Raw genomic sequence first — 115343 nt, 5'->3', positions numbered from 1 at the left:
TAGCGATTCACGTTGAGCCGGAAATTCTGATCGTAGATGAAGCCCTGTCGGTCGGCGACGAGGCCTTTCAGCGAAAATGCTTCAGTCGCATTGAGGAGATCAAGCGCGCAGGAGCGACGATCCTGTTCGTCTCCCATTCTGTCGCCAGTATTCTGCAGCTTTGCGATCGTGCGATGGTCTTGCACGAAGGAAGTCGCATCTACCTCGGAGATCCCAATTCTGCGGTCGCGATCTATCAGCGGATCCTCTACGCGCCCAAGGACAAAGTCGGAAGCATGCTGGAGCACGCTCGCGACATGGATGCGCGCGGAGTTGGCATGTCGACCCAGCCTGCGGAAGCCGCCGCGGCCTTGGAGGTCGAGGTCCCCGCCGATGAGTCCGAAGTGGTGGAGATCACGCTTGAGCGGTTCGACGAAGGGCTGGTTTCTAGGAGTCGCTTCGAATTCGAACAGAATGGCGCGAGGATCATCGACCCGCGTATCGTCGATGTCAGTGGGGAGCGCGTCAACGTCCTAGAACATGGGCGCGACTATCGATATGTGTTCGATGTCGAATTTTCCCTCGACGCCTTCTTCGTTCATTTCGGCATGCTGATCAAGAGTGTCAGCGGCGTAGAGATATCCGGAGCTTCTTCCCATTTCTTCGACGATGCGATGCAGGCTGTTCCCGCCGGCGCGCGTACCCAGGTTGTCTTTCATTGGGCCTGCGACCTACTGCCGGGCACCTATTTCCTCAATGCAGGATGCAATGGCGTCGTCGATCGCGATATCGGCGAAACTTTTCTGCACAGGATCGTCGATGCGTACGCTTTCCGCGTGGAGGTGCCCGGCAAGCCGCGCCGAACCGCAGGCTTCTTCAATGTCCTGGTCGCGCCCTTCGTCGAATTGAGTGTGGAGTAGCGCCATGCCGTTCCGCAATGCGATCCTGGTAGTCGGTCCGCCCCGAAGCGGCACCTCGGCCGTGTGCCATGTGCTCAACGAATGCGGAGTCGACTTTGGCGATCCCGCGGATTTCGTCGATCCGGCTGTTAACGCGCACAATCCGGTCTTTTTTGAACTGGTAGATCTGAATGATCTGAACGAGCGCATGATGACGCGGATGGGCTGGACTTACGGCGATTTCAATGCATTGCCGTTGCAGGACGATTTCAGCTCGTCACTTGCCGACGAGTTCGAGGCTGAGGTGACGCGCTTGATCGAAAGGTTCAGCGAAGCTCCGTCGTTCGGGCTGAAGGATCCGCGCTTCTGCTTTACGCTGCCGCTGTGGATCGCACTGCTGTCGCGGTTGGGTATCCGGCCGCGCGTACTGCGAACGCGCCGGAACGCTTCCGCTGTAGCTTTGTCCAATGCTCGACTCAGCCCGGAGCGTGGTATCGAGTATGGGCAGCGCATCGCGATGTTGTCCGATGCCGCCGCGAGCTACTTTCTGCGTGACATTGCACATGAAACGGTACAGTTTGAGGATCTGCGTGGAGGCGCCGCTGGTGCGATCAGTTCCTTGGCGGTCACCGCATCGGTAGGGTCCGAGGAAGTATCCGCAGCGTGCAGCCGGATCTTTCGTGACGAACTGGTTCACTGGCACGCGCATGTCAGTAGCGACGACGATGCACCGGTTTCTGCATCCGACTACGAGCAGCTGGGTCGACTCATGCGGACCTTCGGCCTTCGGCCGGGCGTGGGCGATACCCCGCCTCCGGATGAAAGTGAGGCATTGGCCCAGCTGGAATTGGTGGCCACCGAGCACATCCCGTTCGTTCAAGGGCCTGTGCAGGTCTACTACCGTCGGGAGCAGGAAGTTTTCGCGGAGGAGCGTTCGGTTGTTGTCCCATGGCCGAGCCGGGACTGGGAAGAGGCTGTGGTCATCGAGATTCCCGATCCTGGCGGAGAGTATTTCCGGGTTGACGTCAACATCTCGCCGGGCGCGTACATGATCGATGCGCTCTCGATCGACGGCGTTGCGGTTGCGCCATTGTCGGCGTTTCTCGGTGCGAACGGCGCGGCATACGAGTTGACGGATGGGGCGATCGGCCTGATTGCGAACCACGGCGATCCTTGGATCTATTTCCGTTCACCCAACGGTCCGGCATCGGTGTTGAGGGTGCGAATCTCGCGCATTACGCCGGAGGAGGTGGGACGGCGACTGTTCGACGACCGTCGGTTGGAGTTTGCAATCGGCGTTCTGCAGCGACGGATATCGCAATCCGATGATCGTACTGTCGAATGCGTAGCCAGCCTGCACGATGTGATCTTGCAGAATGGCGAGCGCGTGGGGGCACGTTTGACGGATCTCGAGACCGCAGGTCTGCAGCCGTTGCTCGGCCGCATCACAAGCCTGGGCCAGTCGCAGGAGAGCCTGATCGCCAGCTATGCGCGCGATGGCGACACCCTGCGAGTGCTCATCGAAGATGTGCGCGGCTTGAAGGAGGCTCAAGCCGAGTTCTCGCGGGAACGGGCGAGCGACAGCCTGCGTTTGGACGAGTCGCAGCATCTTCTGGTGGAGCGCATCGGTGAGATTGAACGCGGGCTTGTAGAACTGCATCAGGCGCAGCACATCATTGCCGAGCGGCAAGCGAAGGACGTGGCGCAGGTACAAGACAGTCTTGGTTCGCTGGCTGAATTGCGGCGAATCTCGCTAATGGGTTGGTGGGAAAAGAGAAAGTTCAAGAAAGGGACGCAGTAGTAGGTATGAAAGGATTGATTGATCGGGCAAGGGCTAGCCGATTCCGCGAGGCCGCCCGCAAGGCGTCGCTTACGAACTTTGCGGCGTATTTGCCGCGATTGCTGCAACGATGGTTCATCGCCAGAAGTTCGCTGGTGGATGAGCGTTGGCTGGCCGCAAACGGGGTAGAGGGCGGCAGATCGGAAGTCGTGCGCTTGTTAATGGCCGATACGCTCTCCGTGGCATCTCCGCTACTCGACCTGAACTGGTACCGGGCCAGATACGGTTTGCGCGCTACTGCGGCAGAGGCCCTGTTGCACTACCTTTGGATAGGAGACCGCCTAGGCCTGAAGCCCCATCCCTGGTTCGATGCAGGGGTAGCGAGGCAGTCCGCCATCCGATCCACTGGCCCGTTTCGGACGATCCTGGCTCGCTACCTGGCCGACTGGCGAGCGGTCGCGATGCCTCATCCCTTGTTCGATCAGGCCTACTATCTTCACGTGAATGAGGACGTCCATGCGGGTGGCTACAACCCACTGCTGCATTTCGTCCTATACGGGCAAGACGAGGGTCGAAAGCCGAATGCGTACTTCGATCCGCAGTGGTATCGACAGACTAATCCCGACGTGGCCAATGCGGGAATACCGCCAGCGTTGCACTTCGCCATGTACGGTGCGATCGAGGGACGCAATCCGGGCCCCGATTTCGATGCCCTGGGCTACCGTCTGCAGGTAGGCAAGGCAGCGCTCGGTTTCCTCGATCCACTTTCCCATTACCTTACAGTGGGACGGAATGCCGGTATCCATCCGGCGACGCGTGCGCTCAGAGCGACCCAGCTTACGACAACCGCGGAGCCGGCTACCGACGGCGAGACGCGTGTGGTCGATGTCATCGTCCCGGTGTATCGCGGCCTGGAGGAGACAAGGGCCTGCATCGAATCAGCGCTCGCTGTCGCGGAATTGAACAGGTATCGGCTGCATATCTACAACGACGAATCACCCGAACCGGCGATCACCGAGTACCTGCGCCGGGTTGCGGCCGCCGACCGCAAAGTCAGTCTTGTCGAGAACGAAACCAACCTGGGTTTCGTCGGGACGGTCAACCGCGCGATGCGTGCGGTGATGCAACGCGTCGACTTCGACAGTGTGATCCTGCTGAACAGCGACACCGAGGTCACTGGGGATTGGGCGCGTAGGCTAAATGCACACGCGCTGCGCGATGAAGCGGTCGCGAGCGTTACTGCCATGTCGAATAACGCCACGATCTGCAGCTATCCGCACTTTGGTGACAACCCATTGCCCGCGGACGAGACTCCCGCGGCCATCGATGCCTTGGCCGCGGTCGTGAATCGTGGACTCAGCGTGGAGCTTCCCACGGGCGTGGGCTTCTGCATGCTTATCACCCGCAGGGGGCTGGAGCTGATAGGACTGTTCGACGAGGAGGCCTTCGGCAAGGGGTATGGCGAGGAAGTGGATTTCTGCCAGCGGGCGATCCGCGCGGGTATGAAGAACCTGCTTGCCATGGATGTGTATGTCAAACATGCCGGTGAAGTGAGCTTCGCCAGCTCGAGCAAGCCCGGCAAGCTGATCGCTGAGAAGATCATCAAAACCCGTTACCCGGACTATGCGACCGACGTCGCGACTTTTGTCCGCAGTGATCCCGGTCTGTATGCGCGCCTCCGATTGACGTTCGCGCGCTGGCGCGACCATGGCCGGGATGTACGCGTACTGTTCACCCACGCCCTGGGGGGGGGGACCGAGCGTCGTGTTCAGGAGGCGGTGGCGGGGTTGCCTGCGACCGCGCGTGCCGTCGTGATCCGGCCTGCGAAGGCGAATTTGCAGCGCTTGGTGCTGGAGTGTCATGCAGAGGACGGCTTTCATTCCGAAGTGGAGGTCGCACATGCCGCGGATCTGGCTGCGTTGCTACTGGCCATGGGTACGCGCCACGTGGAGATTCACCACACTCTCGGTTTCAGCGACATTCTGCGCCAAGCGTTGGCACTCGCCGATCTGGCATTCGATTTCGTCGTTCACGACTACTACAGCGCGTGTCCGCAGGTGACATTGACTGATGCGAATGGTCAGTACTGCGGTGAACGCGGGTTGCGCCAGTGCGACCAGTGTATTGCTCTGCGACCGAGCCAGGGCGCGCGCGACATTCGCAACTGGCGGATCGCCAACGAATGGCTCGTCCTGGGTGCGCAGGAACTGACGGCGCCGAGCCTAGATTGCGCACAGCGCATCGGTCGTTACTTCGGACGCACGCCGGACGTGCGCTTGCATGAGGAAGTGCCGGTACTCTCGATGCCGTTGACTGTCTCCCAACGCAAGGGCAGAAAGCGGCGCGTACTGATCCTGGGCGCACTGGCGCCGCACAAGGGTAGGCTGCTTGTGCTTGCCGCCGCGGAAGAGGTCGTCAGACGATCATTGCCGTTGGAGTTCCATTTGATCGGGGACCCTCAGGGAGAAGTGCCCAAGCGATTGTCGACATCCTTCACCTGGACGGGGAGATACGAAGAGGCGCACCTGGAAGACAAGATCCGGAATGCCGACGGCGATATATTCCTGTTCGCTTCCCAAGCACCTGAGACCTATTCGTACACATTGAGCGCAGCCATCCGTTCGGGCCTGCCGATCGTCGCAACGCGGCTCGGTGCGTTCATCGAGCGGCTGGCCGACCTGCCCGACACCAAGTTGGTGGCGCCGGACATCGCGCCCGCTGAGCTGGCCGATGTGCTGTTGGCGATGCCGATGCGTGGTACAGGGGGTGTGGAATGAGCCTGCGGATCGCCATCGTGCCCGAGCGTCTGGGCTCGGTCCTTTCGCCGTGCGGCAGTATCCGGCTCGCCGCGTTCTTCGACGCAATGCGGAAGGAGGGCGCGGAAGACTGGGAGTTCCGTTATCTGATACCGGAAGAAGTGGCCGCGTTCCGGCCGGACGTTATCGTTTGGCAGCGCATCGCGATGGACGAGCGCCAGGTAACCGCCATCGCCGACTTGGCCAAGCGATCCGGAGCCCTCACGATCTACGATCTGGATGACAACCTGTTCGACCTGGACGACGCCGCAGAGCGGCTCGCCTATGCCGATAAGTTGAAGGCGGTCGAGAAGTCGTTGCAAGTAGCGGATCAAGCCTGGTGCTCGACGGTTGAGTTGGCAGATCGCGTGAGCGGCATCGCACGCCATAGGCCTCAGGTAATGGCCAACGCACTCGACCCGGGCTTGTGGGGGGAGGCGCCCGCGTCAGCGGAGCCGGATGCGGGGGTACATTGCCTCATGTACATGGGCACCCGCACGCATGCCGCCGATCTCGGGCTGTTGAGCCAGGCGATGGATTTGCTGGAAGACCGCCAGCCAGGCCGGTTCAAACTCGACATCGTTGGCGTCGCCAGCGAGTATCCGGAGCGGCCCTGGATGCGGGTGCTGCAGATTCCCGGCCACGTGGGCGCCTCCTATCCTGCATTCGTGCACTGGATACGCCAACAGGGAGCACGTCAGTTGGGCGTAGCGCCTCTGCTTGCGTCTTCGTTCAACGACTGCAAGAGCTGCATCAAGGTGATGGACTATGCCGCGCTGGGGATGCCCACCCTGGCATCGGATGTCGCAGCCTATCGGCCTATGCAGGCGGACGTGGAATGCTTCAAGGCGGACAACGATGCTGTCCAGTGGGCGACGGCAATCGAGCGAGCCTGTGGCGACGCGGCACTGGCGTCGAGGGTGCTGGCTGGAGCGGCCGCCCGGATCGGGGCCACCCCTTTCGTGGAGGCGGTGCGACTTCGCGCGGATGCTATTCTTTTAGGGCGAGCCCGCTGAGCGCAGTATCGCGATACGCATGCCGGCCGCGTCCTCCGGACCGGCCGCAGCGCCCGCGCTGCGAACGTCATGGCGTAGCGGAAGATTCAGGGCAGCGGATACCCGGTCGTCTCTGGTCGGGACTGGCCTTTCAAGGCGAGTTGCGCATCTGTTGCAGGTGAGTGCACGAAAGGCTTCATTCTTTAGTTTGAGTAGTATCGCGATCCAATTCATTAACCCGGTGAGACCATGAAGAAACTATTGGGAATGTTGTTGATTGGTATGTCCACGACCGTCGTGCTGACTGCCTGCGACTCTGGAAACAAACAAGCGGGCGGTGTCGATCCGGCGACCGACAGTGCCGCTGCAACGCCGCCGGCACCGGTGGCCACGGTACAGCCTGCTGCCCCGGAGGGTCTGGCGACTCCGTTCGCCGAGAGCGCGCTGTCGATGACGGTAGGTGGCAACTGCTCGCTTGATGCTGTGAACGGCAGTGCGGTTTTGGAAGGCAAGCTCCAGCTCAAGCGTGGCGAGCCGGTAGTGATCGGAGGGTGGGCGGCCGATCAGGCAGGCGTGGTGCCGGCGCAGCCGCAGCTCGTCATTCACAACGATGTCGCGGGCTACACCGCGCCGCTTGCCACCGGTATAGAGCGCGCCGACGTCGCCGCCGCGATGAAGAATCCTGCGCTCTCGAAGGCAGGTTTCGAGTCGCCGCTGTCGTTGCGGGATGTCCCCGCCGGCGTCTACGACTTGTCCGTGGTCGTGACCGGCGAGGCAGCGCGTCGTTGCCCGCTGAACGTATTGCTGACGGTTACGGACTGATCCAGCGCGAATCGTCTCTCAAGCCTGCAGCGTGCTGCAGGCTTTACTGAATACGGGTAGCAAGCCTGTGATGCCAAGATCGTTCAATTTTCGCCACGCAGCCTATGCGCTTGTCGCCATGTGCGTGGCAATCCTCTTCCTTGCCGGACAGCGCAACGAGAGTTCCGAACGATTCCTGCGCATCGGTCTGAGTTCGCCGGATTCTGGAAGTCTGCAGGCGTTCTTCGACACGGGTTCGGGCTTCAATGAGGCGGAGTCCAAACACGTCCACTTCAAGTCCGGCAGCTCCGAGTTGGCGGTGCCGTTGCCATCCGGCAAGGTCCAGGCACTGCGCTTGGACCCCGCTCCAGGCGTCAAGAGCGTTCTCGTACGGGAACTGGCGATCACAGTACCCCGCTCTGGCGGCTATGAGGCAATCAGTGCAGGTGCGCTGCAGCCGGTGAACGAAATCGCCGGATTGACGAGAACGGATGGAGGGATGCAGATCTCCATGGCTCCCGGCAGCACGGATGCGCAGCTGATGCTGGACGCCGACAGCATTTCCGAAGCTGGTACGGAAGCGCCTGTGCTGACGGTCTGGACCAAGTACGTGCTCGGAATCCTGATCTTTGCGCTAGCGGTGTTCCATCTGGCGCGACGTCCCTCCGGCATCCCGGTGACGGCTCTGCTATTGGCTGGTGTAGTGCTGGTCGCGGCACTCGCACTGGTCTCGACCACCGCGCGCTCGATCCATCCGGACGAGCACAACCATGTCGCGGCGGCGCACTATTACTTCAGTCACTGGAAGCCGCCGGCCGTCGACGACCCTGCTATCGTAGATACCTATACTATCTATGGCACCAGTTACCTCAACGAACTGGACATCGGTTATCTGATCGCCGCGAAGGTATCCAATCTCTGGTCGGGCTTCGGACTCGACGATACCGTTTCGCTGCGTTTGTTCAATGTGCTCCTGCTGGCCATTCTTCTTGTGGTCGCCTGGCGGGGCAGGGATACGTGGACGGGTGCTGCAGTGCTGCTGGTGACCTCGCAGCTTTGGTATCTGTTTTCCTATTTCAATGCGGATGCCCTCCCACTGTTCCTTTCTTTGATGCTGGCATTCCTTTACGGGCCGGCCTCATCAGCCGTTTCTGATTACGTGGAAGGCAAGGCAACCAGGTTCTTGCCGTTGCTGGCGTTCGTCCTCGTACTTGGCCTGCTGCTGATATCCAAACGGAATTATCTGCTGATCGTGATGTTCATGGGTCTGTTCCTGTGTGTTCGTCATCTGGCGTTACCTGCCTGGTGCGTGGGATTGGCGGCTTTCGGGGCTGGCCTGTTGAGCTTCAGTCTGATCGGTGGCGCGCAAATGCAGTACATGTTCCCATCCATCGGCGGGTCCTTCGTGCCGGTGGGAAGTGCGATGTTGTTGGCCGCCATGCTCGCGGGCACCTGGCGCGTCTTGGGGAGCAAAGAGTTACGTCCCAAGTTCTATCGGATGGTGGCCCTCTTCTCGCTTGCTGCGATGCTGGCTTTCCCGCGCGTAATGCTGGACCGCGACGTCAACGGCGGCTCCGCCGAGAAGACGGCGAAGGTGCTGGCCGCAGCCGAAAAGTACGGGGAGGTCAGGTTCAAACCGTCGACCCTTGCCAACAATCCTGCAGCCAGCTACCCGGGGCGTAACCTCGCTGCGAAAGGCGTGACGATCGGTCAACTGTTCGGCCATCCATATGACTGGCTCTACCAGAGCTGGCGCAGCTCGATGGGCGTGTACGGGTACATGAACGCGTTCGCTCCGGAATGGCTTTACTTGCTGGTCAGCATCGGCCTTCTGCTGTGCTTGGCAGGCGCGTTCAGGCATGGCATCCGGGACGGGACATTCCGCCGCGATACTTTCGTAGTGTGTTGTATCGCGGCTCTAGTGGTGCTCAGCTCGATCGTCCATAGCTGGGCCTACGACTTCCAGCCACAGGGGCGCTACCTGATGCCTATCGCGGCGTTGCTTGCTGTGCTGGCATTGGCGCACCCGATCCTGCTGCGCTCACGCTTGATGTCCGCCGGACTGGCGACCAGCTATCTGGCTTCGCTGTTCTCGTTCCTCTTCTTCGCAATCCCGATTCTGGCCAGTCGTTGACGGCCGGCTGGAGTTTGGTTGGTGGGCGGTGGCGAGCCCAGCCGGTCCCGCACGCCGCAAAGCTCAGGTCCGATTGAGTGCTGCGTCTGCGGCAGCCATCACCTGATCAAGATGGTCCTCGACACCGACCCAGAGCGGCATCCGCACCAAGCGATCGCTGATCGAATCGGTGACGCTCATATCCGACGCTGTTCGGCAGTGGGCGATGCCGGCGGGGGAAGAATGCAGCGGAATGTAATGGAACACGGTTTGCACGCCCTGCTCCTTCATCGCTTGGATGAAATGCGTCCTGTGCTCCAGAGAGGGCAGCAACAAGTAGTACATGTGCGCGTTGTGCGTACGGTCTGACGGGACAATAGGGCGACGCAGCCGCCCAGCGCCCTCATGTGCCGCGGCCCATGCGTGATAGCGGTCCCAAATGGCGAGTCGCCGTGACGTGATGCCGTCGGCGTCTTCGATCTGTGCTGTCAGGAACGCTGCGGTAATTTCTCCTGGGAGGAACGACGACCCGATGTCCACCCACGTGTACTTGTCCACCTGACCGCGGAAGAAACGGCTGCGGTTGGTGCCTTTCTCACGAATGATCTCGGCGCGCTCGCCGGCCTCACGGTCGCGGCACAACAATGCGCCGCCTTCACCGGAGATAATGTTCTTTGTCTCGTGGAAGCTGAGAGCGCCGTAGTCGCCGATGGTTCCAAGCGGCCGTCCCTTGTAGGTGGACATGATCGCCTGGGCAGCGTCCTCGACCACCTTCAGTCCGTAGCGATCTGCGATTTCCATGATCGCGTCCATCTCGCAGGCGACACCCGCGTAGTGGACAACGCAGATCGCCTTCGTGCGCGGGCCTATGGCCGCTTCGATCAGGCGTTCGTCGATGTTCAACGTATCCTCGCGGATATCGACGAAGACGGGTACTGCGCCGCGCAATGCAAACGCGCTTGCGGTGGACACGAAGGTATAGGAAGGAAGAATGACTTCATCACCGGGCTGCAGATCCAGCAGCAACGCCGCCATCTCAAGCGCTGCCGTACAACTGTGTGCAAGCAGCGCGCGGCCGGCCTGGGTTCGCTCCTCCAGCCATGCGTGACAGCGCTTGGTGAAGCTTCCGTCACCCGACAGATGCCCATTGGCGTGTGCTTGAGCAATATGCGCGAGCTCGCGGCCTGTCATGTAAGGCTTGTTGAAGGGAATCATTGCGTGGAACTCCTTGTAGAGGCTCTTCAGCCCGTGGATCGCGAGAGGACGACGACGCCGGCCACGATAATCAGCGTGCCGACAAGCTTGTAGGCATCCAGACGTTCCTGAAAAAGCCATGCCGCCAGAAGGACGACAATAACGAAGTTCATCGACATGAAGGGATAGGCGCGACTGAGTGGCAGCCGATTGATCGCCGCCATCCAGCAAATGGATGCACCGAATGCCGCTGCAAATCCGGAGATGACCCAAGGCTTCAGCAGTAGCGTTACAATGTTAGTGGCCGACAGTGGGCCATTGAGAAGATGCGAGTGCAGGCCAACCTGCCACTTGAGTATCAGCTGACCGTATACGGTCAGAAGGATGGTTAAGGTGATGAAGACATAAGCCATAGAGCCACTCGCTCAATAAGTCGGGCGCCCGCGGCGCGCGCAGTGTGTCAGGCGCCCGGCGCGAGCTTTTCCGGATCACGCCATCCCCAGATATAATGTGACGCGTCCGGGCCTGCGTTGAATATCAAGTCAAGGATACTCACCGCATGCTCGAATCCATCGGAAAGCTGCTTGTACTCCGGATATCCCGAATAGTCCTTGTATTCCAGCTGGATGCCGGCGTCCTCGAACCTTTGCGGGTCGATGTACGAACGGGCTGCCGGGCCGGACAGGTAATGGGTGGCTCCCGCCTTCACCAGCAAATCGATCAAACGATCCAGCTTGCTACCCGTGGCATCGAACTCCAGAGAGTCGCGGAACTCGGTCCGTATTCCCAATACTTCCTGTGCAATCCGCCGAGTGACGGCCTGATTCATCTCTGACAGGGAGTTCCACGCGGTGCCTGTATACAGCTCCTCGATGAGGGGTGAATACTCGCGGAAATGGCGGGCTTTGGTATAAGCATGACGGATCGTCGACCAGTGCTTCCGCTGCCAGCCGGCGTCGGGCAATTGCACTTCATTGATCAGGCGTTTGATGTTGCCACCTGTCGGTACTGTCAGCCAGACCGGCGTTCCATTCGCGATCACACGGTTGCGCGAACGCCAGTCCTGGTAGGTGAACTGGACGTCGTCGTAGAAAATGAAGGTATCGACGTCGTGAATGATGTCGAAATATCCCTTCCAAGGGATATAGCTGGATTGCAGTACGGCAACCCGCTTCTGGCTGCTCATGCGCTGAGGGCTCTGTTGTGGTGGCGGCTCCCAGCTTTGACGAATGACCTGGGAGGAAGCTTGGAGCCGTCAACGATGGTGCAGTTGGCGCCGATGAAGCTCAGTGCTCCAACGGATACGAAGCCGCAAAGTGTAGCAGCCGGGCTGATGAAAGTACCTTCTCCGATGGCGTTGTCGTGACTGATGGTGGCCTGCGGCCACAGTACGCAGAGGTCGCCGATGCCTGCAAAGGCATCCACGTCCACGTTGGCCATCACAAGACAGCCGGCGCCGAGTGAGGCGCGAGGGCTGACGCGTGCGCGGGGATGCACGATTGATGGAAACTCGAATCCCAGTGAAAGCAAGTGGCGAAACATCGTCATCCGGGCATCCATATGACGATATCCGATCGCCATGGCAAGATCGGCGTCCTCGGTCGATATGCGCGAGCCCAGGTCATCGGTTCGCCCCACGATGTCTTCCCCAATATTGGAATCATCGACGTGCCCCATCACCGTGCGGCCAGATTCTTCGGCGAGCACTCTGACCAGGCGACCGAAAGACGATGCTCCGATGATCACCAAAGGCTTCAATTGCCGACCTCCTCTTCGACCAGGAACAATGGCATGGACGCAGTTTTGAAATTGATGCGCGCCAGGTACTCGCCGAAGATACCGAGGATCAGCAATTGGAGGCCGCCCAGGAATGTCATGCCGGCCATGATCGACGCATAGCCGCTCACGCTTAGCGCCCCCGTCAGTTTTGCAATCAGGATGGAAACGCCCCATGCCGCTCCGCCGAGCGAAGCGCTGAGGCCTAGCCACGTCGCAATGCGCAGTGGAAGATCGGAGAACGTCACGAAGATGTTGATCATGTGAGCGACCAGCATCCTCACGCTGTAACTGCTTTTCCCGTGAAATCGAGCGTCGTGCGGTACGACTACCGTCGCATAGTTGTGCGTGATCCAGGAGATGTAGCCGTCGATGAAAGTGAACGGCGACTGGAATCGCTCAAGGCCGTTCGCCACGGTGCGATGAATGACGCGGAACGAAGTGTATTCCCGGTTCAAGCTGGGTATCGCGAACTTGAACAGGCTGCGGCCCACCTCCGAGGTGAGGTTTCGCCACCAGGCATGGCTGCGCGTTTCGTTCACGCCATACACCACCTGGTGCCCTTCCTCGGCCTTCTGCAGCAGCGCAGGAACCGACTCGGGTGGCTGTTCGAGATCTTCATCGATGGTGACGATCCACTCACCGCGCGCATGAGCGATGCCGCACAGGGTGGCGGCATGCTGTCCGAAGTTCCGACTCAGCCGGATGCCACGGACCTTCGATGGATTTTCGGCACACAGACGGTCTATGGCGGCCCAGTTTGCCGGGCTGCCACGGTCGTCGACAAAAATGATCTCGTAGGATTTGCCCAGCGGCTCCAGCGCCACAGAGAGGCGTCGACGCAGTTCGCCTATGGATTTCGAGCCCCTATAAACCGGTACCACCACGGAGTAATGGGGTGGAATTGAGGGGCCAGCGGGTATGGTCATGGTGTGGCGGAGTCGTTGTCGTCTAGGTCGGAAGCTAAATGGCGCGGTATGGGGTCACTGGGCGCTGCAAGAGTAGGTTTGCGACGGCTCAGGCCATCAGTTCAGCGCTGACTCAAGTTCCGGCAGCAGCGCAAACAAATCCCCCACCAACCCAATATCCGCAATCTCGAAGATCGGGGACTCCGGGTCCTTGTTGATCGCCACGATCGTACCTGCGTCCTTGATGCCGGTCAGGTGCTGGATGGCGCCGGAGATGCCGACGGCGACGTACAGCTCGGGGGCGATGATCTTGCCGGTCTGGCCGACCTGCAGTTCGTTCGGCACGTAGCCGGCGTCGACGGCGGCGCGCGACGCGCCGACGGCGGCGCCGAGCTTGTCGGCCAGCGCGTAAATGACCTTGAAGTTCTCGGCCGAACCGACGCCGCGGCCGCCGGAGACGACACGCTTGGCGCTCTGCAGGTCGGGGCGGTCGGACTTGCCGGCGGCCAGGCCGAGGTAGCGGGTATGCGTCGGCAAGGCGGCGTCCACGCTGACGGCCTCGATCGTCGCGCTGCCGCCCCTGCCGGCTTCCGGCCAGGAGGCGGTGCGCACGGTGGCGACCACGGTCTGGTCGGCCGGGGTTTCGACCGTGATGATCGCATTGCCGGCGTAGATCGGGCGCTTGAAGGTATGCGGGCCTTCCACAGTCATCAGGTCGGAGACCTGGTTGACGCCCAGCAGGGCGGCCACGCACGGCAGCAGGTCCTTGCCGAAGGTGGTGGATGGGGCGAACACGTGCGTATAGCCCGCCGCCAGCTGGGCGATCTGGGGCGCCAGCACCTGCGCGATGGGGTTCGCGTTGGCGGCGTTGGCGACGGTCAGTACCTTGGCGACGCCGGCGATCTGTGCGGCGTCGGCGGCGACAGCGGCCGGATCGGCGGCCAGCACGACCACGTCGATGGCGTCGGCGTTCACGGCAGCCGCCGCGCTGACGGTCTTGGCGGTGGAGGCGTTGAGCTTGCCGTCCAGGTGTTCGGCAATGACGAGAACCTTGGCCATTACAGCAACCCCTTCTGCTTGAGTGCGGCGACCAGTTCGGCCGCGTCCTTGACCATCACGCCCTTGCTGCGCTTGGCTGGCGGGGCGTAGTGGGTGGTCTTGTGCGTGTCGGCGGCGTCCACGCCGAGGTCGGCCAGCTGCAGGGTCTCCAGCGGCTTGCTCTTGGCCTTCATGATGTCCGGCAGCTTGATGAAGCGCGGCTCGTTGAGGCGCAGGTCGGTGGTGACCACGGCCGGCAGATCAACTTCCAGTGTTTCCAGGCCGGCGTCGACTTCGCGCACCACCGTAGCCTTGCCGTCGGCGATGTCGAGCTTGCCGGCGAAGGTGGCCTGCGGGCGGCCCCACAGCGTGGCCAGCATCTGGCCGGTCTGGTTGGCGTCGTCGTCGATGGCCTGCTTGCCGAGGATCACCAGGTCGGGCGCCTCCTTCTCGACCAGCTTCAGCAGGGTGCGGGCGGCGGTCAGCGGCTGGATGGCCTGGTCGGTGACCACGTGGATGGCGCGGTTGGCACCCATGGCCAGGCCGTTGCGCAGGTGGGCCTGGGCGTCGGCGGGGGCGATGGTGGCGACCACGACGTCGGTGGCGATGCCCTTGTCGCGCAGGCGCAGGGCTTCTTCCAGCGCGATCTCGTCGAAGGGGTTGGGGGACAGCTTGACGCCGTCGGTGACCACGCCGGAGCCGTCCGGCTTGACCTGGATGCGGACGTTGTAGTCCACCACGCGCTTGTAGGCGACGAGAATCTTCATCCTGCGGGAATTCCTGTATGCGACGGTGAGGCCCGGCCGCGGCGGCTGGCCGAGGGCAGACCCGGGATTTTAGCCGTCAGGCGGTGGCCATGCGAGCCCGTACGGTACCGTCCGCCAGCCGGGACGCCAGCACGGCCGCGAAACGAGCGGCGCTGCCGGGGGCCTGGGCGAAGAACAGCGAGGGCTCGGTCAGTTCCAGTTCGAGCAACTGCGGCAGGCCATCGGCGCCGGTCAGCAGATCGACGCGCGCGTAGGCGATGGGGTCTTCGAGCTGTCGCAGCCGCATGGCGGCGGTAAGGATCCGTTCGGCCAGCGCCTGTTCCGCGGGCGTGGCGGTCGTGGCGACGATATCGCCCAGAGCCATGGGCGCCTGCCGCGCGCCTTCGCCGGGCGGCAGTTGCGCACCCTTGCGGGCGGCGTGGCTGAACCGTCCGTTGAAATAGAGCAGCGCGGTTTCGCCGTGCCGGTCGACCGAGGCCACGTAAGGCTGCAGCATGACGCTGCGCTCCTGCTCCAGCAGGCGGCCGATGTGGTTGCCGGCCACGAACTGCTGGTCGCGGGCGTAGCGCTGGGTGTCGCGGGCGCCGGCGCTGACCGTGGGCTTGACGACGAACTCCCCGGCATCGAACTCATCCAGGAAGGCAGCCAATGCGTCCATCGGCTCGGCGTCGGGCTCGACGAACCGGGTGGGAACAACCGGAATGCCCACGGTCGCCAGATCGGCGAGATAGTGCTTGTCGGTGTTCCAGCGCACCACGTTCAGGGGATTCATCAGGTGTGTCACCCGGTCCGCGTGTTCGCACCAGGCCAGGAACTCGGGCAGCCGTTCCGTGTAGTCCCACGGCGAGCGCAGCAGCGCTGCATCGAAGCGGGACCAGCTCACCGTCGGGTCGTCCCAGGCCACTGCCCGGGCGTGCAGGCCGGCGTCCGCGCAGGCATCCAGCAGGGGCGCGAGGTCGTCGTCGTGACCGGAGGCGGCCACGGCGGTAACGAGGGCGAGGGTCTTCATACGTCGGCAAGTGTACGCGCACGTCCTGCGCTGGACTCCCATTGCCCAAAAGTACCTGTGTCGGCCCGGGAGCGCTGGGTAGAATGCAGACTTTCTTCATCGATTGGATCGCGCCATGACGGGTAACCCCGGTTCCGGAGGCAAGCAGAAGCTCTATCCCAGTGCCGCAGCGGCACTGCAGGGCGTCGTGGCCGACGGCCAGACACTCGCCGTGGGCGGCTTCGGCCTGTGCGGCATTCCGGAAGCGTTGATCGCCGCCCTGCGCGACAGCGGCGCGAAGGGGCTCACGGCCATTTCCAACAATGCCGGTGTGGACGGCTTCGGCCTGGGCCTGCTGCTGGAGACCCGCCAGATCAGCAAGATGATTTCGTCCTACGTGGGCGAGAACAAGGAGTTCGAGCGGCAGTTCCTGTCCGGCGAGCTGGAACTGGAGTTCAACCCGCAGGGCACGCTGGCCGAACGCCTGCGCGCCGGCGGTGCCGGCATCCCGGCCTTCTTCACCCGCACCGGCTACGGCACGGTGGTGGCCGAAGGCAAGGAGACCCGCCAGTTCGGCGAACACTGGTATGTCATGGAAACGGCGCTCAGCGCCGACGTGTCGCTGGTCAAGGCGTGGAAGGCCGACAAGTCCGGCAACCTGGTGTTCCGCAAGACGGCGCGCAACTTCAACCCGGCCTGCGCCATGGCGGGCAAGGTGTGCATTGCCGAAGTCGAGGAGGTCGTGGAGGTGGGCGAAATCGATCCCGACCACGTCCACCTGCCGGGCATCTACGTGGACCGCATCGTCCACAACCCGAGCCCCGAGAAGCGCATCGAGCAGCGCACCGTCCGCCAAGGAGACAAGTGATGCCCTGGACCCGCGATGAAATGGCGCAGCGCGCCGCCCGCGAACTGACCGACGGTGCCTACGTCAACCTCGGCATCGGCCTGCCGACCCTGGTCGCCAACCACATCCCGGCTGGCATGGACGTGTGGCTTCAGTCCGAGAACGGCCTGCTCGGCATCGGGCCGTTCCCGGCCGAGTACGAGGTCGACGCCGACCTGATCAACGCCGGCAAGCAGACCGTCACGGCCCGGGCCGGTGCCAGCTATTTCGGCAGCCACGATTCGTTCGCGATGATCCGGGGTGGCCACATCGACCTGGCCGTGCTGGGCGCCATGCAGGTCACCGACAAGGGCGACCTGGCCAACTGGATGGTGCCCGGCAAGATGGTCAAGGGCATGGGCGGCGCCATGGACCTGGTGGCCGGCGTCAAGCGCATCGTGGTGCTGATGGAGCACGTGGCGAAGGACGGCAGCCACAAGATCCTGCCGCAGTGCGACCTGCCGCTGACCGGCGTAGGCGTCGTGGACCGGATCATCACGGACCTGGCGGTCTTCGATGTCACACCTGAAGGGCTGGCGCTCGTGGAAATGGCCGAGGGCGTGAGCGAAACGGAGCTGGCGACCAAGACGGGCGTCCCCTTCAAGACCGTCTGACCCCACCAAGTCGTGACCGAAGTCCGATTGGTTTGAGTCATGCTGCACGTCTGACTTTCAGCTGTACGTTTTTCGGCCGATAAGGCGGAGAAGGGAACCTGTTGGCTATTTGTGGTCCAGCGGCTGGGCTATAGTGTTAGCTCAGGGGCTCTATCCGTTTTTCTCAGAGGCGTACGTATGAAACTCCGGGTCGGCGCTTGCGCCTTGATGTTGGTTTTGGCCGGGTGCAGTGGAGAAAGCCCCGAATCGGGCATGGCAGGGATGCGCGGCGTGGCCGCTAGCAAGGCGACCGGCAGCCTGCCGACGTCGCTGCCGTTGGCCCGCGCGATTGGGGCGTCCATCGCGAATGCGCCCGATCGCGGCACGCTGCTTTCATTCCCAAACAAGGCGACGCCTGCGAAGCAGGAAGGCGCTTATACGTGGTTCCCGACCGCCATCAGCGAGGCACACGCCTTCAAGGCGGTCGCGACCGGTGAAATGACGGTGCCGTCGCCGGACGGTAGCCAGGTCAAGCTGCGCTATGAGCGCCATGCTGAAGAGATCGACGGCAACTGGACCTGGATCGGTCGTGTGGTCGGCGGCGACCCGATGCAGGAAGCCATCATCACCTTCGGCGAGAAGGCGGTGTTCGGTTCGATTCCCCAGGCCAACGGCAAGCCGGCACTGAGCCTGCAGACCCGCAACGGTACCGTGTTCGCCGTCCAGACCGATCCGTCCAAGGTGGTGTCCGCGACGAAGGGGCATGAGGACGTGATGATTCCCGAGGCCGCCACGTTGCGCTCGTCGATGGGTGCGGCGGTGAGCCAATCCGCGCAAGTCAGTCAGGGCGCGACGGCTGTTGCGCAGGCTGCACCGCCGACCGCTGCGAACACGATCGACGTAGCGATCGGCTACACCCCGGAGTTCGCCGCTGCGAACGGCGGCGCGTCGGGTGCCGCCACGCGCCTGGTCTTCCTGGTGCAGATCGGCAACCAGGCTTTCGCCAACAGCGACGTCAACGGTTATCTGCGCATCGTCCATGCGCTTCAGGTCAGCTATACTAATACCAACACTAACCAGACGGCGCTGCAGGAACTGACCGGCAGTACGGGCAACTCTCCCGTCACCGTTCCCGCCAGTCTTGCGCCGCTGCGTACCGCGCGTGACCAGTACGGTGCGGACATCGCGGTGCTGGTGCGCAAGTTCAACACGCCGGAGAATGAAGGTTGCGGCATCGCCTGGTTGAACGGCGCGAACCAGACGGCCATTACCTCGGCTGATGCTGCTTGGGGCTATGCCGTGATCAGCGACGGCTTCGACACGGGTTCCGATGGCAAGGAGTACTACTGCGCTGAGGAGACGCTGGTGCACGAGGCGGCGCACCTTATGGGCTCTGCGCATGACCGCGCGAACTCGACGACGACGGGCGGGGGACTGCAGTACGGCCGCTTCCCGTATTCGTTCGGCTACAAGACGGCCTCGGCAGCCGGCAACTTCTATACCGTAATGGCGTATGGCGATACGGGTCAGGTCGCTCACCGAATCTTCTCGACTCCGCTCAAGAGCACCTGTGGTGCCACAGGCAACTTGGCATGCGGTGTCGCCAACAGTGAGGACAACGCTAGGAGCCTTAATCAGACGATTCCGGTAGTAGCCGGCTTCCGGACGACAGTGGTCCCGTTTGTGGGTGCCGCGCAGCGCGATCTAGATGGCGACGGGCGATCGGATGTGTTCTGGCGCAGCTCTGCCAATGGGCAAAACGTCGTTTGGAGGGCGGGCAGTCGCGCGGATAGCTACTATTCGGAAACCGTTTCAGACCAGAACTGGCAGATCGCTGGTTCGGGAGACTTCGACGGAGACGGCAAGTGGGACATTTTTTGGAGGCATGCCACCAACGGTCAAAACATCATCTGGTCGGCGGGCTCTGGCAACTCCTCTCGGGTAGTGCAAGCGATTCCCGATGTCAACTGGAAGATCGTCGGGATCGGCGACTTCAACGGCGATGGCAGATCCGATCTTTTCTGGCGCCACTCCATTAGCGGGCAAAACATCACTTGGTGGTCTGCAGACCCGGCGACCACTGCAAATGGAACTGGAGTGGCTGTCATTTGGCGCGTCGTCGGCGTCGGCGATTTCAATAACGATGGTCGCGATGACCTGTTCTGGAGGAACTCCAACACGGGAGAGAATCTAATCTGGCCATCGGGGGCAATCGCGAATTCATGGGTTCAGGTAACCATTCCTGACCAAGGATGGCGCGTCGCGGCGACCGGGGATTACGACGCTAACGGCACCACTGATGTGTTCTGGGTTCATGCCACGTCGGGCCAAACGGCGGTGTGGCCTTCAGGTGCGTATGCGGGATCATTCGCGGAGGTGACCGTCCAAACCACTTGGCAGGTGGCGACGTCGGGCGACTACAACGGCGACGGAAAGGCGGATCTCTTCTGGCACAACCCAACGTCCGGCGCGACCATCGTCTGGTGGGCAGGTCGATCCGCGAACAGCATGTTGATGGAGCCGGTTGCCACAGTTTGGTCGCCCAAGCTGTAGGTGCAGGCATTCGTCTATGCGATTGCAGACGAGATTCCCGCACGTGTATCTGGAAGCGGAATACGTGCGGGTTTTCGTTTGGATTGATCGAGGATCCTGTCGGCTCAGGGCTTGATCTGTGCGGGATGGCTCGCACGGCAAGCGGCAGCGCGCGGCGGACGAGAGATCAGCCGCGACTGGCGTAGGAATAGGTGTTGTCGCCGGTCGATGGAGTGTCTCCAGCCGAGCCGCTCTCCGCCAAGAAGAATGTACTGAAGCCAGTGCTTATCACGCAATGCTGGATGATCCGCTCGAAGGCGTGCGCGAGCGTTCCGTCTACCTGTCCTTGTTCGGGCTCGAACTCACTTGGCTGGATGTGTGCGTCGAGTAGCGGACGAATGGCCGCGAGCCGAACCCAGAACATGCTTCCAGAGACAAACCTCCCGTCATGACAGTCTACGGGAGGAAGTCCGGTGCGCCGCGCTAGTGAGTGGACAGAGCGTTCGTTCGCGCCCCAGTAGTAATCCAAGCCAAGGATATGACCAGTTGGCGCGATAAGGCCTGCGTGGTGATTGTTTTCCATTGTCAGCACGGCTTCTCGCGCACGATCGCCGGATACCAGTTTCGTAAGCAGATCGCGTCGCCATGCATCTCCATCCCACCGATGGAGGGATTTTTTAGTGTGGAGTTTAAGAACAACTTCAACCCCGTTTGCCAGCAGATGCTCGGAGGCAATGAGGAAGGGCAGCATGTCACGTCCGCGGTTCTCAACGATGATTAGGTTGAAGGGAAAAGTCGACGATTCCAAGGATTCGCGGACTTCTGCGGCGCGATCGTACGTCGTGGTAACAGTAAGGTGCCAGTCCAAGCCACCACTTTTCAGTGTATCCAAGATTTCTGTCAGAACATCAACATGCCATGCGTGGACCACAGCGTGCGTGGAAGCATGCTTTATGGCATGTGTGCGATCCTCGTTGCAGGCAACAATAGTCAGCGCATCGCGCGTAGCTTGGAGATTCGCATAACCAAGCCTGGCATCAGGCTCCAGCATGGCCCCTTCAGCCCATTCGTTCCATGCATTGATGAAAACGAGGTGTTGGGCTAGCGCGTTTCCGTCACGGATGCTGTTTACCAGCCAATCGCGATATCCGCGTGGGGAAGCATGAAGCATTACTCGGCCGCGGCCGGGGCGCCGCGCTTCGTTGTCCCAACCTGGCGCCACCCCCGGGTAGCGGTTACCCCGTGACGGCACCACGACCTTGGGCAGCGTCCGCCAGTCCAGTAACTCGCCTTGGAACGCGGGATTCAAGAGCACCTGTCGCGTCGTGACGTCTGTAGCAGGGTGCTGGTTTGGCGGGAAGGCGATAGAGGCGTCTAGCCCGTACTGCGCTGGGGGTGGGGATTCAAAACTCTCGACATAGACAATCTGTAGGTCGCCTATGTCGTGTGAGTCACACCATTCGCGCCATCGTTTGGCAGTGGCACAAGCGTCCGGCAGCAAGCCAGGTCGATACACCACCAGCACCGGCTTCCCATCTACCCGCAAATACCGCGGATCCCGCATGTACTCCGCCACATACTCAATGAATGCGATGTCGTCTTCAGGCGAATGCTTCTGATCGATCAGGATCTCGTCACCACGCCCATCCCACGTGCGCGTCCATTTCTCGTTGGCCCAGCACAGGCAAAATTTCAGGTCGATGGTCTTGTCGTTGAGCCAGTTGCGCAGCGGGGTTTCGAGTAGGGTCTTGCCGCCGAACCAGTAGAAGTAGAAGCAGAAGGCGCTGATGCCGTACTCGCGGGCGAGGCGGGCCTGTTCGTGCATGACCTCGACGTTGCGCAGGTCGTAGAAACCCAGATCGCCGGGTAGTTTGGGCTGATAGTGGCCTTCGAACTGCGGCAGGGCGCGGGTGACGTTGCGCCACTCGGTGAAGCCCTTGCCCCACCATTCGTCGTTTTCGGGAATGGTGTGGAACTGCGGCAGATAGAAAGCCACGAGCGTAGCGGGAAGCGGATCCGGAAGTTCGCCCTTCTCGTATGGCACGTAGCCGATCGCGCGTTCATCGGAACGCACATAAGGCCTGCGTGGCAGTTCTCCCATTGGCGCCTGGCCCTTCGGCCCTTCCGGCACCCAGTGGCCTTTCGTGTCGAGGAATCGTTCGCGCAGCCTGTCGCGGGTGCCTTGCGGCATCGGTGTCAGGCGGAAGGCGGTCCGCAGGGCATAGAACAGCGCGGTGCGAACGCGACGGGACAGGGACGTTGCCACGGAATTCCTACAGTTTCTGGTAATTCGGCCCCGCCCCGCCTTCCGGCGTCACCCAGTCGATGATCTGGTAGGGGTCCTTGATATCGCAGGTCTTGCAGTGGACGCAGTTGGCGGCGTTGATCTGCAGGCGTTTGCCATCGCCGTCGTCGACGATCTCGTAGACACCGGCCGGGCAGAAGCGGGTGCAGGGGTTGTCGTATTCGGCGGCGCAGCGGCTGACGCAGACGGAGGTGTCGTGCACGCGCAGGTGCACGGGCTGATCTTCGTCATGTTCGGTGGCGGCGTAGTAGACGCCCTGTAGGCGGTCGCGCGGCGCCAGGGTGCGGTCCACGTAATCGCGCTTCGTTTCTTCGTACTCGCCGACCTTGTCGAGCGACGACCAGTCGGGCTTTACTTTCAGGGTCCACGGTGAGAGTCCGCCCACGGCGGTCTCCCAGGCGGCATTCGCCATGCCGAACCACAGGCCCTTCTTGAAGCCGGGTTTGATGTTGCGCACGGCCTTCAGCTCAGCCATCGCATCTGACGCACGCAGCTTGGCGTCGAAGCCTTCCGGCGCGAGCTGCGAGGCGACCAGGTGTTCTGCGGCCAGCATGCCGCTGCGGATCGCCTGGTGCGTGCCCTTGATCTTCGGCACATTGAGCAGGCCGGCAGTGTCGCCGATCAGCAGGGCGCCCGGCATCTCGACCTTCGGCAGCGACTGCCAGCCACCGGTGACGATGGCGCGCGCGCCGGCGGACAGGATGCTGCCGCCTTCGAGCAGCGGTTTGATCAGCGGGTGGTTCTTCCATTGCTGGAAGGCCTCCCACGGCTTGTACTCGGGGTCCTTGTAATCCAGTCCGCTGACGTAGCCCAGCGCGATCTGGTTGTTCTCCAGGTGATACAGGAAACTGCCGCCGTAGATGTCGTTGCTGGCCGGCCAGCCCAGCGTGTGCACGATCTTGCCCGGCGTGACGCGGCCTTCCGGCACCTGCCACAGTTCCTTGATGCCGATGGAATAGGCCTGCGGGTCGCTGTCCTTGTCCAGCGCGAAGCGCTTCACCAGCCGCTTGGTCAGGTGGCCGCGCGCGCCTTCGGCCAGTACGGTGACCTTGGCGCGGATGTCGATACCCTGCGTGTAGCCCGGCTTGTGGCTGCCGTCCTTCGCGATGCCCATGTCACCGATGCGCACCCCGATGACCTTGCCCTCGTCGTCATGCAGCGTCTCGGCGGCGGCGAAGCCCGGATAGATTTCCACGCCCAGCGCTTCGGCCTGCGGCGCCAGCCAGGCGCACATGGCGCCGAGCGAGACGATGAAGTTGCCGTGGTTGCGCATGCCGGGCGGCACGATCGGGAACTTGCGGCCGCCGTCCTTGCTGAAGTACCAGAACTCGTCATCCGCGGCCGGTACGCACACGGGCGGCGGATTGTCGCGCCAGCCCGGCAGCAGCGCGTCGAGCGGCTGCGGCTCGATCACCGCGCCGGACAGGATGTGGGCGCCGATGGTGCTGGCCTTCTCGATCACGCAGACCGAGATCTCGGGATTCAGCTGCTTCAGCCGGATGGCGAAGGCCAGGCCCGACGGCCCCGCGCCGACGGTGACGACGTCGTACTCCATCACATCGCGTTCGACATCGGACATCGGGCGTGGCTCCAGCATGGCGTTAGGCTCCCGGCATTTTCGGGGTTTGCGCCGGAAGGGGCAAATCCGCGAGCATCGCGGGCATGACCATACCCCTGCCGCTCCCTGCGGATGGACACGATGTGGCGCTGCCGGGCGCGCATCTCGTTTATCGGCCCGCGTGGCTGCCCAGCGTGGAGGCCGATGCGCTGTTCGATGCGCTGCGGCCGTCGCTGCCGTGGAGCGTGCACCGCATCCGGATCTTCGGGCGCCATGTCGATTCGCCCAGACTGAGTGCCTGGATCGGGGATGCGGAGGCGGTGTACCGGTATTCGGGTGCCGACTTCCTGCCGCATCCGTGGACGGCGGCGCTGACTGGCGTGCGCGCGCGGCTGCAGGACGAACTCGGCGTGCCCTTCAACAGCTTGCTGGCGAACCTGTACCGCGACGGGCGCGATGCGATGGGCTGGCATAGCGACGACGAGCCTGAACTCGGCTCGCAGCCGGTGATCGCCTCCGTCAGCCTGGGTGGCGTGCGCCGCTTCCTGCTCAAGCACCGGCAGGATCCGGCGCTGCGTTCAGCGTTCGACTTGCCGCACGGCAGTCTGCTGGTGATGGCGGGCGATACGCAGCGGCACTACCGCCATGCACTGCCGCGCACGGCCAAGCCGGTGGGGCCGCGCATCAACCTGACGTTCCGCTGGATCGATCCGGCGCGCCGTCGCTGAGTTGCAGCACCGATCAGCGATCAACGCTCGGCATTCGGGTCGCCGTTGCCGGAGACCAGCACCCAGCCGGCGATATCGGCGGTGGCGGCTTCCAGCGCCTCCTCGAAGGCCGTCGCCACCTGCGCGACGTCGACGCTGTTCGCGGGCTTCTGCTGCAGGAACGTGCGCGACGCGACGACGCGCTGGCCGCGGTTGTTGACCAGCTTGGCGTTCACTTCGACCACGGCGGATGGCAACGCACCGCCGGCGTAATCGGCCTCGAAGCGGCGCAGGTCCATGACCAGTTTGTACTCGCCGAGGATGCCGGCATCCGCGCTGGCCACGGCAGGAATGCGCCCCGAATCCTCCAGCGTGCGCTGCACCGCGTCCTGCAGCATGTCGGTTGCGGGCAGCGCCCACGACACGCCGCGGTAGACCTGCAGTTCGCCGGGCATCGGCCGCACGCTGATGCGGGGGCTGTCGATCACGCGCGCAGCCGTCGGCTTGGCGATGATCAGCGTCCAGTCCACCTGCGGCCAGCCGGCCTGCGGTGCGACCCTGACATCCGGCGCGTAGATGGTGACCGGGTCGCGCTGCTCGCTGCCCAGGATCGAGCAGCCGGCAAGCACCAGCAGGAAGGGGAGGGCGAAGGTGAGGCGCTGCGGCTTCATTTCGGGTCGAACTCCTTGGGTGCGTCGCGGCCGAGCAGGTAGCGCGCGGGATTGCCTTCGAGACGGTCGCTGACGCGGCGCAGGTCGCGCACCAGGCCGCGCAGTTCGGTGAGGGTGGGGCCCAGCTGGCCCAGGCCGTCGCTGGCGAAGCTGTTGATGGCGGCGCGGTTCTCGCCGAGGATAGCGTCCGCGTTGCCGGCGGCCGAGTCGAGCTTGCCCAGCGTGGTTTCCAGCTTGTCCAGGATGCCCGGCAGTTCCTGCACCAGGTTCTTGTCCAGCCGCTCGATGGCGCCGTTGGTGGTGGTGAGGGTCTTGTCCAGATTCTGCGCGGCGTCGCGCGCGCTGGTGATCAACGCTTCGATCCCGTCCTCGCGGCTGGCCAGCGCGTTGCTCATCGTCTCCAGGTTCTCCAGCGTGGCGGTGATGCTGGCGACGTTCTTGTCGCTCAGCGCCTGGTCCAGGCGTTCGACGATGCGGTTGGCGGTGTCGGTGATGTTCTGCAGCGCCGACGGCGCGGTCTGGATGACCGGTGCCTCGCGCGAATCCACGCTGGTCAGCGACGGCGCCTGCGGCGTACCGCCGCTCAACTGGATGATGGTCGGGCCGGTCAGGCTGGTGATCGCCAGCTTGGCGCGGGTGTCGGTCTTCACCGGCGTGTACGACTCCACGCGGATGCGGGCGATCACCTGGCGCGGATCGTTCGGGGCCAACGAGAGCTTGGTGATGGAGCCGACCGCGATGCCGTTGTACTGCACCGGGCTGCCGACGGTCAGGCCTGTCACCGCCTCGCGGAACACCACCTGGTATTCCTGCCAGGTGCGCTCGGAGGAGTATTTCGCCGCCCACAGGCCGAACAGCAATAGCGCGGCGGCGATGATGAGGGTGAAGGCTCCGATGAGCACGTAATTGGCGCGTGTTTCCATGGATCAGACCGCCGTTTGCGAAAAGAGGGGCCCGGAGGCCTGCTGTCCGTCACGCGCGGCGCGCGCACGGGGACCGTGGAAGTATTCCTGCACCCAGGGATGGTCGAAGCGCTCCACCTCCTGCAGCGGCGCCACCGTGATCACCCGCTGGTCGGCCAGCACCGCCACGCGGTCGCAGATCGCGTACAGCGTGTCCAGATCGTGGGTGATCAGGAAGACCGTCAGGCCCAGCGCTTCCTGCAGCGTCTTGATCAACCGGTCGAACGCGGCCGCGCCGATCGGGTCCAGGCCTGCGGTGGGTTCGTCGAGGAACAGCAGCGGCGGGTCCAGCGCCAGCGCACGCGCCAGGCCGGCGCGCTTGCGCATGCCGCCGGACAGTTGAGAGGGCAGCTTGTTGAGCGCATCGGCCGGCAGGCCGGCCAGCTTGACCTTCAGCAGCGCGAGTTCGTAGCGCCAGCTGTCCGGCAGTTCCGGATGATGCTCCTTCAGCGGCACCTGCACGTTCTCGCCGACCGTCAGCGACGAGAACAGCGCGCCATCCTGGAACAGCACGCCGGTATTGCGCTCGATATGCTGGCGTGCGGCAGGATCCTCCGAGCGGGCATCCTCGCCGAGCACGGTGATCTGCCCTTCGTCGGGCTGGCGCAGGCCCAGGATCGAGCGCATCAACACCGACTTGCCGGTACCGGAGCCGCCGACCACGCCGAGGATCTCGCCACGGCGCACGTCCAGGTCGAGGGCTTCGTGCACGGTCTGCTCGCCGAAGCGGTTGACCAGGCCGCGCACCTGGATGATGGGGGATTCGTCGGTCATGCGCCGTCACCAATCCATGTGCATGAACCACAACGCGGCCAGCGCGTCGATGATGATCACCAGCGAGATCGTCTGCACCACGCTGGAGGTGGTGCGCTCGCCGACCGACTGCGCCGTACCTTCCACGCGCAGGCCTTCCAGGCAGCCGATCAGGCCGATCACCAGCGCGAACACCGGCGCCTTCGACAGGCCCACCAGGAAATGCTTCACCTCGATGGTGTCGTGCATGCGCGCGATGTACATCTGCGGCGGAATGCCCAGGTCGAAGGCGCCGACGGTGACGCCGCCGGCCAGGCCGGCCATCATCGAGATGAAGGTCAGCAGCGGCAGCATCACCAGCAGCGCGATCAGGCGGGGGATCACCAGCAGGTCGATCGGGTCCAGACCGAGCGTGCGGATCGCGTCGATCTCCTCGCGGCTCTTCATTGCGCCGATCTGCGCGGTGAACGCCGAGGCGGTGCGGCCGGCGAGCACGATGGCGGTCATCAGCACCGCGAATTCGCGCAGGAAGGCGATGCTGACCAGTTCCACCACATAGATCTCCGCGCCGAAATCGCGCAGCACGGTGGAGCCGAGGAAGGCGATCACCGCGCCCACCATGTACGACAGCAGGATCACCAGCGGCACCGCATCCAGGCCCACCGCTTCCATGTGCGCCACCGTGGCGGTGGGGCGGAAGCGGCGCGGTTCCTTGGCCATGCGCACCAGCTTGACCAGGTTCTCGCCGGTGAAGCTGAGCAGGGCGATGATCTCCTGCTTGTTCTCGTGCACCCGGTAGCCGAGGCGGGACAACGCGGCGAGGAAGCCGTAGTCGCGCTTGCGCGGCGGGCGGTCGTCGGCCACGTCCTCGATGGTGCTGACCAGCGCCTGGTGGTCCTGGCGGAATTCGATGTCCGCCGGGTCCATGCCACGCCGCTTGGCGAAGCGCAGCAGCTGCAGCACGCCGGCCGAGTCGATGCGGTTGATCGCCGTGGCGTCGAGCCGGTTGACGGCATCGGGAAGCGACTTCAGCTGGTCCGCGACCGTCAATGCACTGGCCAGCGTCCAGTCGCCCGCCAGCTTCACGCGCTGGGGGTCACCGGGGTCGGCTTCGTACTGCGGGCGGGCAAGGGTGGGGGTCATGGCGTCGCTCGGCCGAGGAGCATACAGGCTATCCCACTGAACGTGAGGAGTACGCCGACGCCGGCGCGGCGCCCCAGCGGCTCGCGCAGCCAGAGCGCCGCCAGCACCACCAGGAACACCGACGCGCTTTCGTTGAGGATCGCGGCCACCGAGGCGCTGGTGTACTTGTAGCCACCCAGCCACATCACCATCGACAGGCCCTGGCCGATCAGCGCCGCCAGCACCAGCCGGTGCCAGGGCACGTTGCCGGCGACGAACCGCATGCGCCGGCGCATCGCCGGCAGGGTGGCCACCAGCAGCAGGCCGATGACCGCACCCACCAGCCGCAGCACGGTCACCCACAGCAGCGGCTGGGTTTCCAGTGTGCGCTTCACCATCACGATGGCCACGGCCATCAGTGCGATGGCGAGCAGGCCCAGCAGCACGCCGCGCGCGGTGTGCTCCGGATGCGTGCGCCATTCGCCGGGCGGGCGGCTGACCAGCAGCACGCCCATCGCCACCAGGCCGAAGCCCAGCCATTGCATGCCGCCGAGGCGCTCGTCGAGGAAGACGAATCCCAGCAGCAGCACCAGCGGGCTGTAGAGATTGCCGATGATGCCCATGCGCCCGGCGCCGAGCTCGTTGAGCGCGCGGAAATACAGCGTGTCCGCCAGGGCGATGCCGATGACGCCGCTGGCCAGCACGACCGCGATGTCGCGCGCCGGCAAGGCCGGCCATTCGCCGGCGTAGACCAGCCACGCGACCGGCGCGAGCACCGCCAGCACCAGCCCGTTCTTCAGCAGGTTGAGCGTCAGCGGAGGCAGGTGCGCGCCGAGCTGACGCGCCAGAATCACGCCGACCGCCCACGCGGCCGCGCTGCCCAGTGCCATGGCTTCGCCGATCCCCACCTTGCCCCCTGCCCGCGTCGTCCGCGCCCAGTGTAAGCGGCCCGGCATGAAGCCACCGTGCGGCGCCTTGGGCGATACTGTGCCGATGCCCGACGACATGCTGACCACCGCCACCTATGCCCAGCGCATCGCCTTCGTCTGCGAGATTGCCGGGCGCCTGCACAGTTACGGCACCACGGCGCAGCGACTGGAAGGCACGGTGGTGGGCCTGTCCCAGCGCCTCGGTCTGGACTGCGAACCGTGGTCGAACCCCACCGGCCTGATCCTGAGCTTCAGCGATCCGTCGCGCCCGCTCGGTGCCAGCGACAGCACGCGGGTGATCCGGCTGGCGCCGGGCGAAACCGACCTGCACAAGCTCAGCGAAGCCGACCGCATCGCCGATGCGGTGTCGTCCGGTGAAATGAGCATCGCCCAGGGCCATACCGCGCTGCGTGCGCTCGACCGCACGCCGAGCTGGCGCTGGCGGGCGATGCAGATCTTCGCCTCGGGCCTGGCCGCGGCCGCCGTCGCCGGTCTGTGGCGGCTGCCATGGCTGGACATCGCCACCGCCGGCCTGATCGGCGTGATCATCGGCGTGCTGGGCGAAGTGATCGCGCGGCGGCCGAAGATGAAGGAAGCCAGCGATGCGATTTCGGCGCTGGTGGCCGGCTTCGTGGCGATCCTGGTGGCCAACTTCATCGCGCCGTTGAACCTCAACACGGTGATCATCGCCTCGCTGATCGTGCTGTTGCCCGGCATGGCGCTGACCAATGCGGTGAACGAGCTGACCAGCCAGCACCTCGTGTCCGGCGTGGCGCGTTTCGCCGGCGCGATGGCGACCGTGCTCAAGCTGACCGTCGGCAGCATGATCGCGGTGACGCTGGCGCAGCTGATGGGCCTGTATCCGGACGTGCGTGCCTCGCGGCCGCAACCGGAATGGGTGGAGTGGGCCGCGATGGTGTTCGCCGCCTACGCCTTCGCCGTGCTGTTCAAGGCGCACCGGCGCGACTATTTCTGGGTGATGGCCGCGGCCATCGCCGGGTACAGCATCTCGCGCTATGCGGGGCAGACCTGGGGCAGTCCGGTCGGCATCTTCCTTTCGGCGCTGACGCTGACCGCGGCCGGCAATGCGTTCGCGCGCTGGGCCAACCGGCCGGGCGCGCTGATCCGCGTGCCGGGCATCCTGATGCTGGTGCCCGGCAGCACCAGCCTGCGCGGGCTGCTGACGCTGGTGCAGCAGCAGGACGTGGGCGTGGGCCAGTCCGCGCTGCTGGCGGTCACCAACGTGGTGATGGCGCTGGTGGCCGGCCTGCTGTTCGGCAACCTGCTGATTTCCTCGCGCAAGAATCTCTGAGGCATTACCGGCGCCGGAAACGGAAAACGGGAGGCCAGGCCTCCCGTTTTCTTTCGATTCTCTGCGGTCGCGATTACTTCTTCTTGATCAGGAAGTCTTCGGCCTTCTTGCCCTTGGCGATCAATGCCGCCATCCAGCGCGGGTGCTTGCCGCGGCCGGTCCAGGTTTCCTTCGGATTGGCCGGATTGCGGTATTTCGGCGCGACCTTGCCGAGTTTCTTGCCCGCGCGGGGGCCGGGCTTGGCTGCGACCTTCGCGGGACGCGCGCCGGCCGTGCCGAACAGTTCCTCCAGCGTGTAGCCCTCGGCCTTGGCGAACTTGGTGATCTTGCCGCGGACCGTGGCAATGGGCGTGCGCTTGGACAGCTTGGTCTGCTGTTCCTTGGCTTTGGCAATCAGGGCGCCAAGTTCCTTGGCGGACAGGTTACGCAGGTCGATCGACATCAACTATCTCCAGTCAGGAAGGGACACCCCATCCTTGGCGGTGACCCGATGATAATGGACGAGTTAATCGCGGCACAAACCGCACCCTGCGCGAACGCGTGGATGCGTCCGCGCATCGATGCCCGGCTTCAGCCGCGCAGGCGCGCCAGCAGTTCGTCGCGGCCGATGTTCTCGGCGTCGGCGGCGCGGCGGGCGCGATACTCGAACGTGCCGGCGGCCAGTCCGCGCTCGGACACCACCACGCGGTGCGGGATGCCGATCAGTTCGATGTCGGCGAACATCGCGCCGGGACGCAGTCCGCGATCGTCCAGCACCGCTTCGATGCCCGCGGCCTGCAGTTCCTGCAGCAACTGCTCGGCAGCGTCGTTCACCGCCGCATCGCTCTTCGGATTGATCACGCACACCGCCACCGCCCAAGGCGCCATCGGCACCGGCCAGATGATGCCGTTGGTGTCGTGGTTCTGTTCGATGGCAGCCGCCACGATGCGCGACACGCCGATGCCGTAGCAGCCCATCGCCGGGGTGGCGGCCTTGCCGGTTTCGTCCAGCACGGTGAACTTCATCGCCTCGCTGTACTTGCGGCCGAGCTGGAATACGTGGCCCACCTCGATGCCGCGCACGATGCGGATCTCGCCGCCGTCGGCCGCCTTGTCGCCGGGCACGACGTTGCGGATGTCGGCGACGGTCTCGGGTTCGGGAAGGTCGCGACCCCAGTTGACGCCGGCCAGGTGGAAGCCGGCCTCGTTGGCGCCCACCACGAAGTCGGCCATCGCCGCCACGTCGCGGTCGGCGACCACGCGGATCGCCTGCTTCGCACCGACCGGGCCCAAGAAGCCCGGCTCGCTGCCGAGGTGGGCGAGGATCTCGGCCTCCGTCGCCAGCCGGTAATCGGTCATGCCGGCGACCTTGCCCAGCTTGATCTCGTTGACGGCGTGGTCGCCGCGCACCAGCGCCAGCACGAAGCCGGCGTCGGTCATCACCGCGACCGACTTCACCGTCCGCTGCAGCGGGATACCGAGCAGCGCGGCCACGTCCTCGCAGGTCTTCTGCGTGGGCGTGGCGACCTTGTTCATCGTTTCCGAGGCGGCGGCGCGCGGGCCCGGTGCCGCCGCCTGCGCGGCTTCGACATTCGCCGCGTAGTCGGAACCGGTGGAGAACGCGATGGCGTCCTCGCCCGAGTCGGCCAGCACGTGGAATTCCTGCGAGGCATCGCCGCCGATGGCGCCGCTGTCGGCCTGCACCGCGCGGAAATCCAGACCCAGACGGGTGAAGATGCGCGTATAGGCCGCATGCATGTTGCGGTACTCGCGCACCAGGTCCTCGTCGGTGATGTGGAAGGAGTAGGCGTCCTTCATCACGAACTCGCGCGCACGCATCACGCCGAAGCGCGGGCGGATCTCGTCGCGGAACTTGGTCTGGATCTGGTAGAAGTTGACCGGCAGCTGCTTGTAGCTGGACAGCTCCTGGCGCGCGAAATCGGTGACGGCCTCCTCGGCGGTGGGGCTGTAGCAGAACTGCTGTTCCTTGCGGTCGCTGATCTTCAGCAGCTGGCCGCCGAATTTCTCCCAGCGTCCCGTCTCTTCCCACAGTTCGCGCGGCTGGATGGTCGGCATGATCATCTCGATCGCGCCGGCGTGGTCCATTTCCTCGCGCACCACGGTTTCCACCTTGCGCAGCACGCGCAGGCCCAGCGGCGACCAGGTGTACAGGCCGGCGGCCAGCTTGCGGATCATGCCGGCGCGCAGCATCAGCTGGTGGCTGACCAGTTCGGCGTCGGCGGGCGTTTCCTTGGTGGTGCGGAGGTGGAACTGCGACAGGCGCATCGGCAGGGAGATCCGGGAAGGGCGAATCGCCTATTTTGCCAGCCTTGGCCGCGGGCGGGGCGGCGGCGGGTCAATCCGCGTCGGTCGCCGCGTCGCCGCTCACGCGGATGCCGGCCGGCGTGTCGCGATCGATGCGTTCGTAGCGGCGGTCCTTCGGCGGCTGCTCGGTGATCTGCAGCACGCCGGCATCGTCGCGCCATCGGTACAGCGAGGGCCGCGCATCGTCGGCCTGGGCGGCCGCGGCCTGTTCCGCACGGGCCTGCTTGCGTGAGGTGGTCTCAGGCGATTCGCGCGCCAGCCACCAGGCGACGCCGACGCCCAGCGCAATGCCCGCGACGATCGCCGCCCACGCGCGCATCCGATGGGATCAGGTGCCCGCGGGGGGGCAATAGGCCTTCACAGCGGCTTCGGCCAGATTGCGCTGGTTCTCGCGGCCGCTGTCGTCCAGGACCGTATCGGGCTTGCCGTCGCCATCCGTGTCCTGCTGGACCGGGCCCTTGCTGGACGCGAGGATCTGGAGGTTGGCGCGGGCACCGGCGCATTGCGCATTCTCGACTGGCTTGCCGGCCGGCTGGGCCGGATCGGCCGCAGCCGCGCCGTACTGGTTGATGCGCCGGTTCTGCGTGGTCTGGTTGGGCGGCGGGCTGTCGGAGTAGTGCGTCACCCCGTTCTTGTCCTTCCACTGGTAGACCTGCTGGGCCTGCACGGTGGCGGCGGTCGCCAGACAGAACGCCAGCACGGCGAGGCAGGACAGGAGGCGCATGGGAAGCTCCGGATCGCGGGAGGCCTGATTGCAGCACCCCCGGGCCGCGCAGGCAAGCCGGGCGGGTGAGGGCTGGGCTAAACTGCGACCCATGAACGAAATCAAGCCGCCCCCGCGCTCTCGCGGGATCTACCTGTTGCCCAACCTGTTCACCACGGCAGGCCTGTTTGCGGGGTTCTTCGCGATCATCGCCGCGGCCAACGGCCAGTTCGTCAACGCGGCCATCGCGGTGTTCGTGGCGGGCCTGATGGACGGCATCGACGGGCGGGTGGCGCGCCTGACCGGCACCAGCAGCGAATTCGGCGTGCAGTACGACTCGCTGGCCGACCTGGTCAGCTTCGGCCTGGCGCCGTCGCTGGTGATGTATCACTGGTCGCTGTCGGCGCTGAAGTTCGATGGCACCGTGATGGGACGCGTGGGCTGGGTAGTGGCGTTCCTGTACGCCGCCTGCGCGGCACTGCGGCTGGCCCGGTTCAACACCCAGGTGGGCACGGTGGACAAGCGCTGGTTCGTCGGCCTGGCCAGCCCAGCGGCGGCGGGCCTGATGATGTCCTTCGTGTGGGCGTTCGCCGATGGCGAACTGGGCTGGAGTGGTGAGGAACTGCGCTATGTGGCGCTGGCGGTCACCCTGGTCGCGGCGCTGCTGATGGTCAGCCGCATCCGCTTCTGGAGTTTCAAGGGCACGGGCGAGGGCGGGGCGAAGGCCGACCGCATTCCGTTCGTGGTGCTGGCACTGGTGCCGCTGGTGCTGGCGATCCTCTTCATCGACCTGCCGCGCACCCTGCTGGCGGTGGGCGTGGTGTATGCCGTGTCGGGACCGGGCCTGTGGCTGTGGCAGCGCATGCGCCGGCAGAAGGACGCCGCCGCGTGACGCTGGCGGCGGACCGCCTGTGGTCGGCCGAGCAGCAGGGCTGGTTGCGCGCGCTCGGTCACGCCGTCTACCTGCCGGCGGACTGGCCAACGGAGGCCGGGGCGCCCGCCGTGGCGGAAGCGCCTGCCGAACGCGCCGCAGCGGCCGATTCCGTGCCTGCCGTGCCTGCCGTGCCTGCACCTCGCGCACGTCCGCCCGCGCGCGCGACGATCGACACGCCGGAGCCGGTGCGTCCTGCATCCACGCCGCGGATGGGCGGCGGGAAGCTTCCGGACCGCCTGCACTTCGCGCTGATCCGCGCGTCGGGCTGCAATCCCAATGCGCCGGGCGCGGCGGAACTGTTCGCGCAATGGCCGAGTTCGGCCGAACTGCGCGGCAACCCGGCCGCCAAGCGCGCGCTGTGGCCCCGTCTGCGGCGGCTGCGTCGGAGCGCTTCGGAATGAGTGCGCTGGGCGTCGAGGCCTCACCGGTGTCCACGTCCAGCCTGCGGCCGATGCGCGAGGGCGATCTCGACGCAGTGATGGCCATCGAACAGCGCGCCTACCCGTTCCCGTGGACGCGCGGCATCTTCAAGGACTGCCTGAAGGCCGGCTACCCGTCATGGGTGCTGACCGAGCACGGACTGGTGATCGGCTACGGCCTGCTGAGCATCGCTGCCGACGAGGCGCATGTGCTGAACATCTGCATCGCGCCGGAGCGGCAGGGCCGCGGCCTGGGCCGGTATCTTCTGCGGGCGTTGGTGAAGATCGCCCGTGACCTGCGCGTGCAGCGCGTCTTCCTGGAAGTGCGCCCGTCCAATCCCGGCGCCATCTCGCTGTACCACAGCGAGGGCTTCAACGAGATCGGCCGTCGCCCGCGCTACTACCCCGCCCGCGACGGGCGCGAGGACGCCCTGGTGATGGCGATCGAACTGGTCGCCGACGACATCGCCACGATGCCGCCGCTGTAGGGCGGGCCCTGGTCCGCCGTCTGTCCGTCATTCCCGCGAACGCGGGAATCCATTCTGATTCCGGCTGCGCTGAAGAGACAACAGCAACGTCAACGTGGCTCCCGGCGTGCGCTGGGATGACGTCAACGGTCGGTGACACGGCGCGGGCTTTCCGTGCATCAAAGCCAGCGCCGCACGCGGGCCTGATACGCCTCGTAAGCGGCTCCGAACGTCGCCGAAAGCGCGCGCTCTTCCGGCAGGATCTGGTATCGGGTGACGTACGCCATGTACAACGGCGCACCAACCAACGCGGCGGGATGTTGCAGCCAGCAGGCCCAGGCGACCAGCATCAGCGCGTGTCCCATGTACATCGGATTGCGCGAGAGGCGATGCAGTCCGGTGAGTACCAGTACCCGAGACGATGCCGGGCGAAGCGGGTTCACCGTCGTGCCGACCCGGCCGAAAACAAGCTTAGGCCACAGGTTGGACAGCAGGCCGAGCGCTGCGAGCGACGCGACCAGCATCACGCGCAGCGATGACGGCAGGGCGATGATCCCCGCAGGGACTGCGTACGTGACTACCCAGGCGATGGCGCCACACAGCACCATCACCAGCGGAGGCGGAACGCGGGTATCCAGCCTGCTCAGAGCTTCGCGCGCTGCCCGTGCAGGGCGGCGAGCTGGTGGCTCCAGTCGACCAGGCGTTGGCGTTCCTGATCAACTACTGCGGGCGGGACCTTGTCGGTGAACTTGGCCAGCTTGGCTTCGCTCTTGTCCTTCTCGCCGGCGACGCGGGCGATTTCCTTGTCCAGACGCGCGCGTTCGGCGTCCAGGTCGACCAGGCCTTCCAGCGGCACCAGCAGTTTCAGTTCGCCCACCATGGCGGCGGCGGAGGCGGGCGCATCGGCGCCGGCGTCGAGCCACGCGATGTCGTCCAGCTTCAGCAGGAACGACAGCGACGGGGCGAAGCGCGCGATGCGGGCGCGGTCGTTGTCGTGACCATCCTGCAGCAGCAGGCGGATGGTCTTGCCCGGCGAGACGTTGAGCTCGCTGCGCACGCGGCGCAGCGTGGACACCATCGTCTTCAGCCATTCCACGTCGGCCTCGGCCTGCGCGAAATCCTGACCCGCGAAATCGCCTGCGGTCGGGTACGGGCGCAGCGAGACGGTGCCGCCGTCGATGCGCAGCTTCGGCGCGACCTGCTGCCACAGTTCCTCGGTGACGAACGGCGTCAGCGGATGCAGCAGGCGCAGCAGCGACTCCAGCACGTGCAACAGCGTGTGGCGGGTGCTGGCGGCGGCCGCCGGGTCATCGCCGTTCAATGCGGGCTTGGCCAGTTCGACGAACCAGTCGCAGAACTCGTTCCAGGCGAACTCGTACAGCGCCTGCGATAGCAGGTCGAAGCGGTAGGCGGCGAACTGGGTCTCGACCTCGGCGGTGACCTTGGCCAGGCGCGACAGGATCCACTTCTCGGCGTCCGTCTTCGGCTGCGGCGCACCGGTGGCGGTGAAGTCCTCGGTATTCATCAGCACGAAGCGGGTGGCGTTCCACAGCTTGTTGCAGAAATTCTTGTAGCCCTCGGCGCGGCCCATGTCGAACTTGATGTCGCGGCCGTGCGTCGCCAGCGCGGCGATGGTGAAGCGCAGTGCGTCGGCGCCGTGCGGCACGATGCCGTCCGGGAACTCCTTGCGCGTGGCCTTCTCGATCTTCTCCGCCATCTTCGGCTGCATCAGGCCGCCGGTGCGCTTGGCCACCAGGTCTTCCAGCGAGATGCCGTCGATGATGTCGAGCGGGTCCAGTACGTTGCCCTTCGACTTGGACATCTTCTGGCCGTCCTTGTCGCGGATCAGGCCGGTCATGTAGACGTCGCGGAACGGCACCTGGCCGACGAAGCTGTCGGTGGCCATGACCATGCGCGCCACCCAGAAGAAGATGATGTCGAAGCCGGTGACCAGCACCGACGACGGCAGGTAGCGGTCGAATCCGCGCGCCTTCATCGCGTCCGCATCCGGCCAGCCCATCGTGCTGAACGGCCACAGCTGCGAGGAGAACCAGGTCTCCAGCACGTCGCTGTCCTGCGTGAGCACGACATCGGCGGACAGCCCGGCTTTCGCGCGCGCCTCGGCCTCGTCGCGACCGACGTAGCACGTGCCCGCCTCGTCGAACCACGCCGGGATGCGGTGGCCCCACCAGAGCTGGCGGCTGATGCACCAGTCCTGGATGTTCTCCATCCAGTGGCGGTAGGTGTTGATCCAGTTCGGCGGGACGAACTTCACCTCGCCGGACTCGACGAGCTCCAGACCGCGCTTGGCCAGCCCGTCCATCTTCACGAACCACTGGTCGGTCAGATAGGGCTCGATGACCTGGCCGGTGCGGTCGCCGCGCGGCACCTGCAGCTTGTGCGGCTTGGTCTCGACCAGCCGGCCGAGGTCTTCGAGGTCCGCGAGCACGACCTTGCGTGCTTCGTAGCGATCCAGGCCGCGATACTTTTCGGGCGCGTTGTCGTTGATCGCCGCCGTCGGCGTCAGCAGGTTGATCAATGGCAGGTCGTGGCGCAGACCCACCTGGTAGTCGTTGAAGTCGTGCGCGGGCGTGACCTTGACCACGCCCGTGCCGAACTCGCGGTCGACGTACTCGTCGGCGATCACCGGAATCTCGCGGTCTGTCAGCGGCAGCTTCACGGTCTTGCCGATCAGGTGTGCGTAGCGCTCGTCTTCCGGATGCACCATCACGGCGGTATCGCCGAGCATGGTTTCCGGACGCGTCGTGGCGACCACCAGCGAACCGCTGCCGTCGGCCAGCGGGTAGTCGATCGACCACAGGAAGCCGTCTTCCTCGACGTTCTCCACTTCCAGGTCGGAGATCGCGGTCTTCAGCACCGGGTCCCAGTTGACCAGACGCTGACCGCGGTAGATCAGGCCCTGCTCATGCCAGCGCACGAAGGCTTCGATGACCGCGGCCGATGCCTGCTCGTCCATCGTGAACGTGCTGCGCGACCAGTCGCCCGACGCCCCCATGCGGCGCATCTGCCGTTCGATGGTGTCGCCGGACTGCGCCTTCCACTCCCACACCTTGGCGATGAAGCCGTCGCGGCCCAGCGAATCGCGCGTCTCGCCCTTGCCTTCCTGCGCCAGGTTGCGGCTGACGACCATTTCCGTGGCGATGCCGGCATGGTCGGTGCCCATCTGCCACAGCGTGTCGTAGCCGCGCATGCGGTGGTAGCGCACCAGCGCATCCATCAGCGTGTGCTGGAACGCATGGCCCATGTGCAGCGTGCCGGTGACGTTCGGCGGCGGCAGCAGCACGGTGTAAGGCTGGCCTTCGCCACGAGGCTTGAAGTAGCCGGCGGCTTCCCACTGCGCGTACAGACGGGATTCGAAGGATTTGGGGTCGTAGCTGGAGGCGAGGGACATAGGGCGAGTAGAGAGTGTCGAGGAGTGAGGAGTGAGTAGGCGAAGCGGGAAGAGGAGACCTGTTGCTCACTCCTCACTCCTCTCCGCTCGATTCTCGCTCTTACATGTCGTGCTTGTTCACGTCAAAGCCACGTGCCTTGTACTGCTTCCAGCGCTCGCGCAGCGGCTCGCGCGCGGACGGGTCGGCGGGTACGACTTCCAGTACGCGCTCGCAGGCGCCGGCAAAGGCGTCGTCGCGCAGGTTGATCACCAGCGCGCGCGCCGGGACGTCGACCTCGGGCGTAGCGATCAGCACGGGCGTCAGCTCGTCCTCTTCGTCGCCGGCGATCTGGTGCGGGATGTAGGCGTCCGGATCGAACTCCCACAGCAGCTCGTCCAGTTCCTCCGCCTGCGCGGCATCGCGCGCCAGGATCAGCGTCCACTGGTTGCTGTCGTAGGCCTTGCGGGTCAGCTCGCAGACCAGCTTGAGCGGCTCCTCGAGGAAACGCGGCTTGGCGATCAGGTAGAAGTCGGCGCGAGGCATAGAAGGCAGGAGTGAGTGGGGAGGAGTGAGAAGTGAGGGGGAGCAACGCTTTGCTCACTCCTCACTTCTCTGCGCTCACTTCTCAACGCGGTCCAGCAGCCACTGGCTCAGCAGGCCGACCGGGCGACCGGTGGCCATGCCGCGCTTGCCTTCGTCGTTGGCCACGCCGGCGATGTCCAGGTGCGCCCAGCGCTGGCCTTCGGTGAAGCGGGCCAGGAAGCAGCCGGCGGTGATCGCGCCGGCCCAGCGGCCGCCGATGTTGTAGACATCGGCGAAGCTGGATTCGAGCTGGGTCTGGTACTCGTCCCACAGCGGCAGGCGCCAGGCGCGGTCGAAGACGGTCTCGCCGGCGCCCAGCAGTTCGTTGCTGAGGTCGTCGTGCTTGCTCATCAAGCCGCTGGCGTAGCGGCCCAGCGCCACGATGCAGGCGCCGGTCAGCGTGGCCACGTCGACCAGGGCGGCCGGCTTGAAGCGCTCGGCGTAGGTCAGCGCGTCGCAGAGGATCAGGCGGCCTTCGGCATCGGTGTTGCCGACCTCGATGGTCTTGCCGGACATGCTGGTGATGACGTCGGACGGACGATAGGCGTTGCCGTCGATGGCGTTCTCCACCGCCGGCACGATCACCACCAGGTTCAGCGGCAGCTTCATCTTCACGGCGGCCACGAAGGTGCCGAGGACGCTGCCCGCGCCCAGCATGTCGTACTTCATTTCCTCGATGCCGCCCTGGGTCTTCAGGTTGACGCCACCGGTGTCGAAGGTGATGCCCTTGCCGACCAGCACGTAGGGCTTGGCGTCGGCGTCGCCGGCACCGTTCCACTTCAGCACGATCAGGTGCGGCCGGTTGACCGAACCGCGGGCGACCGCCAGCAGCGAGCCCATGCCGAGCGCTTCCATCTGCGCTTCGTCGAGGATCTCGGCCTCGGCGCCGTTCTCCGCGGCGTACTGCTGCGCCTGTTCGGCCAGGTAGGCCGGCGTGCAGATGTTCGGCGGCAGGTTGCCCAGCTCGCGGGTGACCTGCACGCCGGCGGCGATGGCGATGCCCTGCGCCAGCGCGTCCGCATCGTCGCCGGTGATGGCGAACTGCGTCAGGCCCGGATCGTCGTTCTTCTTCTTGCCCAGCGTGGCGGTGTAGCGGTAGCACGCGTGGTCGGCGGCGATCACGGCCTGGCGGATCTTCCACGCGGCGTCGCGATCCTTGACCGCCACGTCGGACAGGGTGAACAGCGCGCTGCGGACCGGGCCGAGCTTGAGCGCGCGGGCGGCGTCCCCCACGGCCTTCAGGTACTGCGCCACGCCGAACTTGGCCGTCTCACCCAGGCCCACCACCAGCACGCGCGGCGCGGTCACGCCGGGCAGGTCGTGCAGCAGGGTGGTCTTGCCGGTCTTGCCGCCAATGTCGCCCCGCTGGACCAGCGCCGACAGCTTGCCGCCGCTGGCCGCGTCCACGGCCTGCGCGGCGGCGGTCAGGCTCTTGTCGGCATAGGCGCCTACCACGATGCAATCGACGCCGGCCTGGGCGGGGGCTTCGTGGTTCAGGGTGAATTCCAGCGTCATTGATCAGATTCCCGGTTCATTTACGTACAATCGCGGGCCGGATGAAGGTGGCGGATGCCATCCCGGACCGCAGAGACCGCCGCCGCAGGCGCGGCGCACAAGCCCGAGATTGTAGATCAAGCCCCCCTGATGCCGAAGCTGGACCGCTACCTCTTCCGGGAATTCACCCAGAGCTTCCTGGCCACCCTGATCATCCTGCTGATGGTCAGCGTGGGCGGCGTGATGGCGGACCTGCTGGGCGACGTGGCCGACGGCAAGGTGCCGGCGCGCCTGCTGCTGTCCCAGCTGGGCCTGCAGTTCCTCAACTACATGCCCTACATCATCCCGCTGGCGCTGATGCTGGGCCTGCTGCTGGCGTTTTCACGCCTGTACCGGGATTCGGAGATGGCGGTGCTGACGGCGGCCGGCATTGGACCGCGCCGCCTGCTGCGGCCGCTGCTGATGCTGGTGGTGCCGGTGGTGGTCATCGTCGGCCTGTGCTCGCTGTGGCTGGGCCCGTGGGCGCTGCGCACGGCGCAGAACATGCTGGAACACGCCAACCGCAGCCTGGTGGTGTCCGGCCTGGATGCCGGCAAGTTCACCGTGCTGTCCAGCGGCGCGGTGGTGTATGTGAGCGCGCTGTCGCCGGACGGCACCGGGCTGAGCAAGGTGTTCATGCACCGCGCGGACGAGGGCCGCATCGACGTGGTGACGGCGAAGTCCGGGCAGATGTTCTTCGAAGGCGAGCGCAACCGCTACCTGCGGCTGGACGATGGTTTCCGGGTCGAGGGGCCGGATGGCGCGGGCCTGGATTACCGGCTGATCCGCTACAAGTCCAACGAAGTGGCGCTGCCGGACCGGGCCGACACTCTGGACAAGGACGATCCCGCGCTGTTGCCGACGCCCCAACTGCTGGCAGACGCCCGCCCGCAGGCCAATGCCCAGATCCACGCCCGCCTGACCCCGCCGCTACTGGCACTGGCCTTCGCCCTGCTGACCCTGCCGCTGTCGCGCAGTTCGCCGCGGCAGACCCGCTATGGACGGGTGATGCTGGGATTCCTGGCCTACCTGGTGGGCATCAGCCTGATGTTCAACGGCACCCAGCTGCTGGCCGACGGCAAGCTGCCGGGTCTGGTCGGCCTGTGGTGGCTGAGCCTGCCGCTGCTGGCCGGTGCCCTCTGGTTCTACCTGCGTGATGGACGGCTGTCGCGGCCGCGGAGGCACGCATGAGGCTGTTGCCGCGCCTGCACGACACCTACGTGGGCCAGGTGGTCCTGGTCACCGTGCTGCTGACCTGGGCCGTGCTGGTGGGCCTGGACGTGGTGATGGCGCTGTCCGGCGAGATCGGCGATCTGGGCACCGGCAACTACACCTTCGGCCATGCCGTCGCGTGGGTGCTGTACACCGTGCCGCGCCGCGCCTACACCATGTTTCCCACGGCAGCGGTGATCGGTTCGCTGATGGGTCTGGGCCAGCTGGCGGCGAGCTCCGAGCTGACCGCGTTGCGTGCGCTTGGCCTGTCGCGCCTGCGTCTGAGCGTGTCGGTCGCCGCGGCACTGGGCATCCTGACCGTGCTGATGATGTTCAGCGGCGAGACGCTGGGCCCCTGGGGCCAGCGCCAGGCCGATGTGCTGAAGATGGCCGCGCGCACCGGCAACGTCGCGATGGACCGCTATTCCGGCGTGTGGGCGCGCGAAGGCAACACCTTCCTGTACGCGCAGAGTGGCGAAGAGAAGGACCAGGGCGGCGGCAAGGTGTCGCTGCAGCTGCGCGACGTGCGCATGTACGAACTGGCGGACGACGGGCGTCTGGCGTCCATCGCGCACGCCGCCATCGCCGAACACCTGGACGGCTACTGGCTGCTGAAGAACGTGCGCCGGACTACCTTCAAGGAGCGCTCGGCCGTGCAGACCACGGTGCTGGGGGAACGCTGGGAGTCGGAGCTGGACGCCGCCGTGCTGTCGTCCAGCCTGGTGCGCGCGCGCAACATGCCCACCCGCGAGCTGAGCCAGAACATCGACTACCGCAAGCGCAACGGCCTGGATGCGCGCGATTACGAAGACCAGTACTGGGCGCGTTGGTTCTACCCGCTCAACGTGCTGGCGCTGTGCCTGGCCGCCATCCCGTTCGCGTTCGGCAGCCTGCGCAGCGGCGGCATGGGCAAGCGGCTGTTCCTCGGCATCGTGTTTGCCGTGGGCTTCTACGTGCTGCAGACCATGTTCGTGCGGTTGGCCGGTGCGTTCCGGCTCGACTACCGTCTCGCCTACGCCATTCCGCCGTTCGCCCTGCTGGGTATTTCCTGGCTGATGTTCCGGCGCCGGAGCCGCTGACGCGCGGTCAGACGCGCTTCGGCAGCCGCACCAGCCGCGTGCCGCTGAATCGGTCGTGGAAGGTCAGCCGCTCCCGGTCCAGCCACGCCCACCAGAAGCCCAGGCCGCCGGCCAGTGTCGAGACGGTCGCCAGCGCGTAGCGGCGCCACAGCGCAGCCAGCGTCGGTGCGTTGCCGTCGGGCGCGACGACCTTCAGCCGCCACGGCCGCATGCCCAGGGTCTGCCCGCCACGCAGCCAGCTGAAGGTGGCGTACAGGCCTGCGGCGCCCCAGCAGCAGGACCAGAGCAGCCACCACATGAGGCTGTAGGGTTCGATGTTGTGGCGGATGTTGTCGGTGGCGACGGCGTCGACGATCACGAACGGGACCGCGACGGCGATCCAGAGCGCCAGCACCGGCCAGACGTCGTAGAGCAGCGCGAGCAGGCGCCAGCCGATCAGCGCGCGGGGTTTTTCGGGCGTGGGAGCGGAATCCGTCATCGCGACAGGATACCGGCTAAGCCCAAGCAAGCTCCCTTGGTGTTGCGGGAGCGACGTCAGTCGCGATGACCGGTCGAAAGGATGCTCTTTCGCGACTGACGTCGCTCCCACAAGAAGCAGGCGCATCCAGACGCCGGATGCATCGCCTAAGCTAGCCCCATGACCGCCCGCACGCCCGCCGAACGCCGCCAACAGGTGAACGCCCTGCCGCCCGTTCCCGACGCGGATGCCGCCGACATCGCCAGCTTCCTGGATGCGATCTGGGCCGAAAGCGGTCTCGCGCGGCCGTCGCTGGACAGCTACCGGCGTGACCTGGAAGGCTTCGCCCGCTGGCGCAACGGGCGTGAAGGCGGCCTGGCCGCTGCGGATCGCCCGGCGCTGTTCGACTACCTGGCCTGGCGCACGCGCGAGGGCTATTCGCCGCGCAGCAACGCGCGTTTGCTGTCGGCCCTGCGCGCGTTCTTCGCGCATCGGCTGCGCCGTGGCCAGCGCCGCGACGACCCGACCGCGCTGCTCGACCCGCCGCGGCTTCCGCGCTCGCTGCCCAAAGCGCTGGCGGAGACCGAGATCGACGCGCTGCTGGCGGCCCCGGATACCGCCACGCCGCTCGGCCTGCGCGACCGCGCGATGCTGGAACTGATGTACGCCGCCGGCCTGCGGGTCAGCGAACTGGTCACGCTGCCCGCCACTGCGGTCAACCTGCGGCAGGGCGTGCTGCGGGTCACCGGCAAGGGCAGCAAGGACCGGCTGGTACCGCTGGGCGAGGAGTCGCAGCACTGGCTGGAAACCTACCTGGCGCAGTCGCGGCCGGCCTTGGCCGGTAAGCGCAGCGTGCCGTTCCTGTTCCTGGGCACCACCGCCGAACCGCCGACCCGGCAGCAATTCTGGGGTCTGGTAAAGCGCTACGCTGCGGCGGCCGGCATCGATCCGGTCCGCATCAGCCCGCACGGGCTGCGGCACAGCTTCGCCACCCACCTGCTCAACCGCGGCGCCGACCTGCGCGCGCTACAGTTGCTGCTGGGCCACAGTTCGCTGTCGACCACGCAGATCTACACACTGGTGGCGCGCGAGCACCTGAAACAGCTGCACGGCCGCCACCACCCGCGTGCATGAGCCAGCGTGCGCAGCAGGCCGGTTAAGCCGCCTGCCCGCCGGCCTGTGCCAGAATCCCCGCCTGTTCCTGCCAGCCTGCCGCCCTGCGGCCTATCCGGATGCCCTTGATGCCCCGCCTGATCACCGCCGCCCTGCTGGGTGCCCTCAGCCTGTCCGCCTGCGCCCAGGCCCCGCAACCGCCGGCCAAGGGCGAGGCCGCCGCGGCCACGCCGGCGCCGGCACCCCAGTTCAAGCCCGGGCAGGGGGCCACCGCCGACGAGCGCGCGCGGTCCGCCGTGGCGCAGTTGAACCCGCGGGCCACCGTCGACTATGTCGGTGCCGCGCCACTGCCGGGGTTCCGGGAAGTCATCGCCGGCGGGCAGTTGCTGTACATCAGCGACGATGGCCGCTACCTGATGCAGGGCGCTGTGCTGGACCTGCAGCAGCAGGAAGACCTGATGCAGAACAGCGCGGCCCTGGCGCAGCACCGCAGCAAGCTGATCGCCACCATCCCGCACAGCGAAAAGATCGTCTTCGCGCCGCCGAACGCCAAGTACACGGTCACCGTGTTCACCGACATCGAATGCGGCTACTGCCGCAAGCTGCACGAGGAAATCGCCGAGATCAACCGCCAGGGCATCGCGGTGGAATACCTCGCGTTCCCGCGCATGGGCCTGGGCAGCCAGGACCACAAGGACATGATCTCGGTCTGGTGCGCCCCCGACCGCAAGCGCGCGCTGACCGATGCCAAGGCCGGCAAGTCGATCGCCTCGCGCGACTGCAAGAATCCGGTGACCATGGAGTTCGACGTCGGCCAGCGCGTCGGCGTCAGTGGTACCCCGGCCATCTTCTCGGCCGAGGGCGTGCAGCTGGGCGGCTACCTGCCGCCGGCCGCCCTGCGGGCCAAACTGGACGAACTGGCCGCGAAAAAGGCCCCGGCCGCCGCCGCCGGCGCCGCTCCCTGACCCGAACGAAGCCGGCCCCGCGCCGGCTTCGCTACAATAGCGGGCCCCGTCTGACGGCACGCCCCCACGGTTCCGGACATGATCGTCCTCGAAGGCCAACCGGCCTTGTCGCACTTCCGCCGCGCGCGGCTCGAATCCAGGCTCCAGTCCATTGCTCCTGCTGTCCACGCTTCTAACGTGCGTGTTCGCGGTGCCTGGCATGTCTATTTCATCGAACCCGAGGCCGGCGCCGCGCCGGACCTGGCCACGCTGCGCCGCATCCTGCAGGCCAGCGAACAGGACGAGCCGCTGGCCGACGGCGCCGTCTCGCGCTTCGTCACCCCGCGCCTGGGCACGCTGTCGCCCTGGGCCAGCAAGGCCACCGAACTGCTGCGCGGCGCCGGCCAGCCGGTGAAGCGCGTCGAGCGCGGGATGCGCATCGATCTGGAAGGCTGGAACGAAGCCTCGCCCGCGCTCGCCAGGGCGCTGCACGACCCGATGACGCAGTCGCTGCTGTCCACGCGCGAACAGGCCTCGGCCCTGTTCACCGCGCCGGCGCGTGGCGAGCTGGAACGCATTCCGCTGGCGCAGCTGGAAGCCGCCAACCGCCGGCTGGGCCTGGCGCTGGCCGACGACGAGATCGACTACCTGCGCGAGCGCTACACCGAGCTGGGCCGCGATCCGTCGGACGTCGAGCTGATGATGTTCGCGCAGGCGAATTCGGAGCATTGCCGCCACAAGATCTTCAACGCCAGCTGGACCATCGACGGCAAGGACCAGGACCGGTCGTTGTTCCGCATGATCAAGCACACCCACGCGCAGACGCCGGAGCACACGCTCAGCGCGTACAGCGACAACGCGGCGGTGGTGGAAGGTTATCCGGCGGCGCGCTTCCGTCCCGACGGCAGCGGCCAGTATCGGCTCGAGGCGACGCTGGATTCGGCGTTCTGCATCAAGGTGGAAACGCACAACCATCCGACCGCGATCGCGCCGTTTCCCGGCGCCAGCACCGGCGCCGGTGGCGAGATCCGCGACGAGGGCGCGACCGGCCGCGGCGGCAAGCCGAAGGCCGGCCTGACCGGCTTCTCGGTCTCTCACCTGCGCATCCCCACGCTGCCGCAGCCCTGGGAGGCACCGCGCGCGCTGAACCCGCGCATGGCGCCGGCGCTGGAGATCATGCTGGACGGCCCGCTCGGCGGCGCCGCGTTCAACAACGAATTCGGCCGGCCCAATCTGCTGGGCTACTTCCGCAGCTTCGAGCTGCCCGAAGGCGAGGGCCTGACCCGCGCCTACGACAAGCCGATCATGCTGGCCGGCGGACTGGGCGCGATCGACCGCATCCAGGTGGAGAAGAAGACCCTGTCGCCCGGCGATGCGGTGATCGTGCTCGGCGGTCCGGCCATGCTGATCGGCCTGGGCGGCGGCGCCGCCAGTTCGGTCGCCTCCGGCGAGAGCGCCGAAGAGCTGGATTTCGCCAGCGTGCAGCGCGACAACCCCGAGATGGAGCGCCGCTGCCAGGAAGTCATCGACCGCTGCGTGGCGATGGGCGACAACAACCCGATCCTGTGGTTCCACGACGTCGGCGCCGGCGGCCTGTCCAATGCCATTCCCGAACTGCTGCACGACTCCGGCGTGGGTGGCGTGATCGACCTGGGCAAGGTGCCCAGCGACGATCCCTCGCTGTCGCCGATGCAGCTGTGGTGCAACGAATCGCAGGAGCGCTACGTGCTGGGCGTGCCGCAGGCGCGGCTGGCCGAGTTTGCGGCGATCTGCGAGCGCGAGCGGTGTCCGTTCGCGGCGGTGGGTGTGGCGACGAAGGAAGAACACCTGGTGGTTGCCTATGGCGCCACGCCGGGCAACACCCCGTCCGATGCACCGATCGACCTGCCGATGGACGTGCTGTTCGGCAAGGCGCCGAAGATGCACCGCGACACCGGCTATCCGCGCGCGCCGACGTGGCCCGCCCTGCAGACCGAAGGCCTGGACCTGCGCGAAGCCGGCCTGCGCGTGCTCGCGCATCCGACCGTCGCGTCCAAGCAGTTCCTGATCACCATCGGCGACCGCAGCGTCGGCGGCCTGACCGCGCGCGACCAGCTGGTCGGTCCGTGGCAGATGCCGGTCGCCGACTGTGCTATCACGCTGACCGGTTACGAAGGGTATGTGGGCGAAGCGATGGCCATCGGCGAACGCACGCCGCTGGCGCTGCTGGATGCTGCCGCGGCCGCGCGCATGGCCGTCGGTGAGGCCATCACCAACCTCTGCGCCGCGCCGGTCGAATCGCTGCACCGCGTGAAGCTGTCGGCCAACTGGATGGCCGCCGCCGGCCATCCCGGCGAAGACGCGCTGTTGTTCGATGCGGTGAAGGCCGTCGGCATGGAGCTGTGCCCGGACCTGGACATCAGCATCCCGGTCGGCAAGGACTCGCTGTCGATGCAGGCGCAGTGGCCTGTGAGTAGTGATTCGCAATTGGTGATTGGTGAAACGCAAGGCCAAGGCGACAGCGAAGCCAACATCACGAATCACGAATCACGAATCACCCACCACAAATCCGTCTCCCCCGTCTCCCTCATCATCAGCGCCTTCGCCCCAGTCACCGACGTGCGCCAGCAGCTCACGCCGCTGCTGTCGCGCGAAGACGACAGCGAGCTGTGGCTGATCGGCCTGGGCGCGGGCAAGAAGCGCCTGGGCGGTTCGGTGCTGGCGCAGGTGTATCCGCAGTCCGGTGGCGACGGTGTCTGGCCGGCGTTCGCCGGGGATGGCCGCGACGAAAGCGTGCCGGATCTCGACGACCCGCAGCGCCTGCGCGACTTCTTCCACCTGATCGCCGATGCGCGCGAATCGGGCCTGCTGCTGGCCTACCACGACCGCAGCGACGGCGGTGCGTTCGCCGCGCTGTGCGAAATGGCCTTCGCCTCGCATCGCGGCTTGGACATCAACCTCGACGGCTGGGGCGACGACGCGTTCCGCACGCTGTTCGCCGAAGAACTGGGTGCGGTGGTGCAGGTGGCGGATGAAGATCGTGCCGCGTTCGCCGACCTGGTCGAGCGCCATGCGCTGATCGAATGCGCGCAGCGCATCGCGCGCCCGACCACGGCGTCGGTGGTGCGCGTGCAGCAGAATGACGAGGTGCTGGCCGAGTGGCGCTGGGAAGAGCTGTTCGATGCCTGGTGGTCGGTCACCCATGCCATGCAGAAGCTGCGCGACAACCCGGATGCCGCCGATGAAGAGCGTGAGACCGCGCGCCAGTTCGGTCGCACGGGCCTGAAGCCGAAGCTGTCCTTCGACGCCGGCGACGATGTCGCCGCGCCGTTCATCGTCACCGGCAAGCGCCCGAAGGTCGCGATCCTGCGCGAGCAGGGCGTCAACGGCCAGATCGAGATGGCCTCGGCATTCGCGCGCGCCGGGTTCGACGCTTTCGACGTGCACATGAGCGACCTGATCAGCGGCCGCGTGGCGCTGGACGGCTTCAGCGGCCTGGCCGCGTGCGGCGGTTTCAGCTACGGCGACGTGCTGGGCGCCGGTCGTGGCTGGGCGACCTCGATCCTGGAGCGCAGCGCATTGCGCGATGCCTTCGCGGCGTTCTTTGCGCGGCCGGACACGTTCTCGCTGGGCGTGTGCAATGGCTGCCAGATGATGAGCCAGTTGAAGGACATCATCCCCGGTGCGCAGCACTGGCCGGTATTCCTGCGCAACCAGAGCGAGCAGTTCGAGGCGCGCGTGGCGCTGCTGGAAGTGCAGGACTCGCCGTCGGTGTTCTTCCGCGGCATGGCCGGCTCGCGCATCCCGGTGGCGGTGGCGCACGGCGAGGGCCGCGCCGCGTTCGCCGGCACGGTCGACCAGGCCGCCGCGCGCACGGCGCTGCGCTACGTGGATGGCGACGGCGCGGTGGCGACGACGTATCCGCTGAATCCGAACGGTTCGCCCGACGGCATCGCCGGCCTGACCAGCGACGACGGCCGCGCGACCATCCTGATGCCGCATCCCGAGCGCACCCCGCGCAGCGTCAACCACAGCTGGCATCCGGCCGGTTGGCCGGACGACTCGCCGTGGCTGCGGATGTTCCGCAACGCGCGGGTGTGGGTGGGATGACCACGATGGCCCGCGATGCGTCGCGGGCCACGCCGGGCGAATGCGCCACCTGATACAGTCCGGGCCTTGCAGGAGGCCTCCGTGAACGCAGCCGTATCCGACCCCATGCTGTCCGACGACGAACGCATCGTCGCCGCCTTGCTGGCCCGCGGGCGGTTGAAAGAGGCCGACCTGGCGCGGGCGCGGCGGTTGCAGGAAGAAGCCGGCGGGGGCCTGCTGGCGCTGCTCTCTCGCCTGGGCCTGGTGTCCGAACGCGACCACGCCGAAACCGCGGCCGACGTGCTGGGGCTGCCGTTGGTGGTGGCCAAGGACGCGCCCGATGTGCCGCCGGAATCGGTGGTGCTGTCGCTGCGCTTCCTCAAGCAGTTCCATGTCTGCCCGGTGGGCGAGGGCGAGGGCCACGTCGACCTGCTGATGGCCGATCCTCAGGACCACTACGCACTCGACGCCGTGCGATTGGCGACCGGGCGCGCGGTGCGGCCGCGGGTGGCGCTGCGGTCGGAGATCAGCGACCTGATCGAGCGCTATTACGGACAGGGCCGCAGTGCGATGGGCGCCATCGTCGAGAATGCCGATGGCGAGACCACCGCCGATCTCGACGATGTCGAACACCTGCGCGACCTGGCCTCGGAGGCGCCGGTCATCCGCCTGGTCAACCTGGTGATCCAGCGGGCGGTCGAACTGCGCGCGTCGGACATCCACATCGAGCCGTTCGAGAATCGGCTGAAGGTGCGCTACCGCATCGACGGCGTGCTGGAGGAAGGCGAAAGCCCGCCGGCCAACCTCACCGCCGCCGTGATCAGTCGCGTGAAGATCATGGCCAAGCTCAATATCGCCGAGCGCCGCCTGCCGCAGGACGGGCGCATCATGTTGCGCGTTCAGGGCAAGGAGCTGGATCTGCGCGTCAGCACCGTCCCCACCGCCCACGGCGAAAGCGTGGTGATGCGCCTGCTCGACCGCGAAACCGTGGTGTTCGATTTCAAGAAGCTGGGCTTCACCGATGCCTTCCTGCCGCAGTTCCAGAAAGTGCTGGAGCAGCCGCATGGCATCCTGCTGGTCACCGGCCCCACCGGGTCGGGCAAGACCACCACGCTGTACACCGCGCTGAGCAAGCTCAACACGCCGGACGTCAAGATCATCACCGTCGAGGATCCGGTCGAGTACCAGATCGAAGGCATCAACCAGATCCAGGCCAAGCCGCAGATCGGGCTCGACTTCGCCCATGCGCTGCGCAGCATCGTGCGGCAGGATCCGGACATCATCATGATCGGCGAAATGCGCGATCTGGAAACGGCGCGCATCGCCATCCAGTCGGCGCTGACCGGCCACCTGGTGCTGTCCACGCTGCACACCAACAACGCGGCCGGCGGCATCACCCGCATGCTCGACATGGGGGTGGAGGATTACCTGATGACCTCCACCATCAACGGCATCCTCGCCCAGCGCCTGGTGCGCCGGCTGGAGCCGACGCATGCGGAGAAGTACGCCGCGTCGCCGGAGGAAATCGAGAAGTTCCACCTGCGCCGCTTCCAGCCGCAGGGCGAGATCTTCCTGTACCGCCCGCGCGGCTCGGCCATCGCGCCGACGGGTTACCTGGGCCGCACGACCATCGTCGAGTTCCTGGTGATGAACGACGAGGTCCGCCGCGCGATCATGCGGCACGCCGGCATGGGCGAGATCGAGCAGCTCGCGCGCGACGCCGGCATGCGCACCATGTACGAGGACGGCATCATCAAGGCGCTGTCCGGCGAAACGACCATCGAGGAAGTGCTGCGCGTGACCGAGGAGGGCTGAGGCGATGAACAGGATGCTGACGGGATGCCTGCTGGCGGCGATGTGCGCGATGCCGGTGATCGCAGCGGCCGGCAAGCCCGCGCCGAAGACGCTGACGCGCGGCGACCTGCCCGCCGGTTTTGCCATCGGCACGGGCTCGCCCTCGCTGGCGCTGCAGGTCGAGCTCGTCGACGGCAAGGTCACGACGTCCGCGCCCGCCGGCGACGCGCCGGGCAACCTGCGCGCCACGCGCAGCGGTGATGCCACGCAGACCACGCTGATGGTCAGTAGCACGCTGCCGGTGGCGGTCAAGTTCGACCTCTACGTGTCCGCCGACGGCGAACGGTTCGAATACGCCAGCAGCTGTGGCGTCACGCCGGGCGTGTCTTCGTTCGAGATGTGGGAGCGGCCGATCCAGGCCTTCGCGCTGGGCAATCCACGCGTGTTGCCGAAGGGCCGCATGGTATGCGACTGAGTCGGCGGTTCGCCTGAAAAGAAAGGGCCCGGCCATGCCGGGCCCTTCTTCGTTGCAGCGGATGGGTTACAGGTCGATACCGAAACCCACGCCAGCCGACTTCTCGTCGCCGCTGAACGCGCCACCGATGCTGAACGACGCACGCTCGCCGATCGGCTTGGAGTAGCCCACCGACAAGGCGTTCTCGCCGTTCTGCCAACCCGCGCCCACGGCGACCCGTCCGCGCGGACTGCGGCTGCCGGCGGCATTGATCGCCATGTTCAACATCGCCGAGCTCATGGCGCCCATCCGGTCGAGACGACGATCCTGCTCGGAGAAGCGACGGTCCACATCGCCGCGGAAGGCGTTGAAGTCGTCCTCCAGCGCCTTGACCTGGAAGTCGGCGTACGCCTTCGCACTGGCCAGCGTGCTCGCCGAGGACTGATCGGTATAGGACTGTGCGCTGCTGAGCGTGTTGGCGTCGCCCGCATCGGCGTAGGACGCCGCCGCGGCCGGCACGTCCGCTGCCGCGGTCGTGTCGGTCGGTGCCGCGACCGCAGGCTGGCTACTGGCCACGGCGCCGCTGCCGGCGGCATCCGTGGTGGTCGCCGTGCCGCGGGTCGGCGACGACGCGTTGCCGCCGTCGCTGGGCGCCGCGGCCGTCCCGCCGGCGACCTGGCCCTGGCTAGCCTGCGTCGGCGGTGCCGCACTGGCGGATGCGGTGGCGCCGCTACCCGATCCGCTGTACATGCCGTACAACTCGTTGAGCTTGGCGTCGACGGCGGTGAACGCCGCGCCCACGTTGTTGTACGACGTGCCCTGGATCGTGTAGCTCGGCGCGATGAACACGCCGCCGGAGAAGCCGGCGCCGCCGCCCAGCGCACTGGCGACGAAACTCAGCTGCGACATGTTCACCGCGTCGGTGGCCTGGGTACCGGCCGCGACGTTGGTGATCTGCCGCTCGCTGCCGGCGCTGCCGACCGACACGGTGTCCTCCCGATCGGCGACGGAATCGCCACCGATGGCCACGCTGTTGTCGGCTTCGGCCGTGGCCAGGTTGCCCAATGCGACCGCGTTGACCCCCGGCGTGTACGCGCCGCCACCCACGGCGACGGAGTAGTCACCCGACGCTTCGGTGGGCAGGAAGCCGAAGAACGCGCCGCCGACCGCCACGCTGTTGTCGCCGCTGGCGACGGCGTTCGAGCCCAGCGCGGTGGCATCGTAGTTGCTCGCCACGGCGCCGAAGCCCAGCGCGGTGGCGCTCTCCTGCGACGCCTCCGCGCCATAGCCGAACGCGGATGCGGCGAAGGCGGAGGCATTGCTGTAACTGCCGATGGCGGCCGAGCCATCGCCCGAGGCATCGCTGCGGAACCCGGTGGCGGTAGCCTGCAGGCCCGACGCGGCACTTTCCGTGCCGGTCGCAGTGGCATAGGCACCGGACGCGCTGGCGCCCGCACCGGTCGCGGTCGCGCCGGTGTCGCTGGCCACGGCGCCCGCACCCACGGCCGTCGCATCGTCCGCCGTCGCTTCCGTACTGGCGTAGACGGGATTGCCGTCCTCATCCAGCAGCGGGTTGCCGTCCTCATCGAACAGCTGCCGCTGCCCGCCTATCGCGACGGCACCTGCACCGGCCGCCTGCGCGCCCGCACCGCTGGCGACGCTGTTGGCGCCGCTCGCGGTGGCGTTGAAGCCGGTGGCGGTCGCAGCGTCCGCCAGTGCGAACGCGCCGGAGCCGGTCGCCGTCGCGCCGGTGCCCTCTGCCAGTGCGGCCGAACCGGAGGCGGTCGCGTAGTCGCCGGTCGCGGTCGCATCGTCGCTGCCATCGCCCGCGCCGTTCGCCTTGAAGTAGCGCGTGGCGTTCCCCGAGGCCTCGGCCACGGCGTTGAGCTGATCCAGATTCACCGCATCCGTGCCTTCGGTGCCGGCCGCCACGTTGGTGATCTGGCGTTCGGCACCCACATCGCCGACCGACACGGTGTCGGCGCGATCGTTCCACGAGTTGGCGCCGATCGCGACGCTGTTGCTCGCCTCCGCCACCGAGTTCACACCGATCGCCACGCTGTCGTCGCCGTCGGCGTAGCTGTTGTGGCCCAGCGCGGTGCTGTATTCGCCGGTGGCCCAGGCGCCATTGCCGAACGCCGAACCGCCGGTGCCGCTGGCGCGCGTGTTGATGAGGCCGAAGAAGGTGGTGCCGCCGACCGCCGTGCTTTCATCGCCGCCCGCACTCGCACCTTCGCCCACCGCGGTCGCGCCGCTGCCACCCGCCGCCGCGCCGTAACCGAAGGCCGAGGCGAAGTCGCCTGCCGCGCTGCTGTAACCACCCACCGTGGTGGAGGCCAGTCCGTCGGCACTGCTGCGGAAGCCGACGGCGGTGGACTGGGTCTCGGACGCCGACGCTTCCGTGCCCAGCGCGGTGGCGTAGGCACCGGATGCATTCGCGCCCGCGCCGATTGCACTGGCGCCGACCTCGCCGGCGATGGCGCCTGCGCCGAGGGCGGTGGCGTCGTCGGCCGTCGCTTCCGTGCTGGCATAGACGGGATTGCCGTCTTCGTCGAGCAGCGGATCGCCGTTCTCGTCGAACAACTGACGCTGGCCGCCGACGGCCACCGAGCCTGCGCCAACCGCTTGCGCACCGGCACCGTTGGCGACGCTGTTCGCGCCGGTGGCGCTGGCATTGAAGCCGGTCGCCGTTGCGCCGTTCGCCAGTGCGAAGGCGCCGGAGCCGGTCGCGGTCGCGCCGACACCCTCGGCGAGTGCGGCAGAGCCCGACGCCGTTGCGTAGTCGCCGCTGGCCACCGCATCGTCCGTACCGTCGCCTTCGCCGTTCGCCTTGAAGTAGCGGGTGGCGTTTTCCGATGCTTCCGCAACGTCGTTCAACTGGCCCAGGTTCACCGCATCGGTGTCCTCGGTACCCGCCGCCACGTTGGTGATCTGCCGCTCGCTGCCGGCACTGCCGACCGATACGCTGTCCTCGCGATCCGCAACCGAATCACCACCGATGGCGACACTGTTGTCGGCTTCGGCCGTCGCGAGGTTGCCCAGCGCGACCGCATTGAAGCCGGGCGTGAAAGCGCCACCACCGACGGCAACGGAGTAGTCGCCCGAGGCCTCGGTCGGAATGAAGCCGAAGAACGCACCACCGACGGCCACACTGTTGTCGCCGCTGGCGATGGAGTTGGAACCCAGCGCGGTGGAGTCGAAGTTGCTCGCCACCGCGCCGAAACCCAGTGCCGTGGCGCTGTTGCCGCTGGCCTCGGCGCCGTAGCCGAAGGCCGAGGCACCGAAGTTGGACGCACTGCTGTAGCTGCCGATGGCGGAGGCAGCGTCATCCGACGCATCGCTGCGGAAGCCGACGGCCGTGGCCTGTGTGCCCGATGCGCTGGCCTCGGTGCCGAGCGCGGAGGAATAGGCACCGGAGGCATTCGCACCCGCGCCTACCGCGCTCGCACCGACCTCGCTGGCGACCGCGCCTACGCCCACCGCCGTGGCATCGTCTGCCGTGGCTTCGGTGCTGGCATACACCGGATTTCCGTCTTCATCGAGCACGGGATCGCCGTTCTCGTCGAACAGCTGACGCTGGCCGCCGACGGCCACCGAGCCTGCGCCGGTGGCCTGCGCACCGGCACCATTGGCGACGCTGTTCGCACCGGTGGCGGTGGCGTTGAAGCCGGTCGCCGTCGCGCCGTTCGCCAGTGCAAAAGCACCGGAGCCGGTCGCGGTCGCGCCGACGCCTTCGGCCCGCGCGGCCGAGCCGGAGGCCGTGGCGTAGTCGCCATTCGCAACTGCGTCATCGGTGCCGTCATTGGCGCCGTTGGCCTTGAAGTAGCGCGTCGCGTTCTCCGAAGCTTCCGCCACGGCGTTGAGCTGGTCGACGTTCACCGCATCGGTGCCTTCCGTGCCCGCCGCCACGTTGGTGACCTGCCGTTCGCTGCCCACGTCACCCACGGAAACCGTGTTGTCGCGGTCCGCCGTCGAGTTGGCGCCGAGTGCCACGCTGTTGTCGCCCAGCGCCGTGCTGTAGAAGCCGACCGCCGTGCTGTTGTCGCCGCTGGCCCAGGATTCCGCGCCCAGCGCGGTGGCATAGTCGCCCGGCGCATAGGAGAAGAAGCCCGCCGCCGTGCTTTCCAGTCCGGAGGCTTCGGCCAGGCTGCCGGCCGCCAGGCTGTAGTCGCCGGCCGCGATCGCGCCAGCACCGAACGCCGCGGCACTGAAGCCGCTGGCCTGGGTGTAGACCAGGAAGCCGAAACCGGGGATCAGGTCCGCCGGTCCGCCGACGGCCACGCTGTAGTCGCCGGTGGCGCCGCTGGCATGGCCGAAGCTGGAGGCATAGGCACCGCTCGCCGCGCTGCCATAACCGAAGGCGGAACTGGCTTCGCCACTCGCTTCGCTGAGCACACCGAATGACGAACTGCCGAGTCCCGACGCCAGGCTGCCCGAGCCGACGGCCGTGGCACCCAGGCCGGAGGCCACGGTGTTGACGGTGATCGGATTTCCATCGGCATCGAAGGCATCCACCGAGCCGCCGATGGCGATGCTGGATTCCCCGCTGGCTTCGGCACTGCTGCCGTTGGCCACGCTGTTGCTGCCGCTCGCCGTGGCGCCAGAGCCCGTGGCCGTCGCACCGTCGGCCAGTGCGAAGGCACCGGAGCCGGTCGCGGTCGCGCCGACACCCTCTGCCAGCGCGGCGGAGCCGGAGGCGGTCGCGTAGTCGCCGGTCGCGGTCGCATCGTCGCTGCCATCGCCTTCGCCGTTCGCCTTGAAGTAGCGGGTAGCGTCTTCGGACGCTTCGGCGACGGCGTTGAGCTGGTCGACGTTCACCGCATCGGTGCCTTCCGTGCCCGCCGCGACGTTGGTGATCTGCCGCTCACTGCCGGCGCTGCCGACCGATACGGTGTCCTCGCGGTCGGCAACGGAATCGCCGCCGAGCGCCACGCTGTTGTCGGCGCTGGCCGAGGCCAGGTTGCCGATGGCCGTCGCGTTCGTGCCCGGCGCCCACGCGCCGCCGCCCACCGCGGTCGAGAAATCGCCCGACGCTTCGGTCGGCAGGAAGCCGAGCAGCGATCCACCCACCGCCACGCTGTTGTAGCCGGTGGCGAGGGAGCCGGAGCCGAGCGCGGTGCTGTCGCCGCCGCTGGCTTCGGAACCATAGCCGACCGCCGTGTCGAAACCGCCCGAGGCATTGGCGAATCCGCCGACCGCCACCGTCGCGACGCCGCTCGCCGTACTCGTGTGGCCGGCGGCCAGCGACTGCGTGCCCGCTGCCGACGACGCACTTCCGAACGCGCCGGCATAGGCGCCCGTGGCGCTGCTGCCCGTGCCGATGGCGCTCGCGCCCGTTGCGGTCGCGTTGGCCTGCGTGCCGACGGCGGTGGCATTCGCGCCGGTCGCGTTGCTCTGGCTACCCAGCGCCGTCGCGCCCTGCGCGGTCGCGCTGCTGTCGTAGCCCACGGCCGTTGCGTTCACGCCTTTGGCCTCGGCGTAACCGCCGACGGCGGTGGCGCCGGCCTTGTTGGCGATGCTCTTGTAGCCCACGGCGACCGCATGGCGGCCGGAGGCATCGACGCCGTCACCGCAGGACACCGCGTTCTCGCCGGGACGTCCATCGATGATGGGATTGCCGCGCGCATCCACGCAGAAGGCCGGACCCGTTCCGATCTGTGGCTTGTCGTTCTGCGGCTTGCCTTTCTGCTTGTCGTGCGCGAACGCCGCGCCGGACGACACGCAGGCGAGCAGCGCAGTGGCCAACAGCGTCACGCCCAGGCGCGCACGCACCGGCGCGCCGGACGACAGCACGCCATGCGCACGCCGCGCGAACTCCGAGGCCACCACCAGCATGCCGAGGGAGGGGTTCCACACCTTGCGGTAAATCCTGTTCATCGATCACGTCCTTCATTCTGTGTTTTCGGGGGAATACGACAGCACCCGGGCCTTCAGGCGGCACGGGGATTCGAGGCGGACTGCTCAGGGAAACAGACAGCGCGGCCTGCGACAGGGGAGACGCAGGGCCGGGTCGCACGAAGCAACGGAAGCGAGGGAGAAGGGTGTGCGGACATCGAACGGCAACACCGGGGTGTGCTGCCGCAGGTACAGGAAACACGACGCGGAGGCGTCGCGGAAAAGACGTGCATGTGGAGGTGCGAAACAAAAAGCAGTCGCGCCGAAAAACGATTCCCGCATTCCCCATCCCCTCATCCCGAGATGATGCAAAACAACTCCGTGTGATCGAACACTACATCCGCGTTGTGCAATTTGCGAGAGATTTGCTACGTTCGACCCAGCGCGACGAAACAGCTGAAAACAAGGCGTTAAAGCCATGTGCAGAGGGTGTATGCGCTGCGTGAAGAGTGTCGTGACAGGTAAACAGGGGTACCTGCACGCGCCGCTTGAAAGGGAAGTCGCAAGTCATTGAGTACGCACGTTGTAAACGGGTTAACCAGTTCGTTCATCCTTGTAGACATGGAGCAGGTCAAGTGAATCCATATTCTTCTTTCCGCCTTTCCCACCGTCGTCCCCTGGTTGCTGCACTTGCCGCAATCGTCGCGTTTGGTTGCTTCGCAGCGAGTGCATCGGCGGGTGATGTCAGTGCCGCTGGTCTGCGCGACGGCGAAACCTATGACCGCTTCATCGTGAAGTACCGCGATGGCAGCACGGCGCGCGCGAACGGCACCGCGTTGCAGCGTTCCCTGCTGGGCGCCGTGTCGCGTGCTGCGCTCGGTCCTTCGAACGGCAAGGCCGTGAGTGCGGCGAAACTGCGCCGCCTGGGCATTGGCGCGGAACTGGTGAAGACCTCGCGCAAGCTGGACCGCGTCGAGGCCGAGAGCCTGCTGCGCCAGCTGGCGACCGATCCGGACGTGGAGTTCGTCGAGGTGGACGCGCGCCGCTATGCGCGGCTGGTGCCCAACGACAGCTTCTACAACCAGTATCAGTGGCACTTCAAGGATCCGGTCGGCGGCATCAACCTGCCGGCCGCCTGGGACGATGCGACCGGCGCGGGCGTGGTGGTCGCCGTACTCGACACCGGCATCACGCCGCACAGCGATCTCGATGCGAACATCCTGCCCGGCTACGATTTCATCAGCGATACCTTCGTGTCGCGCGATGGTGACCTGCGCGATGCCAACCCGCTCGACGAAGGCGACTGGAATCCCGTTGCGGGCGAGTGCTACGCGGGCTCTCCGGTGCAGGACAGCAGCTGGCATGGCACCCACGTGACCGGCACGGTCGCGCAGGTGACCAACAACGCCAAGGGCATGGCGGGTGGCGCCTTCAATGCGAAGGTCGTGCCCGCGCGCGTGCTGGGCCGCTGCGGCGGTTACACCTCGGACATTTCCGATGCTGTGATCTGGGCCTCCGGCGGTACCGTTGCCGGTGTGCCGGCCAATGCCAATCCGGCCGAAGTCATCAATCTCAGCCTCGGCGGTACCGGCGCCTGCAGCGCGGTGGAGCAGAACGCCTTCAACATCGCCATCGCCAACGGCAGCACGGTGGTGGTGGCGGCGGGCAACGATGCGAGCAACGTCACAGGCTTCTCGCCCGGCAACTGCGCCGGGGTCATCACGGTGGGCGCCACGCGCATCACCGGCGGCATCGCCTCGTATTCCAACTACGGCGCGCGCGTCGACATCTCGGCGCCGGGTGGTGGCGGCAGCGTCGACGGCAACCCGGGTGGTTACGTGTGGTCGGCCGGCAATGCGGGCACCACCGTGCCCACCACCGAAACCTACTTCGGCCTGGGCGGTACGTCGATGTCGGCGCCGCACGTGGCGGCGGTGGTCGCGCTGATGCAGAGCGTCGCCGCGACGCCGTTGACGCCGGCGCAGGTGCTGGCCACGCTGAAGGCGACCGTGCGTCCGTTCCCGGTGGCGCCGCCGGCCAACCGGCCGATCGGTGCCGGCATCGTCAACGCGGCGGCGGCGGTGCAGGCCGTCATCGGCGGCGGCGAGCCGCCCACGGCGACGCCGCTGACCAACAACGTGGCGGTCGGTGGCAATACCGGCGCGAAGGATGCGGTGGTGCAGTACGCGCTGGTGGTGCCGGCCGGTGCCACCAACCTGTCGTTCATCAGCTACGGCGGCAGCGGCAATGCCGATGTCTACGTGAAGTTCGGCAGCGCGGCCACGGCGACGAACTACGACCTGCGTTCGGCGCGGCCGGGCAACAATGAGGTGATCAACATCGCCAGTCCGCAGGCAGGCACGTACTACGTCTCTCTGGTGGGCAAGACGAAGTTCGCCGGCGTCAGCGTGCGGGGCAGCTTCACCGCGCCCTGACACGAACGGCAATTCACGGCATGGCGGCCCCGGGACACCGGGGCCGCTTCGTGTCGTGACGTGATGCCCGCCCATGACGCTGGACGGGCGAATACGGTAAGTTGGCGCATTCCCCGATCGTCCTGCCGCATGCCGCTCTACCGCTACAAGGCCCTCAACGCGCACGGTGAAATGCTGGACGGCCAGATGGACGCCGCCAGCGATGCCGAGGTCGTCGCGCGTCTGCAGGAGCAGGGACACCTGCCGGTCGAAGCCGCCCTGGCCTCCGCCGGTGGTGGCGGCAGCCTGCGGCAGCTGTGGCGGCCGAATGCGTTCGCCGGCGACCGGCTGGTGCAGTTCACCCAGCAGCTCGCCACGTTGTTGGGTGCGGGGCAGCCGCTGGATCGCGCGCTCGGCATCCTGCTCGACCTGCCGGAAGACGAGAAGGCGAGGCGCGTCATCACCGATATCCGCGATGCCGTGCGCGGCGGCGCGCCGTTGTCGACGGCGCTGGATCGGCAGCATGGCCTGTTCTCGCGGCTCTACATCAACATGGTGCGCGCCGGCGAAGCGGGCGGCAGCCTGCACGACACACTGCAGCGGCTCGGCGATTACCTGGAGCGCAGCCGCGCGTTGAAGGGGCGCGTGGTCAACGCGCTGGTGTATCCGGCCATCCTGCTGGTGGTGGTGGGCTTCGCATTGCTGTTCCTGCTGGGCTACGTGGTGCCGCAGTTCGCGGTGATGTACGAGAGCCTGGACGTGACGCTGCCCTGGTTCACGCAGGGCGTGCTGTGGGTGGGCGCCTTCGTGCGCGACTTCTGGTTCGTGTTGATCGCGGTGCCGGCGCTGGCACTGTTGTGGTTCGACCGCCGCCGCCGCGATGCCGCCTTCCGCGGGCGGCTGGATGCCTGGTTGCTGGGCCGGCCACTGGTCGGACCGCTGGTTGCGCGCCTGGAGACCGCGCGGCTGGCGCGCACGCTGGGCACGCTGCTGAAGAATGGCGTGCCGCTGCTCACCGCGCTGGGGATCGCCCGCAACGTGCTGGGCAACCGGGCGCTGGCGGCCGACGTGGATGTGGCCGCCGAGGACGTCAAGAACGGCCATGGCCTGTCCGCCTCGCTCGGCAAGGGCAAGCGGTTCCCGCGGCTGGCGTTGCAGATGATCCAGGTGGGCGAGGAGTCGGGTGCGCTGGACGGCATGCTGCTGAAGACCGCCGAGACCTTCGAGCAGGAAACCGCTCAGGTGCTGGACCGTATGCTGGCCGCCCTCGTCCCCGCCATCACGCTCGTCCTGGCCGCCGTGGTCGGCGTGGTCATCATCGCCGTGCTGGTCCCGCTGTACGATCTGACCGGCGCCATCAACTGAGCCTTACTGGAGAGTCCGCCATCATGTCCCGCATGCGTTCGATGACTGCGTTCCGTTCCCCGCGTTCCCAGCAGGGTTTCAGCCTGCTCGAGATCATCATCGTGCTGGTGTTGATCGGCGGCATCCTGGTGTTGGTGGGCAGCCGCGTGATGGGCGGCGCCGACAGCGGCAAGGTCAAGCTGGCGCAGTCGCAGGTGCAGACGCTGGCGGGCAAGATCGAAACCTACCAGCTGGACACCGGACGTTATCCGGCGCAGTTGACCGACCTGGTGACCAACCCCGGCAACGCGCCCGGTTGGCTGGGGCCGTATGCGAAGGAAAGCGAGTTGCAGGATCCGTGGAAGAACCCGATCGACTACCGTATTCCCGGCGAGACGCAGCGCTTCGACCTGGTCAGCCTGGGCGCCGACGGCCAGGCCGGTGGCGACAGCGTCAACGCGGACATCAAGAACGAATAAGCGCGACGCCCGCCGTCGTGGCACGCCGCTCCGTCCCTGCGCACCTGTCCGCCTCCGGGCGCGCCGGCGCGCGTGCGCGAATCGGTGGATTCACGCTGCTGGAAACGCTGCTGGTCATGACGCTGATGGCGGCGGCCGCGATCCTCGCGGCGATGGTGTTCACCGGCGGCATGGACGGCATGCGGCTGCGTTCCGAATCGAAGGAGATCGCCGCGCAGCTGCGCTACACGCGGGCGCGCGCCATCGCGACCGGGCAACCGCAGCTGTTCCGGATCGATCCGCGTGCGCATGCGTGGGAAGCCGCCGGCGACCGTCGCGGCGAGATCGACGGGTCGCTGTCGGTCCACTTCACCGGTGTGCGCGAGGCGCAGCTGCGTGCGGGCGAGGGCGCGATCCTGTTCTTTCCCGATGGCGGCTCCACCGGTGGCCGCGTGACCTTGTCGGCGGGAACGGCGGCGTGGAGCGCCGACGTGGCCTGGCTGACCGGTGAAACCCGGCTGCTGCGCGACGAGGTGCGGGCGCCATGACGCCGCCGGCACGCCGCGACCAGCACGGCTTCACCCTGCTCGAAGTCATCGTCGCCTTCGCCCTGCTGGCGCTCGCGCTGACCCTGTTGCTCGGCTCGCTGTCCGGCGCGAGCCGGCAGGTACGGGAATCGGCCGACAGCAGTCGCGCCACCCTGCACGCGCAGTCGCTGCTGGCGCAGCTGGGCGCGGGTGAGGTCCTGCAGCCGGGCCGGCAGGAAGGCAGCTTCGAAGGCGACCGCTATCGCTGGCAGCTCGACGTGGCGCCGTTCGCCGATCCGCTGGCGGCGCGCGCGCAGGTCGATGGCAGCGCGCCGCAACTGCTCGACGTGCGGTTGATGGTGCGCTGGGGCGACGAGCGCGGGCAGGCGATGCAGTGGCGCACGCTGCGGCTGGCGCCGCGCGACATCAACCAGGCGGTGATGCCGTGAGGCGCGCGCAGGCCGGTGGCTTCACCCTGATCGAAGTGCTGGTGGCGCTGGTGCTGATGGCGGCCGGGCTGGCGCTGGCGTTCGCCACGCTGCGCTCGTCCACCGCCGTGGTGACTCGCGGCGAGGACATGGCGCAGGCGAGCGAACGCATGCGCGCGGTCCACGGCTACCTGCGCGCGCGGCTGGCCTCCGCGCAGCCCATCGTGTTCGCCACCGATCGCAGTTCGCTGCGGCAGGCGCGCTTCATCGGTTCGCCGCAGCGCATGCGCTTCGTGGCGGACCTGCCGGACTATCTTGGCTACGGCGGCCCCTACCTGCACGAACTGGTCGCCGACGACCAGGGGCGGCTGCAGGTGGCGTTCTCCGTGGCGCGGCCGGAAGCGTCGCTGGAAGAGGTGGACCAGGCCGCCCGCGGCCAGCGCGCCGAACGCCTCGCCGACGGCCTGCGCGCGGTGCGCTTCCGCTATCGCGGCCTGGACGCGGACAACCGGCTCGGCCCATGGCAGGACCGCTGGGAAACCTCGGAGATGCTGCCGCTGCAGGTGAAGGTGGAAATGGAAGCCGAAGCGGTGCACGGCGGCCGCTGGCCCGACCTGGTGGTGACGCTGGCGCGCAGCGAGGGCGGCGCGGGCGGTGGCCTGCTGCCGGGCGGCACGAATCCGGTGCTGCCATGAACCGTGCGCGTGGTGCCGCCCTGTTGCTGGTGCTGTGGCTGGTGGCGTTGCTCACCGCGCTGGTCGGCGCCTACGCGCTGACCGCGCGGATGGAAGCGTTGCAGGGGCGGGTAGGCAGCCGCGGCGCGGTGGCGCAGGAAATCGCGCGGGCCGGCATCGAGTACGCGCTGGTGCGCGTGTCCGACCGCAATCCCGAGACCCACTGGCAACCCAACGGCCGTGCCTACGCATGGAGCTTCGATGGCAACGAGGTGCAGGTGCGCATCGTCGACGAGACGGGAAAGGTCGATCTCAACCAGGCCGACCTGCCGCTGCTGTCGCGCCTGATGCAGGCGCTCGGACAGCCGGCCGATGTCAGCGACGCGCTGGCGGCGGCGATCGTCGACTGGCGCGATGCCGACAACCTCAGCCAGCCGGTGGGCGGCGCCGAGGACGGCGACTACGCGGCAGCCGGTCGCGACTACGGCGCCAAGGACGCGCCGTTCGACACCCTCGCGGAGGTCGAACAGGTCCTGGGCATGACGCCCGACCTGTACGCACGGATGGCGCCGTTCCTGACCCTGTACTCGGGGCGCGGGCAACCGGACGCGAGTTATGCGCAGGGTCCGGTGCTGGAAGCGATGGGCGTGGATGCGGCGGCGTGGCTGGCGCAGCGCAATGCCACCGGTGCGGCCGGCAACCCGCAACTCGTCGGCACCGGGAGCGGCACGTATAGTATCGAGAGCCGTGCGCGGCTGGCCGATGGCCGCGAGGCGGCGCTGAGGACGGTGGTGCGCGCGGGAGCCAGCCCGGTGCCGGGTTCGGCCTATACCTTGTTGCGCTGGGAGGAGGGAGCGTCACCACAATGAGCGGCGTACGCGACACCCTGCAGCGCTTCCGTGCGCGCTTCGGCCCCGGGCCACGCAGTTTCCTGGCGTGGTGGGGACAGGCGCTGGCGACCTGGTTGCCGGCACGCTGGCGCGTGCTGCTGGGGCTGACCGGCGACCGCCTGCTGTTCCAGCGGCAGGAGGACGAGATCGAGATGAGCTGGCTGGAAGGCACGCAGCGGCATACGCTCGCGCGCCTGCCGGCGACCGTCACGGCGGACGAACTGCGCGCGCTACTCGGCAACCGCCTGGCCGGCGTGCCGCGCTGGTGGCTGGTGCCGGCGGGCATGGCCTTGCGTCGCCGCCTGCTGCTGCCCGCTGCCGCCGCGGAACGCCTGCGCGACGTGCTGGCGTTCGAGCTGGACCGGCAGACGCCGTTCACCGCCAACGAGGCGTGCTTCGATGCGCGCGTGCTGGGCGTGCGCGGGGACGGCCAGCTCGAGGTCGAACTGGCGGCGGTGCCGACCGTCGCCTTCACCAGCGGCCTGGCCCGCCTGGGGGGACTGGCGGACGGCATGGCGGGTGCCGATGTGGAAGACGCCGAGGGCGGGATCCTCGGCCTGAACCTGTTGCCCGAGGCCGCGCGCGTGGCCCGGCAGGCGCCGCAGCGTGGCCTGCACCTGGCGCTCGCCGCGGTGGCGGTGGTGGCGCTGGTGTTCGCGGCCTGGGCGGTGCTGGACAACCGTCGCGCGGCCGCCGACGCTTTCGCCGCCCAGGTCGACAGCCGCGCCGACGCCGCGCGGCACGTGGCCGCGCAACGACAGCAGCTGGTCGACCTGGTCACCGGCACCACGGTGCTCAACCAGACCAGCGCCCGCCGTCCCACCGCATTGGAAGTGATGGACGACGTCACCCGGCGCCTGCCCGACAACACCTATCTCGAAAAGCTCGCCATCGAAGGCGACCGGCTCACGCTGATCGGCTTCAGTCCGGAAGCCTCCGGACTGGTGGCGCGCCTGCAGGGCTCCCCGCTGTGGCGCAATCCCGCCTTGAGCGGCGCGTTGCAGCCGGATCCGCGCACGCGCATGGACCGCTTCACCCTGACCGCCGAACTGCTGGGCAAGCAGGACCCGGCCGCCAACCCGCAGGGAGACGCCAATGCCGCTGGCCGTGACTGACCGCGACCGCTGGCTGGCGCTGGCATTGCTGCTGGCCGCGCTGCTGCTTGGCTATTTCGTGCTGGTGCATCCGTGGTGGACGGTGCCGATGCAGGAGGTCGGTGCGCGCGTCGACGAACTGCGCGAGCGCGAACTGCGCATCCGCACCCAGCTGCAGCAGGCCCCGCAGGTGCAACGCGAACTGACGGCCGCGCTGGCGCAGCAGGCGCAGCGCCCGGGCTTCCTGCCGGAAGCGACGGTGGAACTGGCCACTGCCGGGCTGGTGCAGCGGCTGGAAACGATCGTCAAGCAGGCCAGCCCGGGCAACCGCAGCTGCGCTATCGCCAACCAGTCGCCGCTGGCGGTTGGCGGTCGCGAGGTCTACCCGCGCGTGGTGGTGCAGGTGCGCCTGCGCTGTGGCGCGCCCGAACTCGCTTCGGTGCTGCACCAGATCGAATCCGGCAGCCCGCGCCTGTTCGTCGAGAACGTCAACCTGCTCGCACAGCGCTACGCCTTCCAGGCCAGCGAGAGCGGTACCGGTGGACTGGATGTGAACTTCGACCTGTACGGTTACCTCAAGCCCTCGCCGGCGGTGAACCAGGAGCCTGCCGGTGCGCGCTGATGCCTGGAGCGTCCGCACTTGGCTGCTCGCCGTCGTGGCGGGATGGGCCGTGCTGGCCGCGTTGCTGGCACTGTTCGGGCTGGGCAGCCGCATCACGCCGTTGCCGGCCGATCCGGCCCTGGTGCAGGCCCTACCGCGTTTGCCGCCCAGTCCGCCGGAGCGCCTGGGCGCACTGGACCAGTACGCCGACGTGGGCGCGCGCCCGCTGTTCTCCGAAGACCGCCGCCCCAAGCCGTTCTTCCTGTCCGGCGAAGAAGCCGCGGCACCGACCTTCGATCTGGTGCTGACCAGCGTGCTGATCACCCCGTCGCTGCAACTGGCGATCGTGCAGCCCGCTCAGGGAGGCGAAGGCCTGCGGGTGAAAGTGGGCGAGTCGCCGGCGGGTTTCCCCGGCTGGCAACTGGCGGAACTGGGTCCGCGCCGCGCCGTGTTCGACGGACCGGAAGGTCGCCGCGAACTGGAACTGCGCGTCTTCGACGGCGCCGGCGGACAACCGCCGACCGCGGTCGCCACCGTCCCGCCGATGGTGCCGCCCGCTGCGGCGGGCGCGCCGCCGGCGATGCCGGGCGGTCGCACCACCGGAGGCAACAGCGCGCCGGTGGCCATGCCGACCGTAGCCTCGCCCCCGGTACCCGGACAGGCGCCGGCGCCGGTCGCCATGCCCACGCCTTCTTCGTCGCCGTCGTCGAGCACGCCGTCCGCACCGGTCGCCACCACCGACGAACAGATGGAAGCCATCCGCCAGCGCATCGAGCAGCGCCGCGCGCAGCTGCGGCAGCAGCAGGCGCAACCCACCACGCCGCCGGCAACGCCCGGCAAGACACAGTAGAGTGCCGGCATGACGTTACGTGTGATCCTGTTTTCCCTCTGTCTGGGCCTGCTGGCCGGCTGCGCGACCGCGCCGTCGCCGGACGTGCGCCGCACCGCCGGCAACCAGACCGGCGAGGTCGTGGCCGGCACCGCACAGACCACGCCGCTGCCGGAGGCCGAGTCTCCGGTCGCCGGCCCGCAGGCGCAGATCCGCCGCGGTAACGGGCAGATGATCAACCGCAGCGCGGCAGCGTCGCCGCTGCCGTCGCTCGGCGGCGCCAGCAGCGGATCGGCCACCTTCAACTTCGAAGGCGAGTCCGTGCATGCCGTGGTCAAGGCCATCCTCGGCGACATGCTGGGGCAGAACTACGTGATCGCGCCGGGCGTGCAGGGCACGGTCACGCTGGGCACGCCCAAGCCGGTGTCGCCGGCCGAGGCGCTGAACCTGCTGGAGATGGTGCTGGGCTGGAACAACGCGCGGCTGGTCTACAGCGGCGGCCGCTACAACATCATCCCGGCCGACCAGGCGCTGGCCGGCAGCGTGGCGCCGCGCACCGGCCCTGCGTCCAGCGCTCGCGGGTATGAGGTGCGCGTGGTGCCGCTGCGCTTCATTTCCGCCAGCGAAATGAAGAAGGTGCTGGAGCCGTACGCGCGGCCCAACGCCATCGTCAATGTCGATGCCACCCGCAACGTCATCACCCTCGCCGGTACGCGGACCGAGCTGGAAAACTACCTGCGCACCGTCGAGATCTTCGACGTCGACTGGCTGTCCGGCATGTCGGTGGGCGTGTTCCCGCTGCAGACCGGCCGCGCCACGCGCGTGGTCGCCGACCTAGAGAAGGTGTTCGGCAACGACAGCAAGACGCCCAGCGCCGGCATGTTCCGTTTCATGCCGCTGGAAGGCGCCAACGCCGTGCTGGTGATCACCCCGCAGCCGGCGTACCTGGACCAGATCCAGCAGTGGCTGGAGCGCATCGACGGCGCGGGCGAGGGCAGCCGGCTGTTCTCGTACGAACTGAAGTACATCAAGGCGCGCGAACTCGCGCAGCGGCTGGCGGAGGTGTTCGGTTCCTCCGGCGGCAACAGTGGCAGCGACAGCGACGGCCGTTCGACCGGCGGGCCGGGCAACGTGTCGCTGATGCCGGGCACGGAGTCCGTGCAGATCAACGACGGCGGCATGAACAGCAGCGGCGGCAGCGTCGATTTCGGGAGCAGCAGTGGCACGGGCTCCAGCAGCGGCGGGCTGGGCGGTGGCTCGCTGTCGCTCAACCAGCGCGACGGCGGCAACGGCGCGGTGACGCTCGAGGTCGATGGCAGCCGCGTCGGCGTGGCTGCCGTGGAAGAGACCAACACGCTGCTGGTGCGCGCCAGCCCCAGCGCCTGGCAATCGATCCGCGAGGTGGTCGACAAGCTCGACGTGATGCCGATGCAGGTGCATATCGAAGCGCAGATCGCCGAGGTGTCGCTGACCGGCGACCTGAGCTACGGCGTCAGCTGGTTCCTCGAGCGTGCGATGACCGACAACGGCCTGGGTCCTTTCGCTGCGCCGGGCGCAGGCGGGCCCAGCGCCTGGAGCACGCTGGCCGGCAGCATCGGCGGCGTGGGTGGCGCGGGTGCGGTGTGGACACTGGTCAAGAACGATGCGGCTGCGGTCATCACCGCGCTCGACGAAGTCAGCGACCTCCGCCTGCTGCAGACGCCGTCGATCTTCGTGCGCAACAACGCGGAAGCCACGCTCAACGTCGGCAGCCGCATTCCGATTTCTTCGGTCACCGTCAATCCCGGGCTGGGTGGCGACAGCACCTTCAGCCAGGTGCAATACCTCGACACCGGCATCATCCTGAAGGTGCGACCGCGCGTGACCAAGGACGGCGTGGTGTTCATGGAAATCGTGCAGGAAGTCAGCACGCCCGGCGACGTGCCGGACGAGAACGGCAACGTCCGCATCAACAACCGCCGGTTCAAGACCGAGGCGGCCGTGCAGGCAGGCAACACCGTCATGCTGGCGGGCTTGATCAGCGACAGCGCCACCAACGGTTCGGCCGGCATCCCCGGACTGAGCCGGATTCCGATCATCGGCGGCCTGTTCGGCCGGAAGACCACCAGCTCGGAGCGCAGCGAAGTGATCGTGCTGCTCACGCCGACCATCGTGCGCAATCCGCAGGAAGCGAACGACCTGACCGACGAGTACGGCAAACGCTTCCGCGCGCTGGAACCGCTGAACGCACCGCGCAAGTGACGCCGCCCGCTTCGAGCCTGCCCATCGTCCTGTTGCCGATCGGCAGCGACGACGACGCCCTCGACGCCTGCCTCGGCGCCCTCGACGCCGCCACGCCGGCCGGCACGCGCCTGTGGCTGGCCGATGACGCACAGGCGGGCCCGCGCGGGCTGGCCATCATCGAGCGCTGGCTGGCGCGCACCCGCCTGCAGGCCGACTACACGCGGCGCCCGCGCATGCTGGGCGAGGTTGCGCACGTCGACCAGATGCTCGCCGCCTGCGGCGATGCCGACGTGGTGGTGCTGGCGCCCGACGCGCAACCGCTGCCCGGTTGGCTGCAGCAGCTGGCCGCCTGTTTCGCCCGCGACGCCGCCATCGCCACCGCCACGCCCTGGTGCAATGCCGGCGAAGCCGCCGCCTGGCCGCGCCTGGGCGAAGTGAGTCCGCCTCCCGCGGATGTCGAGCGCACCGCGCTCGCCTGCGCGGCGATGTCGCCGCTGCATCCGGAACTCCCTGCCGCCGTCGCGCACGCCGTCGCCCTGCGCGGCAGCGCGCGCAAACGCGTCGGCGGGCTGGACGCGGCGAGCTACGGATCGTGGTACGCCGCGCTGGTCGACCTGTCGCTGCGCCTGGCCGGCCTGGGCTGGCGCAACGTGCTGTGTGAGACCGCGTTCGTCGCACGCGGTGGCGAAGGCGGTCCCGCCGACGGCGACATGGACGCCTTGAATGCCCGCTGGCCGACCTTCACGCCGCGGCTGGCGACCTTCCTGATGGACGACCCCCTGCGCCAGCCGCGCGAGCGCTTGCATGCGCTGTACGCCGACGCGGGATCACCGGAGCGCCAGCGTGATCTCTTCGGTTGAACTGTCCGGCATCGTCGCCGTGGTGGTGACGCACGAGAGCGCGTCCAGCATCGACGATTGCCTGATGCGGCTGCGCGTAGCGCACGGCGTCCACGAGATCCGCGTGGTCGACAACGCATCGACCGACGACACCATGGAGATCGTGCAGCGGCACGCGCTGCAGGATGCGCGCCTGCGCTTCATCGCCAATCCGGACAACCCCGGCTTCGCGGTCGGCTGCAACCAGGGCGCGCGCGACTCCGACGCGCCGTGGCTGGCGTTCGTCAATCCGGACCTGATGGTGGAAGCGGACACGCTGTCGCGGCTGCGCGCGCATGCCAGCGACATGGCGGGCGCGGTGGTGCTCGGTGTCGATCTGGTCGACGAAGACGGCGTGCGCGATGTCGCCGCGCGTCGCCGTGATCCGCAGTTCGCGGCGATGCTGCGCTCGCCCGGCGCGGCGTCGACGTTGGGCGTCCCCGTCGATGATGCGCAGGTGTTGCAGCCGGTGGACATCGTCTCCGGTGCGCTGATGCTGATGCCGCGCGCGCTGTTCGACAGGATCGGCGGCTTCGATGAGGGCTATCGCCTGCATGCGGAGGATATGGATCTCTGCCGTCGCGCACGCGCCGAAGGTGCGCTGGTCGCCGTCGCCAACGACATCCGCGTGCTGCATATCCGCGGGGTATCGAGCCGCGCGCGCCCGGTATTCGTGGAATGGCACAAGCATCGCGGCCTGTGGCGCTACTTCGGCAAGTTCGAGGCCGCGCAGTGCGGCGTGTTCACCAGGATCGGCGTGTTCGCCGCGATCTGGCTGCATTTCGGCGCGGTGCTGGCGCGCATCGCCCTGCGTCGCGACTGACGCATCAATCGTTCTTGTTGACGCCCTTGCGCGGCCCCGCAGGATCTGATCGTTGCAAGAGCGATCCGATCATCATCTGTAGTTGCGTGGCACCCAACATCAAGGCGATGCCGCCGATCACGATCAAAACCCAAGATACCGTGGCCATGTTGGACGGGAGTGGAAGGACAAACCCGGCAATGACCAGGCCGAATCCTGCAAGCAACCATGCGGCAGTCGACCAGGCGCCGGACATCAATCCGCTTCCCGCAGAACATGGCCATCGTCACGCAAGGCCTGCATCGCCACGTCCAACTGGTGCGCCTGCACCAGCACGTAGTCCGTGTCGAACGTGGAGATCGCGAAGATGCCCACGCCTGCCGTCGCCAACGGATCCAGCACCGCTTTCAGAATGCCGGTCAGGGCGAAGTCGAACGGTCCCTGCAGCTTGAACATGCGCCAGCCGCGCTGGCAACGGACGTCGTCGGGGACATGCGCTTCCTCGCAGACCAGCGACAGTTCGTCGTCGGTCCAGCCGGCATGCCGCATGCCGGTGGTGGGCCACCAGACGGGCAGGGCGGCGTCGGCCGGCAATTGCGCGACGGCGTAGCGACCTGGCAGAAGCAACAGGTTCAGCGATGGCGTGGTCATCCGCCGCGTCCGTTCCACCAGAACAGCGCATTCACCGCGAGCACGACGACCATCGTGTAGACCAGCGACAGCGGCCCGCCGACGCGCCACAGCTGGCGCGAGGTGTAGTTGGCGGGGCCGACGATCATCGAGATCACCGGATTCGACGCCGTCATCAGGTTGTTGGACGCCGACAGCGCCACGATCAGCGCGAACGCGGTGGGATTGCCGCCCGCGGCGAGCGCCAGGTTGATCGCCATCGGCACCATCACGATGGTCGCGCCGACATGGCTGATGACCAGCGAGAATGCCGTGGTCAGCAGCGCCACGGCAATCTCCAGCACCCAGATGGGAATGCCCTCGGGCAGCCGCTCCACGGTGTGGCCGGCCACCCAGGCCGCGGCGCCGCTGCTGTCCATCGCCCAGCCCAGTGGAATCAGCCCCGCCATCAGGAACACGGTCTTCCAGTTGATCGCGCCGTAGGCCTCGTCCATGCGCAGCACGCCGGTCAGCAGCATGCCGGCCACGCCGGTCATCAGCGTCAGCGCCACCGGCAGCTTGGAGGTCAGCGCGATGATGATGGTGATGGCGAAGATGGTCATCGCGATCTTGAACTTGTGCGGCCGCTGCTCGCCCTTCGGGTAGTCGGTCACCACCACGAAGTCGCGGCTCTCGGCCGCCAGGCCCAGGTCCTGCCAGATGCTGTGGAACACCAGCATGTCGCCGGCGCGCAGCTTTTCCTCGCGCACGTTCTCGCGGATGACCTTCTTGTCGCGGTTGATCGCAAGCAGGCTGATGCCGTTCTGCTTGCGCAGGCGCAGCTCGCGCGCGGTCTTGCCGATGAACTTCGACGTCGGCGGCACCACCGCCTCGGAAATGCCCGCGCGGCTGGGATTGAACAGGTCGCCGAAGTGGCGCAGGCGCGAGGACATGCGCAGGAACTGGTTCTGCGCGAAATCGCTGATCTCCTGTCGCGTGCCCATCACGCCCAGCACGCTGCCCACCCAGATGCGCATGTCCGCCGGCGGCGCCAGGCGGGTGTCGTTGCCGGTCTGCAGGGCGAGCATCAACGGTGCGTTGTGCAGGGCCTCGGCTTCGCCCAGCGACATGCCTACCAGCGGGCTTTCCGCACTGACCACCAGTTCGAACACATCGCCTTCGATGCCGTACGTGTTGGCGAAATAGCTCTCGGTGCGTGCCGGCGTCACCACGCCGTCGTTGTCCTGGGTATCGTCCTTCAGCTTGCGGTCGCCGACGTAGCGGAAATACACCAGTGACGCGATCACCAGCGCCAGACCGATCGGCCACGGCGCGAACATGCGCAGCGGTTCCAGCGTCGCCATGCCGGAGGGCAGGTTGTTGTTGGCCGACACCAGCAGATCGTTGAGCAGGATCAGCGGCGAGTTGCCGACCATGGTGAACGCGCCGCCCATGACGATGGCGGCGGCGATCGGCAGCAGCAGCCGCTGCATCGACAGGCCGGTCCGCGAGGACAGGCGCGAGGCGACGGGCATGAACAGCGCCATCACCGACGGGTTCTGCATGAAGGACGAATTGAGGCTGGCGATGGCGGCGGTCATCAGCAGCAACCGCTGCTCGATGCCGTGGCCACGCCGCAGCAGCCACGAGGCCAACCGGTTCAGCGCGCCGGTGCGGTCCAGTCCCGCGCCCAGGATCATGGTGGCGATAATGCTCATCACCGCGTTACCGGAGAAGCCGCCGAAAATCTCCTCCGGTGCGATCAGTCCGGTGATGCCCAGCACCACCAGCACCACCAGCGCCACCAGGTCAGCGCGGATGCGCTCGAACAGGAACATCGCCATCGTGAAGCCGACCAGCCCGAGAACGAGCTTCATGTCGTTGGTCAGCGTCAGCGCGTTGTCCATCAGGGCCGGGATTCGAGATTCGGGATTCGGGATTGGCGAGTCGACGGGGCCACGCATCCCTGCGGACGCACAGTATCGCGCGGTGGTCGCGCGACGCAGGAGTCGGGGCTCCTGCAAATCCCGAATCCCGAATCCCTAATCCCGGTCATAGACAAGATCCCACACCCCGTGCCCCAGCTTCTGGCCGCGGGTCTCGAAATGGGTCTGCGGGCGCCAGTCGGGGCGCGGCACGCTGCCGCGCGGGCCGGCGCGGTTGACCAGTCCCGGGGTGGCATCCAGCACGTCCCACATGTGTTCGGCGTAGGCCTGCCAGTCGGTGGCGCAGTGCAGACGGCCACCCGGGCGCAGCTTGCGGGCGATCAGCGCGGCGAACTCGGGCTGCAACAGGCGGCGCTTGTTGTGGCGCTTCTTATGCCAGGGGTCGGGGAAGTAGATGCGGACCTCGTCCAGCGATCCGTCGGCGACCTCGTGCTGAAGCACTTCCACCGCATCGTGGTGGTAGAGGCGCACGTGGTCGCTGCCGTCTTCCGCCAGGGCGTTCAACAGCCGGCCGACGCCGGGGGCATGCACTTCCAGGCCCAGGTAATCACGGTCCTTGTCATGGGCGGCGGCGAAGCGAAGCGCCTCGCCGTTGCCGAAGCCGATTTCCAGCACCCGCGGCGCCGTGCGGCCGAACACGGCATCGTAGTCGCGCGGCGCGCCGGTGTAGTCCAGTCCGAAGCGCGGCCATTGCGTGTCGAACGCGCGTTGCTGGGCCTCGGTGAAGCGGCCCTGGCGCAATACGAAGCTGCGGATCTCGCGCCTGCCCTCGCTGATGGTGAACGGCTTGGGCGGTGTCTTGGCGCCCGGGCTGGAAAACGGGTCCGTCATCAGCCGATCAGTCCGTCGATCGGGCTGGAGGCCGAGGCATTGCGCTTGCGCGGGATGCGGCCGGCCAGGAACGCCTCGCGGCCGGCTTCCACCGCCTTGCGCATGGCGCTGGCCATCAGCACCGGATGCTTTGCGCCGGCGATGGCCGTGTTCATCAGCACGCCATCGCAGCCCAGCTCCATCGCGATGGCGGCATCGGAGGCGGTGCCGACGCCGGCATCGACCAGCACCGGCACCTTGGCGTTCTCGATGATTTCCAGCAGGTTGTACTTGTTCTGCACGCCCAGGCCGGAGCCGATGGGCGCGGCCAGCGGCATCACCGCCACGCAGCCGATCTCTTCCAGGCGGCGCGCGAGGATCGGGTCGTCGCTGGTGTAGACCATCACCTTGAAGCCGTCGGCCACCAGCGTCTCGGCGGCGGCCAGGGTCTGCACGACATCGGGGTAGAGGGTCTTCGGGTCGCCCAGCACTTCCAGCTTGACCAGCGTGTGGCCGTCCAGCAGTTCACGCGCCAGCCGGCAGGTGCGCACGGCGTCGGCGGCGGTGTAGCAACCGGCGGTGTTGGGCAGGATGGTGTACTTGTCCGGCGGCAGCACGTCGAGCAGGTTGGGCTCGTTGGGCGACTGGCCCAGGTTGGTGCGGCGGATGGCGACGGTCACGATCTCGGCGCCCGCGGCCTCGGTGGCCAGGCGGGTTTCCTCGAAATCCTTGAACTTGCCGGTGCCGGTCAGCAGGCGGGAACGGTAGGTCTTGCCCGCGATCACCAGCGGGTCATGGGGGGCGGTGTTGGACATGCGGCGATTATCGCCCATGTCGCGCCGGTGCGTCCCGCGGATGTGGCCGCGGTCGTGCGTTCAACCGCCGCCAAGCGCGTGGACGATCTCGACACGGTCGCCCGGCAGCAGCACATGCTGTGCGTGCTGCCCGCGCGGGATGATCTCGCCGTTGACCTCGATGGCCACGCGACGCTCGGCCAGTCCCTCACGCTGGAGCAGGGTGGCGATGGTGCTCTGTTCCGGCAGCGCATGCGGCTGCCCGTTCAAGTGGATGTCCATGCCGCCATTGTCGCCGATGGTCCGGCGGCTTGCCGCATTGCAGCGTGTGCGACGGCGGGCTTGATGGAACGATGCGCGCCATGCGCAGCCGTACGGCAGAGCCGGCACGCAGCCCTCGACACCTTGCCCCGGAGATCCCATGAAGCGTTCCGTTTCGCCCGTTCGTTCCCTGCTGGCCGTTGCGCTGGCGGTGGCGGCGGCTCCCGCCCTGGCCGGCGACAGCCCCTATTCCCAGACCGTGTTCTTCGGCGACAGCCTGACCGACTCGGGCCATTTCCGCCCGGCGCTGGTACAGGCGGTAGGCCCGAACGGCGCTTTGCTGGGCCGCTTCACCACCAATCCCGGCCTGGTCTGGTCCGAATACCTGGCCGAGTACTACGGCACCGGCGCCACCAGCGCCAACCAGGGCGGCACCAACTACGCCGTCGGTGGCGCGCGCGTCGGCACCAATACGGCGGGTGCGCTGGGCCCGATCCCGTCGATGACCACGCAGCTGACCAGCTACCTGTCGGCCAATGGCGGCCGCGCCGATCCGAACGCCCTGTACACGGTCTGGGGTGGGGCGAATGATCTGTTCGCCGTGGTCGGAGGCGCCCCGGCGCAGACCACCATCACGGGTGCCGTCACGGCCCAGGTCGGCATCATCGGCACGCTGCAGAGCGCCGGTGCGCGCTACATCCTGGTGCCGACGATCCCCGACCTGGGCGTGACCCCGCAGTTCCGCGCCGGCGGTGCGGTGGCGCAGGCCACGGGCACCCAACTGGCCACCACCTACAACAGCGCGCTGTTCGGCGCGCTCAACACGGCCGGCCTGCGCGTGATCCCGCTGGATACCTTCACCCTGTTGCGCGAGATCGTCGCCAGCCCGGCCGACTACGGCTTCGGCAACGTCACCGGCACCGCCTGCAACCCGCAGATCACCGCGTCCTCGGTCACCTGCAGCCCGCTCAACTATGCGTCGCCCAATGCGCCGGACGTGTACGCGTTCGCCGATGGCGTGCATCCGTCGTCGAAGGCGCACGGCATCCTGGCCCAGTACGCACAGGCGATGCTGGAGGGGCCGCGCCAGATCGCGCTGCTGCCGTACACCGCGTCGGTGCACGGCCGCGCCCGTGCCGACCGTGTGGCGTCGCACGTGGCGGGCAAGCCCGAGGCGGACGGCATGCGCTGGTGGGGCGACGTGCGTGGCGACTTCCTGCGCTACGGCGACGGCGATCTGTACGACGGCGTGGGCCCTGCGGGCACCTTCGGTGTGGACTGGTCGCGCGGCTCCTGGGTCTACGGCGCGTTCGCCGGCTATGGCCGGGCGAAGTACGACTTCGGTCTGCGCCGCGGCAGCTTCGACGAGTCCGATGCGACGTTGGGCGGTTTTGCCGGATGGTACGGCGACCATCTGTGGGCGAACGCGCAGGTCAGCTACAGCTGGCTCTCGTACGACGTGGACCGCGAAGTCCAGCTGGGCGGGGTGACGCGCCGCCACAGCGGCTCGCCGGACGGCACCAACCTGACCGTCGGCGCGAGCGCCGGTTACGAGTTCGGCGAGGGCGCCTTCCGCCATGGTCCCGTGGTGAGCGTGGTGTCGCAGACCATCGAGATGGATGGTTACAGCGAAAGCGACGTCAACTCGACCGCGCTGGCCTACCCGGACCAGGACTTCGACTCGCTGATCGGCAGCGCCGGCTGGCAGGTCAGCTACGCGATCAACGATCACCTGGCGCCGTATGCGCGCCTGACGGTCGACCGCGAGTTCGAGGATCCGGCGGCGGAAGTGTTCGCCCAGTCGCTGTCGCTGCCGGGCACCGCGCCCTACGCAGTGCCGGGTCTGGATACCGACGACAGCTACGGCACGCTGCTGCTGGGTGCCCGCACGAAGCTGTTCGGCTTCGACGCCAACCTCGGCGTGAACACCACGGTCAACCAGGGCGGCGGCACCAATACCACCGCGTTCATGACCCTGAGCGGCGGCTTCTGATGCACGCCGGGCAATGCGGCGCCGGAGAATGGCGCCGCATTGCCTTGCCGCGTGCCGCGGCATAGACTCGCGCCATCGTGCGGGTGTAGTTCAATGGTAGAACTGCAGCTTCCCAAGCTGCTAGCGTGGGTTCGATTCCCATCACCCGCTCCATTCCGCGTTTCCTTCCCTGATCCTGTCATCGTCCCGCACCGCGGGCGTGGCATGCTGTGTCTGTCCCCCGTGACCGACTCCCCATGAAGCTCGCCATCCTGTCGCGCAACGGCAAGTTGTACTCGACGCGCCGCCTGGTCGAGGCCGCGCGCCAGCGTGGCCATACCGTCCGCGTCCTGGATCCCCTGCGCTGTTACATGCGCATCGCGTCGAGCGGCTTCCAGCTGCATTACAAGGGCCGCTCACTGGCCGGGTACGACGCGGTCATTCCCCGCATCGGTGCGTCCATCACCCGTTACGGCACCGCCGTGTTGCGGCAGTTCGAGCTGATGGGGACATACAGCCCCAATCCGTCCGACGCCATCCTGCGCGCGCGCGACAAGCTGCGTACGCACCAGTTGCTGGCGGCGCAGGGCATCGACCTGCCGGTGACCGTCTTCGGCGACAACCCGGACGACACCAGCGACCTGCTGTCGATGCTCGGTCCGCCGCCGCACGTCATCAAGTTGAACGAGGGCGCGCAGGGCGCCGGCGTGATGCTGACCGAGAAGCCGTCGGCCTCCCGCAGCGTGGTCGAGGCGCTGCGCGGCCTGTATGCCAGCTTCGTGGTGCAGGAGTTCATCGGCGAGGCCGAGGGAGCCGACCTGCGCTGCTTCGTGGTGGGCGACGAGGTCGTGGCGTCCATGCGCCGACAGGCACCGGAAGGGGATTTCCGCTCGAACCTGCACCGAGGGGGCACGGCGTTGCACGCCGTGGCCACGGAGGAGGAACGTGCCGTCGCCATCCGGGCTGCCAGAGTGCTCGGGCTGGGCGTGGCAGGCGTGGACCTGATCCGGGCCAAGCGCGGCCCGCTGGTGCTTGAAGTCAACTCGACCCCGGGTCTGGAGGGCATCGAGTCCGTGTGCGGCGTGGATGTGGCCGGTCGCATCGTGGAACACCTGGCGGCGCAGGCTGAATAGCGGTGACCCGGGCGCCGGGTATCGGTGCGCGCTGATTTCACATGGATTTAACGCGGTTTTTAACGGTGGTTTAATCGAAAACCGCGTAGCCTTCCCCGGACCGCAGCTCTGCGTCCCTCCGGTGGATACCTCTGGAAGCACAGGATTACGGTAATCGGGGCATTAGTTTGGCCCAGGCGGGCAACCACCCGCCTGGGCCTTGTTTTGTCAGCCCTTTCAAGCGCATGCCACTTGCCGCCCCGTCGCACGCTGGCTAAATTCGGTAACTCTCCCTACGTAAGGACGCATGATGCGCCGCTCGATTTTCGCCGCGTTGGTGGCACTGGCCTTTGTCGCCGCCGCCGATGCCGCCCCCCGCGACAAATCCCAGAAGGCGCGCGCGCTGGACCTGGACAAACCGCTGGCCGAACAGGTCGAACTGATCCAGAAGCAGCTCGACGACGGCGAGACCTACGCCGAGATCGCGGCTGCCGACCGCGCCAACGTCAAGGCGTCACTGGCCAAGCTCGCCGCGATCGTCAACGAAAGTGGCGGTGCCCTGAATCCGGAGCAGAAGACCCAACTGCTGAACGAGCAGAACACGATCAACCAGATCCTCTCGCAGGCGGCGTCCGACAGCCGCATGGTGTGCCGCCGCGAGGCGCAGATCGGTTCGCTGCGTACCACCACGCAGTGCAAGACCGTGGCCGAGCGCCGCCGCGACGCCCAGGAGGCGCAGGAAACCATGCGCCGCAATCCGTCCGGCACGTTCAACAAGGGGAGCTGAGCCCGGTGCGCATCCTCGTGATCGAAGACAACAGCGACATCGCCGCCAACCTGGGCGACTACCTCGAAGAGCGGGGCCATACCGTCGACTTCGCCGCCGACGGCGTGACCGGCCTGCACCTGGCCGTCGTGCACGAGTTCGATGCGATCGTCCTCGACCTCAACCTGCCGGGCATGGACGGACTCGAGGTCTGTCGCAAGCTGCGCAACGAGGCGCGCAAGCAGACGCCGGTGCTGATGCTGACCGCGCGCGATTCGCTGGACAACAAGCTGGCCGGCTTCGACTCCGGTGCCGACGACTACCTGATCAAGCCGTTCGCGCTGCAGGAAGTCGAGGTCCGCCTGAACGCCCTGTCGCGCCGCGGCAAGGGCGTGCAGACGCGCGTGCTGGAGGTGGGCGAGCTGGAATACAACCTGGACACGCTGGAAGTCCGCCGCCAGGGCAAGCTGCTGCAGCTCAATCCCACGGCGCTGAAGATCCTGCAGGCCCTCATGGAGGCGTCGCCCGCCGTGGTGACCCGCCAGGAACTGGAAACGCGCGTCTGGGGCGAGGAGCTGCCGGATTCGGACTCCCTGCGCGTGCACATCCACGGCCTGCGCGCCGTGGTGGACAAGCCGTTCGACTCGCCCTACATCCAGACCCGCCATGGCATCGGATACCGCATCGCCGCACCCGATGCCAGCAGCTGAGTCGTCTAACCCCCGCCGCCACCGCCGTTTCCGGCGGCGGCTGCGCACCCGCATCATCCTGTCGTTCGTGCTGTTGGGGTTTGGCCTGACGCTGCTGCTCGCGTTCTCGGCCAACTGGGTCCGCAACCGTGTCGAAGAAGACCTGGTGGTCGATGCGATCAGCCAGAACATCGCCGAGTACCAGCGTCGATACGTCGAGAGCGGCGGTCGTCAGCGCGACCTGCGCGTGCAGACGATGCGCGCGTATGCGTTCGCGCCCGACAAGTTCGATCAGCTCAAGCGCGATCAGCCGGACTGGTACGAATTGCCTGACGGCATCCACGGCCTGTCCGGCATCGACGAGGACGGCTCCCCGTTCTCCTACTGGCTCGCAGTGCAAAAGACCCCTGAAGCGTGGTTCTTCCTTGCCTACGACATGACCGAGTCGGCCAAGGGAAAGGACAAGTTCAATCGCGCGTTGATCGGCGTGGTGGTGGTATTCACCGGCATCTCGTTGCTGATCGGCTGGTGGTCGGCATCGCGCGTGATGAGTCCGGTGTCTGAACTCGCCGCACGTCTCCGTGCCTACCGCGGCAGCAGCAACCCGCGTCCGCTGGCGCCCCACTTCCCCGAGGATGAGGTCGGTGAACTGGCCAAGGCGCTGGACGACTATTCCGGACGCCTTACCGAAGTCGTCCAGCGCGACCGCGAGTTCAATGCCGATGTCAGCCACGAACTGCGCACGCCGCTGGCCATCATCCGCGGTTCGGTCGAGCTGATGCTGTCGCGTCCGGACATGGACGAGAAGACGCGCACCCGCATCCAGCGCATCCAGCGCGCCGAGCAGCAGTGCACCGACCTGATCAGCGCGCTGCTGCTGCTGTCGCGCAATGAGCGCGGCCATGGCAATACCGATGTCGCGCGCGTGGTCGACCAGTTGCTCGATGCGCACCGCGCCACGTTGGGCGGCAAGCCGCTGGTGCTGCGCGTGGAAGGCGAGGGCGGAGTGACGGTCGATTCGCCCGAAGCCGCGCTGTCGGTGGCGCTCGGCAACCTGATCGGCAACGCCGTGAAGTACACCAAGGAAGGCGAGGTGGTCGTGCGGCTGCTGCCGGATGCAGTGGAAGTGGTCGACTCCGGGCCGGGCCTCAGCAAGGAAGACGCGGCGCGGCTGTTCGAGCGCGGCTACCGCGGCACGCACGCCGGCCATTCGCAGGGCGGTGGCATCGGCCTGTCGATCGTCAGCCGCCTGTGCGCGCTGTACGGCTGGCAGGTGGGTGTGCGCCCGGGCGAACCGAAGGGCGTGGTGGCCACGTTGCGCTTCTCTCCCGAACGCGGCGTGGTGCCCGACGAACCGGTCAACGGGTCCACGCAGGGCGCCTGAGCGCCCAAGGCATCGTCAGAGCGCGATCCAGAAGCAGTTGTAGGCCCGGCGCAGGCCGAACGTCGTGTCGGCGGGCGTGGCGCTGTTCTTCAGCGTCTGCACGATGCGCAGGCCGACCGGGCGTTGCCGTTGCGTGGCCGTCTGGGGGTAGTAGCCATCCTGGTTGGCGTCGACCACCTGTCCGGCGGCGTCGAGCACCGGTGCGGGTGCCGGCCGGATGGGGACGATATCGACCAGCGGTCGTTGCGCCACCACGTCCAGCCGGTCGAGGATGCGCAGCGCGCCGGCATCGGAGGTGCCGGCCCAGTGATAGACGCCTGCGAGGCGGTTCACGTCGCCCGCCTGGATCGCCGACGACACCTGCATCACCAGGTCGCTGAGCGTGCGTGAGCAGCCGCCGCGGTACAGCGCGCCGGTCGCGGCCGTGGTGGTGGTGGAGGAGGGCAGGCGATCCATCGCGCCGACGTCTTCGCAGCGCTTGTCCGTGTAGACCGTGTCGCCGGACATCGTGGTGCAGCGCTGCACGCCCTGCTGCTGCGCCTGTGCGATGGCGGGCCGCAGGCCGCCGCAGACAAGCAGGCAGGCGAGGACGGAGAGGGGAAGGGAACGCATGCCGCCAGCCTAATCCGGCGGACGCACCCAGGTCATGGCACGCGCGCACGGAATCGGCGCTCGTTCACCTGCCGGACGAACGGAACCGCAGGTGGTTCAGGCCGACCAGCCCAGGCGCGACAGCACGGATTGGGTCGGCTTGGCCAGGTTGAGCGTGTAGAAGTGCAGCGACGGCGCGCCGCCGGCGACGAGGCGCTCGCACAGGTTCGCCACCACGTCCGCGCCGAAGTCGCGGATCGCCTCGGCATCATCGCCGAGGGCCTGCATGCGCTTGCCGATCCAGCGCGGGATCTCCGCGCCGCAGGCCTCGGAGAAGCGACGCAGCTGCGAGAAGTTCGAGATCGGCATGATGCCGGGGATGATCGGGATCTCCACGCCGAGCTTGCGCACCGCATCGACGAAGTGGAAGTAGGCGTCGGGGTTGTAGAAGTACTGGGTGATGGCGCCATTGGCGCCGGCATCGACCTTGGCCTTGAAGTGGCGCAGGTCGGTCAGCGCGTCGTCGGCCTGCGGGTGCGTTTCCGGATAGGCGCCGACTTCGATATGGAACGTGTCGCCCTGCTCGGCGCGGATGAATTCGATCAGTTCCGACGCATAGCGCAGGTCACCCGGATGGCCCATGCCGGAGGGCAGATCGCCGCGCAGCGCGACGATGCGCTTGCAGCCCAGGGCGCGGTACAGGCGCAGCAGTTCGCGGATTTCCTCTCGGCTGCCGCCGACGCACGAAAGATGCGGCGCCGCATCGAAACGATGGTGCTGGTTGAGGTGGCGGACCGTCTCGGAGGTGTAGCTCAGCGTGGAGCCGCCGGCGCCGAAGGTGCACGACACGTACTCCGGCCGGTAGGCCTTCAGCTTGTCCGCGGTGCGGTCGAGCTGCGCGCGCTGCTCATCGGTCTTGGGCGGATAGAACTCGAAGCTGATGGAGGGCATGGACGGCGCCGTTCGGGTCGAGGCCGCATTGTATCGCTTCATCCGGATGAATGTTTATAGCGAGGGCCGCGTGCCATCGGCTGTCGGAAATGCCTGCCCTCTGCCGTCGGCTCGTCGGCTGCGGGTACCCTGTCGCCCTCACGTCCCCGGCCATCGCATGACCATCGTCCTGACCCCGTTCGCCCGCACCCGCCTGTTCCCGGCCGACCGGCGCCGCAATGCCATCCAGGACTGTACGCCGCAGGCGTTCGAGCAGCGCCTCAACGCGGAGGCGCCGCTGGCGGTGCTCGACGGCTATGCGCCGTTCTGCCGCCTCCACGTGCATCGCAACTGGACGTCGACCCGGTGCCTGACCGTGCCCATCACCGACGACAACCGCCACCTGCTGCGATCGGGCTACGAAGCGCGCTCGTCCGCGGAACTGCCCGTGCTGGTGCGCTGGTTCGAAGGCGTCGAACCGCCGGTAGCCGAGTACCTGATCGTCATCCTGTACAGCGCCGCACAGCTGGCCAAGGAGAATGCGCCGATCACCGGCGACTGGGGCATCGTCGGTTGCCTGTACACGCAGACGCCGGAAGAGATCCCGATGGCACCCATCACGATGATGCGCAACGCGCTGGGCGTGGAGGAGGGCGGATCCGGCGTGCCGCTGGATGCGGCGGCCTATCGGCGCAGCGTGGCGTTCTGGGAGCGCAACGCCAACTGGCGCCCGTAGCCAGCGCTCGCACAGGCCGCGTCGTCAGTCGAGCATCGCCAGTGCGTGGCGCAGTTGCGCGGCGGGCGTATCGTCCATCGCGATCCGCGCCACGTCAGGCTCTGCCTGCGGCAGTTCCAAGGCGTCGAACTGGCTGTCCAGCAGCGACGGCGGCATGTAGTGGCCCTGCCGCGCCTGCATGCGTGCCGCGACCAGCGCCGGGTCGCCCTGCAGGAACAGGAAGCGCAGCGGCAATCCGGTCGCGCGCAGACGGTCGCGATGGCGCCGACGCAGGCCGGAGAAGGCCAGCACCACGCGTTCGCCGGCTGCCACGCGGCGCTGCAGGTCGGCGGCGATGCGGCGCACCCAGGGCGCGCGCATGCGGTCGGTAAGTGGATGGCCACTGGCCATCCGCGTTTTCGCAGCCAGGCTGTGGAAGTCGTCGGCATCGAGGAAGGTCGCCGGCCATGCGTCGGCCAATGCGCGTGCGAGCGTGGTCTTGCCGCTCCCCGATACGCCCATCACCACGGCCACGCGCGTGCGCTCGTTCATGCCGGCACTTCCACTCGCAGCTGGTACGTGCGGCCGGCTTCGATGTCACGGATGACCGCGCCGTCCTGCCAGACGCCATCCAGCGCCACGCGCGCCTGCGCGAGCCCGGCCACGCGTTCGATCTCCACCTCGAAGGTGGCGCCCCGGAAGCAGCGCGACGCGCGTGCCGACGGCCAGTGCGAGGGCAGCTGCGGTGCGATCCGCAACGCATCGCCGTCGCCGCGCAGGCCGAACAGTTCCTCCACCAGGCAGCGGTACAGCCACGCGGCCGTGCCGGTGTTGAACAACTGGCTGGAACGGCCGGCGGTACGCGGGTGCAGGCGCCTGGCGCCGCGGTAGTAGTTCGGCACGAACACCGGCAGTTGGCCGCGCTGCAGACAATCGTCCGGCGCCGGCGATGGCAGCATCGCGCGCAGCACCTGCCAGGCGCGATCGGCATCCCCCACCTGGTACAGGCTGTAGAGATAGAACGCGGCTGCATGGTTGTAGACCGCGCCGTTCTCGGCGCTGCCGGGGAACTTCTGCGTCACCCGACCCACATCCTCGCGCATGCGCGTGTACGGCGGGTCGTACATGGTCACGCCGTACGGCGACACCAGGTACGCGTCGACTGCGGCCAGCATGCGCGCGCGCTTGTCGTCGTTCGCCGCACCGCTGAGCAGGGCCCAGCTTTGCGGATTGAGGAAGACGCGGCCTTCGCGATCCGCACTGACGCCGAAGGCGACGCCGTCGTCGGTGATGCCACGGCCGTACCAGTCGCCGTCCCACAGGTGGGTGTTCATGGCGGCGTTGCAGGCGTCCGCACCCGCGCGGAACTCCTCGGCGAGCGCATCGTCGCCGCGTCGCGCGCAGATCTCCGCCCATTGCGTCAGCGCATACGCGCTGGCCAGCGTCAGCCAGCCGGAGACACCGTGTCCGCGCCAGCCCACCATGTTCATCGGGTCGCACCAGTCGCCCTGGGCGATGTAGCTCAGCCCGCGCGCGTCGCGTGCCTGCAGCAGCCAGCGCATGGCGCGGCTGATGCGTTCGCCGACCGGGGCGGCATGGCCCTCCCGGTCGGTCACCATGGTGTCGAGCAGGGCGTCGTCGCCGGTCTCGTCCAGATAGGCGCGCAGGCAGACCGGCAGCCACACGGCGTGGTCGGTGTGCGGGATCTGGTTGATGTACTTCAGCTCCGCGCCTTCGGTCAGCAGGATGCCGTCCGGCATCGCACCCGACGGCTCCTGCTGCGACAACGCATGCAGGAACGCCGCCCGCGCCACCTCGGGGCGGAGGAAGGCCATGCCCATGTGGTCCTGCAGGTAGTTGCGTGTCTGCGGGTCCGTCGTCAGACGGTTGACGTCGCCGTGGTAGAACACCTGCCGCGGCAGCCAGTGGTTGGCGAACGCATCCAGCCACGGGTCGGGCGTCTCGATGCGCAGGCAGCCCGCGCCGGCATCGACATGCGCGGCGCAGCCGGCATGGGCGGCGGCGAATCCCTGGGACGAAAGATGCCGCGCGCGCAGCCGGCGGATCTCGTCGTCGTCGCGCGCGGGGGCGAACAGGAAGCGGTATTCCTGGACCTCGTCGTCGTCGAGCGCCATGCGGTACTGCAGCACGGTCGTCGGCATTTCGTAGGCCGCATCGCCACCGCCCAGGCGCTCGCCGCCGACGATGCCGTGCGGCGCATGCAGCCCGCCTTCGCCCTCGAACTGCGCCTGGTTCGCTTCCCAGGCGTCCGGCGTGCGCTCGTGCAGCAGCGCGGTGCGGTCCTTGAAGTCGCGCTGGCGGAAGTAATCCTCGACCTTCTGGTACGGCGCGATGCTGTCGCAGACGATCCCGCCCAGGTCGTCACGATAGCGGCCGGACTGGTTCATCCACGACATGTAGCCGACCGGGAAATACGGATACAGGCTCATCCGTCGTCGTCGCCCCGAGCGGTTGCGCACGCGCACCGTCCACAGCTCGGCCACGTCGTCGACCGGCAGCACCACGCCCATCTCCACCTCGAGGCCATCGCAGCACACCCGCCACGCGACATCCGACAGGCCCACGGAGAACGCGAATGCGTCCGGCGTGCGGCGCACCGGTTCGTGCGGCACGGAGAACAGCGCGCCATCCTCCTCGTCCTTGAGGTAGCAGAAGCGGCCGGGGTGGTGTGCGTAGTACGGCTGTTCCGGCTGCATGAAGGTCTTGGCCTCCAGCGTCGGCGCATGCGCGTACTTGGCCGGCTCCGGCTGCATGAACTGCGCGGTGGCGAAGCCCCGGCAATTGAGTTGCAGCAGCATCTGCCGGTTCCACAGGAACGTCGACGCGGCCGGCATCGCCGTGGGGCTGGTCAGCACGAAGCGGCGACCCTGTTCCTCGAAACCGTAGGGTACGTCCGTCATGCCGACGCCTCCCGTCGCGCATGCAGATCGGCCTGGATGCGCGCCAGCGCGGCGTCATCCAGCGGATAGAACCGCATCACCCACGCCGCCAGCAGGGCGACGCCGCCGGGGATGGCCGTCAGCAGCAGCACGATGCCGAGCCGCGACGCATCCGACTGCGCTTCGTTGGCCACGTAGCCCATCCCCGCCAGGATCCAGGCGATGGTCGCCGAGGCCAGCGCGCCGCCGAGCTTCTGCGAGAACGTCGCCGCGGCGAACGTCATCGCGGTGGCGCGGCGGCCGGTTTTCCATTCGGTGTAGTCGGCGCAGTCGGCGTACATCGAGAACGCGAGCGGCGACTTGGGTCCCAGCATCAGGCCGACCAGCAGGTTGAGAGCGAACATGGTCCAGAGCGATTCCGCGGGAACGAAGAACATCGCGCAGCTCACCACGCCCACGCCGGCCATCAGCCACGCCATCAGGCGGCGCTTGTCCACGTAGCGGGTCATCAGCGGCGTCAGTCCGGCGCCCACGGCCAGCGCCAGCGCGTAGGTGCCGAGGAACAGGCCGGTCAGCTCGGGGCGTCCGAGGTGGTACTTCAGGTAGTACGCGAGCGAACCGCCGCGCATCACGATGGTCACCATGATGATCAGCGCCAGCGCGAACAGCACCATCCACGGCCGGTTGTGCAGCAGGTCCAGCATGTCCTGGCGGACGGCGCTGCGCTGCTGCGGTGGCGGCAGCACGCGCTCGCGCGTTGTCAGGAACACGGTGACGAACGCCGCCGCGGCGACCACGCCGTACAGCGACAGCGTCAGCTGCCAGCCCAGCGCCTCATCGCCGCGTCCCAGCCAGCGCACCAGGTCCGTCGTCAGCCAGTTGACCGCCATGGTGCCGGCGAAGGCGGCGATGAAGCGGAAACTGATCAGCTGCGTGCGTTGCTGGCTGTCGGCGGTGATCACGCCGGAGAGTGCGGAGTACGGAATGCTCAGCACCGTGTAGGCCAGCATCATCAGGGTGAAGGTCGCATAGGCCCATACCAGCTTTCCGCCATCGCCCAGGTCGGGCACGGTCCAGGTCAGCACGCCGGTGAGCGCCAGCGGCAACGCGCCATAGAGCAGGTAGGGACGGAAGCGGCCGAAGCGGCTGCGCGTGCGATCGGCCAGCGCGCCCATCAGCGGGTCGGTGATGGCATCCACCACCTTGGTGACCAGCATCATCGTGCCGACCGCGGCGGCGGCCAGGCCCATCACGTCGGTGTAGAAGATGAGCAGGAACGCCGAGATGTTCGCCCAGTACAGGTTGAAGCCGAAGTCGCCTATCCCGTAGCCGACCTTCTCGCGCAGGCGCGGCGCCGCGGCATCGGTCGTGCGGCTGGCGGCGCGCGCGGTGTCCGCGCTCCCTTCATCGCGTGGCATGTCCACTCCCGGAGTGTTCCGTGGTGCGACGGGCCGCGCGGAGCGCTGGCCGGTGGCGATCGGAACGGCGGCCAAGCTTGCGATGATCGCGCCGGTGAGGCAAGCGCGGAGGCGCGTCTGCGCGGTGGCAGGAGCCGATGCCCGTCACGCAATGAGGAACGGGCGCCCTGGGGCGCCCGTTCCTTTGCGTCGTGACCGCGGAGGCGATCAGTAGCGGTAATGGTCCGGCTTGTACGGGCCTTCGACCGCCACGCCCAGGTAGTCGGCCTGGTCCTTGGTCAGCGTGGTCAGCTTCACGCCGATCTTCTCCAGGTGCAGGCGCGCGACTTCCTCGTCCAGCTGCTTGGGCAGGCGGTAGACGGTCTTTTCGTATACGTCCTTGTTGGCCCACAGGTCGATCTGCGCCAGCGTCTGGTTGGCGAACGAGTTGGACATCACGAAGCTCGGGTGGCCGGTGGCGCAGCCCAGGTTCACCAGGCGGCCTTCGGCCAGCAGGAAGATCGCGTTGCCGTTCGGGAACACGAACTTGTCCACCTGCGGCTTGATGTTGATGCGCGTGGCATCCGAGGCGTACAGCGCGTCCACCTGGATCTCGTTGTCGAAGTGGCCGATGTTGCAGACGATGGCCTGGTCCTTCATCGCCTTCATGTGCTCGAGGGTGATGATGTCCTTGTTGCCGGTCGTGGTGACGTAGATGTCGGCCTGACCCAGGCTGTCCTCGACCGTGTTGACCTCGAAGCCTTCCATCGCCGCCTGCAGCGCGCAGATCGGATCGATCTCGGTGACGATGACGCGGGCGCCGTAGGCGCGCAGCGAATGCGCCGAGCCCTTGCCGACGTCGCCGTAGCCGCAGACCACCGCGACCTTGCCGGCCAGCATCACGTCCATCGCACGCTTCAGGCCGTCGGCCAGCGACTCGCGGCAGCCATACAGGTTGTCGAACTTGGACTTGGTGACCGAGTCGTTGACGTTGATCGCCGGCACCAGCAGCTTGCCCTGTTCGGCGATCTGGTAGAGGCGGTGCACGCCTGTGGTGGTCTCTTCGGACACGCCCTTCCAGTCCTTGACCACGCGGGTCCAGTAACCGGGACGCTCCTTGGCCACGCGCTTCAGCAGGTCCTTGATCACCTGCTCCTCGTGGCTGCCGGCGGCGCTGTTCACCCAGGTGGTGTCGCCCTGTTCCAGCTCGTAGCCCTTGTGGATCAGCAGGGTGACGTCACCGCCGTCGTCCACCACCAGCTCCGGGCCGGTCAGGGTGCCGTCGGGCAGGGTGAAGGTCAGCGCGTCCAGCGTGCAGTCCCAGTACTCTTCCAGCGTCTCGCCCTTCCAGGCGAACACCGGCGTGCCGGTGGCGGCGATCGCGGCGGCGGCGTGGTCCTGGGTCGAGAAGATGTTGCACGAGGCCCAGCGGACGTCGGCGCCAATGTCCTTCAGCGTCTCGATCAGCACCGCGGTCTGGATGGTCATGTGCAGCGAGCCGGTCACGCGCACGCCCTTCAGCGGCTTGGCGGCGGCGTGCTTGCGGCGGATCGACATCAGGCCCGGCATCTCGTGCTCGGCGATGTCCAGTTCCTTGCGGCCCCAATCGGCCAGCGAGATGTCGGCGACCTTGTAGTCGCCTTCGGTCGAAAACTTGCGTACTGCGTTCATGGCTCTTGCTCCGGTCTGTGCGATCAGGGTCGCAGGGTATCCGGGCGCCGTTGCAGGTTCATTCCACCGAGCCTGGCCGGACTATGTGGAAAGTCTGCACAGGGATGTGCAGGCTTTTGCGGAAGGATCCGCACATGTCACGGTCGCAGCGCCCCTCGGCGAAGGGCGCCCATTATATCGCTTGTTCCGGATGAAACGATGACGCCGCCGTTCACGTGATCGGGTAGGCTTCGGATTGCTGCCTTGCAGCAGACCAATCGTCCCGAACGACCATACCAATCACGGCCAGCCACGAAAGACGGGAACCCCGCCGCGCGCATGAACAGCCCCCGCAGCCTCGAATTTGCTCCGCCCGATGTCCCCCTCCGTGAAGACGTGCGCCGGCTCGGTGCCCTGGTCGGCGACATGCTCGCCGAACAGGTCTCGCCGGCCTTCCTGGCCGAGGTGGAGCGTGTGCGCACCACTGCCATCGCACGCCGGCAGGCCGGCGATCCGCCGCAGTCGCTGGCCGGCCTGCTGGAGGGCCAGGCCCCGGCGCAGGCCGAATCGCTGATCCGCGCCTTCAGCACCTACTTCCAGGTGGTCAACATCGCCGAACGCGTGCACCGCATCCGCCGCCGACGCGAGTACCAGCGTGCCGGCAGCACTCGCCCGCAGCCGGACGGCCTGCACGACACGCTGTCCAAGCTGAAGGCGCAGGGCGTGACGTTGCAGGAACTCGCGCAGTGGCTGCCGCGCATCGACGTGGAACCGGTGTTCACCGCGCATCCAACCGAAGCCGTGCGCCGTGCGTTGCTGGAGAAAGAGCAGCTGATGGTGGCCAGCCTGATCAATGGGCTGGACGGCACGCGCACGCCGGGCGAACTGGCCACCGACACCGCCCGCTTCCGCATGGCGCTGACGTCGGCCTGGCAGACGGCCGATTCGTCGCCGGTGCGCCCGGGCGTGGAGGACGAGCGCGAACACGTCGGCTTCTACCTGATCGAAGTGCTCTACCGCGTCATCCCGGTGCTGTACGAAACGCTGGAAAGCGCGATCACCGACGTCTACGGTCCCGCGCCGGAGGTCACCACGCACCTGCCGCGCGTGCTGCGCTTCGGCACCTGGGTCGGCGGCGACATGGACGGCAATCCGAATGTGGATGCGCGCACGGTCAGCGCCACCCTGGACGCCCAGCGCCGCGCCATCCTCACGCGCTACCTGAAGGAACTGCGCCAGCTGACCACGTTGCTCAGCCAGTCCAGCGCCATCATCGGCGTGTCGCCCGAGGTCACCGCGCGCGTGGAGGCCTACCGCGCGCTGATGCCGGACGCGGCGAAGAAGTCGCGTCCGCGCCACGGCGACATGCCGTACCGCCTGCTCAACGACCTGATGCGCGCGCGGCTGCAGGCCACACTGGACGATCGCCCCGAGGGCTACGGCTCACCCGCGGAACTGGCGGCCGACATCGACCTGATCCTGCACAGCCTGGAAGCCAACCGCGGCCTGCATGCCGGCTGGTTCGCCGTGCGCCGGCTGGCGTGGCGCGTGCGCACGTTCGGCTTCCATCTCGCGCGGCTGGACGTGCGCCAGGAGTCCAGCGTGCATGCGCGCGCCGTCGCGGCGGCACTGGAAGATGCGGACTGGGAACACCGCGATGCAGTCGAACGCGCGGCGCTGCTGGGGCCGTATGCCAGCGGAGACGCGATGCTGCCCGCCAGCAGCGAAGAGGGCAACGACCGGCTCGATGCCGTGTTCCGCGCGCTGGCCGATGCGCGCACGCGCCACGGCACCGATGCGCTCGGCACCTACATCATCAGCATGGCGCACAGCCGCGCCGACGTGCTTACCGTACTGGCGCTGGCGCGGCGCGGTGGCCTGGTCGACGACGCCGGCCAGGTGCCGCTCGACATCGCGCCGCTGTTCGAAACCATCGATGACCTTGGCCATGGCACGGACGTGCTGCGCGATCTGCTCGCCGATCCGGTCTACCGCGCTCACCTGGCCGCGCGCGACAACGTGCAGATGGTGATGCTCGGCTACTCCGACAGCGGCAAGGACGGCGGTATCGCCGCCTCGCGCTGGGGGCTGCAGCGCGCGCAGGTGGAGCTGGTCGATGCCGCGCAGGACCTGGGCATCAAGCTGACGTTCTTCCATGGCCGCGGCGGCTCCATCATCCGCGGTGGCGGCAAGACCTCGCGCGCGCTGGAAGCGGCGCCGCGCGGCAGCGTCGACGGACGCCTGCGCGTGACCGAGCAGGGCGAGGTGATCCACCGCAAGTACGGCATCCGTGCGCTGGCGCTGCGCTCGCTGGAGCAGTCGGTCGGCGCGGTGCTGCTGTCTAGCCTGCGGCCGCGCCCGCCGGAGCCGCGCGAGGCGCGCTGGCGCGAGATCATGGCGCGGGTGGCCGAGGAAAGTTCGCAGGCGTACCGCGCCTTCGTGCAGTCGCCGCGCTTCATGGACTATTTCCGCAGCGCCACGCCGATCGACGTGATCGAACGGATGACGCTGGGCTCGCGGCCCTCGCGGCGCCTGGGACAGGACGCCGCCCTCGGCAACCTGCGGGCGATCCCGTGGGTCTTCGCCTGGAGCCAGGCGCGCGCGGTGATTCCCGGCTGGTACGGCGTGGGCACCGGCCTGCAGGCGGCGGTGGACGCGTATGGCGAAGATGCGCTGGCGGAAATGGCCCGCGACTGGCCGTTCTTCAAGACCTTCCTCGACGACGTCTCGATGGTGCTGGCCAAGGGCGACCTGAGCATCGCCGAGATGTACTCGAAGATGTCCGGTACGTTGCATGACGAGTTCTTCCCGCAGGTACAGCGGGAGCACGCCACCGTGGTGCGCTGGGTGCTGGCGCTCAACGGCAACGAATGGCTGCTGCAGCACGACCAGCGCCTCGCGCTGTCGATCCGCCTGCGCAATCCCTACATCGACCCGATCAGCGTGATGCAGGCCGACCTGCTGAAGCGCTGGCGCGACAGCGACCGCGAGGACGACACGCTGCTGCATGCCCTGGTCGCCAGCATTAACGGCGTGTCGCAGGGTGTGCAGAACACCGGGTGAAGGCAGAGAGTGTGATGTGGGTGCGATGTAAGTCGCGATGAAGCGTTACCGGTGTTCCATCGCGACTTACATCGCTCCCACATCGACATCATGCCGCTGCGGTCCCCCAGCTCCGGATGACGCTGGTACGCAAAGTCCCATATCGCCGGTTTCGCAACCCGACCGTCGTTCGCGCGCGTTCAAGGCCGGTCGCGAGCCACGAGCATCAAGCGCATGTCGAAGGGGATGCGGGACACCGAGGGATCGAGCCAGGTTTGGGGTGGGAGCGACGTAAGTCGCGATGAAGCATTACACATGTTCCATCGCGACTTACGTCGCTCCCACATGCATTCCCACTACCTGCCGTCGCTTACCCGTCCAGCTCCGACCAGCGCTGATAGGCGTGGTCCAGTTCGGCCTGCTTGGCCGCAAGTTCGTCGTTGGCGCGCTGCAGGTCCGCAGGGGACTGCTGGTAGTAGGCCGGATCGTTCATCGCGGCGGTGCGCTTGGCGACCTCGCCTTCCAGCGCTTCGATGCGCGAGGGCAGCAGTTCCAGCTCGCGCGCTTCCTTGAAGCCGAGCTTGCGCTTGGCGGCGGCGGGTTCGGGCTGGTGCGACAGCGTCGGCTTGGCAGGCGTGGCGGAGGTTGCGGCAGGCGTGCGCCGCTGGCGCAGCCAATCGGAGTAACCGCCCACGTAGTCGCCCAGCCGGCCCTCGCCTTCCAGCACCAGCGTACTGGTGACCACGTTGTCGAGGAAGTCGCGGTCATGGCTGACCAGCAGCAGCGTGCCCTTGTAGTCCAGCAGCAGCTCTTCCAACAGTTCCAGCGTTTCCACGTCCAGGTCGTTGGTGGGTTCGTCCATCACCAGCAGGTTGGACGGCTGCGCGAACAGCTTGGCCAGCAGCAGCCGGTTGCGCTCGCCGCCGGACAGGCGGGTGATCGGCGCGCGGGCGCGCTCGGGCGAGAACAGGAAGTCCTGCAGGTAGCCGATCACATGCTTGCGGCTGCCGTTGATCTCGACGAAATCGCTGCCCTCGGCGACGTTCTCCAGCGTGGTGCGGGTGTCGTCCAGCTGGCTGCGGTGCTGGTCGAAGTAGGCGATCTGCAGGCCGGTGCCCAGTTTCACCTCGCCCTGCTGCGGGGCCAGTTCGCCCAGCAGGATCTTCAGCAGTGTCGACTTGCCGGCGCCGTTGGGACCGACGATGCCGACGCGGTCGCCACGCATGATCGTCGCCGACACGTCGTCGAGCAGAACGCGGCCGTCGTAGGCCTGGGTGATGTGGGTGGCCTCGATGACTTTCTTGCCCGACGACTGCGCCGCTGCGGCTTCCATCCGCACGTTGCCGGACAGGTCGCGGCGCTGCGCCCGCTCGCGGCGCATCGCCTTCAGCGCGGTCACGCGGCCTTCGTTGCGGGTGCGGCGGGCCTTGATGCCTTGGCGGATCCAGACCTCTTCCTGCGCCAGCAGCTTGTCGAAGCGCGCGTTCTCCTGCGCCTCGGCGTGCAGGCGCTCTTCGCGGCGACGCAGGTAGTTGTCGTAGTCGCCGGGCCAGCTGGTCAGCTGGCCGCGGTCGATCTCGAGGATGCGCGTGGCCAGCGAGCGCAGGAAGCTGCGGTCGTGGGTGACGAACACGATGCTGCCACCGAAGGACTTGAGGAAGCCTTCCAGCCAGGCGATCGCCTCGATGTCGAGATGGTTGGTCGGCTCGTCCAGCAGCAGGATGCCGGGATTGCGCACCAGCGCCTGCGCCAGCAGCACGCGGCGCTTCATGCCGCCGGACAGCGCGGCGAAGTCGGTCTCTTCCGGCAGCTCCAGGCGCGTCAGCACCTGCTGCACGCGCAGGTCCAGGTCCCAGCCGTGCTGGGCTTCGATCTGCGCTTGGGCTTCGCCCATCGCGTCCATGTCGCCGTCGTGCAGCGCGTGGTGGTAACGCGCCAGCAGCTGGCCCAGGTCGCCCAGGCCCTGGGCGACCACGTCGAACACGGTGCCCTGCGTGTCCTGCGGCACTTCCTGCGCCATGCGTGCGACCACCACGCCGTTCTGCACGCGGATCTCGCCGTCGTCCGGCTTCAGTTCGCCTGCCATCAGCCGCATCAGGGTGGATTTGCCCATGCCGTTGCGGCCGACGATGCAGACGCGCTCGCCGGCTTCGATGGACAGGTCGACGTGTTCGAGGAGAAGCGGCCCGCCGACGCTGAAGTCGACCCGCTGGAATTGCATCAATGACATGCGCGCATTGTAGCCGGCGCGCGCCGGTCGCAGCGGCCGATCAGGCGTTTTCCGCCGCCAGGCTGCCGAGCTCGGCGTGTCGCCGTTCCATTTCCTCGCGCAACTGACGGCGCAGGCGCGCGGCGGCGAAGCGGCGGATCTCGTCCGGCGTGGACGGTTCCAGCGGCGGGACCGGGGTGGTCCGACCCTCGTCGTCCACCGCCACCATGGTGAAGAAGCAGCTGTTGGCGTGGCGCACGCTCTGCTTGCGGATGTCCTCGGCCACCACCTTGATGCCGATTTCCATCGACGAGGTGCCGGTGTGGTTGACCGAGGCCAGGAAGGTCACCAGTTCGCCCACGTTGATGGCCTGGCGGAACATCACCTGGTCCACCGACAGGGTGACCACGTACTTGCCGGCATAGCGGCTGCCGCAGGCGTAGGCCACCTGGTCGAGCAGCTTGAGGATGGCGCCGCCGTGGACCTTGCCGGAAAAGTTGGCCATGTCCGGCGTCATCAGCACGGTCATGGTGAGCTGGTGGCTTTTCAGGGTGTCCATGGCATGCGTCCGCGGGGAACTGGCGGGCAGGCTAACCGATCCCGGTGCGGGCCGTGCAGCCCTTGCTTGGAAAAGGAAACGGGCCGCTTTCGCGGCCCGTTCCTGAAGGCACTGGACCCCTGCTTTCGCAGGGGTGACGGCCCGGCAAGGGCGCCTGCGCTTACGCAGGCGCGCCGGGTCGTCACTTGATCTTGGCGTCCTTGCGCAGCGCGTCGGCGCGGTCGGTCTTCTCCCACGAGAAGGCGGTCGCGGTGTGCTTCTTGCCGGCGCCGTCGGTGTAGCTGATCTCCTTCGGCTTGCGGCCGAAGTGGCCGTAGCTGGCGGTCGGCTGGTAGATCGGGTGCTCCAGGTCCAGCATCCTGGTGATGCCGTACGGGCGCAGGTCGAAGTGCTTGCGGATCAGCTTCTCGATCAGGTCGTCGCCGACCTTGCCGGTGCCGAAGGTGGTGACCGAGATCGAGGTCGGCTCGGCCACGCCGATGGCGTAGGAGACCTGCACCTCGCACTTGTCGGCCAGGCCGGCGGCCACGATGTTCTTGGCCACATAGCGCGCGGCGTAGGCGGCCGAGCGGTCGACCTTCGACGGATCCTTGCCCGAGAACGCGCCGCCGCCGTGGCGGGCCATGCCGCCGTAGCTGTCGACGATGATCTTGCGGCCGGTCAGGCCGCAGTCGCCCACCGGGCCGCCGATGACGAACTTGCCGGTCGGGTTGATGTGCACCTTGTTCTTCGGCAGCGCATCCAGCCACTTCTTCGGCAGCACCGGCACCAGGATCTCGGCGCGCACGGCCTCGATCAGGTCCTTCTGCTTGATGTCCGGATCGTGCTGGGTCGACAGCACGACAGCGTCGAGGCCGAGGATGCTGTTGCCGTCGTAGCGCAGGGTGACCTGCGACTTGGCGTCCGGGCGCAGCCACTTCAGCTTGCCCTTCTTGCGCACCTTGGCCTGCTGCTCGACCAGGCGGTGGCTGTAGTACAGCGGGGCCGGCATGAATTCCGGCGCCTCGTTGCAGGCGTAGCCGAACATCAAGCCCTGGTCGCCGGCGCCCTGTTCTTCCGGCTTCTTGCGGTCCACGCCCTGGTTGATGTCGGGCGACTGCTTGCCCAGCATGTTGATGATGGCGCAGGTGTGGCCGTCGAAGCCGACGTCCGAATTGTCGTAGCCGATGTCGTTGATGACCTTGCGCGCCAGCGACTCGATGTCGACCCACGCGGTGGTGGTGACTTCGCCGGCCACGATGGCCGCACCCGTCTTCACCAACGTCTCGCAGGCCACGCGTGCGCGCTTGTCCTGGGCCAGGATCGCGTCCAGCACAGCATCGGAAATCTGGTCGGCGATCTTGTCCGGATGGCCTTCGGAGACCGATTCGGAGGTGAACAGGTAGCTGGACATCGGGCTTATATCCTTTAATTCGGATGAAAAGATGGGCGCGCATGATACACGCCGCAGAGGGTGCGTGCATTCTGCGTCGTTCAGGGTCGCCGCGGGTTAAGCGCGGGTCACGGCCTGCTGTCACCGGATTGCCAGAAAACGGCAACCGGGCTGTCGCCGGACGCGCGCAGGCTGCGCGGCGAAACCCCGCCGCCGGCCCCTGCCATGCACCCGCTGGAACGCCAGATCGCCGAACGCTATCCCCACTGGTTCCGTGGCCGTCGTGCCCGGCTGACCCAGCCGCTGCTGCGCACGCTGGGGCGCTGGTCGAAGCTCGACCAGGCCTATGCCTTCCTCGCCGACCACGGTCACCTGCAAGGGCTGGCCTTCGTCGACGCGGCCATCGACCACCTCAACCTGCGCCCGACGGTCGAGCCCGAAGGCGAGCGCCGCATTCCTGCGCAGGGCCGCTTGCTGATCGTCGCCAACCATCCGTCCGGTGCGCTCGATGCCCTGGCGTTGCTGCAACTCGTCGGCCGCGTGCGCCGCGACGTGCGGATCGTGGCGAACGATTTCCTGATGGGCATCGCGCCGCTGGCGGAACTGCTGCTGCCGGTGCGCATCCTGGGCGGCGCGCCGGGCGCCGACAGCGTGCGCGCCGTCGAGCGGGCGCTCGAGGCCGAGCAGTGCGTCATCGTATTCCCGGCCGGCGAGGTGTCGCGGCTGGGGCCGCGTGGCGTGCGCGATACGCGCTGGCGCCGCGGTTTCCTGCGCTTCGCGCGGGCGACCGGAGCACCCGTGCTGCCGATCCGCGTGCAGGCGCGCAACTCCCCGCTGTTCTACGGCGCCTCGGCGCTGTTCAAGCCGGCCGGCACCGCGCTGCTGGCGCGCGAGATGTTCCGCCGCAGCCAGCGGCGCTTGCAGTTGCATGTCGGCCACGTGCTGCGCGTGGATGCGGAAGAAGCCGCCGCCACCGTGATCGAGCGGGTGCGTTCGGCGCTGTACGCCCTCGGACGGCCCGCGAAGGCGGCGTCACCGGAACCGGCCGACACGGCCGAACCGCTGGTGGGCGCGCTGGCGCCGGACCTGCTGGCCGCCTGCATCGACACGCTCGACGTGCTGGGCGAGACCACCGACGGCAAGCGCATCTGCGTGGGAAGGCTGGCGGGCGGCTCGCCGCTGCTGCGCGAGATCGGCCGCCTGCGCGAGCTGACGTTCCGTGCGGTGGGCGAGGGCACCGGCAAGCGGATGGATGTGGATGCCTTCGACACCTGGTACGAGCACATCGTGCTGTGGGACGCGGCGCAGCGGAAGATCGCCGGCGCCTACCGCATCGCCCGTGGCGCGCCGGTGCTGGCCGCGCAGGGGCTGAAGGGGCTCTATACCGCGTCGCTGTTCGATTACGCCGACGATGCGCTGCCGCGGCTGGCCGCGGGCATGGAACTGGGGCGCAGCTTCGTGGTGCCCGACTACTGGGGCAGCCGCAGCATCGACTACCTGTGGCAGGGCATCGGCGCCTACCTGCGCCGGCATCCGCGCGTGCGCTACCTGTTCGGCGCGGTGTCCATGAGCGCCGCGCTGCCGCTGGATGCGCGCGAGCAGATCGTCGCGTACTACGCGCACTACTACGGCGATCCGAGCGGCGAAGCGCGGTCGCGCCATCCGTTCCGCTACACCGCGACGCCGCCGTGCTTCGATGCGCTGGATGCCGAGACCGCCTTCCGCGTGCTGAAGACCAACCTCGATACGTTGGGGGCGACCGTGCCGATGCTCTACAAGCAGTACACCGACCTGTGCGAACCCGGCGGCGCGCGCTTCCTCGCCTTCGGCGTGGATCCGGATTTCAGCGATTCCCTCGATGGCCTGATCGAAGTGGACCTGCACCGTATCCGGCCGCGAAAGCGGGAGCGTTACCTCGGCGATGCGTGGCGCCCCGTGGAGGCGGCGGCATGAACCCGCGGACCGTGCCCACTGCGATGCGGCGCGCGGTCTTCGTCTCCGACGTCCATCTGGGTTCCAAACACTGCCACGCGGCCGAGTTCGCCGATTTCCTGGCCGGCCTGCAGTGCAAACGGCTTTACCTGGTCGGCGACATCGTCGATCTGTGGTGGATGGCGCAGCGTCGTGCTTCCTGGGACGCCGCCCACAACCGCGTGGTGGAAGCCTTGCATGCGCTGGTGCGCAACGGCACCGAACTGATCTACGTCCCCGGCAACCACGACCGTCCGATCCGTCGCTTCTGCGGCCTGATGCTGCCGGCGATGCAGGTGCGCCGACGCGCCATCCACACCACACTGGATGGTCGCCGCCTGCTGGTGACGCACGGCGACGATTACGACGGCGTCACACACTTCGGCGGCCTGCAGGAAAAGTTCGGCGACTGGCTGTACTACCGCATCCTCACCGGCAACCGCCTGACCAACCGGCTGCGCCGCCGCCTCGGCCTGCGCTACTGGTCGCTGGCCGAATACCTCAAACGGCAGAGCGACGCCGCCGAGCGCTACATCGGCCGCTTCGTTCAGGCCGGCCTGGACGATGCGCGTCGCCGCGGCTTGACGGCATCGTCTGCGGGCATATCCACCGCGCCTCGCTGCTGCAGCGCGATGGCCTGCTGTACGCGAACGACGGCGACTGGGTCGAGAGCCTGACCGCGCTCAGCGAGGAGGCCGATGGCACGCTGTGCCTGCTGTCGCACACTGGCAAGGTGCTGGGCGAAGTGGCGCCCAGGCTGCGACTGGTGGCGCAGGACACGCCACGCGCCGCGTGAGGAAACGCACGTCCGGCTGCTAGGATCGGCGCATGGATTCCCTCAGCCAGATCGTTCTCGGCGGCGCCGTCGCCGCCATCATCGCCCCCGCCGCGCATCGCCGCGCCGCCTTGCTGGCGGGTGCCGCCCTCGGCACGTTGCCGGATCTCGACAGCCTGCCCATCGCGTTGTTCTCCGACAATCCGGTCACGCTGATGACCGTGCACCGCAGCTTCAGCCATTCGCTGTTCGTGTTGCCGCTGGTGGGCTGGCTGGTCTGGTGGCTGTTCAAGCGCTTCGGCAACGGGCGCGTCGCGGCCTCGCCGGTGCGGTGGTTCTGGGCGATCCAGCTGGCGCTGGTCACGCATCCGCTGCTGGACGCCTTCACCGTCTACGGCACGCAGCTGTGGTGGCCGCTGGCGCCGCCGCCGACGATGTGGTCGAGCATGTTCATCATCGACCCGCTCTACACGATATGGCTGCTGGTCGCGTGCATCGCCGCATGGTGCCTGCACCAGCGCGTGGCCGCGCAGCGTGCGCTGGCGGTCGGACTGGTGCTGAGCTGTGCCTACCTCGGCTGGTCGCTGCTGGCCAAGTCGATGGTGGACCGCGAGGCCGAGCGGACGCTCGCGTCGATGGGACTGGGCGATGCGCCGTATTTCTCCGTGCCGATGCCGTTCAACACCTTGCTGTGGCGCGTGGTGGCGATGACGCCGTCGGGCTATGTCGAAGCCGAGCGGTCGGTGCTGGTCGACGACGGACCCCTGCATTTCCGCGGCTATCCGTCCAACGTGCAGGCGCTGCGCGAAGCGGCGGACGTGCCGGCCGTGCAGCGGCTGGGCTGGTTCAACCGCGGCTTCATGCGCGCCCAGGTGCAGGAGGGGCAACTGGTGCTGTCCGACCTGCGCATGGGCATGGAGCCCGACTACAACTTCCGCTTCAACGTGGCCGAGCAGCGCGACGGACGCTGGCAGGCCATCGCACCGGTGCAGCAACCCTGGTCCATGCCCCTCGCAGGTTGGGACGGCGTGCGCACCCTGCTGGCGGCGATGTGGCAGCGCATCCGCCACCCCTCCACGGAACCGATACGCGCCGCGCTGGGGCCGGGCAGTGCGCCCGCCGCACCGGCGCAGGACGCGCCGGCCGCACCGTAGCTCAGTAGACCGTCGCCCGCGCCTGCACGAAGGCGTAGAAGAACACCGCGTCCGGATCGTTCTGCACATCGCGCATCTCGTTGCGCATGCCGTCCACCACGTCCTGGGGTACGCGCCCGGAGTCGACCATCGAGTCGGCGGCCGACAGCAGCAGTTCCTCCCAGAACGCGATCATGTCCTTACGCCGTGCCGGCTCGCGGTTGTCGAAGTGCACGGTCTTGATCTCCGTCACCACATCGCGGTAGCCACCGGCCAGCAGCAGGTTGCCCAGCTTGGCGCCGATGAACGGATCGCCGCCGCTGTCGTACTGGAAGTCGTTGAACGCCATCCAGTAGCGCCAGGTGTTAGGCGAGTACGGGTGCAGCAGGAACGAGGAGTTCATCACCTCGGTGATGTAGATCGGCGAACCGGGCGCCAGCACGCGACGGACCTCGCTGAGCACGCGGGCCGGATTCGGCACATGCTCCAGGATCCAGCACAGGAAGGCGGCATCGAATTCGCGGGCGCCGTACGGCAGCCGGCTCGCGTCGGCTTCCTGCAGCGCATAGCGGTCGCGACACCACGGCATCTGTGCCAGGTTGTGGCGTGCGGCGTCGAGCTGCGCGGTGTTGAGGTCCACGCAGGTGGCATGGAGGTCGGGGAAGCGGCGCAGCAGGATCTCGGTCTGCGCCCCGACGCCACTGCCGACTTCCAACAGGCGGCGCACGCCGGTGTAGTCGATGCGGTTGAAGATGGTGCTTTCCAGTAAGCGGGCCTGCTTCATCAGCCGCGCCTGCTCCACCGGGGAGAATCCGTGCACGTAGACGGCATTGGTGTCGGTCATGGAAGACTCCGGAAAATGAGCGGTCAGGCCGCCGTCGCCAGCGATTCGCCGGCGACGAGGGCATCGAAGTAGTCGCGCGTCAGGCGTACCTGCTCGTCGGCGCTTTCCGCGCGGTTCACCACCGCACGGAAGGCGAGGTTCTCCGGCCGGTCCTTGGCGTACCAGCCCAGATGCTTGCGGGCGATGCGCACGCCCTGCGGTTCCCCGTAGAAATCATGCAGGGCATGCAGGTGGCCGAGCAGGAGGTCGCGGACTTCTGGCAGCGACGGCGGCGGCAGGTGTTCGCCGGTGGCGAGGAAATGCGCGATCTCGCGGAAGATCCAGGGCCGTCCCTGTGCGGCGCGGCCGATCATCACCGCGTCCGCGCCGGTCTTCGCCAGCACGTAGGCGGCCTTCTCCGGCGAATCGATGTCGCCGTTGGCTACCACCGGGATGCGCAGCGCGGCCTTGATGGCGGCGATGGTGTCGTACTCGGCGGTCCCGGTGTAATGCTGGTCGCGCGTGCGGCCGTGCACGGCCAGCGAGGCGATGCCGCTTTCCTGCGCGATGCGTGCGATCATCGGACCATTGCGATGGTCGCAGTCCCAGCCGGTGCGGATCTTCAGCGTGACCGGTACGTCCACTGCTTTCACCACCGCCTCCAGGATGCGGCCCACCAGCGCTTCGTCCCGCATCAGCGCCGAGCCGGCCCAGGCGTTGCACACCTTCTTGGCTGGGCAGCCCATGTTGATGTCGATGATCTGCGCGCCGTGGTCGGCGTTGTAGCGCGCGGCATGCGCCAGCTGCTCCGGCTCGGTACCGGCGATCTGCACGCTGACCGGGCTGGGCTCGCCCTCGTGGTCCATGCGGTGCAGCGACTTGGCGGTGTGCCAGAAGCGCGGGTCGCTGATCGTCATTTCCGACACCGCCAGGCCCGCGCCCAGCCGCTTGCACAGCAGGCGGAACGGCTTGTCGGTGACGCCGGCCATGGGGGCCAGCATCACCGGCGGGTCGATGCGGTAGGGTCCGATCTGCATGGCGGCATTATCCGCCGCCCGCCCGGCGCGGGAAACCGTCAGGCCTGCTCGCCGTGGCGGGCGATCAGCTCCGCGAGCGTCGGCATGGCCAGTGCCGCGCCGGCGCGTTCGGTCGACAGGGCGGCATAGCGGTTGGCGAAGCGCACGTGGTCGGCAAAGGCCGGCGCCGTGGTCCCGGCCAGCGAGGCGGCTAGCGCCCCATTGAAGGCATCGCCCGCGCCGGTGGTGTCGACGACGGTGGCCGCCTCGGCCGCCACGCGGTAGTGCGGTCGCGGGTCGCCGCGAAGCGCGTCCTCCGGATGCGAGACGTAAACGCCGGTGGCGCCCAGCGTCACCACGACCGTGCCGTGCGGGAGCAGTTGCCGGCAATGCTGGTGCAGGGTCACGCCGTCGAGCGTGGCGACGTCGTCGGCGGTGATGCGTTCGCCCAGATGGCGGGCGAGCAGCGCGGCGAACTCGGTTTCGTTGGGCGTGATGAGGTCGGCGAGCGCCAGCAGTTCGGTCGTCGTCGCGGCGTTGGCCGGGGCAGGATTCAGCACCGTCACCGCGCCCTGCTGACGTGCGGCCTGCAGCGAGGTCAGCACCGTGTCCAAGGGCGATTCCAGCTGCACCAGCACCACCCCGGCAGCGGCCAGCACGTCCGCCTGTGCGTCGATGAAGCCGGTCGACAGCGCGGCGTTGGCACCGGCGCCGATCACGATGGTGTTGCGCCCGTGCGCATCCACATAGATGCCGGCCGTGCCCGTCGGTTCCTCGCTGGCCTGCGCGCGCAGGTCCAGTCCATCGACGCTGGCCAGGTCGCGGGCCAGGCGACCGCCGGCATCGTCGCCGAGGGCGCAGACGAAGGTGGTGGCCGCGCCCGCGCGCACCGCGGCGATCGCCTGGTTGAATCCCTTGCCGCCCGCGCCGCTGGCGTAGCGGCCGGCGATGGTGGCGCCGGCCACGGGCAGGGTATCGCAGCGCCAGACGTGATCGACGTTGAAGGAGCCCACGACGACGACGCGGGACAGGGTGGGGGAAGGCGTGTTCATGCGGTGATACCTGAGGTCCGTACCGCGGCAACGCCGCGGTCACGGGAGGGGAACGTAGACAGAAAGAGCGGAGCGGCCGCCGGCCGCCCTGCCCCGATCAGCCGAAGTGCGACAGCACGCCGGCGATGGTGGCCGTCATCAGCGTGGCGATGGTGCCGCCCAGCACGGCACGCAGCCCGAAGCGCGCGAGGTCCGAACGCCGCTCCGGCGCCAGCCCGCCGATGCCGCCGATCTGGATCGCGATCGAACTGAAGTTGGCGAAGCCGCACAGCGCGTAGGTGGCGATCAGCTTGCCTTCTTCCGACAGCGTCACGCCGGGAACCTTGCCGTTCACGATATCGGCCAGCTGCAGATAGGCGACGAACTCGTTGATGACCACCTTCTGGCCGATCAGCGAGGCGACCGTGGTCGCGTCCTGCCAAGGCACGCCGATCACCCAGGCGATGGGCGCCAGCAGGTAGCCGAAGATCGTGGCCAGGTCGGTCGGCTTGCCGATCGCGGCGGCCAGCCCGGTCGCTTCGCCGAACCAGGTCAGCGGCCAGTTCAGCAGCGCGATCAGGGCGATGAAGGCCAGCAGCATCGCGCCGATGTTCAGCGCCAGCCGCAGGCCGTCGCCCGCACCCGCAGCGGCCGCATCGATGATGTTGCTGGAGGTCTTCTCGACTTCCATCTTCACCGTGCCACGGGTTAGCGGCGTGCCGGTTTCCGGGATCAGCAGCTTGGCCACCACCAGCGTGGCCGGCGCCGCCATGATGCTGGCCGCCAGCAGGTGCTTGGCGTAGAAAGCCTGCTGTTCGGCGTCGCCGCCACCCAGCATGCCGACATACGCGGCCAGCACGCCGCCGGCGATGTGGGCCATGCCACCGATCATCATGGTGATCAGCTCGGACTCGGTCATCTTGGGAATGTACGGACGTACCGTCAGCGGGGCCTCGGTCTGGCCGATGAAGACGCTGGCGCAGACGCTGGTGGTCTCCGCGCCGGACACCTTCATCACCTTGGTGATGGCCAGGGCCATGATCCGCACGATGAACTGCATCACGCCCAGGTGGTAAAGCACGCCCATCAGCGCGGCGAAGAAGATGATGGTGGGCAGCACCTGGAACGCGAAGATGAAACCGTAGGTCTCGGTGTTCATCAGGCTGCCGAAGATGAAGCTGGAGCCGGCGTTGACGAAGCTCAGGATCTTGACGAAGCCATGGCCGAGGGCGTCGAACACTTCCCGTCCGCCCGGCACCAGCAGGACCAGCGCCGCGAAGGCGATCTGCAGGGTGATGCCGGTGGCGACCAGCTTCCAGTCGATCGCCCGACGGTTGTTGGAGAACAGCCAGACGATGCCGATCAGCACCGCCAGACCGAACAGGCCGAAGCCGATCCGCCCCAAGACTTCCAGCATGTATTCCCCCAGTCCTGCGTGTTGTTCTGACCGCGCAGTCTAGCAGCGCGCCGGCTCGGCCAGTCCGTTCAGGCAATCCCGTGCCAGGCCACCCAGATCGCCAGGGCCAGGAACACCACGGCGGCCAGGGTCCGGGCCAGCGTCAGCGGCAGTCGGTCGGCGAAGCGATGGCCCAGCCAGACCACCGGCAGGTTGGCCAGCAGCATGCCGACGGTGGTGCCGGCGATCACCTGCCACAGCGGCGTGTACTTGGTGGCCAGCAGAACGGTGGCGACCTGGGTCTTGTCGCCGATCTCGGCCAGAAAGAAGGCGAGGGTGGTGGCGATGAAGGCGCCGTGGGCGGGCAGCTTTTCGTTTTCGTCCAGCGTGTCCGGCTTCAGGGTCCACAGCGCCACGGCCAGGAAGCTGGCGGCCACCAGCCAGCGCAGCACCTCGGGCGAAAGCCATTCGGTCAGTTCGGCGCCGAGCCACGCGGAGAGGGCGTGGTTCACCACGGTCGCGGCCAGGATGCCCCAGGCGATCGGCCACGGCTTGCGGTAGCGCGCGGCCAGCAGCAGGGCCAGCAGTTGGGTCTTGTCGCCGATCTCGGCCAGGGTGACGGTGCCGGTGGACACCAGCAGGGCGTGCAGCGATTGCATCAACAACTCCGGGGCCAGGCATTCGCGTCAGGCGCGAAGGCAAACGACGCACTGCCCGGCCCGGGTAAGCACGACGCCTGCCTTCGGTCTTGCCCGGCGAAGCGGATCGCTTCGTCCCGCGCACCATGGTCGGCGGACCAAGTGTGTTGACGCGCGGAACCCGTCAGGACGGGTGGGCTACTCCCCGGAGGAGGAAAGTGCGCGCATTGTAAGGATGTGTGCCGCGGAGGGGCGAAGCCATTCTCATTTGACCGCCCGTCCGGGCAGGATGCGGAGGTGTTGACTCGCAAATAAGAATCATTATCATCAATGACGTTCCTTCTCCGGAGCCCCACCCATGATCTCGAACGTCACTGCATTGCCCCTGGCCGACACGTCGGCGCTGCGCGAGCGCCTCTCCCTGCCGTCCATCGCTCCCCGCGACCAGGACGCCCTGGACAGCGAGAGTCTGCTGAAGGGCCAGCGCGAAGTGCTGATCCGCCACGGCGACCGCCTCTACCGCCTGCGTCACACCAGCAACGACAAGCTGATCCTCACCAAGTAACCGCCACCCCGTCGTCACGTACCGCCGACGGCATCGACCCTCTCCACCGGGCGCCAGCCAAGGATTCTCCGGCCGCCAGCCTTCCGGGTTTTCCATACCCCACAGGAATGCTGTACGCCATGATGCGTCCCACGCTGCTCACTGCGGCCGTGTGGCTGGCCCTTGCCGGTCATGCCCATGCCGAAACACCCGCCGACACCTCCGCCTCGTCGCCTGCCGATGCGAAGGAATTCGACCGCATCCAGGTCACCGCCACCCGCACCGAGCGCGCCATGGTGGACGTGCCCAACACCGTCAGCGTCATCGATCGCCAGCAACTGAACGACCGGCTGGTCCGCGACATCAAGGACCTGGTCCGTTACGAACCCGGCGTCACGGTGACGTCGAGCTTCGGCCGCTTCGGCCTGGGCGGCTTCCGCATCCGCGGGCTGGAGGCGAACCGCGTGCGGATCCAGACCGACGGCATTGCCGTGTCGGATGCGTTCTCGATCGGCAGCTTCTCGAACGCGAACCGGAATTTCATCGACCTGGACACGCTCAAGCGCGTCGAGATCGTCCGCGGTCCGTCCAGTTCGCTGTACGGATCGGATGCGCTGGGTGGCGTGGTGTCCTTCATCACCAAGGATCCTTCCGACTATCTGGAAGAAGGCAAAAACGCCTACTTCGGCTTGCGCCTGGGCTACGACAGTCGCTGGGACGGCCTGCTCGGCGGCGCGACGGCGGCCTTCGGCGGCGAACGCTGGAGCGGCCTGGTCAACGTCAGCCACCGCCAGGGCGAGGAAACCGGAAACCAGGGCAGCGTCGGCGGTACCGGCAGTGCCCGCACGCAGCCCAACCCGCAAGAACGCGATGGTCGCAGCCTGTTGGGCAAGCTGGTGTTCGCGCCGGACCCCCACCAGCAGTTCACCCTAACGGTCGAGGGCAACGAGGACGCGACCGATACCGACCTGCTGACACAGCGCGGCCTGCAGCCGCTGACGGGCGCCACCCACAACTCGGTGACCGCACGCGACCACCAGACGCGTGCGCGGGTGGCGTTCTCGCACGAATGGAACGGGGTGGAATCCGTCTTCGCGGACAGCCTGGACTGGCAGGTCTACCGCCAAGACAGCGAGACCACCCAGTACACGCGCGAGGAACGCACGCTGCCCGCGCCCACGCTGCGCGACGTCCGCGAGCGCGAGTTCGATTTCGATCAGCGGACGTACGGCCTACAGGCCAATTTCCATAGAGGGTTCGGAGACGACGTGCGGCACGAACTGGCCTACGGCATCGACCTGTCGCGTGCCGAAACGCGGCAGAAGCGCGATGGCCTGCGCACGTTCCCGCTGACCGGCGTCGGCACGCCGGTGATGTTGCCGGATGTGTTCCCGGTGCGCGATTTCCCGGTCAGCACGACCACCACGGCTGCGCTGTACGTGCAGGACGAAATCAGCTTCGCCGAAGGTGGATTCCGCCTGGTGCCCGGCTTGCGTGTGGACCACTACCGGCTGGATCCCGAACAGGATGCGATCTTCGCCGGCGACAACCCGGGCGTGGTGCTGGCCGACATCCGCGAAACCAGCGTCTCGCCGAAGCTGGGCATGGTGTGGAAGTTCGGCGCGGACTGGTCGCTGTTCGGCGGCTACGCGCGCGGCTTCCGCTCGCCGCCGTACAACGACGTCAACATCGGTTTCACCAACGTGCAGTTCGGTTACACCGCCATCGCCAATCCCGACCTCAAGCCGGAAACCAGCGACGGGCTGGAGTTCGGCGTGCGCTACGCCGGCGATGCCGTGCATGCCAGCCTGTCCGGCTACTACAACCGCTACGACGGCTTCATCGAGTCGATGCGCTTCATCGGCGTCAACGACGACGGCCTGATGGTGTACCAGTCGCAGAACGTCGCCGAAGCGCAGATCCAAGGCGTCGAGTTGAAGGCCGGTGCCGACCTTGGCGCATGGGCGCCGTCGCTCGCAGGATGGTCCCTGCGTGGCGCGGCGGCATGGTCGCGCGGCAGGAACCGCGTGGACCACGTGCCGCTGGACAGCGTGGATCCGCTCACCGCGACCTTGGGCCTGGCCTACGATGCCGAGGCGTGGGGCGCGGAACTGGCGGGAAGGTTCGTGGACCGCAAGGACCGCGTGTCCGCCGACACGTACTACCGGCAGCCGGGCTACGGCGTGCTCGACCTCTACGCACACTGGACCTTCGCGCCCGGCGCCACGGTGAACGTCGGCGTGCTGAACCTGGCCGACAAGACGTACATCGATGCCGGCGACATCGCGCTGGTCGCCGCCGCCAGCACCACGCTGGACCGCTACACCTCGCCCGGCCGCGCGCTGTCGGCCAGCCTGTCGGTGAGCTGGTAGCGCCATGGCGACGCTGCGCGCGCTGCCCGGCACCCTCACCGGCGTACCAGAAGAGGGCTTTCCGGCCGCCGCCCAGCTGGCGGCCCTGGGTCCGGTGCTGTGCCTGTACCGAGCGCAGCAGGGCAGTGAGCTGGCTGGGTGGCAGCAGGCGGTGCGGGTGGAAGTCCACACCGGCGTCGACAGCGATGGACTGGACGAGCGACTCCTGTTCTTCGACGCGCAGGGCCGTTGTTGCTGGCGGCTGTGCCTGTTGCCGGACAGCGACTTCGTGGCATGGGACCGCCTGGTGGCGTCGTTGCCGACCGGCGGAGGCGATGAGGCCGCCGGTCTTGCCGATCGCCTGTGGCAACGGCTTGCCGGCCTCCTGGTCGGCGGCCAGTGGCGCGCGTGCGCCCTGCAACTGCATGCGGTACCGCGGCCGGCGGCAATGCCCGTGCTCGCCGCCAGCCTGTCGCTGATGTCGCCGCTGGGCGTCGCCACCGCGCGACGCATCGCGCATGCGGAAGGCGCCGACCTGGAAACCGGCATGCACGACAGCGGCTGCGAGTACGCCGCTGCGTTCACTGCCATCCCCTTTGAACACACCCACGCGACGGCCGACAACGTCGTGCCGCTGATCAGACTCAAGTAAAGAGAACGCCGCCATGAAAACACCGGTCGCCCTTGCGCTGTCCATCCTCATCCTGCCCCTGTCGACGTCCGCCCTGGCGGCGGATCCCGCCCGCGACCGCCAGTCGATCCTGGCGATGCAGGGCGACTACACCGTCGATTTCGCCTTCGACGAAACGGTGCTGCTGCAGCCCGGTTACGAGCGCCAGTCGGCGATGCGCAGCGGCGGCGACGAGACGGTGATCCTCGTCGAGGACACGCCCCACCGCATCGTCCTGCAGCACATCCTGGTGGACGCGAAGAGCGGCCACGTGACCAAGCACTGGCGGCAGGACTGGTTCTACGAGGCGCCGACGCGTTTCGAGTTCACCGCCGACCAGACCTGGCACGTGCGCCCCCTTCCTGCCGACGCCACGCGCGGTGCGTGGACGCAATGCGTCTACGAAGTCAGCGATGCGCCGCGCTACTGCGGCACCGGGCGCTGGAACTACGCCAACGGCGTGGCCACCTGGACCAGCGACCTGAGCTGGCGGCCGCTGCCACGCCGCGAGTACAGCAAGCGCAGCGACTACAACGCACTGTCGGTGATCAACCGCCACACGCTGACGCCGAACGGCTGGACCCACGAGCAGTTCAACACCAAGGTGCTGCGCAAGCCCGACGGCACGGAGGTTGAACTGGCGCGCGAGTTCGGCTTCAACGATTACCTCAGGACCACCGAGGTCGACTTCACCCCCGCACGCGACTACTGGCGTGCCACAGCCGGCTACTGGGCCAAGGTGCGTGCGCACTGGAATGGCTTCCTGTCGAAGGCGCCGGGCGTGCGCCTGAAAACCAGGGTCGACGGCATGGCGATGATCGTTCCGCTGTTCACCCAGGCCGGCGAGGTGCAGGAAGGCAAACCGGTCGCGGATGCCGCCATCGCCAAGGTGTTCGCCGACTGGGTGGAACCGGCGCCGGTCGAACCGGCAGTCGTCGCGGCGGCTTCCCGCTGATGTTCTCTCCGGCACAGGGAAGTGCCGCCTTCCAAAAAAGACCCCCGCGAGGCGGGGGCAGGGGATTCACGCGGTTCTCTTCTCTAGTAATAGGTGTCAGAGCAGCGCGCCGCCTTTGCCGGCCGGTCGCGCAGGCGGTGCGGGCGGTGCGATGGGTCGTGCATCGCTGTCGTCGTCGAAGGTCTGCACGTTGCCGTCCGGGGTAACGATCATCACGCGGCGCTTTTCGACGATGGTCGGCGTCTCGCCCGCGCCGACGGCGACACGCGGCTTGACGGTGATCCGCGAGGTCGCAGGGAAACGGAAGGCCGATGCCTTGGGTACCGACACCGTGCTCGTCCGCGTCTGCCGATCGCGCAGGTACTCGACGGCAATCTTCGCGTCCTCCGGCTTGCCGCGCAGCGCCCGGGTGACGTCGCGCGGTGTCGTCACCGGCGTACCGTCCACCTTGCGGATCACGTCGCCGGCCTGCAAACCCTCCAGTTCCTCGCCGACGGTCAGCACCAGAACGCCCGCGTCGGTGCCGAAGTAGCGTCCCAGCGAGGCATCCACCGTGGCCAGGTTGAGGTTGCTCCAGCGGAACGCCTCGGCCAGCGCAGGCAGACGGCATTCCTCTTCCTTACAGTCGCCCAGCCTGCCGAGCTGGCGCAGCTCCCGCTGCACGTCGGGCGAAATGACGCTCGCGATCTGGTCCAGCGGCACGGGCATGCCCTCGATCTGCGGCATGCCGCCGTCGCTGCCGCGGAAGAAGACACTGCGCGGACCGGCGCTGCCGAAGGCGATGCGCGGCGATACCGGCGTCGGGGTGACGCTGGCATCGTGCGTCTTGCCATCGCGCTGGTAGGTGACCTGCACCGCCGTGTCGACCTTGAGGTCGGTCAGCAGTTCGCGGGCATGGGCGACGCGTGCGTCGGCGGTGTCGCCGCGGACCGGCTCGCCGGCCACGCGCAGCAGGCGGTCGCCCGCCTTCAACCCGGCCTTGGCGGCGCCGCTTTCCGGCGTCACGCCGGTGATGCGTACGCCGGCCGCGTCGTCGCCGGACAGCAGCACGCCCAGCCGCGGGCGACTCACGATGCGCGTGGCGATATTGATCGGCATGCGGAGGTCGCCGGAGCCACGCGACAGGTCGGCCAACCGCTTGGCCGCGCGCTCCAGGTCGGCGCGGGCGTCTTCGAGTTCCTTCTTCGTGACGGCTTCGTCCTGCTGCGCCAGCACCGGCAAGGGCGCCATCAGCGCAAGGGCCATCAGAGGGGCGGTAAGGGGCTTGAGCATCAGGGATCTCCTCGTTGCATGTTCCGGATCAATAGATGGCGGCGTCGGCGCTGTCGTTCAGCGCGACTTGCCAGTGCTGAGTGGCTTCCACGCCAGTGAGCTGGCGCAGGGTGTCCACGCGCTGTTCCCACAGCGCGGTGCGGGTGACGTCCGGCAACGCCGGTTGCGAGAGCGCCAGGTCGATGTGGGCGACCTGGTCCTGCAGGTCGGCACTGACCGCGAGCGCGGCGACGTTGCCGGTGCCGCTGTCGGGCAGATGCGCGAGCACGGCTTCCAGTCGCGCGGATTCGGTGTAGAGCGCATCGAGCCGCGCCGGTGCGGCATCGTGCCCGGCCTGCACGCGGGGTCGGGATGTGGCCGGTGCACGCGCGACCCTCGACGGCACGACGTTCGCGGTGGCGACCGAAGCCGTCGGCATGGCATCGGCTGCCGTCGGCAGCCGCTCGTCAGCCGGCGCAGGCGTCGTGGTCGCCGCCACGACGGCGGGGCGCTGCAATGGCGGCGGGGTGGTCTGCACGTTCCGCCAGTGCATCAGCGGGATGACGGCAGCGAAGAAGCCCGTCGCCACCAGCGCCAGCGCGGGCCGCCGCCAGCGGGCGCGACGAACGGAGGTCCGTGCGGGCGGCAAGGCGGCGGCGATGCGCTGCCACCCGCCCTCGGGTGGCGCCTCCAGCGGCAGGGCGCCGAATGCCTCGCGCCAGTCGCGCGGCATCGGATCGCGGCTACGGGAATCAGGCATGGACGGGTTCCTCGATGTTCAGCAGCGCCCGCAGGCGGCGGGTGCCGCGGGCGAGTTGCGACTTGGAGAAGCTGGGCGTGCGTTGCATCAGCGAGGCGATCTCGTCGTGGGTGTAGCCCTCGGCGTGGTAGAGCCACAGCACGCTGCGGGTGGCGGCCGGCAATGCATCGAGCGCACGCTGCAGCAGGGCGGCATCGGCCGCGGCCCAGGGCGGCAGGCCGCGATCCTCGGGCAGGTCGTCTTCGTCCACTGCGATCTCGGCGACCAGCCGCTTCTGTCGGCGCAGATGCAGCAGCGCCTCGTTGACCGCGATCTGGCGCAGCCAGCCCCAGAACGGACAGTCGGCGCGGAAATCGGGCAGGTGGTGGAACAGTTTCAGCATGGTGTCCTGCAGTACGTCGCCGGCCTGCTCGCGGTCGCCGCAGATGCGCAGCGCCAGGGTGAACACCGGCCGCTCGAACCGTCGGTAGATCTGTTCGAACGCCTCCCGGCAGCCGGTGCGCGCACGGGCGACCAGGCGGTCGGGGACGTCGATGGCGAATTGCGATCGGCTCAAGCGGGGAGGTTCTTCGGGTGTTCGAAGGTAGGGATGCGGCAGAAGGCAATACCGTCGCAGCATCCCGAAAGTTCATCGCTCACCGATCGGCGGCCGGGCGTCCCGATCCGTCCTGCGCCGCGGTCTATACTGGCCCGCATCGGGAATCACGAGGGGAACATCGATGTTCGAGACCAGTTTCGTCGCCATCGTACTGCTGGTGGCCGGCGTCATCATCCTGTTCAAGACGGTGCGGATGGTGCCGCAGGGTTACGAATGGACCGTCGAACGCTTCGGCAAGTACACCCATACGCTGGATCCCGGGCTGCACTTCCTGGTGCCCATCATCTATGGCGTGGGCCGCAAGGTGAACGTCATGGAACAAGTGCTGGACGTGCCCAGCCAGGACGTGATCACCAAGGACAACGCCGTGGTCAAGGTGGACGGCGTGGTGTTCTTCCAGGTGCTGGACGCGGCCAAGGCGGCGTATGAGGTGTCCAACCTTGAAGTCGCCACCATCGCCCTCGTGCAGACCAACATCCGTACGGTGATCGGTTCGATGGACCTGGACGAATCGCTGAGCCAGCGCGAGACCATCAACGCGCAGCTGCTCAGCGTGGTCGACCAGGCCACCAACCCGTGGGGCATCAAGGTCAACCGCATCGAGATCCGCGACATCCAGCCGCCGCGCGACCTGATCGACTCGATGGCCCGGCAGATGAAGGCCGAGCGCGAGAAGCGCGCGCAGATCCTGGAAGCCGAGGGTTCGCGCCAGTCGGAGATCCTGCGTGCCGAAGGCGAGAAGCAGGCGGCGGTACTGGAAGCCGAGGGCCGCAAGGAGGCCGCGTTCCGCGATGCGGAAGCGCGCGAGCGTCTGGCAGAAGCGGAAGCGAAGGCCACCGAGATGGTCAGCAACGCCATCGCCAAGGGCGACGTGCAGGCGATCAACTACTTCATCGCACAGAAGTACGTGGAAGCCTTCAAGGAGCTGGCTACCGCGCCGAACCAGAAGTTCGTGCTGATGCCGATGGAGAGCAGCGGCATCATCGGCTCCATCGCCGGCATCGCCGAACTGGCCAAGGAAGCGCTGGGCAAGCAGCAGGCCGCGCCGCCGCGCGTGCCGCCGCCGCGCGTGGGGGGCTGAGCCATGCGCTGGGACGTCGCGGGTTGGGCGGCGGTGGCGCTGCTGCTGTTCGCCGCCGAAACGATGGCGCCGGGCGCCTTCATGTTGTGGATGGGCTTCGCCGCAGTGGTGGTGTTCCTTGGCGTGCTGGTGGTGCCGGGGATTCCGTTGCTGGCGCAGGTCGCGGCCTTCGTGGTGCTCAGCTTCGTCTCCATCCAGATCTACCGCACGTGGTTCCGCGGCGCGGGGCGCCAGAGCGACAAGCCCTTGCTCAACCGCCGCGCCGAACAGCTGGTCGGTACGGTCGCCTTGCTCGACCAGCCGATCGCGGGCGGCCGCGGCCGGGTGAAGATCGACGACGCGTTCTGGATGGTGGAAGGTCCCGACCTGCCAGTGGGGACGCAGGTGCGGGTGGTCGCAGCGAACGGCATGACCCTGAAGGTGCAGGAGGCGTAAGTGGGCGGAACGGGGCTGGCGTGGTCGATGTCGGTGCTGGCACCGTTGTCGCTGGCCGCGACGGACCTCGTTGGCCGGGTGGTGCCGCCGTATCCCGCCGGGCTCGATGAACTGGGTGGCAGTTGCGTCTCCGACTCCCCCGAGCCGGCGCGTGTCTGCGACTACTCGGTCGGCGTGCTGGCTTCGCCCGCCGGCAATGCCGGTGGCGAACCCGTTCCCCGCTTCGTGGTCGCCGGCCAGTTCGCCGGCCGCGATGGCGCCCGCGCGCAGTGGCGCATCACCGATGCGCTGCCGTATCCGGTCGCACGGCCCGGCTATTACCTGCAGTTCGGCACCTGTCGTGTGAACGGGCGCGACGACGCGCGCGTGGCCGCCATCGTGCGCCAGCGCGACACCGCGACGGAATGGTTGAAGGACGTCGCCTGGGCAGGACGATTGAAACTGCCCGAGGGCCGTTTCGATCGGTTGGACGCGCGCGCCGTGGACTGCCTCAACGAGGCGTACGACGGTTTGTAGTAGCGGCGCACCGCGCTGGTGCGTTCTGGGATAATGCGCCTCTTTGTCCGTTCCGGAAGCCGCCATGACCCAGAAGACCATCCTCAACGACACCCATCGCGCGCTCGGCGCCAAGATGGTCGACTTCGGCGGCTGGGACATGCCGATCCACTACGGCTCGCAGATCGAAGAACACCACCAGGTGCGCCGCGACGCCGGCATGTTCGACGTCAGTCACATGACCGTGGTCGACCTGCGCGGCCCGCGCACGCGGGAGTTCCTGCGCCAGCTGGTCGCCAATTCGGTGGACAAGCTGCAGAAACCGGGCAAGGCGCTGTACACCGCCATGCTCAACGAGCAGGGCGGGGTGATCGATGACCTGATCATCTACTTCCTGGCCGAGGACTTCTTCCGCCTGGTGGTGAATGCCGCGACCCGCGAGAAGGACCTGGCGTGGATCGGCGCGCAGGCGGCCTCCTTCGACGTGCAGGTCAGCGAGCGTCCCGACTTCTCCATGGTCGCCGTGCAGGGACCGACCGCGCGCGAGCGCGTGCATGGTCTGCTGCGCGAGGAAGACCGCGCAAAGGTCGGCAAGCTGACCCGCTTCGCCGCGGCCGACGCCACCAGCACCGACGGTGTGCCGTTGTTCGTCGCCCGCACCGGTTATACCGGCGAGGACGGCTACGAGATCGTGCTGCCGCAGGCGCAGGCCGTGGCGTTCTGGAACGCGCTGATCGAGGCAGGCGTCAAGCCGGCCGGCCTGGGCGCGCGCGACACGCTGCGCCTGGAAGCCGGCATGAACCTCTATGGCCAGGACATGGACGACACGGTGTCGCCGTACGAAGCGGCGCTCGCCTGGACGGTCTCGCTGGACGAGGGGCGCGCGTTCACCGGTCG

The 115343-nt window shown here is 67.4% G+C and carries 98 protein-coding genes, 1 tRNA gene, 2 pseudogenes and 1 riboswitch (2 of these 102 running past the window's edge); of the genes and pseudogenes, 53 read left to right on the top strand and 48 right to left on the bottom strand.

All coding sequences use genetic code 11. The features are described 5' to 3' along the window. The 6 genes from ASD77_RS02545 to ASD77_RS02520 all read left to right on the top strand — a co-directional run. Positions 1 to 899, top strand: the 3' portion of a protein-coding gene (locus ASD77_RS02545) for an ABC transporter ATP-binding protein (protein WP_055936888.1). Its footprint begins 487 nt before the window's first position; the window shows 899 of its 1386 coding nt (coding positions 488–1386); the start codon falls outside the window, past its left edge; its stop codon occupies positions 897 to 899. Between the two features lie 4 nt (positions 900 to 903). Beyond that, complete coding sequence (locus tag ASD77_RS02540; protein ID WP_055936885.1) at positions 904 to 2679, top strand: sulfotransferase family protein; 1776 nt, start codon at positions 904 to 906, stop codon at positions 2677 to 2679. Between the two features lie 5 nt (positions 2680 to 2684). Beyond that, positions 2685 to 5435, top strand: a complete 2751-nt coding sequence (locus tag ASD77_RS02535) for a glycosyltransferase (protein ID WP_082563082.1) — start codon at positions 2685 to 2687, stop codon at positions 5433 to 5435. After that, positions 5432 to 6469 (top strand): hypothetical protein, encoded by a 1038-nt coding sequence (locus tag ASD77_RS02530; RefSeq protein ID WP_055936879.1) that lies wholly within the window; start codon positions 5432 to 5434, stop codon positions 6467 to 6469. The genes ASD77_RS02535 and ASD77_RS02530 overlap by 4 nt, the downstream gene beginning before the upstream one ends. A 228-nt stretch (positions 6470 to 6697) precedes the next feature. Further along, positions 6698 to 7270, top strand: coding sequence for a hypothetical protein (locus ASD77_RS02525; RefSeq protein ID WP_055936876.1), 573 nt, complete (start codon positions 6698 to 6700; stop codon positions 7268 to 7270). A gap of 70 nt (positions 7271 to 7340) precedes the next feature. Then, complete coding sequence (locus ASD77_RS02520) at positions 7341 to 9383, top strand: hypothetical protein (RefSeq protein WP_156383437.1); 2043 nt, start codon at positions 7341 to 7343, stop codon at positions 9381 to 9383. Between the two features lie 63 nt (positions 9384 to 9446). Here the strand turns inward: ASD77_RS02520 and rffA are convergent, their stop codons facing one another. From rffA to ASD77_RS02480, 8 genes are all read right to left on the bottom strand, one after another. After that, complete coding sequence (gene rffA, locus ASD77_RS02515) at positions 9447 to 10577, bottom strand: dTDP-4-amino-4,6-dideoxygalactose transaminase (protein WP_055936870.1); 1131 nt, start codon at positions 10575 to 10577, stop codon at positions 9447 to 9449. Positions 10578 to 10603: 26 nt separating this feature from the next. Continuing rightward, positions 10604 to 10969, bottom strand: coding sequence for an EamA family transporter (locus ASD77_RS02510; protein ID WP_055936865.1), 366 nt, complete (start codon positions 10967 to 10969; stop codon positions 10604 to 10606). A gap of 47 nt (positions 10970 to 11016) precedes the next feature. Then, positions 11017 to 11742, bottom strand: a complete 726-nt coding sequence (locus ASD77_RS02505; protein ID WP_055936862.1) for a WbqC family protein — start codon at positions 11740 to 11742, stop codon at positions 11017 to 11019. Beyond that, positions 11739 to 12314: a hypothetical protein gene (locus tag ASD77_RS02500; RefSeq protein ID WP_055936859.1), complete on the bottom strand. Its 576-nt coding sequence runs from the start codon at positions 12312 to 12314 to the stop codon at positions 11739 to 11741. The genes ASD77_RS02505 and ASD77_RS02500 overlap by 4 nt, the downstream gene beginning before the upstream one ends. After that, positions 12311 to 13261, bottom strand: a complete 951-nt coding sequence (locus ASD77_RS02495) for a glycosyltransferase family 2 protein (protein WP_082563080.1) — start codon at positions 13259 to 13261, stop codon at positions 12311 to 12313. Before ASD77_RS02495 ends, ASD77_RS02500 begins: the two co-directional genes overlap by 4 nt. Positions 13262 to 13357: 96 nt before the next feature. After that, positions 13358 to 14299 carry an electron transfer flavoprotein subunit alpha/FixB family protein gene (locus ASD77_RS02490; protein ID WP_055936850.1) on the bottom strand — a complete coding sequence of 314 codons (942 nt, stop codon included), beginning with the start codon at positions 14297 to 14299 and terminating at the stop codon, positions 13358 to 13360. Further along, positions 14299 to 15045, bottom strand: a complete 747-nt coding sequence (locus ASD77_RS02485; protein ID WP_055936847.1) for an electron transfer flavoprotein subunit beta/FixA family protein — start codon at positions 15043 to 15045, stop codon at positions 14299 to 14301. Before ASD77_RS02485 ends, ASD77_RS02490 begins: the two co-directional genes overlap by 1 nt. Before the next feature lie 76 nt (positions 15046 to 15121). After that, positions 15122 to 16054, bottom strand: coding sequence for a hypothetical protein (locus tag ASD77_RS02480; protein ID WP_055936844.1), 933 nt, complete (start codon positions 16052 to 16054; stop codon positions 15122 to 15124). Between the two features lie 115 nt (positions 16055 to 16169). On the opposite strand from ASD77_RS02480, the gene ASD77_RS02475 reads away from it, so the two are divergent. The 3 genes from ASD77_RS02475 (at position 16170) to ASD77_RS02465 (ending at position 20065) form a co-directional block, all read left to right on the top strand. Continuing rightward, a complete protein-coding gene (locus ASD77_RS02475) occupies positions 16170 to 16901 on the top strand; it encodes a CoA transferase subunit A (protein ID WP_055936841.1) in 732 nt (243 codons plus the stop codon). After that, complete coding sequence (locus ASD77_RS02470) at positions 16901 to 17533, top strand: CoA transferase subunit B (protein WP_055936838.1); 633 nt, start codon at positions 16901 to 16903, stop codon at positions 17531 to 17533. Before ASD77_RS02475 ends, ASD77_RS02470 begins: the two co-directional genes overlap by 1 nt. 252 nt (positions 17534 to 17785) lie before the next feature. Next, positions 17786 to 20065 (top strand): FG-GAP-like repeat-containing protein, encoded by a 2280-nt coding sequence (locus ASD77_RS02465; RefSeq protein WP_055936835.1) that lies wholly within the window; start codon positions 17786 to 17788, stop codon positions 20063 to 20065. A 166-nt stretch (positions 20066 to 20231) separates the two neighbouring features. On the opposite strand, the gene ASD77_RS02460 is transcribed toward ASD77_RS02465, so the two are convergent. Both ASD77_RS02460 and ASD77_RS02455 read right to left on the bottom strand, forming a co-directional pair. Continuing rightward, positions 20232 to 22310, bottom strand: a complete 2079-nt coding sequence (locus ASD77_RS02460) for a glycoside hydrolase family 99-like domain-containing protein (protein WP_235578453.1) — start codon at positions 22308 to 22310, stop codon at positions 20232 to 20234. 7 nt (positions 22311 to 22317) lie between these two features. Then, positions 22318 to 23946: an electron transfer flavoprotein-ubiquinone oxidoreductase gene (locus ASD77_RS02455; RefSeq protein ID WP_055936829.1), complete on the bottom strand. Its 1629-nt coding sequence runs from the start codon at positions 23944 to 23946 to the stop codon at positions 22318 to 22320. Positions 23947 to 24011: 65 nt separating this feature from the next. On the opposite strand from ASD77_RS02455, the gene ASD77_RS02450 reads away from it, so the two are divergent. Next, positions 24012 to 24635, top strand: coding sequence for an alpha-ketoglutarate-dependent dioxygenase AlkB (locus ASD77_RS02450; protein ID WP_055936826.1), 624 nt, complete (start codon positions 24012 to 24014; stop codon positions 24633 to 24635). 20 nt (positions 24636 to 24655) lie between these two features. Here ASD77_RS02450 and ASD77_RS02445 read toward each other — a convergent pair whose 3' ends face one another. The 5 genes from ASD77_RS02445 to ASD77_RS18425 are packed head-to-tail and all read right to left on the bottom strand — an operon-like array spanning position 24656 to position 29012. Further along, positions 24656 to 25285, bottom strand: a complete 630-nt coding sequence (locus ASD77_RS02445) for an ABC-type transport auxiliary lipoprotein family protein (RefSeq protein WP_055936823.1) — start codon at positions 25283 to 25285, stop codon at positions 24656 to 24658. Further along, a complete protein-coding gene (locus tag ASD77_RS02440) occupies positions 25282 to 26208 on the bottom strand; it encodes an MlaD family protein (RefSeq protein WP_055936820.1) in 927 nt (308 codons plus the stop codon). Before ASD77_RS02440 ends, ASD77_RS02445 begins: the two co-directional genes overlap by 4 nt. A gap of 3 nt (positions 26209 to 26211) precedes the next feature. Continuing rightward, entirely contained in the window at positions 26212 to 27021 is an 810-nt protein-coding gene (locus ASD77_RS02435; RefSeq protein WP_055936818.1) for an ABC transporter ATP-binding protein, read from the bottom strand. A gap of 6 nt (positions 27022 to 27027) precedes the next feature. Then, entirely contained in the window at positions 27028 to 28143 is a 1116-nt protein-coding gene (locus ASD77_RS02430) for an MlaE family lipid ABC transporter permease subunit (RefSeq protein ID WP_055936816.1), read from the bottom strand. Beyond that, on the bottom strand, positions 28140 to 29012 hold the full coding sequence (locus tag ASD77_RS18425; protein WP_162247575.1) for a DMT family transporter: 873 nt from the start codon (positions 29010 to 29012) through the stop codon (positions 28140 to 28142). The genes ASD77_RS02430 and ASD77_RS18425 overlap by 4 nt, the downstream gene beginning before the upstream one ends. A 103-nt stretch (positions 29013 to 29115) precedes the next feature. On the opposite strand from ASD77_RS18425, the gene ASD77_RS02420 reads away from it, so the two are divergent. Next, positions 29116 to 30363, top strand: a complete 1248-nt coding sequence (locus ASD77_RS02420) for a threonine/serine exporter family protein (protein WP_055936810.1) — start codon at positions 29116 to 29118, stop codon at positions 30361 to 30363. Between the two features lie 79 nt (positions 30364 to 30442). Here ASD77_RS02420 and ASD77_RS02415 read toward each other — a convergent pair. The 4 genes and pseudogenes from ASD77_RS02415 to ASD77_RS02400 all read right to left on the bottom strand — a co-directional run. Further along, positions 30443 to 30805, bottom strand: a pseudogene (locus ASD77_RS02415) (H-NS histone family protein); the annotation flags it as partial. Between the two features lie 128 nt (positions 30806 to 30933). Then, positions 30934 to 32628 carry a proline--tRNA ligase gene (locus tag ASD77_RS02410; RefSeq protein ID WP_055936804.1) on the bottom strand — a complete coding sequence of 565 codons (1695 nt, stop codon included), beginning with the start codon at positions 32626 to 32628 and terminating at the stop codon, positions 30934 to 30936. Between the two features lie 70 nt (positions 32629 to 32698). Next, positions 32699 to 32986, bottom strand: coding sequence for a DUF4124 domain-containing protein (locus tag ASD77_RS02405; protein ID WP_055936801.1), 288 nt, complete (start codon positions 32984 to 32986; stop codon positions 32699 to 32701). A 9-nt stretch (positions 32987 to 32995) separates the two neighbouring features. Next, positions 32996 to 33391, bottom strand: coding sequence for a DUF4124 domain-containing protein (locus tag ASD77_RS02400; RefSeq protein WP_055936798.1), 396 nt, complete (start codon positions 33389 to 33391; stop codon positions 32996 to 32998). A 91-nt stretch (positions 33392 to 33482) separates the two neighbouring features. Between ASD77_RS02400 and pssA the strand changes: the two genes are divergently transcribed. From pssA to rimI, 3 genes are read left to right on the top strand one after another with little or no spacing between them, the layout of a single operon-like run. Continuing rightward, a complete protein-coding gene (gene pssA / locus ASD77_RS02395) occupies positions 33483 to 34262 on the top strand; it encodes a CDP-diacylglycerol--serine O-phosphatidyltransferase (protein ID WP_055936795.1) in 780 nt (259 codons plus the stop codon). A gap of 2 nt (positions 34263 to 34264) precedes the next feature. After that, positions 34265 to 34705: a hypothetical protein gene (locus tag ASD77_RS02390; RefSeq protein ID WP_055940908.1), complete on the top strand. Its 441-nt coding sequence runs from the start codon at positions 34265 to 34267 to the stop codon at positions 34703 to 34705. Then, on the top strand, positions 34702 to 35211 hold the full coding sequence (gene rimI, locus ASD77_RS02385) for a ribosomal protein S18-alanine N-acetyltransferase (RefSeq protein ID WP_055936792.1): 510 nt from the start codon (positions 34702 to 34704) through the stop codon (positions 35209 to 35211). The genes ASD77_RS02390 and rimI overlap by 4 nt, the downstream gene beginning before the upstream one ends. A gap of 158 nt (positions 35212 to 35369) precedes the next feature. Here the strand turns inward: rimI and ASD77_RS02380 are convergent, their stop codons facing one another. From ASD77_RS02380 to ASD77_RS02365, 4 genes are all read right to left on the bottom strand, one after another. Continuing rightward, positions 35370 to 35798 carry an isoprenylcysteine carboxylmethyltransferase family protein gene (locus tag ASD77_RS02380; protein ID WP_055936789.1) on the bottom strand — a complete coding sequence of 143 codons (429 nt, stop codon included), beginning with the start codon at positions 35796 to 35798 and terminating at the stop codon, positions 35370 to 35372. 35 nt (positions 35799 to 35833) lie between these two features. Beyond that, a complete protein-coding gene (locus tag ASD77_RS02375) occupies positions 35834 to 38602 on the bottom strand; it encodes a valine--tRNA ligase (RefSeq protein WP_055936786.1) in 2769 nt (922 codons plus the stop codon). Between the two features lie 100 nt (positions 38603 to 38702). Beyond that, positions 38703 to 39125, bottom strand: a complete 423-nt coding sequence (locus ASD77_RS02370) for a DNA polymerase III subunit chi (RefSeq protein WP_055936783.1) — start codon at positions 39123 to 39125, stop codon at positions 38703 to 38705. Between the two features lie 75 nt (positions 39126 to 39200). Further along, positions 39201 to 40679 (bottom strand): leucyl aminopeptidase, encoded by a 1479-nt coding sequence (locus ASD77_RS02365; RefSeq protein WP_055936781.1) that lies wholly within the window; start codon positions 40677 to 40679, stop codon positions 39201 to 39203. A gap of 129 nt (positions 40680 to 40808) precedes the next feature. On the opposite strand from ASD77_RS02365, the gene lptF reads away from it, so the two are divergent. Together lptF and lptG are read left to right on the top strand one after the other, a co-directional pair. Next, positions 40809 to 41888 carry an LPS export ABC transporter permease LptF gene (lptF, locus tag ASD77_RS02360; protein ID WP_055936778.1) on the top strand — a complete coding sequence of 360 codons (1080 nt, stop codon included), beginning with the start codon at positions 40809 to 40811 and terminating at the stop codon, positions 41886 to 41888. Continuing rightward, positions 41885 to 42988, top strand: a complete 1104-nt coding sequence (lptG, locus tag ASD77_RS02355; protein WP_055936775.1) for an LPS export ABC transporter permease LptG — start codon at positions 41885 to 41887, stop codon at positions 42986 to 42988. The genes lptF and lptG overlap by 4 nt, the downstream gene beginning before the upstream one ends. A 7-nt stretch (positions 42989 to 42995) precedes the next feature. On the opposite strand, the gene ASD77_RS02350 is transcribed toward lptG, so the two are convergent. Further along, positions 42996 to 43466 carry an RDD family protein gene (locus ASD77_RS02350; RefSeq protein WP_055936771.1) on the bottom strand — a complete coding sequence of 157 codons (471 nt, stop codon included), beginning with the start codon at positions 43464 to 43466 and terminating at the stop codon, positions 42996 to 42998. Positions 43467 to 43625: 159 nt separating this feature from the next. Here ASD77_RS02350 and xerD point away from each other — a divergent pair, with 159 nt between their 5' ends. From xerD to ASD77_RS02325, 5 genes are all read left to right on the top strand, one after another. Beyond that, a complete protein-coding gene (gene xerD, locus ASD77_RS02345; protein WP_055936768.1) occupies positions 43626 to 44579 on the top strand; it encodes a site-specific tyrosine recombinase XerD in 954 nt (317 codons plus the stop codon). A gap of 107 nt (positions 44580 to 44686) precedes the next feature. Next, positions 44687 to 45523 (top strand): DsbC family protein, encoded by an 837-nt coding sequence (locus tag ASD77_RS02340; RefSeq protein WP_055936765.1) that lies wholly within the window; start codon positions 44687 to 44689, stop codon positions 45521 to 45523. A gap of 78 nt (positions 45524 to 45601) precedes the next feature. Continuing rightward, complete coding sequence (purL, locus tag ASD77_RS02335) at positions 45602 to 49591, top strand: phosphoribosylformylglycinamidine synthase (protein WP_055936762.1); 3990 nt, start codon at positions 45602 to 45604, stop codon at positions 49589 to 49591. A gap of 81 nt (positions 49592 to 49672) precedes the next feature. Then, positions 49673 to 51385, top strand: coding sequence for a type II secretion system ATPase GspE (gene gspE / locus ASD77_RS02330; RefSeq protein ID WP_055940905.1), 1713 nt, complete (start codon positions 49673 to 49675; stop codon positions 51383 to 51385). A gap of 4 nt (positions 51386 to 51389) precedes the next feature. Next, positions 51390 to 51839 carry a hypothetical protein gene (locus ASD77_RS02325; RefSeq protein ID WP_156383433.1) on the top strand — a complete coding sequence of 150 codons (450 nt, stop codon included), beginning with the start codon at positions 51390 to 51392 and terminating at the stop codon, positions 51837 to 51839. Positions 51840 to 51905: 66 nt separating this feature from the next. Here the strand turns inward: ASD77_RS02325 and ASD77_RS02320 are convergent, their stop codons facing one another. Further along, complete coding sequence (locus ASD77_RS02320; RefSeq protein ID WP_055936756.1) at positions 51906 to 57695, bottom strand: ESPR-type extended signal peptide-containing protein; 5790 nt, start codon at positions 57693 to 57695, stop codon at positions 51906 to 51908. Positions 57696 to 58288: 593 nt separating this feature from the next. On the opposite strand from ASD77_RS02320, the gene ASD77_RS02315 reads away from it, so the two are divergent. The 13 genes from ASD77_RS02315 to ASD77_RS02255 all read left to right on the top strand — a co-directional run bounded on the left by ASD77_RS02315 (position 58289) and on the right by ASD77_RS02255 (position 70836). Further along, positions 58289 to 60088 carry a S8 family peptidase gene (locus ASD77_RS02315; protein WP_055936753.1) on the top strand — a complete coding sequence of 600 codons (1800 nt, stop codon included), beginning with the start codon at positions 58289 to 58291 and terminating at the stop codon, positions 60086 to 60088. A gap of 129 nt (positions 60089 to 60217) precedes the next feature. Next, positions 60218 to 61432: a type II secretion system F family protein gene (locus ASD77_RS02310; protein WP_055936750.1), complete on the top strand. Its 1215-nt coding sequence runs from the start codon at positions 60218 to 60220 to the stop codon at positions 61430 to 61432. Between the two features lie 23 nt (positions 61433 to 61455). Then, entirely contained in the window at positions 61456 to 61890 is a 435-nt protein-coding gene (gene gspG, locus ASD77_RS02305; RefSeq protein ID WP_055936745.1) for a type II secretion system major pseudopilin GspG, read from the top strand. Between the two features lie 116 nt (positions 61891 to 62006). Continuing rightward, positions 62007 to 62417 carry a GspH/FimT family pseudopilin gene (locus ASD77_RS02300; RefSeq protein WP_156383560.1) on the top strand — a complete coding sequence of 137 codons (411 nt, stop codon included), beginning with the start codon at positions 62007 to 62009 and terminating at the stop codon, positions 62415 to 62417. Continuing rightward, positions 62414 to 62845, top strand: coding sequence for a prepilin-type N-terminal cleavage/methylation domain-containing protein (locus ASD77_RS02295; RefSeq protein ID WP_055936739.1), 432 nt, complete (start codon positions 62414 to 62416; stop codon positions 62843 to 62845). The genes ASD77_RS02300 and ASD77_RS02295 overlap by 4 nt, the downstream gene beginning before the upstream one ends. After that, on the top strand, positions 62842 to 63519 hold the full coding sequence (locus tag ASD77_RS02290; RefSeq protein WP_055936736.1) for a prepilin-type N-terminal cleavage/methylation domain-containing protein: 678 nt from the start codon (positions 62842 to 62844) through the stop codon (positions 63517 to 63519). Before ASD77_RS02295 ends, ASD77_RS02290 begins: the two co-directional genes overlap by 4 nt. Beyond that, entirely contained in the window at positions 63516 to 64367 is an 852-nt protein-coding gene (locus tag ASD77_RS02285) for a type II secretion system protein GspK (RefSeq protein ID WP_055936733.1), read from the top strand. The genes ASD77_RS02290 and ASD77_RS02285 overlap by 4 nt, the downstream gene beginning before the upstream one ends. After that, on the top strand, positions 64364 to 65503 hold the full coding sequence (locus ASD77_RS02280; protein WP_055936730.1) for a PilN domain-containing protein: 1140 nt from the start codon (positions 64364 to 64366) through the stop codon (positions 65501 to 65503). The genes ASD77_RS02285 and ASD77_RS02280 overlap by 4 nt, the downstream gene beginning before the upstream one ends. After that, the gene (gene gspM, locus ASD77_RS02275) at positions 65496 to 66104 is read left to right on the top strand and encodes a type II secretion system protein GspM (RefSeq protein ID WP_235578452.1); all 609 of its coding nucleotides are present in this window, start codon (positions 65496 to 65498) and stop codon (positions 66102 to 66104) included. The genes ASD77_RS02280 and gspM overlap by 8 nt, the downstream gene beginning before the upstream one ends. Continuing rightward, positions 66094 to 66933 carry a hypothetical protein gene (locus ASD77_RS02270; RefSeq protein ID WP_055936723.1) on the top strand — a complete coding sequence of 280 codons (840 nt, stop codon included), beginning with the start codon at positions 66094 to 66096 and terminating at the stop codon, positions 66931 to 66933. Before gspM ends, ASD77_RS02270 begins: the two co-directional genes overlap by 11 nt. Before the next feature lie 9 nt (positions 66934 to 66942). Continuing rightward, positions 66943 to 69153: a type II secretion system secretin GspD gene (gene gspD, locus ASD77_RS02265; protein ID WP_055936719.1), complete on the top strand. Its 2211-nt coding sequence runs from the start codon at positions 66943 to 66945 to the stop codon at positions 69151 to 69153. Continuing rightward, entirely contained in the window at positions 69150 to 69995 is an 846-nt protein-coding gene (locus ASD77_RS02260) for a glycosyltransferase (protein WP_055936717.1), read from the top strand. Before gspD ends, ASD77_RS02260 begins: the two co-directional genes overlap by 4 nt. Further along, positions 69982 to 70836, top strand: coding sequence for a glycosyltransferase family 2 protein (locus ASD77_RS02255; RefSeq protein ID WP_055940901.1), 855 nt, complete (start codon positions 69982 to 69984; stop codon positions 70834 to 70836). The genes ASD77_RS02260 and ASD77_RS02255 overlap by 14 nt, the downstream gene beginning before the upstream one ends. A 4-nt stretch (positions 70837 to 70840) precedes the next feature. Here ASD77_RS02255 and ASD77_RS17980 read toward each other — a convergent pair whose 3' ends face one another. The 6 genes from ASD77_RS17980 to thiS all read right to left on the bottom strand — a co-directional run bounded on the left by ASD77_RS17980 (position 70841) and on the right by thiS (position 75256). Further along, positions 70841 to 71071 (bottom strand): hypothetical protein, encoded by a 231-nt coding sequence (locus ASD77_RS17980; RefSeq protein ID WP_156383431.1) that lies wholly within the window; start codon positions 71069 to 71071, stop codon positions 70841 to 70843. Further along, positions 71071 to 71466 carry an ACT domain-containing protein gene (locus tag ASD77_RS02250; RefSeq protein ID WP_055936714.1) on the bottom strand — a complete coding sequence of 132 codons (396 nt, stop codon included), beginning with the start codon at positions 71464 to 71466 and terminating at the stop codon, positions 71071 to 71073. Before ASD77_RS02250 ends, ASD77_RS17980 begins: the two co-directional genes overlap by 1 nt. Next, positions 71463 to 73331, bottom strand: coding sequence for an SLC13 family permease (locus ASD77_RS02245; RefSeq protein WP_055936711.1), 1869 nt, complete (start codon positions 73329 to 73331; stop codon positions 71463 to 71465). The genes ASD77_RS02250 and ASD77_RS02245 overlap by 4 nt, the downstream gene beginning before the upstream one ends. Before the next feature lie 135 nt (positions 73332 to 73466). Next, complete coding sequence (trmB, locus tag ASD77_RS02240) at positions 73467 to 74201, bottom strand: tRNA (guanosine(46)-N7)-methyltransferase TrmB (RefSeq protein ID WP_055936708.1); 735 nt, start codon at positions 74199 to 74201, stop codon at positions 73467 to 73469. Next, complete coding sequence (locus tag ASD77_RS02235; protein WP_055940899.1) at positions 74201 to 74995, bottom strand: thiazole synthase; 795 nt, start codon at positions 74993 to 74995, stop codon at positions 74201 to 74203. The genes trmB and ASD77_RS02235 overlap by 1 nt, the downstream gene beginning before the upstream one ends. Before the next feature lie 60 nt (positions 74996 to 75055). Then, positions 75056 to 75256, bottom strand: a complete 201-nt coding sequence (thiS, locus tag ASD77_RS02230) for a sulfur carrier protein ThiS (RefSeq protein ID WP_055936705.1) — start codon at positions 75254 to 75256, stop codon at positions 75056 to 75058. Positions 75257 to 75428: 172 nt separating this feature from the next. Here thiS and ASD77_RS02225 point away from each other — a divergent pair, with 172 nt between their 5' ends. The 6 genes from ASD77_RS02225 to ASD77_RS02200 all read left to right on the top strand — a co-directional run bounded on the left by ASD77_RS02225 (position 75429) and on the right by ASD77_RS02200 (position 81158). After that, entirely contained in the window at positions 75429 to 77228 is a 1800-nt protein-coding gene (locus ASD77_RS02225) for an autotransporter domain-containing protein (RefSeq protein WP_200947379.1), read from the top strand. Between the two features lie 79 nt (positions 77229 to 77307). After that, positions 77308 to 77381, top strand: a tRNA-Gly gene (locus tag ASD77_RS02220). Between the two features lie 83 nt (positions 77382 to 77464). Beyond that, entirely contained in the window at positions 77465 to 78340 is an 876-nt protein-coding gene (rimK, locus tag ASD77_RS02215; RefSeq protein WP_055936698.1) for a 30S ribosomal protein S6--L-glutamate ligase, read from the top strand. Between the two features lie 289 nt (positions 78341 to 78629). Continuing rightward, positions 78630 to 79106 (top strand): hypothetical protein, encoded by a 477-nt coding sequence (locus tag ASD77_RS02210; protein WP_235578451.1) that lies wholly within the window; start codon positions 78630 to 78632, stop codon positions 79104 to 79106. Positions 79107 to 79111: 5 nt separating this feature from the next. After that, positions 79112 to 79795 (top strand): response regulator transcription factor, encoded by a 684-nt coding sequence (locus ASD77_RS02205; RefSeq protein WP_055936695.1) that lies wholly within the window; start codon positions 79112 to 79114, stop codon positions 79793 to 79795. After that, complete coding sequence (locus tag ASD77_RS02200; protein ID WP_055940894.1) at positions 79782 to 81158, top strand: HAMP domain-containing sensor histidine kinase; 1377 nt, start codon at positions 79782 to 79784, stop codon at positions 81156 to 81158. The genes ASD77_RS02205 and ASD77_RS02200 overlap by 14 nt, the downstream gene beginning before the upstream one ends. A gap of 15 nt (positions 81159 to 81173) precedes the next feature. On the opposite strand, the gene ASD77_RS02195 is transcribed toward ASD77_RS02200, so the two are convergent. Further along, entirely contained in the window at positions 81174 to 81770 is a 597-nt protein-coding gene (locus tag ASD77_RS02195) for a hypothetical protein (protein ID WP_055936688.1), read from the bottom strand. A 96-nt stretch (positions 81771 to 81866) separates the two neighbouring features. After that, positions 81867 to 82700, bottom strand: a complete 834-nt coding sequence (gene metF / locus ASD77_RS02190; protein WP_055936686.1) for a methylenetetrahydrofolate reductase [NAD(P)H] — start codon at positions 82698 to 82700, stop codon at positions 81867 to 81869. Between the two features lie 157 nt (positions 82701 to 82857). Between metF and ASD77_RS02185 the strand changes: the two genes are divergently transcribed. Beyond that, positions 82858 to 83415 (top strand): DUF3228 family protein, encoded by a 558-nt coding sequence (locus ASD77_RS02185; RefSeq protein WP_055936684.1) that lies wholly within the window; start codon positions 82858 to 82860, stop codon positions 83413 to 83415. 24 nt (positions 83416 to 83439) lie between these two features. Here ASD77_RS02185 and ASD77_RS02180 read toward each other — a convergent pair whose 3' ends face one another. The 4 genes from ASD77_RS02180 to ahcY form a co-directional block, all read right to left on the bottom strand. Then, positions 83440 to 83946 (bottom strand): gluconokinase, GntK/IdnK-type, encoded by a 507-nt coding sequence (locus tag ASD77_RS02180; protein WP_082563077.1) that lies wholly within the window; start codon positions 83944 to 83946, stop codon positions 83440 to 83442. Next, the gene (locus ASD77_RS02175; RefSeq protein ID WP_055936682.1) at positions 83943 to 86315 is read right to left on the bottom strand and encodes a glycosyl hydrolase family 65 protein; all 2373 of its coding nucleotides are present in this window, start codon (positions 86313 to 86315) and stop codon (positions 83943 to 83945) included. Before ASD77_RS02175 ends, ASD77_RS02180 begins: the two co-directional genes overlap by 4 nt. Next, the gene (locus ASD77_RS02170) at positions 86312 to 87712 is read right to left on the bottom strand and encodes an MFS transporter (RefSeq protein ID WP_055936679.1); all 1401 of its coding nucleotides are present in this window, start codon (positions 87710 to 87712) and stop codon (positions 86312 to 86314) included. The genes ASD77_RS02175 and ASD77_RS02170 overlap by 4 nt, the downstream gene beginning before the upstream one ends. Positions 87713 to 87919: 207 nt before the next feature. Further along, positions 87920 to 89362 (bottom strand): adenosylhomocysteinase, encoded by a 1443-nt coding sequence (ahcY, locus tag ASD77_RS02165; RefSeq protein ID WP_055936676.1) that lies wholly within the window; start codon positions 89360 to 89362, stop codon positions 87920 to 87922. A gap of 35 nt (positions 89363 to 89397) precedes the next feature. Then, positions 89398 to 89525: riboswitch (S-adenosyl-L-homocysteine riboswitch) on the bottom strand. A 155-nt stretch (positions 89526 to 89680) separates the two neighbouring features. Between ahcY and ppc the strand changes: the two genes are divergently transcribed. After that, entirely contained in the window at positions 89681 to 92404 is a 2724-nt protein-coding gene (gene ppc / locus ASD77_RS02160) for a phosphoenolpyruvate carboxylase (RefSeq protein WP_055936673.1), read from the top strand. 349 nt (positions 92405 to 92753) lie between these two features. Here the strand turns inward: ppc and ASD77_RS02155 are convergent, their stop codons facing one another. The 3 genes from ASD77_RS02155 to metK form a co-directional block, all read right to left on the bottom strand. Further along, complete coding sequence (locus ASD77_RS02155; RefSeq protein WP_055936670.1) at positions 92754 to 94613, bottom strand: ATP-binding cassette domain-containing protein; 1860 nt, start codon at positions 94611 to 94613, stop codon at positions 92754 to 92756. 40 nt (positions 94614 to 94653) lie between these two features. Further along, complete coding sequence (locus tag ASD77_RS02150; RefSeq protein WP_055936664.1) at positions 94654 to 95151, bottom strand: acyl-CoA thioesterase; 498 nt, start codon at positions 95149 to 95151, stop codon at positions 94654 to 94656. Between the two features lie 181 nt (positions 95152 to 95332). Further along, positions 95333 to 96544, bottom strand: coding sequence for a methionine adenosyltransferase (metK, locus tag ASD77_RS02145; protein WP_055936661.1), 1212 nt, complete (start codon positions 96542 to 96544; stop codon positions 95333 to 95335). Between the two features lie 204 nt (positions 96545 to 96748). On the opposite strand from metK, the gene ASD77_RS02140 reads away from it, so the two are divergent. The 3 genes and pseudogenes from ASD77_RS02140 (at position 96749) to ASD77_RS02130 (ending at position 100423) form a co-directional block, all read left to right on the top strand. Beyond that, positions 96749 to 98476, top strand: coding sequence for a GNAT family N-acyltransferase (locus ASD77_RS02140; RefSeq protein ID WP_200947348.1), 1728 nt, complete (start codon positions 96749 to 96751; stop codon positions 98474 to 98476). After that, positions 98473 to 99290 (top strand): annotated as a pseudogene (locus tag ASD77_RS02135) (UDP-2,3-diacylglucosamine diphosphatase). The gene ASD77_RS02140 and the pseudogene ASD77_RS02135 overlap by 4 nt, the downstream one beginning before the upstream one ends. Before the next feature lie 32 nt (positions 99291 to 99322). Then, positions 99323 to 100423 (top strand): metal-dependent hydrolase, encoded by a 1101-nt coding sequence (locus tag ASD77_RS02130; RefSeq protein ID WP_055936658.1) that lies wholly within the window; start codon positions 99323 to 99325, stop codon positions 100421 to 100423. A gap of 1 nt (position 100424) precedes the next feature. Here the strand turns inward: ASD77_RS02130 and ASD77_RS02125 are convergent, their stop codons facing one another. The 5 genes from ASD77_RS02125 to ASD77_RS02105 form a co-directional block, all read right to left on the bottom strand. Then, positions 100425 to 101246 (bottom strand): class I SAM-dependent methyltransferase, encoded by an 822-nt coding sequence (locus ASD77_RS02125; RefSeq protein ID WP_055936655.1) that lies wholly within the window; start codon positions 101244 to 101246, stop codon positions 100425 to 100427. 23 nt (positions 101247 to 101269) lie between these two features. Beyond that, positions 101270 to 102262: a tRNA dihydrouridine synthase DusB gene (dusB, locus tag ASD77_RS02120; RefSeq protein WP_055936653.1), complete on the bottom strand. Its 993-nt coding sequence runs from the start codon at positions 102260 to 102262 to the stop codon at positions 101270 to 101272. Positions 102263 to 102300: 38 nt separating this feature from the next. Beyond that, on the bottom strand, positions 102301 to 103272 hold the full coding sequence (locus ASD77_RS02115; RefSeq protein ID WP_055940885.1) for a ribokinase: 972 nt from the start codon (positions 103270 to 103272) through the stop codon (positions 102301 to 102303). 118 nt (positions 103273 to 103390) lie between these two features. Beyond that, complete coding sequence (locus tag ASD77_RS02110; protein ID WP_055936652.1) at positions 103391 to 104689, bottom strand: nucleoside transporter C-terminal domain-containing protein; 1299 nt, start codon at positions 104687 to 104689, stop codon at positions 103391 to 103393. A gap of 68 nt (positions 104690 to 104757) precedes the next feature. Continuing rightward, on the bottom strand, positions 104758 to 105327 hold the full coding sequence (locus tag ASD77_RS02105) for a TMEM165/GDT1 family protein (RefSeq protein ID WP_235578450.1): 570 nt from the start codon (positions 105325 to 105327) through the stop codon (positions 104758 to 104760). A 337-nt stretch (positions 105328 to 105664) separates the two neighbouring features. On the opposite strand from ASD77_RS02105, the gene ASD77_RS02100 reads away from it, so the two are divergent. The 4 genes from ASD77_RS02100 to ASD77_RS02085 all read left to right on the top strand — a co-directional run bounded on the left by ASD77_RS02100 (position 105665) and on the right by ASD77_RS02085 (position 109826). Next, on the top strand, positions 105665 to 105871 hold the full coding sequence (locus tag ASD77_RS02100; RefSeq protein WP_055936650.1) for a hemin uptake protein HemP: 207 nt from the start codon (positions 105665 to 105667) through the stop codon (positions 105869 to 105871). A 119-nt stretch (positions 105872 to 105990) separates the two neighbouring features. Then, positions 105991 to 108222, top strand: coding sequence for a TonB-dependent hemoglobin/transferrin/lactoferrin family receptor (locus tag ASD77_RS02095; protein ID WP_055940880.1), 2232 nt, complete (start codon positions 105991 to 105993; stop codon positions 108220 to 108222). Positions 108223 to 108226: 4 nt separating this feature from the next. Further along, a complete protein-coding gene (locus tag ASD77_RS02090) occupies positions 108227 to 108853 on the top strand; it encodes a hypothetical protein (RefSeq protein ID WP_055936647.1) in 627 nt (208 codons plus the stop codon). 13 nt (positions 108854 to 108866) lie between these two features. Continuing rightward, on the top strand, positions 108867 to 109826 hold the full coding sequence (locus ASD77_RS02085; protein WP_055936644.1) for a DUF6607 family protein: 960 nt from the start codon (positions 108867 to 108869) through the stop codon (positions 109824 to 109826). Between the two features lie 96 nt (positions 109827 to 109922). Here the strand turns inward: ASD77_RS02085 and ASD77_RS02080 are convergent, their stop codons facing one another. Genes ASD77_RS02080 through ASD77_RS02070 form a run of 3 tightly spaced genes read right to left on the bottom strand, consistent with a single transcriptional unit; the run spans position 109923 to position 112393 of the window. Then, the gene (locus tag ASD77_RS02080; RefSeq protein WP_082563076.1) at positions 109923 to 111098 is read right to left on the bottom strand and encodes a PDZ domain-containing protein; all 1176 of its coding nucleotides are present in this window, start codon (positions 111096 to 111098) and stop codon (positions 109923 to 109925) included. 28 nt (positions 111099 to 111126) lie between these two features. Further along, on the bottom strand, positions 111127 to 111837 hold the full coding sequence (locus ASD77_RS02075; protein ID WP_156383429.1) for a hypothetical protein: 711 nt from the start codon (positions 111835 to 111837) through the stop codon (positions 111127 to 111129). Next, positions 111830 to 112393, bottom strand: coding sequence for a sigma-70 family RNA polymerase sigma factor (locus tag ASD77_RS02070; protein ID WP_235578449.1), 564 nt, complete (start codon positions 112391 to 112393; stop codon positions 111830 to 111832). Before ASD77_RS02070 ends, ASD77_RS02075 begins: the two co-directional genes overlap by 8 nt. A gap of 163 nt (positions 112394 to 112556) precedes the next feature. Between ASD77_RS02070 and ASD77_RS02065 the strand changes: the two genes are divergently transcribed. From ASD77_RS02065 to gcvT, 4 genes are all read left to right on the top strand, one after another. Next, positions 112557 to 113516, top strand: a complete 960-nt coding sequence (locus tag ASD77_RS02065; protein ID WP_055936637.1) for an SPFH domain-containing protein — start codon at positions 112557 to 112559, stop codon at positions 113514 to 113516. A gap of 3 nt (positions 113517 to 113519) precedes the next feature. Beyond that, on the top strand, positions 113520 to 113951 hold the full coding sequence (locus ASD77_RS02060; protein ID WP_055936632.1) for an NfeD family protein: 432 nt from the start codon (positions 113520 to 113522) through the stop codon (positions 113949 to 113951). Further along, positions 113952 to 114467 (top strand): hypothetical protein, encoded by a 516-nt coding sequence (locus ASD77_RS02055; protein WP_055936630.1) that lies wholly within the window; start codon positions 113952 to 113954, stop codon positions 114465 to 114467. It abuts the gene before it with no gap. A gap of 64 nt (positions 114468 to 114531) precedes the next feature. Beyond that, positions 114532 to 115343, top strand: the 5' portion of a protein-coding gene (gcvT, locus tag ASD77_RS02050) for a glycine cleavage system aminomethyltransferase GcvT (protein ID WP_055936627.1). Its footprint extends 310 nt past the window's final position; only the first 812 of its 1122 coding nucleotides appear in the window; its start codon is at positions 114532 to 114534; its stop codon lies off the right edge, out of view.

The sequence above is a fragment of the Pseudoxanthomonas sp. Root65 genome (assembly GCF_001427635.1).
Lineage (GTDB): Bacteria > Pseudomonadota > Gammaproteobacteria > Xanthomonadales > Xanthomonadaceae > Pseudoxanthomonas_A.
Note: the sequence above shows the minus strand (reverse complement) of the source record. Positions and strands in the feature narration are given on the sequence as shown.

Coding starts and splice junctions, on each gene's coding strand:
- lptG (WP_055936775.1), top strand. CDS start 41,885: ATGAGGCTGTTGCCGCGCCTGCACGACACCTACGTGGGCCAGGTGGTC.
- ASD77_RS02195 (WP_055936688.1), bottom strand. CDS start 81,770: ATGCGTTCCCTTCCCCTCTCCGTCCTCGCCTGCCTGCTTGTCTGCGGC.
- ASD77_RS02085 (WP_055936644.1), top strand. CDS start 108,867: ATGAAAACACCGGTCGCCCTTGCGCTGTCCATCCTCATCCTGCCCCTG.
- ASD77_RS02475 (WP_055936841.1), top strand. CDS start 16,170: ATGACGGGTAACCCCGGTTCCGGAGGCAAGCAGAAGCTCTATCCCAGT.
- ASD77_RS02445 (WP_055936823.1), bottom strand. CDS start 25,285: ATGAAGCCGCAGCGCCTCACCTTCGCCCTCCCCTTCCTGCTGGTGCTT.
- ASD77_RS02250 (WP_055936714.1), bottom strand. CDS start 71,466: ATGACCACGCCATCGCTGAACCTGTTGCTTCTGCCAGGTCGCTACGCC.
- ASD77_RS02285 (WP_055936733.1), top strand. CDS start 63,516: ATGAACCGTGCGCGTGGTGCCGCCCTGTTGCTGGTGCTGTGGCTGGTG.
- ASD77_RS02340 (WP_055936765.1), top strand. CDS start 44,687: ATGCCCCGCCTGATCACCGCCGCCCTGCTGGGTGCCCTCAGCCTGTCC.
- ASD77_RS02300 (WP_156383560.1), top strand. CDS start 62,007: ATGACGCTGATGGCGGCGGCCGCGATCCTCGCGGCGATGGTGTTCACC.
- ASD77_RS02480 (WP_055936844.1), bottom strand. CDS start 16,054: ATGAAGACCCTCGCCCTCGTTACCGCCGTGGCCGCCTCCGGTCACGAC.
- ASD77_RS02530 (WP_055936879.1), top strand. CDS start 5,432: ATGAGCCTGCGGATCGCCATCGTGCCCGAGCGTCTGGGCTCGGTCCTT.
- ASD77_RS02245 (WP_055936711.1), bottom strand. CDS start 73,331: ATGGACAACGCGCTGACGCTGACCAACGACATGAAGCTCGTTCTCGGG.
- ASD77_RS02100 (WP_055936650.1), top strand. CDS start 105,665: ATGATCTCGAACGTCACTGCATTGCCCCTGGCCGACACGTCGGCGCTG.
- ASD77_RS02125 (WP_055936655.1), bottom strand. CDS start 101,246: ATGACCGACACCAATGCCGTCTACGTGCACGGATTCTCCCCGGTGGAG.
- ASD77_RS02170 (WP_055936679.1), bottom strand. CDS start 87,712: ATGCCACGCGATGAAGGGAGCGCGGACACCGCGCGCGCCGCCAGCCGC.
- ASD77_RS02175 (WP_055936682.1), bottom strand. CDS start 86,315: ATGACGGACGTACCCTACGGTTTCGAGGAACAGGGTCGCCGCTTCGTG.
- ASD77_RS02495 (WP_082563080.1), bottom strand. CDS start 13,261: ATGACCATACCCGCTGGCCCCTCAATTCCACCCCATTACTCCGTGGTG.
- ASD77_RS02320 (WP_055936756.1), bottom strand. CDS start 57,695: ATGAACAGGATTTACCGCAAGGTGTGGAACCCCTCCCTCGGCATGCTG.
- ASD77_RS02455 (WP_055936829.1), bottom strand. CDS start 23,946: ATGCTGGAGCCACGCCCGATGTCCGATGTCGAACGCGATGTGATGGAG.
- rimK (WP_055936698.1), top strand. CDS start 77,465: ATGAAGCTCGCCATCCTGTCGCGCAACGGCAAGTTGTACTCGACGCGC.
- ASD77_RS02450 (WP_055936826.1), top strand. CDS start 24,012: ATGACCATACCCCTGCCGCTCCCTGCGGATGGACACGATGTGGCGCTG.
- pssA (WP_055936795.1), top strand. CDS start 33,483: ATGAACGAAATCAAGCCGCCCCCGCGCTCTCGCGGGATCTACCTGTTG.
- ASD77_RS02325 (WP_156383433.1), top strand. CDS start 51,390: ATGAACAGGATGCTGACGGGATGCCTGCTGGCGGCGATGTGCGCGATG.
- ASD77_RS02485 (WP_055936847.1), bottom strand. CDS start 15,045: ATGAAGATTCTCGTCGCCTACAAGCGCGTGGTGGACTACAACGTCCGC.
- purL (WP_055936762.1), top strand. CDS start 45,602: ATGATCGTCCTCGAAGGCCAACCGGCCTTGTCGCACTTCCGCCGCGCG.
- ASD77_RS02200 (WP_055940894.1), top strand. CDS start 79,782: ATGCCAGCAGCTGAGTCGTCTAACCCCCGCCGCCACCGCCGTTTCCGG.
- xerD (WP_055936768.1), top strand. CDS start 43,626: ATGACCGCCCGCACGCCCGCCGAACGCCGCCAACAGGTGAACGCCCTG.
- gspD (WP_055936719.1), top strand. CDS start 66,943: ATGACGTTACGTGTGATCCTGTTTTCCCTCTGTCTGGGCCTGCTGGCC.
- ASD77_RS02535 (WP_082563082.1), top strand. CDS start 2,685: ATGAAAGGATTGATTGATCGGGCAAGGGCTAGCCGATTCCGCGAGGCC.
- ASD77_RS02090 (WP_055936647.1), top strand. CDS start 108,227: ATGGCGACGCTGCGCGCGCTGCCCGGCACCCTCACCGGCGTACCAGAA.
- gspG (WP_055936745.1), top strand. CDS start 61,456: ATGTCCCGCATGCGTTCGATGACTGCGTTCCGTTCCCCGCGTTCCCAG.
- ASD77_RS02380 (WP_055936789.1), bottom strand. CDS start 35,798: ATGGTGCTGTGTGGCGCCATCGCCTGGGTAGTCACGTACGCAGTCCCT.
- ASD77_RS02470 (WP_055936838.1), top strand. CDS start 16,901: ATGCCCTGGACCCGCGATGAAATGGCGCAGCGCGCCGCCCGCGAACTG.
- ASD77_RS02490 (WP_055936850.1), bottom strand. CDS start 14,299: ATGGCCAAGGTTCTCGTCATTGCCGAACACCTGGACGGCAAGCTCAAC.
- ASD77_RS02105 (WP_235578450.1), bottom strand. CDS start 105,327: ATGCAATCGCTGCACGCCCTGCTGGTGTCCACCGGCACCGTCACCCTG.
- ppc (WP_055936673.1), top strand. CDS start 89,681: ATGAACAGCCCCCGCAGCCTCGAATTTGCTCCGCCCGATGTCCCCCTC.
- ASD77_RS02075 (WP_156383429.1), bottom strand. CDS start 111,837: ATGCCTGATTCCCGTAGCCGCGATCCGATGCCGCGCGACTGGCGCGAG.
- ASD77_RS02420 (WP_055936810.1), top strand. CDS start 29,116: ATGCCCGACGACATGCTGACCACCGCCACCTATGCCCAGCGCATCGCC.
- ASD77_RS02370 (WP_055936783.1), bottom strand. CDS start 39,125: ATGCCTCGCGCCGACTTCTACCTGATCGCCAAGCCGCGTTTCCTCGAG.
- thiS (WP_055936705.1), bottom strand. CDS start 75,256: ATGGACATCCACTTGAACGGGCAGCCGCATGCGCTGCCGGAACAGAGC.
- ASD77_RS02110 (WP_055936652.1), bottom strand. CDS start 104,689: ATGCTGGAAGTCTTGGGGCGGATCGGCTTCGGCCTGTTCGGTCTGGCG.
- ASD77_RS02065 (WP_055936637.1), top strand. CDS start 112,557: ATGTTCGAGACCAGTTTCGTCGCCATCGTACTGCTGGTGGCCGGCGTC.
- ASD77_RS02130 (WP_055936658.1), top strand. CDS start 99,323: ATGGATTCCCTCAGCCAGATCGTTCTCGGCGGCGCCGTCGCCGCCATC.
- ASD77_RS02410 (WP_055936804.1), bottom strand. CDS start 32,628: ATGCGCCTGTCGCAGTTCCACCTCCGCACCACCAAGGAAACGCCCGCC.
- ASD77_RS02365 (WP_055936781.1), bottom strand. CDS start 40,679: ATGACGCTGGAATTCACCCTGAACCACGAAGCCCCCGCCCAGGCCGGC.
- ASD77_RS02405 (WP_055936801.1), bottom strand. CDS start 32,986: ATGCGCGCGTGGGCGGCGATCGTCGCGGGCATTGCGCTGGGCGTCGGC.
- ASD77_RS18425 (WP_162247575.1), bottom strand. CDS start 29,012: ATGGCACTGGGCAGCGCGGCCGCGTGGGCGGTCGGCGTGATTCTGGCG.
- ASD77_RS02210 (WP_235578451.1), top strand. CDS start 78,630: ATGCGCCGCTCGATTTTCGCCGCGTTGGTGGCACTGGCCTTTGTCGCC.
- ASD77_RS02060 (WP_055936632.1), top strand. CDS start 113,520: ATGCGCTGGGACGTCGCGGGTTGGGCGGCGGTGGCGCTGCTGCTGTTC.
- ahcY (WP_055936676.1), bottom strand. CDS start 89,362: ATGAACGCAGTACGCAAGTTTTCGACCGAAGGCGACTACAAGGTCGCC.
- ASD77_RS02095 (WP_055940880.1), top strand. CDS start 105,991: ATGATGCGTCCCACGCTGCTCACTGCGGCCGTGTGGCTGGCCCTTGCC.
- ASD77_RS02440 (WP_055936820.1), bottom strand. CDS start 26,208: ATGGAAACACGCGCCAATTACGTGCTCATCGGAGCCTTCACCCTCATC.
- dusB (WP_055936653.1), bottom strand. CDS start 102,262: ATGCAGATCGGACCCTACCGCATCGACCCGCCGGTGATGCTGGCCCCC.
- ASD77_RS02235 (WP_055940899.1), bottom strand. CDS start 74,995: ATGTCCAACACCGCCCCCCATGACCCGCTGGTGATCGCGGGCAAGACC.
- ASD77_RS02155 (WP_055936670.1), bottom strand. CDS start 94,613: ATGTCATTGATGCAATTCCAGCGGGTCGACTTCAGCGTCGGCGGGCCG.
- ASD77_RS02430 (WP_055936816.1), bottom strand. CDS start 28,143: ATGACCCCCACCCTTGCCCGCCCGCAGTACGAAGCCGACCCCGGTGAC.
- ASD77_RS02295 (WP_055936739.1), top strand. CDS start 62,414: ATGACGCCGCCGGCACGCCGCGACCAGCACGGCTTCACCCTGCTCGAA.
- ASD77_RS02375 (WP_055936786.1), bottom strand. CDS start 38,602: ATGTCCCTCGCCTCCAGCTACGACCCCAAATCCTTCGAATCCCGTCTG.
- ASD77_RS02350 (WP_055936771.1), bottom strand. CDS start 43,466: ATGACGGATTCCGCTCCCACGCCCGAAAAACCCCGCGCGCTGATCGGC.
- metK (WP_055936661.1), bottom strand. CDS start 96,544: ATGTCCAGCTACCTGTTCACCTCCGAATCGGTCTCCGAAGGCCATCCG.
- ASD77_RS02505 (WP_055936862.1), bottom strand. CDS start 11,742: ATGAGCAGCCAGAAGCGGGTTGCCGTACTGCAATCCAGCTATATCCCT.
- trmB (WP_055936708.1), bottom strand. CDS start 74,201: ATGACGGACCCGTTTTCCAGCCCGGGCGCCAAGACACCGCCCAAGCCG.
- ASD77_RS02280 (WP_055936730.1), top strand. CDS start 64,364: ATGAGCGGCGTACGCGACACCCTGCAGCGCTTCCGTGCGCGCTTCGGC.
- ASD77_RS02525 (WP_055936876.1), top strand. CDS start 6,698: ATGAAGAAACTATTGGGAATGTTGTTGATTGGTATGTCCACGACCGTC.
- ASD77_RS02520 (WP_156383437.1), top strand. CDS start 7,341: ATGCCAAGATCGTTCAATTTTCGCCACGCAGCCTATGCGCTTGTCGCC.
- ASD77_RS02540 (WP_055936885.1), top strand. CDS start 904: ATGCCGTTCCGCAATGCGATCCTGGTAGTCGGTCCGCCCCGAAGCGGC.
- ASD77_RS02140 (WP_200947348.1), top strand. CDS start 96,749: ATGCACCCGCTGGAACGCCAGATCGCCGAACGCTATCCCCACTGGTTC.
- rffA (WP_055936870.1), bottom strand. CDS start 10,577: ATGATTCCCTTCAACAAGCCTTACATGACAGGCCGCGAGCTCGCGCAT.
- ASD77_RS02310 (WP_055936750.1), top strand. CDS start 60,218: ATGCCGCTCTACCGCTACAAGGCCCTCAACGCGCACGGTGAAATGCTG.
- ASD77_RS17980 (WP_156383431.1), bottom strand. CDS start 71,071: ATGTCCGGCGCCTGGTCGACTGCCGCATGGTTGCTTGCAGGATTCGGC.
- ASD77_RS02180 (WP_082563077.1), bottom strand. CDS start 83,946: ATGAACGAGCGCACGCGCGTGGCCGTGGTGATGGGCGTATCGGGGAGC.
- ASD77_RS02150 (WP_055936664.1), bottom strand. CDS start 95,151: ATGGACACCCTGAAAAGCCACCAGCTCACCATGACCGTGCTGATGACG.
- metF (WP_055936686.1), bottom strand. CDS start 82,700: ATGCCCTCCATCAGCTTCGAGTTCTATCCGCCCAAGACCGATGAGCAG.
- ASD77_RS02510 (WP_055936865.1), bottom strand. CDS start 10,969: ATGGCTTATGTCTTCATCACCTTAACCATCCTTCTGACCGTATACGGT.
- lptF (WP_055936778.1), top strand. CDS start 40,809: ATGCCGAAGCTGGACCGCTACCTCTTCCGGGAATTCACCCAGAGCTTC.
- rimI (WP_055936792.1), top strand. CDS start 34,702: ATGAGTGCGCTGGGCGTCGAGGCCTCACCGGTGTCCACGTCCAGCCTG.
- ASD77_RS02080 (WP_082563076.1), bottom strand. CDS start 111,098: ATGCTCAAGCCCCTTACCGCCCCTCTGATGGCCCTTGCGCTGATGGCG.
- ASD77_RS02465 (WP_055936835.1), top strand. CDS start 17,786: ATGGCAGGGATGCGCGGCGTGGCCGCTAGCAAGGCGACCGGCAGCCTG.
- ASD77_RS02185 (WP_055936684.1), top strand. CDS start 82,858: ATGACCATCGTCCTGACCCCGTTCGCCCGCACCCGCCTGTTCCCGGCC.
- ASD77_RS02435 (WP_055936818.1), bottom strand. CDS start 27,021: ATGACCGACGAATCCCCCATCATCCAGGTGCGCGGCCTGGTCAACCGC.
- ASD77_RS02400 (WP_055936798.1), bottom strand. CDS start 33,391: ATGCGCCTCCTGTCCTGCCTCGCCGTGCTGGCGTTCTGTCTGGCGACC.